We start from the raw sequence: 115,343 nt of genomic DNA, 5'->3' as shown, positions 1-115,343 counted from the left end.
AGTATTACAAAAATTCGCTGATAGTTGAGCCATTTAACGAACCACAAAAAAACGCCCGCAATAAATATGTTGCAGGCGTTTTTTTATTGAAATACTGAATTGAAATACTGAAACGATGCTTATCGATATTTAGTAGCAATAAGATTAATAAGTTGCTTCTTTATCTTCAATAATGACCATATCAATGCTTTCATCTTTAGGCGTTGCTTTTGGTGCTTCTGGAGCAGCAGGTGTAGGAGTTACTGTACTAGGCGCAGTAGTGCTAGGTGTTGGCGCTGACGGAGTGCTACTTGGCGTCTTTGTATTTTGACTGCTGTTTTGATTAATAACTGGTGGCTTAGCAGGTTGTGCTGGACGCACAGGCGCAGCTGGCGTTACCGCTCTTGGCTGGCTAGTATTATTATTGCTCTGTGTATTCTGTGCTGGTTCACGGCGGCGTTCAGGTTGCTGAGTGCCACGTTGGGCGCGCTGCTCTTCCATTGCTGAATGGAGCGTTGAGCTGGCGACCACTTCTGATACCACTGTTAATAATGCCGGCTGTCCTGCGATACGTGTACGTACTTGACCACCTTGCATACCAACAACATAGGTAAAAGCATCATCAATGAGCATATTGTTATTGATACGAATATTGTCATTGGCTAAGCGCGATTGCAAACTTGGCCGATTATTAGCGGCTTGCACTTGGCTGGCTTGATATAAGTCTTCACTTGGCAGAGTCATGCTGACGCTTGCCTGACAGGTTGTCAGACCATTTTCATTGGTTGCTTGCAACACGGCGGCATTTTGTATATCGATGATAATACCGTTTGCTTTAGTAGAAACCACACCGCTGCCTAAGCCAATCTCTGCATCGTTGGCATAACTGACGGCTAAAGTTTGGGCTTGTTGATTGAGCGTATTTTTCAAAGCGGATTTGAGGCGGTCTTGTACCATAGGATCATCACAGCTCACCGCCGTGGCAGCAGCATTTTCACTAACCTGTGTTTCTTGCTCAGTCACTTCTACCGTTTCGGCATCGTCTTTTTCTGAGCGATCACAACCAGCAAGCGCTAAACCACATACCATGCCAATACCAGCAACTTTATACCAATTGCTCACACTTTTATTTGCTACGCTCATATCTCTTTTGCTCCAATTTACTGATTCGTACCGTCGCTCACGGACAGTATTTGACATTTACACTATAAAACTCAAATCTAGCAGAAACCGGCATTGCGATAGATTTGAAAACCACATTATTATACGGTGTTTGCAGGAGATGGTCATCTATGTAGCCTACTGATGTACAAATAACGTTCAACATTGTGTCCGAAATATAGCTTTAGTTGCAAAAAAGCTACAAATATATATTTACTTAAACAAATATTAAGATGATGACAGAAAGTTTTATCAGCATAAGATTTTTATAAATGCTCTATTCAATACGCTTTGATACGTGATAGCGTTGGATGCAGTTAATAACAGACGATATAATATTTCCATTATAATGCTCAAAATATGTGATGGTTACTGGTTATGATAGATCTTAAGAACACCTTGCTACTTGGTCATCGCGGCGCGCGCGGTGAAGCATTAGAAAATACCTTATCAGGTTTTGAATATGCGCAAAATTTGCAAAGCTCTGGCTTAGCAGGTGTAGAGTTCGATGTACAACTTAACCGAGATGGACAGCTCATCGTCTTTCATGATGAAACGCTTGAGCGCATGTGCGCGCAGCAGTCGCGTCTAGATCAGCTAAATGTGAGCGAAATACAGCGTCATCATCAGTTTGGTCAGCCAATTATCACGTTGCCTGACATTGCTTCTGCTCTAAATACCTATACTTATATTGAGCTTGAGGTTAAAACCCATAGTCGCACTGATTATGCCAAACTCGTAAAAGCCTTGATGCGTGACCTCATTGATAGCCCCCTTGCTAGCCTACCGATTGTGCTAACCAGCTTTGATGTTGAGCTGCATGCCCATTTACAACGCAGTACTTTCATAAGGCATATACCACGTGGGCTGCTTATTCGAGAGCCTAAACTACTGAAACAGGCTCCCAATACTGCCTTACAACTTGGCTGTAAGCAATTAGGTATCCACTATCCGCTTTTGGATCGTGAAGTCATACAGTATTGTCATCGCTATGACTTACCTGTAAGTGCATGGACGGTCAATGATATTGAGACTATTAAGCAGCTTATAAACTGGCAAGTTGATGTGATTATTACTGATTATCCAAGCTATTTATTATTACCTTAACGCATTACTCCTATTTCTAAACTCGCTTTTGCGGTGTACATATTTATTGTTTTACTTACATTTTTACCTTATAGCTGATAAGTCACGGCTTATTTGCCATAACACCTACTATAATCCATACAAGTTATTGTTATTTAGCAATATTTTTATAGTGTATAAGTGTTCACTTTACTAAGTATTTAAGGTAATATAGACGCTTAAATTAATACCGTTAGGGATATTATATGATTGCAAAAAAAGCACTTGGCTTACCGCTTAAAGGCTTACGTTTCGCTATCAAATCTGGTGACACACTTGTCAAAAATGCCAGCATTCAAGTCACACGTTTTAAAACACGTTTTGATGAGAATAAAGCAAAAAACTCACTCGATGAGATGCCTGTTGCCAAACGCAACTATGCAAGCGCCTCTGAGCAGACTGAACTGCCTACCGATGTAGATAATATCGATATGCGTGAATTTGAGTTTACCAAAGCACCGATTAACTGGATTCCAGCGACTATTCTGGTAGCCACGCCTATTGCTGCAGCAATTATTACGCCATGGTATCTGTTCACCCATCAAGTCAGCGCACCGGTTTGGGGCGTATTTGGGGCGTTTATGGTATGGACGGGTATCAGTATCACAGCTGGTTATCACCGTTTACTATCGCATCGTGCTTATAAAGCGCATCCAATCGTCAAAAACTTTTTATTGCTAGGTTCTACCTTTGCGGTACAGGGTTCAGCGTTTGATTGGGTTTCTGGTCACCGTACGCATCATCGTCATGTCGATGATCGCTTAGAAGACCCGTACTCAGCGAAACGTGGCTTTTTCTTTAGTCATATGGGCTGGATGCTACGCAATTATCCTAGCGGAAAATTTGACTATAAAAATATCCCTGACCTGACCAAAGATAGAACGCTGCAAATTCAGCATAAATATTACGGTTTATGGGTTGCTGCATTGAACATCGGTGCAGTCGCCGCGATCGGTTGGTTATTGGGTGATGTTTGGGGTACTTTGGTCATCGTCGGTTTGCTACGTCTGGTACTGACGCATCACTTTACCTTCTTTATCAATTCGCTATGTCATATGTTTGGGTCGCGTCCTTATACCGATACCAACACTGCACGTGATAACTTCTTCTTGGCTCTATTTACGTGGGGTGAGGGTTATCATAACTATCATCACTTCTTCCAGTATGATTATCGTAATGGCGTAAAATGGTGGCAGTATGATCCAACCAAATGGCTTATCGCTGGTTTATCGAAGCTGGGCTTGACTACTGAGCTACGTACTGTTGATGACACCACTATCAAGCATGCTGAAGTACAAATGCAATTTAAAGCAGCGCAGCAGCAGATTGATACGGTCACATCAAGTGGTATTGATATTCCTCATGCGATGAAAAGCTTCCAAGATCGTATTAAGTTTGAATATGATGCCTTTACGCAAACGGTTGAAGAATGGCAAGCATTAAAAGCAAAAACCATTGAGCTGAAAAAGACCGAGTTTGCTGATCGCTTGCATGAAGTTGAAGATGAGTTAAAGCAAGATTATGCCAAGATTGAACAAAAAATATTGGCACATAACAGCAATCTGAAAACAGCATTTCGCTCTATCGGTGAAAGCGCAAAAGCGGCTTAAGTATTGATAACTGTTTGATTATTTAGTATTTTATTGTGACGTTTCTCCTTCCCTCTATCTGTAAAAGATAGGGGGATTTTTTCGTGCGGTATTAAATCTCATGTCTATTGATAAATAGTAATGTGATAAACAATGATGTGATAATTAATCATGATTTACAAGAGACGGACAGAGTGCAATGCTGCTATATCAAGGCTATGTTATAGTGAGTTTACTCTATTCATATCTTAAATTTCTTCTCCCAGCTTTTATCTTTAAATTGGAACGGCTCTTATGCGCTATCAAAACACCTATGCTCAATTGGACACCCGTCTTTATAATGAGCAACTGCCAAACCCATTAGACAATCCTCGTGTCGGTCATTTTAATATTCAAGTTGCTGAGCAGCTGGGCTGGACGGAAGATACAGATTTGATGACTCGTTGGGTTGAAATACTTGGTGGACAGTATGTGCCAGCTGAATTTCAGCCTTTATCAATGGCGTATGCTGGTCACCAGTTTGGGCAATGGGCGGGGCAATTGGGCGATGGTCGCGGCTTATTGATGGCGCAAGTACTCGATAAAAACAATCAACTACAAGATATACATCTAAAGGGTGCAGGCTTGACGCCCTACTCACGCATGGGCGATGGGCGTGCAGTATTACGCAGTACCATTCGTGAGTATTTATGTGGTCATGCGTTGACTCAGCTTGGTATCGCCTCCTCTAATGCGTTGGGATTTGTGGTATCAGATACCAAAGTGCGCCGCGAGCGAATAGAAGCAGGAGCTGCCTTAATGCGAGTCGCTGACAGTCATATTCGCTTAGGTCATGTTGAGTGGATTGCAAGCTTTGCGCCCGACTTACTCGCTGAATTTACCGACTATATGATTGATACCTACTACCCTGAGTGCCGTGATAGTGATAAACCAGTCTTAGCATTTTTGCAGGCTGTGGTTGAGCTTACAGCACGCATGATTGCCGATTGGCAACTGATTGGATTTGCGCATGGCGTTATGAATACGGATAACTTGTCTATTACTGGCAGTACCTTGGATTTTGGTCCATTTGGTTTTATGGAACGCTTCAACCCTGCTTGGATCAATAATCACTCTGATCATAGCGGACGCTACGCCTATCAAAATCAGCCTGCTATTGGTCATTGGAATCTAAATATTTGGTTACCGCACTTTATGCGTCTAGACGGTGTGACGCGCGAGACGTTAGCAGATTGTCTGGCACCTTATGAGGCGACCTTTATGCAGCATTATCAGCAAGGGCTATGCCGTAAGCTTGGGTTGCCGCATCAGCGTGAAAGTCTAAGCTTAGCGTTTGAATGGTTGACACTACTAGAGGATAATTTACTCGACTATACCAATAGTTTCCGAGCGTTATTAGCATTAATCGCACCTAATGAGCATCATTATGAGCAGCAGTTGCTTGCAACCTTGACGGCCGAGCTGAATCCTGAAGCACAGCAAGTCTGGCAAGCATGGTCGACCCGTTATCTGGCACAAGTAAAGCAGGTATCGATTACTCAAGCAATTGAGGATATGCAAGCCAGCAATCCTATTTATGTATTGCGTAACAGCATGGCTCAGCGTGTTATCGTTGCCGCAGAGCAAGGACAGTTTGAAGAACTAAATAGAGTATTCGAGTTGCTTGCTAGCCCTTATACGCTACATGATAGCGCCATTGACCTTGATACCTTACCGCCTGCGCCTCATGCACCGCAAATGCCAATCAGCTGTTCGTCTTAATATATATTTATTCTGTAATATTTTGAAATATTTTGCATTTGGGGTTGATATTTGGGTCATTTTTTTGGCATTATCAACTAGCTAAATAATGAATATCAATTTATTATATTGTGTGCGCAGTTCATAGTCCTTAGCTAGGCAAATTATTGGCGATAATGTAGACTATCTATTTTGCACTATTGTTGTTTTTTGCTGATGTTTAAGCACCGCATAGCACCCCTTAACAATCAATGTACACTCATGATCATATTCAATGGTTATTGAGAATTAGGCATTAGTTTTTATCACCATTTAATTTATTCCAATTTATCCTAACCATGGCAATTATTATGAATGACGATATCACTTTGAATACGGACACCCCTAGTACGGAAAAAGAGCAGTTTGAACAAGCTGCCTTACATTATCATGAGTTCCCTCGCCCTGGTAAAATCTCAGTTACTCCTATCAAGCAATTGGCAAACCAACGTGATCTGGCGCTCGCCTATTCACCAGGTGTGGCAGTTCCTTGTCTTGAGATTCAAAGAGACCCATCTCTTGCGGCAAAATATACCGCACGTAGCAACTTAGTTGGTGTTATTACCAATGGTACAGCGGTGCTAGGTTTGGGAAATATCGGTCCATTGGCATCAAAGCCTGTTATGGAAGGCAAAGGGGTTCTATTCAAAAAGTTCGCTGGTATCGACGTTTTTGATATTGAAATTGCACAAAATGATCCGGACAAATTCATTGAGGCTGTTGCTTCTTTAGAGCCTACGTTTGGTGGGATTAATTTAGAAGACATCAAAGCACCAGAGTGTTTCAAAATCGAGCGCGAATTGCGTAAGCGTATGAACATTCCAGTATTCCATGACGACCAACATGGCACGTCAATCATTGTTGCGGCAGCGATGCTTAATGCATTAATCATCACGAACAAAAAAATTGAAGATATTAAAATCATTTGTTCTGGTGCCGGTGCTGCAGCGATTTCTTGCTTGGATATCATTTGCGCCCTTGGTGTGAATAAAAACAATATCTACGTATCAGACTCACGTGGCATTATCTCTACTACCCGTGAAAACCTTGATGAAACCAAACAACGCTATGCTCGTGAAACCACTGCTACGACTATTGAAGAGCTAATGGATGATGTCGACATGTTCCTAGGCTTATCTATGCCTGGTACATTGACAGAAGACATGGTTCGCCGTATGGCAAAAGACCCTATCATCTTTGCGCTTGCTAACCCAACGCCTGAGATCATGCCAGAAATCGCCCATGCCGTCCGTCCAGACGTTATTATGGCAACCGGTCGCTCTGATTATCCGAACCAAGTAAACAACGCATTGTGTTTCCCTTATATCTTCCGCGGTGCATTAGATGTAGGCGCAACGACTGTCAACGAAGAGATGAAAATTGCATGCGTACGTGCCATTGCTGCTATGGCACATGTTGAAGCGACGCCAATGAGCAACGTCAAAAACGTTGAAAGTACGCCAAGCTTTGGTCGTGATTACCTGATTCCAGGACCACTTGAGCCAAACCTAATCATTGAAATTGCCTCTGCAGTCGCCAAAGCGGCTATGGATTCAGGCGTTGCAACGCTTCCTATCGCAGATATGAAAGCCTATCGTCAGCGTCTGTCTGAGTTTGTCTATAACTCAGCGTTTGTAATGAAGCCTATTTTTGCTCGTGCAAAAGCAGATCCAAAACGTATCGTTTACTGTGAAGGCGAAGACAGCAACGTACTATTAGCGGTACAAGTGGTCGTCGATGAGCAGTTGGCTTATCCAATCTTGGTCGGTCGTCCTTCAGTGATCGAAAATAACATCGCCAAGCTAGCATTACGCTTGAAAGACGGCGTGAATATTACTATCGTCAATGTTGATGATGATCCGCGCTATAACGATTACTGGAAAGGCTACTACGAGAAAAACAAACGTACTGGGGTCAGTATCGAGCTTGCTCGCCGTGATGTGCGCCGCAAGACCTCTTTAATTGGTGCGCTTTTGGTTGAAAATGGCGATGCCGATGGTATGATTTGTGGTACATTCGGTCACTATCAACTGCATTTAAAATATGTCGGCAGAGTGATCAACAAAAAAGAAGGCATTAATGATTTTTACGCGATGAATGCGGTGCTCATGCAAGATCGTAATATTTTTATTGCTGATACCTATATCCATGAAGATCCAACGGCTGAGCAATTGGCTGAGATGACTGTATTGGCAGCTGAGCAATTGTGCCGCTTTAGCATTACCCCACGTGTGGCTTTGGTGTCGCATTCAAACTTCGGAACTTCTGATCGTGCCAGTGCGGTCAAAATGCGTAAAGTACATCAACTGCTGACCGAGATGAATGTCGATTTTGAGTTTGACGGTGAAATGCAAGGTGATGCGGCACTTGACGAACATATCCGTGCCAATGACTTGCCTTCGAGCAATCTTAAAGGTTCAGCAAATCTACTTATCTTGCCAACGTTAGATGCGTCGAACATTGCCTTTAACCTGCTTAAGACGGCAACCGGTAGCGCGTCTATCGGTCCTATTTTGTTAGGTGCAAGCAAACCTGTACATATTCTAACGCCATCAGCCACAGCGCGCCGTGTGGTTAATATGACGGCACTTGCGGTCACTGAAGCTCAGGATTTAGACAACGAGAAGCAGTAATCGATTACGTTCTTCAGAGTTAAAGTGCGCAATTAAGACAGTCTCTTGCATTTTTTATAGAGACCGTCTGCTATACTAAAACCAGCCAATGCTTAAAGTATTGGCTGGTTTTTTTTGACAAAATTTAGGTTAATTGGTAGTAAATATAAAGAGAATATTATGCAAGTGTATCTCGTCGGCGGTGCGGTACGTGATCAGCTATTAGGGCGCCCTATTAAAGATAAAGACTTCGTTGTCGTTGGGGCAACAGTTACTGAGATGCTTGACGCAGGTTTTCAGCAAGTAGGCGCAGATTTCCCTGTATTTTTGCATCCAGTAAGCCGTGAGGAATATGCCCTCGCACGAACTGAGCGTAAGCAAGGTTTGGGCTATCAGGGCTTTAGCGTGCATGCCAGTATTGACGTTAGTTTAAAAGACGATTTGCAGCGGCGCGACTTGACAGTCAATGCCATGGCCATAGAGGTTACTAGCTTAACCGACGATACACCGATAAGTGGTGACGTGATTGATTACTACGGCGGATTGCAGGATATTGAAAATAAAACCCTACGTCATGTCTCAAGTGCCTTTAACGAAGACCCTTTACGGGTGCTGAGAACGGCGCGCTTTTATAGCCGCTATTACGATTTGGGCTTTACTATCGCTGATGACACGTTAGTCTTGATGCGTGAGTTGGTTGCTTCAGGAGAGCTTACCCATTTAAGTAGCGAGCGTATTTGGCAAGAATCGAGCCGTGCAATGATGCAGCTCTCCCCTCAGGTATACTGGCAACAGCTATTTGATATCGGCGCCCTTGCAGAGTACTTTGCACCGTTACATCAGGCTTGGAATGATGATCAGATACGAGAGACAGTGCAAACATCGCTATATTTCGCCGGTCAGATGCAATTGAATCTATCACAGCGTTGGGCGCTATTAATGGTTAGCCTTAAGCCATCGTTATTTCAGTCTAAGCCTACTGAAGCCATAACAGCTGTCAAAAGTATTAACGATATAGGTGATATGGCTAAAGTACCAAAGGCACAAACACAATTTGCTGGTTTATTCGTACAACAAGCTGATAAATTAAGCGTTATAACCCAACTCAGTGCTGCCGAGAAAATTGATCTTATTCAAGCCTGCAGCGCCCATAAAGAGCCTGAAAAACTCTCGCAGCTCTTGGTCACAAGCCAAGTATTGCAGTTATCTATACAGCACCGTCAGATGATGTTGGCATTAAATAGCTTTCACAGTATTGGTATGAATGATATTGATCAAAGTCTCAAAGGTCCAGCGATTGGTAAAGCCTTGCGTCAATGCAGAATTGAGCATTTACAAACGCAAACAGCCTGACATAAAAAGATTAAACACTCTTTAAAATTTTAAAACCATATCCTAATTAAAACTCTATTATGACTCAAACATCTAAAAATACTCAGCCTATGATGGCATCTGCCCCCGTTATGCTTGTCACAGGTGGTGCTAAGAGAATTGGCTCGGCTATTATTCGTGCGGCTCATAAGCAAGGCTATCGCGTCATTATCCATTGTCATCATAGTGAGCAAGAGGCACATGCATTAGCAGACGCGCTGAATGATACTTGCGCTCATAGTGCTGTGGTTATTGTCGCGGATTTGGCAGTGGTAAATCAGGCAGACACTCTCAAGCACCTGACCCAAACTATCATGCAGGCATTTGGGCAACTAAACGTACTGGTACATAATGCCTCTCGCTTTTACTCTACCCCCCTTGGCAGTATTAATTATGACCAATGGGACGAGCTGCTGTTGACCAATGCCAAAGCGCCTTTATTGTTAAGCCAAGCACTACTACCTTATCTTAAGCAACAACAAGGTTGTATTATTAGTCTGCTTGATATTCATGCGCATGATAAGCCGTTTGCCAATTATACGGTTTACAATATGGCAAAAGCGGCGCATCGGATGATGGTGCAGTCTTTAGCACTGGATATGGCGCCTGGTGTACGCGTGAATGGGGTCGCGCCTGGGGTCAATATTTTACCCGATGCAGATAGCGATCAAGCGATTGATAGCGAGCAGCAAAGTAAGATTATAGGTTCCATTCCTATGCAGCGAATAGGCATCCCTGCTGACATTGCGCATAGCGTGCTCTATTTGGCGCACGCCAGTTATGTGACGGGTGAGATAATAACCGTAGATGGAGGCCGAAGTTTGACGCTGGCTGGTGGTAATTAGTGATAATTCATCAAATAGTATGCCCTATCTGCTAACTTTTACTTGAAAATATATAAAAATCAGGTATCATTGTGCGTCTAAAGGGCCCATAGCTCAGTTGGTTAGAGCAGAGGACTCATAATCCTTTGGTCGTAGGTTCAAGTCCTACTGGGCCCACCAAATTCAAACCCCGTAAACGCAATGTTTATGGGGTTTTTTTCTGTCTAGTGTTTTTAGCTGGTTTGTTAGAGTGTGCGATAAACCTCTGAGGGTGGATTTGCCTATCCCCAATGAATCAGCAACGTCAGGTACTTTACGTTTGTGTTCAACGACTAAGCTGATGGCATCTAATTTGAGTTATCGGGTATATTGATTGCGTTTGTTGGTCATACTATGTTCCTTCTTTTGTTTAGTATAACCTCTTAGCAGCTGTCCGAATTTATTATGCCACTACATGCTGGCATGTCTTAGTCTTAGCAAGTCCTTACTGCTTTTATGAGTACTCAATTGGCTTAATTAATATCGGAGTTTGCTTTGCAAGCACCCTTGTTTATGCTTTCTGAACTTAGCAGCACACCGCTTTCAATGTAATCGTTTTAATCCTTTTAGACTAGACACTTATGGTGCATAGAAAATCATAAAAACCATCATGGTGCGAAAAAAGTGCAATATCTCCTAAAAAGACCGATATTGGTGCGTTTATTATGTATTTTGGAATGGCATAAATATTGAAGTATTAATAGCAGTTAGGAATGGTTTGTTAACTCGGCCTACCAAGCTGCTACTTTATCTTTTTGGAGAAATATATGTCTTTATTGCCAACGCTTATCACTGATACTCCTATAAGTACAAATTATCGTATCGACTCAAAACTCACATCACGTTTGTCTCTACTAGCAGTAGCCGTTGTAGGTAGCTTAAGCCTTATAGGTTGTCAAAAACCTGCAGAAACTAGCGCTGAGACCAATTCTACAGCCACAAAAACCGAAACGGCCGAGACCGCTACTACCCCTGCGGCAGATGGTGACACCATCAAAGTAGGCATCTTACATTCTTTATCTGGGACGATGGCCATCTCTGAAACCTCATTAAAAGATACTGCCCTCATGACCATTGATGAAATTAATGCCAATGGCGGTGTGTTGGGTAAGCAGCTAGAGCCAATCGTCGTAGATCCCGCTTCTGATTGGCCGTTATTCGCTGAAAAAGCACGTCAGCTGTTAACTCAAGACAAAGTGGATGTCATATTTGGTGGTTGGACATCGGTGTCACGTAAGTCCGTGCTGCCTGTCGTTGAAGAACTAAATGGTTTAATGTTCTACCCTGTTCAGTACGAGGGTCAAGAGCAGTCAGAAAACATTTTCTACACTGGGGCGGCTCCCAATCAGCAAGCTATTCCTGCCGTTGAATACTTAATGAGTCCAGAGGGTGGTAGTGCAGAACGCTTCGTTTTACTTGGGACAGATTATGTCTATCCTCGGACTACTAACCAGATACTGCGTGCTTTCTTGAAGTCTAAAGGCGTAGCTGAAACAGACATCATGGAAGAGTACACTCCTTTCGGTTTTAGCAACTATCAGACTATCGTGGGCAACATTAAAAGCTTCTCTACTGGTAAAAAGACGGCGGTTATCTCTACCATTAATGGGGATTCAAACGTACCTTTTTATCGTGAACTTGCCAATCAGGGTATTAAAGCCTCTGATATCCCAGTCATGGCATTCTCAGTAGGAGAAGAAGAGCTTCGCGGTATCGATACCAGCTTATTGCAAGGGCATTTGGCGTCATGGAACTACTTTATGTCGGTTAAAAATCCTGTCAACAGCGACTTCACTAAAAAGTATAAGAAATATGCGCTAGATCATAAGCTACCGAATGCTGAAAAGGTCGTGACCAATGATCCTATGGAAGCCACCTACGTGGGTATCAATATGTGGAAACAAGCAGTCGAAAAAGCAGGTACCACTAATGTCGATAAAGTGCGTATTAGTATGGGAGGTCAGACTTTTGACGCGCCATCAGGGTATACATTGAAAATGGATGAGGAAAACCATCACTTATGGAAGCCTGTCATGATCGGTCAAATCCGTGCCGATGGTCAGTTCGATGTGATCAGCAAAACGCCAAAAGTCATTCGTGCTGAGCCATGGAGTCAGTACATTCCTAAATAAGGTGTTGTCACCTAAACCGCAATCCTTAGCCCTTAGCCCTTAGCCCCTTAATGGTATCAATACCAGCAACCCTTTAGCTCCTCTACTGATAAAACAGTTTTCAGTAGAGGTTAGAGGAGTGTTGACTGCAAAAAAGGAACCATCATGTCACATTACCCTTCCTATTATAAAAGTGACGCGCAAGCCAATTATTCTAATAAGACTTTTATCATCGCCTTACTATCTTTACTCCTCCTCATTGCTATCACATCAGCTGCTCATGCTCACGAGACGCCAATAGCCCACAGCCATGGCGAGAAACTATCTACTAATACTGTGGCAGCGACATCCAATGCTGTAAGTGAAGAGACCTTACTTGCTCAAGACGACACCTTACTTGCTCAAAACAAGCAGTCTCTGACTACGCCTGCTAATCTTGCGATAAGTAAAGGGGACGCTATCGAACAGTTCGTTGCTGCTGACTTCACCAAGCGCCAAACCATGCTCAACCAGTGGCCGGGGTCAGTTGAGAGTTTGGATACTTTAGTTGAGCTGATAAAAAACGATGAGCTATACCAAGGTAATGGTGGGCAAACTTATCTACTTAACAGCGAAGATGAGCTATTTACTTATCCTGCTAAGCAGCTGACCACCGAGTGGCCTAGCGACTTGGCGCAAGTGACTTTGACCAATACGCTACGCTCAGCCTTAGTGTTTGGACAAGCCAAGGTTAAGCTTGAGTCAAACGATCCTACGCAACGTGTGCAGGCAGTTGCCATCTTAGCGGACAATATCGAACAGCTAGATCCAGCACTCATAAGTACTGCTGCCACTAATGAGCAAGACGACGACGTCAAAACGGCGTTGAGTACTTTACAAGCGAGGATTGATTTTAGAGATGGCGACGTCGCCAAGCAAATTGCCGCGCTTACCGTGCTTGCTGATAGTGATAGCCCGCAAGTCTTAGTTGATGTCAAAAAAGCATTGGCGGCAGATGATATCGATCCTGTACTAAAATCTGCGCTGTTAGACGCTGAGGATAGTATTGAGCAGCGCATTACCATCAGTACTTGGATAGGTCATCTATTTACGGGGCTTAGTACGGCAAGTATCTTACTACTGGCGGCATTAGGGCTCGCCATTACCTTTGGTCTGCTTGGGGTCATCAATATGGCCCACGGTGAGCTAATTATGATTGGTGCTTACGCCACTTATATGGTGCAAAATCTCTTTCAAGCGTATTTTCCTAGTATGACTGGATGGTATCTGGTTGCTGCTATACCCGTCGCTTTCTTAGTCAGTGCCATTATCGGCATGATTATCGAACGAATCATTATTCGCCCGCTTTACGGTCGTGAGCTTGAAACCTTACTGGCAACCTTCGGTGTCAGTCTGATTCTCATGCAGTTGGTTCGGATGATATTTGGCGCGCAAAACGTCGAAGTCAGCAATGTCGACTGGTTGAGCGGTGCCTATCAAGTGTCCTCGAGCCTTGTACTCCCCTTCAACCGTATCGCTATTATCGGCTTTACCATCATTATTCTTATGCTACTGGTGTACTTACTTAACAAGACTCGCTTTGGGTTGTTTGTGCGCGCTGTGACTCAAAATCGGCAAATGGCACGTGCAGTGGGTATCTCATCTGCTCGCATCGATATGTTGGCTTTTGGACTTGGCTCGGGTCTCGCAGGTCTCGCTGGCTGTGCCTTAGCGCAAGTAGGCAATGTCGGACCCGACTTAGGTCAGACTTATATCATTGATGCGTTCCTAGTCGTCGTGGTTGGCGGTGTTGGGCAAGTATGGGGCGCGGTATTGGCATCTTTAGGTCTTGGTGTCAGTGGTACGGTGCTAGAGATTGGCATTGGTGCTGTGATGGCTAAGATTGTATTACTGGTTCTTGTGATTTTGTTTATTCAAAAACGTCCACAAGGTTTATTCGCCCTCAAAGGCCGTTTTGTGGATTAAGGAGAACCTCATGCGTTTGACTCAATTATTATCTGATTCCCCACGTAATGCCATTTTGATTGGTTTGTGTTTTTTAGTGCTACTGATACTGCCTTGGCTCCATCTATTACCTGAAACCTCTAGTTTTCACCTGTCTGCTTACTGGATAACTTTGATTGGTAAAATAATGGCGCTCGCCATGGTAGCACTGGCTTTAGACTTGGTCTGGGGCTATGCCGGCATCCTAAGCTTAGGTCATGGTCTTTATTTTGCGCTAGGAGGTTATGCTTTTGGTATGTATTTAACGCGAGAAACGGCTGGCACAGGCTTGCCAGACTTTATGCGTTTCTTAAGTTGGACCGAGCTGCCGTGGTATTGGGCAGGTACTCAACACTTTTGGTGGGCGATGGCTCTAGTGGTATTAGTTCCAGGTCTGGTCGCTTTCATCTTTGGCTATTTTGCTTTTCGCTCAAAAATCAAAGGCGTTTATTTTTCGATTATTACTCAGGCCATGACCTATGCTGCCGCCTTATTATTCTTCCGTAACGAAACAGGCTTCGGTGGTAACAATGGCTTTACAGGTTTTACCACGCTATTAGGTTATGACATCACTGCCTCTTCAACAAGGGCTGTGCTGTGTTTTACGACCGCTTTGGCGCTGCTACTGTCCTATCTTGGACTACGCTACCTGATGAGCCAGCCTTATGGTCGCGTGCTCGGTGCCATTCGTGATAGTGAAAATCGATTGCAGTATTTAGGCTATCGCACGCTTTGGTACAAGCTTTCTGCTTGGGTATTGTCTGCAGTCATTGCTGGTATCGCTGGTGCTCTATATGTACCGCAAGTTGGCATCATTAACCCCGGTGAGATGAACCCCGTCAACTCTATCGAGATGGCAGTATGGGTAGCTGCGGGAGGCAGAGGTTCACTCATTGGTGCTATCGTAGGCGCAGGTGCAATCAATGCGATTAAGACTTATTTTACCGTTGCCTACCCTGAGTTTTGGTTGCTTATCCTAGGTGGATTATTTGTGGTGGTTACTTTATTTCTCCCTAACGGCATCATTGGCGTACTTGATCGTTTTAAAAAGGAAAAAGAATAATGTTAATAACTAATGCTGCTACTTCTAATGTTGCTACTTCCCAAAAAGTTACTAACGATGCGCTTGTTAAAAACAATCCTAGTATTGATAATCCAATGAAAAACTCTAAAAATACACCACACATAACGGTCGCAGAAAACACGCCTACCCGACCAGTCACTACTTTGGCTGAAGATTACGGAGATAGCGGTGGCTTGGCGCATCCTTTTCCCAAATCAGGGCCAGATATGAGACATGGCATTGCGCTGTATTTAGAAGACGTTAGCGTGTGGTTTGACTCGTTCCGCGCACTCAATGATTTATCTTTATACATTGAGGCAGGCGAGCTACGCTGCATCATCGGCCCTAATGGCGCAGGTAAGACGACTTTAATGGATGTCATCACTGGTAAAACGCGTCCCACTAAAGGCAGTGCATTTTTCGGTCAAGTACATAATTTAGCCAAACTATCTACCGAAGAAATAGCGGAAGCAGGCATTGGCCGTAAGTTTCAAAAACCCACCGTATTTGAGAAATTTACCGTACTTGACAACTTAATGCTGGCCGCGCCAAAGGACAAGCGAGTGTCAAAAAGCTGGTTTACTCGTATTGACGCAGAAATCCAAGATACGCTTGACTCAACGCTTGATCAAATACGCCTAAAAGAGCTGATTAACAAGCCAGCAGGACTGTTATCTCATGGTCAAAAACAGTGGCTAGAGATTGGGATGTTACTGATGCAAAGACCAAAGCTTATTTTGCTTGATGAACCAGTGGCAGGCATGACAGATGCCGAAACGGAACATACCGCTGAGTTATGTCTGCGCCTCAAAAAGAATCATACCTTAATCGTGGTTGAACATGACATGACTTTCATTGATGCCATCAGTGAGAAAGTGACGGTCTTAGCAAATGGTGCTATTTTGGCTGAAGGCACGTTGAGTGAAGTACAGAATAATGAAGCCGTTATTGAGACTTACTTGGGTCGATAATTGATAGTAGTGCTTAGAAATAGACCTAAAAAATAGAGGTGCTTATATGTTAGAAATTAATGCCATAAATCAATATTATGGTGGCAGTCACATTTTACGTGATGTCACCCTCGCCGCCCCTGTAGGAGAATGTAGCGTGGTACTGGGTCGTAATGGCGTCGGTAAAACCACCTTGCTTAAATGCTTGATGGGCATCCTACCAATAAAATCAGGTGAAATCTTATTAAACGGTAAGGATATTAGTGAGATGACGCCTGAGCAACGTGTACGCGCAGGACTCGCTTATGTGCCGCAAGGACGTGATATATTTTCTACTTTGACCGTTGAAGAAAACATTCTAATTGGCATGGCGAAATTCTCTCAACGTAAAGCAAGTAAAGTACCCAAACACTTATATGATATATTTCCAGTGCTGGACGAAATGAAGCATCGCCGCGGTGGTGATCTATCAGGCGGTCAGCAGCAGCAACTTGCTATTGCTCGTGCGCTTGCATCAGAGCCTCGAGTACTAGTACTTGATGAGCCGACTGAAGGTATCCAACCGTCCATTATTAAAGACATTGGTAGAGTCATTCGTAGTCTTGCTAATAAAGGCGATATGGCAATTGTTTTAGTCGAGCAGTTTTATGAGTTTGCAGAAGAGCTTGCCGATAACTATACCGTGCTCTCTAGAGGACAAGTGGTAGCTCAAGGGGCTGGAGTTGACATGGCAAAAAACAACATTCAAGAGTTGGTGGCAATCTAAAAGGACACTTTCTAAAAGGGAATACAATTTTGACTTGGCAATCCTCACTACAGCTTCATTTCGACTGCGCCTCTACTGCTGCAAAAACTCGGCTGTATCATCGTGCCCATACTGGCGCACTAATGGTGCAGCGCGCGCTGTATCCTGAGCCTGATAGTACTGATAACAGTCAAGCAGGGATTTGCCATATTTATGTGTTGTATCCTCCTGCTGGTATCGCCGATGATGACCGCTTAACATTGGAATTTGACCTACACTCTAACAGCCATGCGGTGATTACCACCCCTGGAGCCGGCAAATGGTACGGGCAACGCAAATCATTACGATACTCTAGACCTAGCGACTCATCAAAATTTAACAACGGTACTCAATCGGCACATAGCAACACTTCTAACGACTGTTTTAATGATGTTGTCAGCGCAGAACAGCATATCAACGCCCGCCTCGATGACCACGCTATTCTTGAATGGCTACCACAAGAAAGTATCTATTACGATCATTCTATCTCTACTGCCAATAACCGCTTTTATTTGGCTAAAACGGCAAGTTTATTGACTTGGGATATTGCTGTGTTCGGACGTCAAGCGTATCAAGAGACGTTTGCTAATGGTCATTATGCCAACCGCTTAGAGGTATGGCGTGAGAGTGATCTATTGGTCAGTGAGTGCACTTCCCAACAAGCCAATACGCGCTGGTTTACCTCACCATTAGGACTGAACAATCAACATGTTCATGGCTCTTTTTGGGCAATACCTAGCACAGAGGTCATTGCGCCAGAACTACAGAATAATCCGCTCAAGCTCGGCCAATATTTAGATACCACTATTACCGAGATACGCCATCTCATTGATACGCAGTCATTACCTATTTATTGTACTCATAATTTTCAAGGTATTAATTGCCGTTATTTAGGGGCAGATGTGCGTGTGTGCTTTGAAGCTTTTTACCAAATTCGCGAGCTTATACGGTCTACATGGTATGCGCTTGAGCCTCATCGACCGAGAATTTGGGACACCTAATATCATGTGCTCCCACTTAATCTCATCCCTGAACAATGCTGAACCAAACCAGAATGACTCTACTTAGTACATTTAACTTGGCACATTTACTTTATGAAGATTAAAAACGGTTCATAGTCTTTAAAGCACAATAATTATTAAGGAAGCTTTATGCAATTAAATCCTACAGAGAAAGATAAACTCTTATTATTTACAGCCGGTATGGTGGCGGAACGTCGTAAAAATCGCGGTGTAAAACTCAATTATCCTGAGTCTATCGCTTACATTAGCATGTTACTAATGGAAGGCGCACGTGATGGCAAAACCGTGGCGCAACTGATGAGTGAAGGAGCCACTTATCTCTCTGCCGATGACGTCATGGAAGGCATTGCAGAGATGATACACGATGTCCAAGTTGAAGCCACTTTCCCCGATGGCACTAAGCTGGTGACGGTACATAACCCCATCGTATAGCTTGTTTGCTATAAAGTCGTATACAACGATATTGAACTAGAGCCATTGCCGTAAGACGATTAAGGATAATAAAAATGACGATGAAAGTAGGCGAATATAAGATTAAAGCAGGCGATATGGCATTGAATGCTGGTCGCTGCGTTCAAACCATAGCAGTAATCAATACCGGCGACCGCCCTATTCAAATCGGTTCTCATTATCACTTCTATGAAGTCAATGCAGCACTGAGCTTTGATCGAGAGTCGACGCTTGGCTATCGACTCAATATCCTATCTGGCACTGCTGTACGTTTTGAGCCGGGACAAGCGCGCGAAGTGGAGCTGGTTGCCATCTCAGGTAGACAGCATATTTATGGTTTTTCGGGCAAAGTCATGGGCGTTGTAGACCCTAAAACCTCTCAAAACACCTCGAAAAAACGCATTGACCGACGTATTTATGCTGAACATTTTGGCCCTACCACAGGAGATAAGGTACGCTTGGCCGATACGAATTTATGGCTTGAGGTTGAATATGATTTGACCAGTCATATTGATCACCAGCCTGACATTGATAGTGTTAGCATTGGTGAAGAGGTTAAATTTGGCGGCGGTAAGGTTATCCGCGATGGCATGGGTCAGTCACAGCTAATAGGTGACCAAGTTGCCGATACTATTATTACCAATGCTCTAATTGTGGACTATAGCGGTATCTATAAGGCAGATGTGGCTATCAAAGAGGGCCGCATTAGTGGCATCGGTAAAGCTGGCAATCCTGATATTCAGCCTAACGTGACGTTACCTATTGGCGCGGCTACCGAAATTATCGCAGGAGAAGGTAAAATCTTGACTGCTGGCGGTATCGATAGTCATATTCACTTCATTGCACCGCAGCAATGTGAGACGGCATTGATGTCTGGTGTAACCACGATGTTAGGCGGTGGCACGGGGCCTGCTGAAGGTACTCTTGCCACCACTTGTACGCCTGGTGCCTATCATATTCACAGCATGCTAAAAGCCACTGATGCTATTCCGATGAATATCGGATTCTTAGGTAAAGGCAATGTTAGTTTACCTGCCCCCATTGTAGAGCAGATTGAAGCGGGTGCTATCGGGCTTAAGCTTCATGAAGACTGGGGCTCCACGCCCAAAGCCATTGATAACTGCCTTAGCGTGGCTGAAGAATATGATGTACAAGTGGCTATTCATACTGATACGTTAAATGAAAGTGGCTATTTAGATAGCACTCTAGGCGCGTTTAAAGACCGCTGTATTCACACCTTCCATACCGAAGGCGCTGGCGGCGGTCATGCCCCAGATATCTTAAAAGCTATTGGCGAAACCAACGTCTTACCCTCATCAACCAACCCGACACGCCCTTTCACCATCAATACCATTGACGAGCATCTCGACATGCTCATGGTTTGTCACCATCTAAGCCCAGCCATTGCCGAAGATGTCGCTTTTGCAGAAAGCCGTATTCGTAAAGAAACCATTGCCGCTGAAGATATTTTACAAGATATGGGTGCCATCTCCATGATGAGTAGTGATTCGCAAGCGATGGGACGCGTGGGAGAAGGCATTATTCGCACATGGCAAACGGCTGATAAGATGAAAGCCCAGCGTGGTCACCTTGCTCCTGATCAATCAGCTAAAACTGAGCAATCCTTAGACAATATCATGCTAAGTCCTACGGATTCTGATAGCGGCAATGACAACTTTCGTATCAAACGCTACCTCGCAAAATACACCATCAACCCCGCTATTACCCATGGCATTAGTGATGAAGTAGGATCACTGGAGTTGGGGAAATGGGCAGATTTAGTGTTGTGGTCGCCTGCATTTTTTGGTGTTAAGCCTGATTTAATTATAAAAGGCGGTTTGATTGCAGCGGCACCTATGGGCGACCCCAATGCTTCCATATCCACCCCACAGCCTGTGCACTATCGCAGCATGTTTGGTAGCTTCCCCAAGACAGTGGCGCAGACTTGCATCACCTTTATGTCAAGTGCGGCTATTGATAAAGGTGTTGATAGGCAATTAGGATTAGAAAAGGTCATCAAAGCAGTACATAACATTCGTAAAGTACGTAAACAAGACATGAAATTCAACAGCTACTGTCCTCAGATGGAGGTCAATCCTGAGACTTATGAAGTGTATGCCGATGGTGAGCTGCTGACCTGTGAGCCTGCCGACTATCTACCGATGGCACAGCGCTACTTTTTATTCTAGCTGCTTTTTATTGTCGTGCTGATAATCCCCAGTCAGCTGTAAATCATCTATTTTAACGGACTATAGACATACTTATGAAAATTTATACGCAACGCCTTGATAAATCAGACCTGAACGCTGAACAGCAAGCCGTGATTGATAGCCAAAAACAGGCAGAAAACTTTTTATATTTAGATTTCGATACCCGTCAGCGTAGCCGTTTTAAAGCAGAAACCCAGCACCAAGAATCCATTGGTGTTGATTTGCCACGTACGGAAACTATTAAGAATGGCAGTGTGCTAGCAGACTATCAAGGCAATTTAATACAGATTATGGCTGCCAAGCAAGCCTTGATAGAAGTGACTGCAGATAATAACTTTGACCTTATGAAAGGTGCTTACCATTTAGGCAACCGCCATGTGCCTTTAATGCTGACCCCTACTGCCCTCTACTTTGAACCTGACCATGTTTTAGAAGCGATGTTACATCAACTTGGCCTACATACCCAAGCCGTACAAGCGCCGTTTGAGCCAGAAACCGGTGCTTATAAAGGCAATCAAGGCGGACATTCTCACTCTCATGGTCATAATCATAGTCATCACGGCCATGACCATGACCATTCACACACCCATGGCAACTCTCATGACTAATCATGCGACGCACTCCCACTCCCAGCATCCTGCCAGTACCGCACAAAGTATGAATGATTTGAATCATGCAGATGTGACCGGACGTTTGCTCATACTGGCGTCAAGCAACTTACCTATTGGCAGTTATACCTACTCGCAAGGCATAGAACCTGCTATTGAGTCAGGGCTTATTCATGATGAAAGCAGTAGTATGGATTTTATGAGTGATTATCTGGAGCTGGCATTATGTCGTTATGAGCTACCGCTACTAGCGCTCATGATTGAAGCCCTTATGATTGAGGACGTCACACTTGCTGATGCTTTAGGTGCAGATTACCACGCTAGCCGCGAAACCAAAGAGTTCGTCTATGAGTCAAGTCAATTGGCTCTGTCTTTATCCGCATGGCTTGATAATGTCCTTGAGCTCAATGTGCCTGATAGCTTACTCGCCCATGGGTTTTTGCCGCTGTTTGCCCATATTAGCTCGCACTGGCAATTTAACCCTGTACAAGCCATGACCACTTACGCCTTTGGCCAAATCGAAAACATGGTGCTGGCTGCGGTCAAGACCGTACCGCTTGGGCAAATGGCAGGACAGCGAATCATTTGGCAGCTGCAACAGCTACTAAGCCAACAAGTACAGCCACTGGCTGCTCGCGTCAAGCAAAGCTTTTTGTACGCTCAAAGGCTGCCGTTAATGGCAGATAGCTCTGACATAACGATATCAAAACTAAATCTACTTTATCAACAGCTACAAATATCAGCCAACTTACCAAATTTAGCGCTCCTGTCTTGCCAGCATGAAAAACAATATAGCCGCTTATTTCGCTCTTAATCGCTGATAACCCTACCAACTTATTAAGGATATTTATTTATGGCACTGACACCCAAAGTCGAAAACAAACATTCAGACACGACATTATCACCACTACGCCTAGGTATTGGTGGCCCTGTAGGCTCAGGAAAAACGGCATTAACGCTGAGATTGTGTCAACGCCTGCGCGATGATGTCAATATGGCAGTGGTGACCAATGATATATATACCAAAGAAGACTCTGAATTTTTAACGCGTCATGAGGCCATGCCAGCCGAGCGCATTCGCGGTGTCGAAACGGGTGGCTGCCCGCATACTGCCATCCGTGAAGATGCCTCGATTAACCTGTCTGCCATCGCCGAATTACAGCAGCAGTTTGCAGGTCTTGAGCTTATTATCATCGAGTCTGGTGGCGATAATTTGGCAGCAACTTTTAGCCCTGAATTGTCCGACTTGACGCTATATGTCATTGACGTCTCGGCAGGCGATAAAATCCCTCGTAAAGGCGGGCCTGGTATCATGAAATCGGACTTGCTCATTATCAATAAAACCGACCTTGCCCCTTTCGTAGGCGCGTCACTTGAGGTGATGGCACGTGATGCCAAAAAAATGCGCGGCGATAAGCCTGTGGTCTTTAGCAACATGAAAACAGGCGAAGGCGTTGATGACATCGTTGCTTTTATCCTTGATAAAGGCATGATAAATGTGGCGTAAGACCATGCCTATAATGCCACATGCTATGGCATAAATAGCCGTTCTTAAAACTACTAAATGGTAAGCGGGTTATCAAACAGTGATCATATTGATTTGTTTACACATTAAGGATTTATCATGACCATAAAAACCTCACAAACCATGATATAGTCAATTCCAAATAAAACAGATACGTTATGTTCCAACGCAGTACTGGTATAAATTTTTCTGGCGTGCTGTGCCTACGCCGACAGAGGCTGCGTAAAACTCATCCCAGTCCTACTGTATCGCTTTAATACTGAATTCACTATACGTAAAAATTTCATCAGCAAAACGTCAACGGCTAGTGGATTAGCATTGTTATCATTAAAAAAGCCGAATGCTACTTTTAATCGTAGCATTCGGCTTTTTAGTCGGATTTTCTAACCGTTAGAAAGAAGTACGGCGATAGTCGCGGTATTTAGGTAACCAGAAGTTAGCTTTTAATCGACGTTCTAAGTTTTCTGCCGTGACTGGTAATGCCAGTTTATCTTCAATTGCTTGCAGGGCAACTGCATAGGCTATTTTTTCACTGATTTCTCTAATGAATTTAATGGGCGGCAATATGGCACCTGGCGCTTTTTCATATTCTACTGAGATATCTGCAAGTGCTTGACTTGCCGCCGTCAGCATATTATCGCTGATACCCGTTGCACGTGCTGCTAAAACCCCTAAACCAATGCCTGGGAATATATAGCTGTTATTACACTGAGAGACTTCAAAAGACTGACCTTCAAAAGTGGTATTAGGAAAAGGACTACCGGTTGCAACAATGGCCTTACCACGACTCCAGTTAGTCACTTCTTGCGGTGTTGCTTCAACACGAGACGTTGGATTTGATAGCGGCAATATAATAGGATGTTCAGTATTAGCACATAAAGATTCAACGACCTCTTGCGTAAAGAGACCTTTTTGTCCGCTTACGCCAAACAAGACAGTTATTCTTGCTTGTTTAACCACTTGTGCTAACCCAAGTTTTTGACTCTTATCCCAATGTTCAATATCTGTTTCTTTTTGCACTAACGGTGTTTGGAATTTTTGTAGCTCTGTCATGCTATCGGTTAGCAGACCATAACGGTCAACCATAAATACCTGTCTGCGAGCCTGCTCTTCTGTTAACCCTTCACGCTGCATCTGACGAATAATGTGCTCAGCGATACCGCAGCCTGCAGATCCTGCACCCAAGAAAGCAATATTTTGTTGGCTAAGTTTCTGGCTTTTATTTAAACATGCTGCAATCAATGTACCGACTGAAACAGCCGCAGTTCCTTGAATATCATCGTTAAAGCAACATAGCTGATCACGATATTTATTCAATAATGGGGTCGCATTTTCCTGCGCAAAATCTTCAAATTGCAATAACACCTCGGGCCAACGACGCTTAACAGCCTGAATAAATAAGTCTACAAATTCATTGTACTCGTCGCCAGAGATGCGTGGATTTCTCCAGCCCATATACATAGGATCGTCAAGCAACTGCTGATTATTGGTACCGACATCTAACAAAATAGGTAAGCAATAAGCGGGACTAATACCACCACAAGCGGTGTATAAAGCCAATTTACCAATTGGAATTCCCATACCGCCAATACCTTGGTCACCTAAGCCCAAGATACGTTCGCCATCAGTGACCACGATAACTTTTACGTTTTGTTTGGTGGCGTTTTGCAGCATGTCATCGATTTTATGACGTTCAGGATAAGAGATAAATAAACCACGTTTACGGCGATAAATTTGAGAGAATTTTTCACAAGCTTGCCCAACCGTAGGGGTATAGATGAGCGGCATGACTTCCTCAATATGCTGCTCAATCAAATGGTGAAATAATGTCTCATTAGTGTCTTGTATATTACGCAAATAAATATGCTTATCCATATCACTGGTAAATGAGCGTAGTTGAAGATAAGCACGTGATGACTGCTCTTCAATCGTCTCAATATTATGAGGTAATAGACCGGTTAAATTAAAGCTATCACGCTCCTCTGATGAAAAAGCACTGCCCTTATTCAATAAAGGGGTTTCTAATAGTGCAGGACCTGCAAAGGGAATATATAACGGACGTTGGTTTAACATGATAAAATCTTCTTATTAAAAGTATGGGGTGGTACAAGGTTAATGGGTTAATGGGTTAAATATTTTTATCGATTCATTAAACAAATGAAGTTATTTAAATTTATGTTTTACTCTAGCTTGCTCAAATTCGTTCAAGCTGACATATTAAAGAGTTGATATCTATAATAAATACAATGTTTTTTATAAACCCTTAACATTGATAATGAAGGGTTTTTATTGTATTTTCTTAATTGAATAAGTTGTTTTTAGCAAGTTAGAAATTGAGCGATGCTGAAGAAACTGTAAAGATAAACTTAGTAAACTAACCACTGGACGAGGCGCTTACCATGACCAAAAAATTGCAGAGATATAGTACAGAATGTAAAGCAGAGGCTATCTAACAGATAACTTAAGTGTGATGGCTTAGTAATCAAGAATAGCGATACAAACGTTATCCAATTGATATAACCAATCAAGGCAAAGTTGTCGGCAAGAATCCCTATTATACTGAAGTTATAGCAGCTCTTGAAGACATCATACAACTGAAATAGCAATCATGAATTATTTCGATCAAAGCATAAAAAAATAAATAGGACTAATGTCGGCTATTTACGCAAAACAGTCACTGTAATAGTCTTGAGAAGTCTAGCACAAAGGTTATTTAAAAACACCTTGTTACAACTTACTATTAGTGCTATATTTTAACCAGTTGATGAGTATCTAGACTTTTTCAACCAAAACCTCTTATTTTATCCTTCGTAAAAATCGTTACCGCAAGAACACCATAATAAGAACGCAGTAAGTAGTAAAGTGACCAATCACCTGCAACTCCTTTCTTTGACATGGTTAATTTTTTAAATCTTAAAAACACAAAACCCAAACTGTATGAGTCAGGAAGACTCTTGCATTAAATTCGCATGAACCCCTGCTTATACAACAATCGTGCCCCTTTATATGCACTTACAAGGATGTCAATCATGTCGCTACAAAACCCAATTTTTATTCCTGGCCCTACCAATATTCCTGACAGATTACGTCGCGCGATGAACGTGCCGACGCAAGATCACCGTGCGCCTGATTTCTCAGACACGTTCTTACCGGTGCTTGCTGATTGTAAAAAAGTATTTGGCACCCAAGATGGCGAAATCATTCTATTTACCTCTAGCGGCACAGGTGGCTGGGAAGCTGCTATTAGCAATACCTTGTCACCTGGTGATAAAGTTCTGATTGCACGCTATGGTATGTTCTCGCATCGCTGGATCGATATGTGTCAGCGCCACGGACTTGATGTGCAAGTTGTAGAATGCGATTGGGGAACAGGCGCACCTGCTGATAAATTCCAAGCGATTTTAAACGAAGATACTGCACACGAAATTAAAGCCGTCATGGTCACGCATAACGAAACAGCAACAGGTGTTTTAAGTGATATTGGCGCCGTTCGTAAAGCCATGGATAGCAGTGACCACCCTGCTTTATTATTCGTAGATGGTGTTAGCTCAATTGCTTGTGTCCCTTTTGAGATGGATACTTGGGGCGTAGACGTTGCTGTTGCCGGCTCACAAAAAGGCTTTATGCTCGCAACGGGTATGGCAATATTGGGCGTCAGTCAAAAAGCTTTGAGTCATATGGATGAGGCGAAGCTTCCACGTACTTATTTTGCTTTTCGTGATATGTTAAATGCCAATGCCAACGGCGGCTTCCCTTATACGCCACCATTAAATCTCATCTATGGCCTAAGAGAAAGTCTTGAGATGTTGTTTGACGAAGGTCTTGAGAATGTCTATGCACGTCATTACCGTCTAGCCGAAGGCGTACGACAAGCGGTTAGCGCTTGGGGTATGAAACTGTGTGCAAAAACACCTGACCTTTATTCTAATACCGTCAGCGCCATCTTTGTTCCTGAAGGCTTTGACAGTAACAAGCTGACCGATCATGCTTTTAATAAATATGGTATCTCATTTGGTATTGGTTTGGGCGAGATGAATGGTAAAGCATTTAGAATCGGTCATCTAGGTTCATTGACTGAAGTTATGGTACTAGCAGGACTTGCAACGATTGAGATGGCAATGGTTGATTTGGGCTACCCTATTAAACTCGGACAAGGCGTTGCTGCTGCGCAAGAGTATTATCGCCACAGCGCACCAACTAAATAAAATTTATTAGGTAACAAGCTATTAAATAACAAGAGTTAAACAAAAGATGAAGGACTATTTTTTATGATAACAAATGATAATGGATTAGTGATTCCAACCCTTGATGATATGTTAGAAGCGCATGAGCGCATCAAACCATATATCCATCGCACCCCTGTTCTGACCTCTCGCTTTTTAAATGAGCTGGCTGGCTGTGAGATGTTCTTTAAATGTGAGAACTTTCAAAAAGCGGGTGCATTTAAAGTACGTGGCGCCTCAAATGCAGTGTTTGGTCTCTCTGACGAAGATGCTAAAAATGGCGTCTGTACACACAGCTCAGGTAACCATGCCCTATCTTTATCTTATGCAGCGGGCCAGCGTGGTATACCATGTAATGTGGTGATGCCGCATAGCGCGCCTGAAGCTAAAAAAGCCGCAGTACGTGGCTATGGCGGTATCATCACCGAATGCCAGCCATCAACCACATCACGTGAAGAAGTCTTTGCCAAAGTTCAAGCAGAAACAGGCGGCGACTTTGTCCATCCGTACAATGATCCACGCGTTATCGCTGGACAAGCCACTTGCTCACGTGAGTTTTTAGAACAAATGGAAGAGCTTGGTGAAAAACCTGATATGGTTGTGGCACCTATTGGTGGTGGCGGTATGATTTCAGGTACTTGTTTGACGTTGTCGAACCTAGCACCAGATGTCAAAATTTATGCTGCTGAGCCAGTCAACGCTGATGATGCCGCACGCTCATTTAAAGCCGGTCATATTATCGCTGATGATGCGCCTGAAACGGTTGCTGATGGCTTAAAAGTACCGCTTAAAGATTTAACTTGGCATTTTGTTAGCAATTATGTGACTGATATTTTGACCGCGACTGAAGAAGAAATCGTTGAAGCGATGAAACTGACTTGGACGCATATGAAGATTGTCATTGAACCAAGCTGTGCCGTGCCGCTTGCTGTTATTTTGAAGAACAAAGACGTTTTTGCCGGTAAAAAGGTTGGCGTCATCATCACTGGCGGTAACGTTGATCTCGACAAGTTGCCTTGGAATTAATGATCGGCAACTAAATATCGATAATTAGGTATCAATAACTGATTACAAATGGAGCGTTAACTAAGCGCCAGTAATGCGCAAGTTTAAACGGCTTTTTATAACACTAACTAATGACATGGAAGAATTAAAATGACAATGACTGCCGAATTAGAAGTAGGTTACAACGTACCCGCCGCTGTTGGTATGGACGAAGCTGACATTCAAACCCCTTGTTTGATCTTGGATCTTGACGCCCTTGAGCGTAACGTCAAAAAAATGGGCGATTATGCTAAAGCCCATAATATGCGTCACCGTAGCCACGGTAAAATGCACAAATCAGTTGACGTACAAAATTTACAAGAAGAGCTTGGCGGCGCTATTGGCGTTTGCTGTCAAAAGGTCTCTGAAGCAGAAGTATTCGTACGTGGTGGCATTAAAGACGTGTTGGTATCGAACCAAGTCCGTAATCCAGCTAAAATTGAGCGTTTAGCGAATCTACCTAAGTTGGGTGCAACCATCACCGTTTGTGTCGATGATGTCGATAACGTCGCTGAGCTATCAGCTGCTGCGACCAAAGCAGGCACTGAACTGAACTGCTATATCGAAATCGACTGCGGCGCTGGACGTTGTGGTGTAACGACGACTGAAGCGGTTGTTGAGATTGCCAAAGCAATTGATGCCGCTGAAAACCTAAAATTCACTGGTATCCAAGCTTATCAAGGTGCGATGCAACATATGGACAGCTTTAGCGATCGCAAAGCGAAAACACAAATCGCTATCGATCAAGTACAAGAAGCAATCGATGCATTAACTGAAATCGGGCTAAAACCAGAATTTGTATCGGGTGGCGGTACAGGTAGTTATTACTTCGAAAGTAATTCAGGTGTTTTCAACGAATTACAGTGTGGCTCTTACGCATTTATGGATGCCGATTACGGTCGTATTTTAGATGAAGACGGCAACCGCATCGATGCTGGTGAGTGGGAAAATGCGTTATTTATCCTAACGTCTGTGATGAGCCATGCCAAAACCGACAAAGCCATCGTTGATGCTGGTCTAAAAGCTCAGTCAGTTGATAGCGGCCTACCGTTCATCTATGGTCGTGACGATGTTGAATATGTTAAATGTTCAGACGAGCATGGCGTAGTCAGCGATCCAAATGGCGTACTGGAAATCAATGAAAAACTAAAACTGGTACCTGGTCATTGTGATCCTACTTGTAACGTTCATGATTTCTATATTGGTGTGCGTAATGGTAAAGTTGAAACCGTATGGCCAGTATCTGCACGCGGTAAAATGTACTAAGCACTGTATTAGGAACTATAAGCTAAATTAGTATGATTCTATCCGTTTAGTTTAGATGGGCTGTTGTAGCTTTAGCCTACAGCAGCCCTTATTCATTTAAAGTATTCAAGAATTACAAATCAAAAAGTATAAAAAGGAATTTATAATGAGTGAAGCAAATAGTGTTAATAGTGACGAAGGTTTATTGATCGTATCAGAAGACGCTTGCAAATCGGTGATTGATCGCCCTTCTGCATTTATCGCCGTTGAAAATGTTTTTGCGTCAATGTCACGAGGGGACGCCTATAACTTCCCTGTTATCCGCGAAGCCATTGGCTATGCTGATGCGTTATACGGCTTTAAATCAGGTTTTGACCGTGCAGGAAAATCACTAGGTCTAAAATCAGGTGGCTACTGGCCAGGCAATGCGGCTAAAGGCTTGACCAATCATCAATCCACGATTTTCTTATTCAATCCAGATAATGGTAAATTGCGTGCACTGGTCGGCGGCAACTATTTAACTGCCGTACGTACCGCCGCCGCATCGGCCGTATCAATCGCCCATCTAGCACGTAAAGACAGCAAAGTACTTGGTATGGTCGGCGCCGGTCATCAGTCTACTTTTCAGCTGCGTGCCGCTCTTGAGCAACGCAATTTCGAAAAAGTAGTCGCTTGGAATAAGAATAAAGATCGTCTCAAAAACCTACAAGCCGTCGCTGAAGAATTAGGCGTACCGTTTGAAGCCGTTGAGCGTGAGCAGTTATGTAGCGAGGCGGATGTAATCATTACTATTACTTCAGCGTTTGAGCCATTACTGATGAAAGAGTGGATCAAACCCGGTACGCATATCGCCTGTATGGGTACCGATACCGTTGGTAAGCAAGAAGTTGATGTCAACTTAGTAGCGGCTGCTACTGTATTTACAGATGAAATCGCGCAATCAATCAGTCTTGGTGAAGCCCAGCATGCGATTAAATCTGGTGCTATCAAAGAGAGTGATATCACCACGCTTGGTGATGTTATTAATGGAGATCACCCAGGTCGCAGCTCAGATGATGAAATTACCTTGTTTGATGGTACAGGTGTTGGTTTACAAGATTTAGCAGTAGCCTCTGCTGCCGCTAAGCTTGCCCTTGAAAAAGGCAAAGCTCAGCATATCTCTTTATAACTCTCGTCGCAATTAGGACATTAGCTATTGTATTTTACAACCGCCAAATAATAAGTGTATTTGGCGGTTTTTTATAATACTGATATAAGCAGAGGACAACTATCACTACCTTCTTCTATATCACTTTAAGATTTGTCTCAAGCCATTCACAATACTATATTTGAACAATCGCTCAATAACGATTACAATGGATAAATGTCATATTTTACGTATATCTATGACTAGATTTTGAACAGTCATTTATAACATAACTATATGAAAAACTAGCTTATAGTAGGAATACAGCGTTATTCTTTGCTAAGTGATTCTTTACTACATGATGTTTTATATTATTTATCTGGATAACCCATGATTAAAAAAATAGTGTTGATATTCGCGGTCTTGATTGGCGTCATTGGCTTTTTTTATTTTGACCTCAATGAATTATTAACACTTGAGGGCTTAAAAGGCTCGATGGATCATTTTGAGCAATATAAAACACAGTCGCCATGGTTAGTCATCGGCGGCTTTTTTGTAGTCTACATCTTAGTCACGGCATTATCCTTACCCGGTGCCGCTATTTTAACCTTGGCAGCCGGTGCTTTATTCGGTTTAGTACAAGGTATATTGGTCGCCTCATTTGCCTCAAGTATCGGTGCCACCCTCGCTTTTTTGACCTCGCGTTATTTGTTACGCGATACCATCAAACAGCGTTTTCCTGACCGTCTTGCTTCCATCGATGCTGGGGTAAAAAAAGAAGGCGGATTTTATTTATTTACGTTACGTTTGGTGCCGATATTCCCCTTTTTCCTTATCAACTTATTGATGGGTCTGACTGCTATCAAAGCAAGGACCTTTTATTGGGTCAGCCAAATCGGTATGCTTGCCGGCACCTTTGTATTTGTGAATGCCGGTACACAGTTGGCACAAATCGAGCAGTTATCTGGCATTTTGTCCTTTAATCTGCTGGCTTCATTTGCATTATTAGGGTTATTTCCGCTGATAGCAAAAGGCATATTAACGATACTTAAAAAACGCCGTGTCTATAAAAACTATCATAAGCCCAAAAAATTCGACCGGAATATGATTGTGATTGGTGCCGGTGCTGGCGGACTCGTTACCAGCTATATTGCTGCGACCGTCAAAGCAAAAGTCACATTGATTGAAGCAGGTGAGATGGGCGGCGACTGCTTAAACTATGGCTGCGTCCCCAGTAAAGCGCTGATAAAAAGCGCAAAAGTGGTTGAGCAGATACGCCATGGCGAGCGTTACGGACTCAACAATACCCAACCGGATTTTGCATTCAAGAACATCATGGCTCGCATTCATAAAGTCATTGCTGATATCGCTCCAAATGATAGTATCGAGCGTTATACGAGCTTGGGTGTCGAGGTATTGAAAGGCTATGCAAAGCTCATTGATCCATGGACGGTTGAGATTGCCCTCAACGATGGCGGCATTCAGACATTAACCGCGCGCTCTATCGTTATCGCGACGGGCGCACGCCCCTTTGTCCCAGACCTACCGGGTTTAGATGAGACAGGTTATGTGACAAGCGATACTCTCTGGGATAAATTTGCAAAACTTGATAAAGCGCCGAGCAAGCTGGTCGTACTTGGCGGCAGACCCATTGGCTGTGAGCTGGCACAATCCTTTGCTCGTTTAGGTTCTGCTGTGACCCAAATCGAAAGAGGCACGCGACTGATGAAAAAAGAGGATGTCGAGGTTTCTGTATTTGCGCAAGAAGCACTGACTGAGAGTGGCGTTACTATCTTAACCTCACAGCAAGCAATTCGCTGTGAAACTCGTGATGGCAAAAAACATATCATCGTTGCACCAAAAGGCAGCACTGATGATCAACAAGAAACTGCCATTGAGTATGACGAGTTGATTTGTGCAGTCGGTCGTAGTGCGCGCCTAGAAGGCTACGGACTTGACACCTTGGGCATCGATACTGAGCGCACCATCAATACCGATGAGTATCTTGAAACGCTTTACCCCAATATCTATGCGGCAGGTGATATCGTAGGTCCTTATCAATTTACTCATGTAGCTTCCCATCAAGCATGGTACGCTGCGGTCAATGGCTTATTTGGTCATCTTAAAAAATTCAAAGTAGATTATCGCGTGATTCCATGGACGACGTTTATTGACCCAGAAGTAGCACGAGTGGGCTTAAATGAGCAAGAAGCGATTGATAAAGGCATCGACTTTGAAATCACACGTTATGACTTTAAAGACTTAGATCGGGCAGTAACCGAAAGCGCCAATCATGGCTTTATCAAGGTCATTACCCCAAAGGGCAAAAATAAGATATTGGGTGTGACTATCGTCGCTGAACATGCCGGCGACTTGATGGCTGAGTTTGTACTGGCCATGAAACACAATCTAGGGCTGAATAAAATACTGGGCACCATTCATATCTATCCAACATGGGCAGAAGGCAATAAGTATGCAGCTGGGGAATGGAAACGCAATCATGCGCCTAAAAAAGCGCTACAGTTGCTTGAGAAGTATCATACTTGGCGTCGAGGTTAATTCATGCACCCTCCTAGCTTGCCCGCAGCTTTGACAATACCAAAAAAACTGAGCCGCTATAGCGCCTTTATCATAGTGCTTGGTATATGTGTTGGCATCTCTGCAAGTACCGCTTCGACTCTCACTGCCATGGATAATAAAAGCACCTTGCAGTGGCAGCAGATGGTACAAGCGGGTGAAAATCAAGACGTTTACTTTCATACTTGGGGCGGGGATCCACAAATTAATGCCTATATTCAGTGGGCTGCAAAAGAGGTCGATAAAAAATATAATATTAACTTGGTTCATGTCAAATTAAGCGACACCAGTGAAGCTGTCAGCCGTGTCCTTGCAGAAAAATCTGCCAATAATAATGATAAAGGTAGCGTTGATTTAATTTGGATCAACGGTGCGAACTTTGCTGCTATGAGTGAGAATAAATTACTATTAAAGGACTGGGCGTCTACTCTACCGAACTTTGCTCTGACTGATCCTGATCACAATCCCTCTGTTACTCTTGACTTTGGCATACCTACCAATGGTATGGAAGCGCCATGGGGACAGGCGTCATTGACTTTTTATTATGATAACTTAGCGATGAATAAGCCGCCTGCTACCTTGCAGCAATTAAAGATGTGGGCACAGCAGACCCCCGGACGTTTTGGCTACCCAAAGCCGCCTGATTTTTTGGGTATGAGTTTTTTGAAATACGCTTTGGTCATGCTGCATGAGCAAAATGATAGTAAGAATGGAACCACTCTCAGAGCAGAGCTTAACCAGCCGGTAGATGCACAAAACAAAGATTTGATACTCAATCCGCTGTGGGATTTTTTGGATGAGCTGCATCCCATGCTATGGCGAAAAGGTGAGCAATTCCTGCAAAGCGGCGCACAAATGCGGCGCTTGGTAGATGATACAGAGCTCAGCTTGGCTTTTACCTTTTCAGGATCCGAAATACCAGCTGCCGTTCAGCGCTATGACTTACCGCCCAGTATTCGCAGTTATGCTATGACAGATGGCAGTTTAAGCAATACTCATTTCGTTGCTATTCCTTATAATGCAAGCCATGCAGCCGCAGCACAACTGGTGGCAAACTTTTTATTGAGCCCAGAAGCACAGGCGCATAAACAAAACCCAGCTGTCTGGGGAGATAAAACCGTGCTGGTTCAATCGACACTGAGCGCCGAGCAGCAAGCACTCTTTAAAGCCAATAAACCGCATGCAAGCGCCCTACCTTTTGATGCCATTAAACGAATCGTCAGTGAACCACACCCCAGCTGGGTCGACGCCATTATGCAAGGTTGGCAAGCACGCTACGGAGTTAGCGAATGAAAAAATTCATTCATAGAAACGAGGCTGACACTGATAACAGCAATCCTGATGGCGTGAATACTGACACTCTCCATACTGCTATTGTTCATTCTAATCTAAGCACTCAAATAGCCACGACCTATAAAGCTGACCTTTTTACGCGTTTAGTGACCCTAAGCCCCAGTCTTTTACTAATACTCCTTATTTTTCCTGTATTAGGAGGTTTGATAAGCGTCATCCTGCCAGCGTTTGGCTGGGTGCCTGCTCTAGAAACAACGACATTTGGTCTACAAGGATTTAAAGCGCTGGGTGACACTCTAGGACTTAAAAAAATGGTCGCGCTCAGTGTAGCAACCGGATTTCTCAGCACCCTACTCGCCTTTGTCATTGCGATTATGATATTGGCGACGTTTTTTAATAGTCCTTGGCTCACACGTATTGAACGTTTGCTTAGCCCTATTTTAGTGATCCCGCATGCCGCAGCGGCGATTGCCGTTGGGTTTTTGATTGCACCCTCTGGCATGATTGCACGAATGATATCGCCATGGCTCAGTGGTTGGGAGCTGGCACCACAGGGGATACTACCGCATGACCCTTATGGCATCAGTATCATCTTAGGTCTAGTACTCAAAGAGCTGCCTTTTCTATTGTTAATGGCACTTGGCGTGTTCGCACAGCCTGAGCTTGGTAAAAAGCTGCGCCAACAATATCAAGTTGCGCTAAACTTAGGCTACTATCCCATCACTGCCTTTTTCAAAGCAGTATTTCCTATACTGTACTCCTTCTTGCGTTTGCCTATTTTGGCAGTCCTCGCTTACGCCAGTGCCAGTGTTGAGATGCCATTAATTTTAGGACCCAACACTCCGCCCACGCTTGCTGTCACTATCATGCAGTGGTTCAATGATGTTGATTTGAACTTACGTATCAAAGCCTCGGCTGGGGCAATATTACAGCTACTACTGACAGGCAGCTTAATTGCATTATGGCTTGGCGGTGAGCGTATGGTCAAAGCGCTATGCAGTGACGCATTGGTTAATGGAAAACGCCAGTATAAGGATGTTATTTGGCAGAAACTCACTGCAAGCGCCACGGTATTCATCATAGGGTTTATCGCCCTCTCGCTCATTGGTCTGCTGATGTGGTCTTTAGCTGGCTATTGGCGCTTCCCTGCCGCCCTGCCAGAGCAGCTCGTACTATTACACTTTCAAAGCGCCTTGATGCAAATAAGCACACCATTATTTAACACCCTTGCCCTTGGTATCGTCTCCACCCTTTTTGCTATTGCCATAACGGTACTGTGCTTAGAGGCAGAGCAGTTAAGCAATAAACCCATCTCAAATTTTACCAGCTTGATTATTTACCTGCCACTTCTGGTGCCGAGCATTGCTTTCTTATTTGGCTTGGTGTGGTTACAGCAACTTGTCCATAACCAAGCGGCATTTTTTAACGTCGCTTTTACCCACTTCTTATTTGTACTGCCCTATGTATTTTTATCCCTTGCCAGCAGCTATAGAAGGTTAGATAAGCGCTTTGCCACTGTAGCAGCCAGTCTTGGAGCGCCGCCTATGAGAGTATTCTTCCAAGTTAAGTTACCGCAGTTATTTGCACCGCTACTCATCGCAATGGCACTAGGATTGGCGGTGAGTTTTGGTCAATATCTGCCAACGTTACTCACGGGCGGCGGACGTATTGCTACCATTACGACCGAAGCGGTGACGCTTGCTAATGGTGCCAGCCGCCGTACCAGCGCCGTATATGCCATTATACAAATGGGGTTACCACTGATTGGCTTTATGGTGGCATGGCTGCTACCGAAGTATTTTTTCAGAAGTGGCGTGCGTTAGAATGTTCAATCATAAAAAAATTTTTAAACTTCATTTATCTGTGTCTCTTTTATTTTGAACTGAAGATTTTTTTAACTGGCTATATTTTTAATTGACTACATAAAGGCCCTTTAATGCAATCATCTTTAGAGATAAAAAATCTACAGCTCTTTCGAGAAGATAAATTGCTCCTTCAGTTAGATGAACAGATTGAAGGTGGTGACATTCTCACTATCATGGGTCCATCTGGTAGTGGCAAGTCAAGTTTGTTAAATTGGATGACTGGCACCTTGCCGAGCGGCTTGAGTGCCACGGGTGAGGTTTGGCTACATGGTCAAAACATCAGTCACCTGCCCGCGCATTTACGCCATATCGGCATTTTGTATCAAGATGCGCTGTTATTCTCGCATTTATCGGTTGCAGGAAATATTGCTTTTGCAATGCCTAAGGGCAATAAAGAGCAGCACTTTGAACAAATAGCAGACGCACTTGATCAAGTGGGTTTGGCAGGTATGGAAAATCGACATCCCGATAGTTTGTCTGGGGGTCAGCAAGCCCGTGTTGCGCTGCTGCGTACTCTGTTAAGCGAACCTAAAGCGATATTATTGGACGAACCTTTTAGCAAACTTGATAGTCAGCTTAGAGCGGAAACCCAACAATTGGTATTCAGTCAAATCCGTCAGCATAAGTTACCTACCATCATGGTTACCCACGACCATAGCGATGCTGAAGCAGCAAACGGCAAAATCATTCGCCTTTGATAAGAAATTGTTTGTCTGATAAACAGCCTTTAGCTTTTGATAAAATAAAAAGCTTGATAAACAATACTTAGAAACCAGTATAAAAAGTGCGACTGCTTGCTTCTAAAAGAATGACGATACAAAAGGCAAAAATATGCTCGATAAGTTTATTACCCCCATCATCAAGCCTCTATTAGAGCCATTGGTCGTACTATTTTATAAGGGTGGTATTACCGCAAATCAGTTGACTGTCACTGGTTTTCTCATTGGTATGTTGGCGTTGCCATTGATTGCTTTTGAGCTGTGGAATGCAGCACTAATTGCTATTATATTGAACCGTGTTTTTGATGGATTAGATGGTGCACTGGCACGTTATGCTGGCCAAAGCTCAAGTGCGGGCGGCTATTTAGACATTACCCTAGATTTTTTATTCTATGCAGCGGTGCCACTCGGCTTTGTATTGGTTAATCCCGAGCAAAACGCTATTGTAGGCGCATTGTTATTAGCCGCCTTTATTGGCACTGGCTCTAGCTTTTTGGCCTTTGCTATTGCAGCTGAAAAATTCCAATTAGATAAGCCGCAATTTAAATATAAGAGCTTTTATTATCTAAATGGTCTCACTGAGGGTACTGAAACCATTGTTTTATTTATCGCCTTTTGTATTTGGCCACAGCACTTTGTGGTATTAGCAAGTATTTTTGCAGCGGCCTGTGCGGTTACTATTATGACTCGTATATATGGCGGTTATCATACGCTTAAACGGCTCGAAACCGATATACATAAGCCCATTAAGGAGGTCAGTAATGGCGAATGAGATGTGGTGGCGTTTGGGCTTTTTCTTTAGCATATTGGTCATTATGATGCTCATTGAGCATAGGCATCCCGCACGTCAATCACCAATTAAGAGTAGCACACGTTGGTTTGCTAATCTTGGATTGGTATTTGCCTCTTCTTTTGTTGCGCGTTTGGCAGTCCCCATTGGGCTGACAACGGTCGCCATTTATAATCAAGAAAACGGTATCGGTTTATTTAATTTAATTGAGATACCGAATATCGCGGCTATTATTTTAAGCTTATTGTTGCTTGATATGGTTATCTACTGGCAGCATCGTTTATTTCATCGAGTGCCGATTCTCTGGCGCTTGCACCGTGTCCATCACGCTGATTCGCATATCGATGCCAGCACTGGGCTTAGATTTCATCCTATCGAAATTGTCTTAAGCATATTGCTTAAGCTTGTTGTCATTAGTGTGCTTGGTGTCCCTGCTATCGTGGTACTTATATTCGAGATTGCCTTAAATGGGTTGGCTATGTTTAATCATGCCAATATTCGTCTGCCACCAGTGATTGAGAAGCCTTTACGCATGATTCTAGTCACGCAAGTCTTACACCGTATTCATCACAGCCAACGGGCCAGTGAGACCAACTCCAATTATGGCTTTAGTGTGACTTGGTGGGATTGGCTTTTTGGTAGTTATAAAAGCCAAGGATTCAAACCTGATCAAGCATTAGATATTGGTTTAAAAGAGTATCCCGATGCCAAGCAAAATGCCTCGCTATGGGGATTGTTGCTCATGCCTTTTAAAAATAAACCTTCTATAAATCAATCCAATCAAAAATAAATGCAGCATCTAACCATCACTAAACGGGTAATATGGACTATTAATTGCTAGCAAAACCTTTAATTGTTAACCAGCGTTACAAATATTTGAGCAATCATTCAATTTATATTTGAGTGATTGCTCAAAATCATTTATAGTGGTGTCAGTTATCAAGTAGAAGGTAATACCTTTACGATAATAAGTTTTAACTTTAATCACATATCATCATTGTTTTTCAACCTGAATGATTGAATAAAATTTTAATACTGTTACTAATACCAAATAGGAATTATATATGACTGACTTTACATTACATGACAAACAAAGCGCGCCAGCAGAAAGCACAGCATTACTTGATGTCTCAATCAATGCATTTGGTATGGTTCCAAACTTACATGCCGTAATGGCTGAAGCGCCTGGATTGCTTGAAGGCTACCAACGTCTACATCAACTGTTCTTAGACAGCAGCTTTGATGACGAAGAGACTACGGTAGTATGGCAAACCATCAACGTCGAGCATGAATGTCATTATTGTGTGCCAGCTCATACTGGTATTGCCAAAAGCATGAAAGTCGATGATGCTATCACTGATGCATTACGTGACGAGACGCCACTACCAACTGCAAAACTAGAAGCTTTACGTGACTTTACTCTATCTGTGGTTCGTGATCGTGGCAACGTCAATGATGACACTGTACAAACGTTTTTGGACGCAGGATTTACTAAGCGTCAAGTGCTAGAAGTGGTATTAGCAACAGCACAGAAAGTAATGAGTAACTACACCAACCATCTCGCTAATACACCAATCGATAAGCCTTTTCAAAAATTTGAATGGCACAAAGCAGACTAACAGCACAGACTAGTTGAGCAAAGAATTTCGTATAAAATCGAAGGAGATATTGTGATGAGTATAATAGCCCCACTGCGCATCGATATTGTATCGGACGTGGTTTGCCCTTGGTGCGCTATAGGCTATGGACAGTTGGCCGAAGCACTCAAAAAAACCAATACTGAGTACGAGATTCATTGGCATCCGTTTGAGCTTAATCCTGATACGCCGCACGAAGGACGAAACTATCGTGAGCATATCGCTAAGAAATACGGCTCAAGTCGAGAAGAATCTGATGCCAGCCGCGCTAAAATGACTGAGGCTGGTCGTGAGGTTGGCTTTGCATTTAACTTTACTGAAGAGAGTCGCACTTATAATACCTTTGCTATGCATCAACTACTGCACTGGGCCGATCAGCAAGGGTACGCGCATGATTTAAAGCAAGCCTTGTTCGCGGCTCACTTTACTCACGCTAGAGATATTTCTAACAAAGAAGTCTTAGCCGATATCGTGGCAGAGATTGGTTTAGATCGTAGTGAGGCGCTAGCGGTATTAGCAGACGAGCGCTTTGCTGAAGACGTCCGCCGTGCTCAGCAACAGTGGAGACAGCAAAGTATTCAAAGCGTACCTTCTGTTATCTTTAACCAAAAGCATCTGGTTAGCGGTGCTCAAGGGGTCGAGAACTTCAAAAGTATTTTGCAGCAATTAGCGGACATGCCACAATAGATGTATCTCTAATTAATAATAAAAACACACTGCAAAATTTAAAACTAAAAAGGCTACTTAATCTTTCAAGTAGCCTTTTTTTACACCTGCTATTATACAAATGACCGTTAATATCCATACTCATGTTCGATTTTTAGCTTAAATGACCATCATACTAGCGAACGTAAGCTTGGCCACTAGGCATCGTTTTAACCAACAGACTCATTATTGCGCAAGCTTTCTATAGAATACGCCATATCCTCTGCAAGCGCATGAACCGCCGCACTGTCAACATCGCGCTGAGCAAAAGCACGTAACCCCATAACCTCGGCTTGTAATCGACGGGCCAACCTCAGTGGATCGAGTGTGTCATCCAGCTCTCCTAGCTGCTGCGCTTCCACAAAACATGCGGCAAAACGCGCCTCCATACCCGCTAGTAATTTTTCAACTTTCTCTAGCGCTAACTGTTCACGGGCACCAAGCTCAAGTAAGCTTTTGACCAACATACATGCCCGACTGGGCAGGTTTTTTTCGCGGATACCGCCAAGCTGACGCATGTAAGCTGCCAATCCTAATAAAGGGGATTCATAGCTGGCTAATGTACGCTCAAGCTCCTTTAGCCCTGCCTGCGCATAGTAATCAAGCGCTTCTTGAAACAATCCGTCTTTATTACCAAAAGCGGCATAAATACTGCCTGGTCGCATGTCAAGCGCTTGCTCGATATCCTTTAAAGAGGTTGCATGAAAGCCTTTTTGCCAAAACAGCTGTATGGCCCGCTCTAATGCTTCATGACGATTATATAATGTGGTACGTGACATAATATTCCAATTTTTATCCCATGATTTTAGACAATAAAGTAAACATGGTTATACAATTTGAGTGACTACTCAATTTTATCTTGAATGATTACTCAAGTCCAGCTAAAGTAAGTTTACCGAATGTCTTTATTATATTATCAAACCTCACTATAGTCGGTCCTAAATAAAAGAAATACAAATGTTATAAGGTACTACTGGGGTTACTTTTTCTTGCTTGCTGTGCCTACGCAGACAGAGGCTGCGAATAATTAACCCCAGTAGCTCTGTACCCTTTTAAAAGTGGATTAGCTATAGTAAGGCTTACTTTTATTGCAAAAGGAACTTTTATGTCCTATATCTACTCAGCTCCGATTATCGTATTCGATGTCAACGAAACCTTACTCGATATCGATACGCTCACGCCCTTATTCACGCGTTTATTTGGGGATAATAACAGACTCCGAGAGTGGTTCGCGCAATTGGTACTTTATTCGCAAACCATGACTTTATCTGGTCTTTATACACCTTTTGGCGAGCTTGGCGTTGGTGCTTTACAAATGACCGCAGATATTCATGCCGTTACGCTAACAGAAGAAGATGTTCAGGAGTTTAAGCAGCGCATGAGTGAGATGCCAGCTCACCCTGACGCTATCCCTGCTTTGACCAAACTACGTGATGCAGGATTTAGATTGGTGACCTTGACCAACTCAGCACCCAGCGCCTCTCCGACACCGCTTGAAAAAGCAGGACTGAGTGAATTCTTTGAGCGGAATTTTAGTGTTGCAAACGTCAGCCAATTTAAACCTGCACCGGCGACATATCAGATGGTCGCTCGCGAGCTGTCCGTTGAGACCTCAGAGCTATGTCTTGTCGCCTGTCACCTCTGGGATGTCATCGGTGCTCAAGCTGCTGGCTGCCAAGGGGCTTTTATCACTCGACCTTATAACGCGCTACTTTCGGCACCCAATGTACCAAAACCCGACTTTATCGCTTCAGACCTCATCACCCTCGCTGAACACATTATTAAACATCAAAGCTCTTAAGCGGGTGAACAAGAATCTACGGCAATTATTCTAAAAAGGTATGTGACTCAATTATCTGACAAACGATTTTTCAATAAAAACTTTGGGATTGCCGTATTTGATGACATCTCTTGGCAGAATTTGTTACCATGACTGAAGACAATTTAGATCATTTCACTTAGTTAGTTTCATTTAGGTAATGCAGATATGGCAAAAAACGCCCTACAGGCTCAACTTCTAAAAGCAGGCTTGGTTGATAGTAAGAAAGCCAACAAAATAAGTAAACAGACGCAGCACGCTAAGCGCACTGGCGATGCATCGAATATCGAAGCTAAACAAGCCTTGGCAGATGCTCAAGCTAAGAAGCTAGAAAAAGACCAAAAGCTCAATCAAGAAAAGCAGCGCATTTTAGAAGAAAAGATGCTAAAAGCCAACATCATCCAAATGATTAAGCAGCATAAACTGACTGAGACAAACGGCGATATCAGCTATCAGTTTGTCGACGATGCCAAAGTCAAAAAAATCTCTATCACTCAAAAGCTATATGATCAAATCGTGGCAGGTCACGTGGTCATTGCTCGCTTAGATGACAGCTATGCCCTACTACCGCGCCCACTTGCTGATCGTATCGATTCAAAGATGACAGGCTTTATGGTGGTATCAAACGATACTGCAGAAGATGAGCTGGCAGAAGACGATCCATATGCCGCTTATGTGATTCCAGATGACTTGATGTGGTAATCACTGCTGTAGATAATACTATTGAAAAGCGCTATTGATTATCAATAGCGCTTTTCAATAGTCATCCCAGTCCCACTGTATCGTTTTAATACTGAAGTCACTATAGCAAAAAATCAAATCGCTTTAGCAAACTCCAAGTGCTTTAAACCAATCGTTCTTAGCTTTCCTTTATCGTCCACTTCTTTGATGACCAATGACCACTCATCACTGATAGCAACCGTATCGCCTGATACTGGCTTCATATCCAAATTGTCTATGACATACTCAGCGACCGTCTGCTCCCACATAATTTTTGAAGTATTTTCAGGTTTTGCCTTTAGCTTATCTACAAGAGACTCAGACGCCATGATATCGGTAAAAAAAGGCAAATCTCCAAGCTTCACACTGGGTGATAGCAACCAGTCGCCATAAAAGTCATCAATGGCTTTACGATCGAGTGTCGTATCATTGAAAATCTTGGCAATTTGACTGGCATGATTACCTCTCATCGCATACCAGACTCTATCCCCACATTTGAGCTTGGTCATCTCTTCGACCATCACAATGTATTGCCGACGTACCAAAGCAAAGACACTAATCTCATCAGGGCTGACACGATTAGAGATGCCCATCGGATGACGGTCAATCGCAAATGCACCAGACTTTACTTCAAATTCATATAAGGTAATGCTCGCTTTATCAGATACCCAAACTTCATGTTCTTCTTCTGGGTCTTTATTATTCGGAATACGTACTTTAAACAAATTTGCCATAATAGGAATGGTCGTGCCTTGCAAAATCAAAGACAAGACCACCACACCAAAGGCAATATCGAATAGCATAAAGGCACCATCTATCCCTGCCATAACTGGCAATATCGCAAGGGTAATAGGGACTGCACCACGTAAGCCAACCCAAGAGATAAAACCGATTTCTCTGTCTTTGAATTTAAAAGGTTTGACACTCGTATAGACCGCGATAGGACGAGCAACTAAAATCATAAAGGCGGCAATCGCCACTGAATAATACCAAACATCGATAACGTTCGATGGCGTCACGAGTAAACCTAGCACCACAAAAAGCACCGCTTGTGATAACCAAGCAAAGCTATCCATCACCCGCATAACATGCTCGGTTGAGCGTACTTTATGATTGCCAATCAGCACACCAGTGAGGTAAATTGCCAAAAACCCACTACCGCCAATAAGATTGGTCGCGGCAAAGACTGCCAAGCCAGCAGACATGATCAAAATGGCATACATACCTTCTGCCAAGTGGATTTTGGGTAATAGTCTTGCCAATAAATAACCAAACAACAAACCCATGCCCAAACCGAAGCTAAGCTGCTGTAATAGCAACCCTAAGAAGCCCAGTACTGTTTGCCCAGCGGGATCGACATTTAAAGCAATCAATCCTGTCACAAGCAAAATAGCCAACGGATCGTTGGCACCTGATTCTAGCTCCAATGTAGCTTGTACACGATCGTTAAGCTTGACACCGCCATTACGCAATAGCGAAAACACCGCTGCTGCATCAGTTGAACCAACGATCGCCGCCATCAATAGACCAAAACGCCAATCGACATCGAGTAGCCAAGTCACGAATACGCCCAGTATCATGACAGTAGCGAGGACACCCCAAGTAGCGAGTGTAACGGCAGGCTTAAGACCAACCCGAAACGATTTAAAAGAGGTACGTAGACCACCATCTAACAAGATACAAGCCAAAGCGGCTTGCCCAACAAAATTAGCAATAGCATATTGGGAAAACTCGATACCTAAGATACCCTCTTCACCAGCCAGCATTCCTACCATTAAAAACAGCAGTAATAAAGGAACGCCCAAACGCGCTGATAACGTGCTTGCCATGATACTGGCGAAAATTAACAATGCCCCTACAAGGTATAGGATATTTAATGTATCCATCTTTTTTTAAGCCCTATTTTATCAGTGATGACGAATGGAGTTATCGATATAGTCTGGTTATGAGTTTGTTGCAGGTAACACGATAAAATCGTCCTTAAGCATAACATCTACAACGGAATCTATAAAAATTATCTTTAGAAATAGTCACCTTAGCCTATATATATCAGTTAATAAACCACTCTTTTGCATCGTTTAAGCTGCTTTTTTAGTGACTACTAAGCATGAATGTATTGCCACGTAATCACTAAAATGGCCGCTGCCACTGTCCAAGCGACGGTGCCCAATAAAAGTGCCTTATATAAGCTGACATAGCTGATGCTAAAAAAGACCACGCAGGTATAAATAAGATGCGGGATGACGCCAAGCATACTAAATATCAGTGCAACCTTTAAATCAGCAGGGCTACGCTCTGTCCCCACAATAAAGTGACTAATCAACGTAAAAGTGGGGAAAAGTGGCGCAAGTGCCGCCAAATAGAAAAATCTGGTTTGCGCAAATAATTGAATTGCCAGTACCATTAAAGCGCCAATAAGCATTTTCAGCCAAATCATAATAGGGTATGTCCTTTTAAGTGTTAAGGACCGAATACAGCCCAACTTACCATGATACTAAAGTCTGCAAAGCGATATAAGAGGAACAACAGCTTAATTGACTTACACCATAAAAAGGCTCAAAAAAACCCCACTTAGCAATTCTGCTAAATGGGGCGATGACTGATAATTGTTGATGCTATTTGCGAACTAATTAATCATTTTTTGGCTTAAGCGCGGCACTGATATCGGCTAATAGTGGCGGGATATCATGCTTGCCAGCGATAACTTCCAACATGACCAGCTTGTCTTTTGCAGCAGCCGCTTGCTTGAGAGCCGTTTTTAACTCGCCTGCTGTCTCTGCTTTTAGTAGCAGACTATTATCATCATTGGCACCAAACGCTTTTGGCATCAACTGCCAGTCACATTTAGGAATGTCATTATAGTACTGGTTTTCACCATGAATCGCACGCTCAACGGTATAGCCATCATTGTTAATAAGTACAATCACCGGGTTGATACGTTCTTGAATCATTACCGCAATTTCTTGAATGGTTAATAAAGCAGAACCATCACCAATGAGTAAAATACTACGCTTATGCGGTGAAGCAATGGCACCACCTAAACTCGCAGGCAAAGTATAACCAATAGAACCCCACATCGGCTGACCATAAGACGTCACGCCTTCTGGCAGACGCACATCACTGATACCAAAATAGGCAGTACCTTGTTCTGAAAACACCAAGTTTTTATCATCGAGCGCATCGGCAATGATATGCCATAAATCATCTTGACGGATAGCCTCGTCATCCTTGCCATGTTGCTCATGCGGCTTCACTTCTTCACAGAACTGCTTCGGTACAATATTAATATCTGAAGTCATTACCTCATGCAGTGTTTTTAGAGCATCTTTTAGGGCAATGGGCGCAAAGTTTTTGCCTGCGATACTTGCACGCTCATAATGCAGATCAACCACCACGTTTTCATCAATATCTTGGCTAAAACCTGCAGTAGTAGTATCAGTATATTGCACACCAATTTTTATCAAACACTCACAGTTTTCGACCATATCCTTAACGACAGGACGCGATGCCACGCCTGCATAGGTGCCTGCCCAACGCTCACTATTTTCATCAAGCAAAGTTTTGCCCCACGATAACGTCGTATAAGGAATGTCAGTATCGGCAATCAAAGCCTTAAGCTGATTTTGCAGACCCAAACGATGCACCATCAAATCTGCCATGAGCGTCGTGGTTTTATTGGGTAAAAATTCTATCAGCGCTTGTTTAAAGTCTGCTAACGCCGCTTGGCTAGTAATATCTTCCTCACTATCGATAAGTTTGGTCGTCGGTGGATAAATTGGCGTTTTTGCTACATCTGGTGATAGTAATAAATAGCCTGGGCGATGCTTTTTGAGAATCAAGCGAATCACGCGGTCAATCTCTGAGGCAGCATTTTCAGGCGTAATTTGCGCCCGTGCTACCGTAACCGGTTCTACCATTTTAATAAAATGATTGAACACGCCATCACCAAGTGAGTGATGGATGCGACGCTTTGAATCTTGTAATGCTGTACTTGGCGCGCCTACGATATGAAGCACTGGCGCATACTCAGCAAACGAGCCTGCGGTGGCATTGATAGCGGACAGCTCACCTACTCCAAAGGTCGTCACCATCGCCGCAAACCCACGCTCACGTGCATAGCCATCTGCTGCGTAACCAGCATTTAACTCATTGGTATTACCTACCCAGCGTAATTTATCTGAGGCAAGTACATTATCTAAAAACGTTAGATTAAAATCACCAGGTACGCCAAATACCTCTGACGCACCTGCTTCTGCGACACGATCAAACAAATAATCAGCGATGGTGTATTGTTGACTCATACTACTTATCCTTAAGTGTTATGTTTATTAATCATAAATATGATAAAAGTAATTATAAAACTGCATTCCAGCCTATTTATAGAAAGCAAAGCTTTTGGAATATAGATTATAACAATCTGTTATAATATAGATAGACGATGCGATAATATGCCAATTTACTATCTTTTGCTTTTTTTCATACTAGCTGTTGACACACCAAAAAAACTGCGTATAATACGCCATCATCAACTGACGATAGTTAATTGATAATTAGCGGGAATAGCTCAGTGGTAGAGCATAACCTTGCCAAGGTTGGGGTCGAGAGTTCGAATCTCTTTTCCCGCTCCAAATACTTAAAAAGCCTCACTTAACAGTGAGGCTTTTTTTTGTCGAATTTTCAGGGTTTGTAGAGAAATTCTCGAAATATCTTTTTGAATATAGTTAAGTCTAACTACTCAAACAGAAATCCCATTTTCATGGCGGTGCCCATGTGGTGCCCAAACTGTGCCCTGCCCTAAAACCTCACATACATAACTGAACCATTACTTGAGTAGACGGTTGAGCTCCGCCTGGGCTTCAATCCCAGCAGCCTTACGTACAATCTCATTGGCTTGCTTGAGCTCTCTGCATTCGTGTTCAAGCTACTTTATGCATTGATCTTGGCTTTGAGCTTGTACCGAGGCAGGAATAGTTTGCTCGATATGCTTTTTATGCCATAAGCGCAGGGTCTCAGGCATACAGCCAATCTTTGACGCTATGGCTTGAATGGCTGACCATGTGTAGGGATAGTCGCTCGACGCTTCAATCAGCATGCGAACTGCACGTTCTTTAATCTCAGGAGTGTAGGTTTGTCTTTTTGTTGTCGTATTCTCTCAGAATGTTGAGTCTCCGACAATCCCGAGGCGGTTTATTAACTATCTAAATTTTGAACTTCTAAATTAGTTTTCTATATATTAATAAGTAGTATGACCCGAATTGACACAGTGAACACAATAGTTGACCCGAATACATCTACTGGATAAATACCCCTCATGTTAAATTTATTATGTTAGCCAGTAAAAGGCTGAACAGGGACGTAATAATGATAAACAGGAGTATTTATGCTTAATCTAACAAAGCTTACTTTAACCACTGCAATAATCATTAGTATGGGATTATTGACCGCTTGTAATGATGACGATAATGGAACTATTACCACTATTATTCCAGATCCTAATTTACCTGAAGAGGATGTTAAAGGTTGTTTCTGGGGTGGACCATATAGTATCGACAACCCAGATACTAGCTTCGCCTATCTTGACTCAGGTGCAACATATTGGCACGCGAAATACAGTCTGCCTGAAGGATCAAGTTTAAAACTCAGTGGCGAATTTCCTTTCGCCCGTTATATGTCTTTCAACAGTTATCGACAAGACGATACTCCTGCATTCGCCTTGAGAGACCAGCAAATAAAGTCGAATATCGGATCAACCAATCCGTTCATTCAAGGCGCTCAGCGTAATGGCGATAAGCGCAGTTATCAAATTGAACTGGCTGCTGGCGAAGCACCGATAATACCGCTAGATAATACTCTATACGACTACACTCACGAAAATGGTGAATCACTATTATTGTATCGCGTTTACGTGCCAGATAAAGGAAACGATGCTACTGGTGGCGTAGGCTTACCCACTCCAGAACTTACTTTAAGCAATGGTGAAGTGTTAAAAGGTCAAGCGGTGTGCGACACCCTTAAATCTGATCAAGAGCCAATGAGGAATCCCGTAATTCCCGAACAAACTTACGCTCAGCTTCGCCAAAATAATCCTGCGAAAGAGAACCCTATCTGGCGTGCACTTTATAGCGTTCAGTTTAGTCTCAGATGTGGATTTTTGGGACAGTGTGATGGCAATCCACCAAGACAAGTTGGTTGGTTCGCTAATTTGGACAATCAATACGTTGGCACTTATATAGATAGAGACATTAAACCTGTTGTCGTCATACGCGGTAAAATTCCAAAAATAACCTCAACATTAAATGGTAATGAGATATTCGATGAAAGCGAGTCTCAGCTACGCTATTGGTCTATGTGCCAAAATGAGTATTACTCTCAAAAAGTAACGGCTTGTTTATACGATGAACAAGTCGATATAAATCCTGATGGTTACTATACGATGGTTACTAGCTTACCTTCTGATCGCCCTGTTAACGCCACTGATGAATGCGGCGTAGGCTTTTTACCTTGGTCTGAAAAAGGCGATGGCTTCTCTATTATTCCTGGTAGACAAGATCATAAAACGGACGGTCTATTACTGATGAGACATATGCTGCCCGCTGCTGATTTTGAGAATGCTATTCAAAATACCTCTGTGACTGGAGACGAAGCAGAAGTGTTAGGAGAGTTCATGCCAGCTATCCAGTATTTTACCAAAGCAGAGTTCGAAGCATTAGGTTGTGATGCTTATGCCTCATTGCCTCAGTAATTGACTTAGCTTATTGATTTAGGAATCACTCCGATGGAGTTTTTGATAAGCCATCGGGGTCATTGCATACCACTGCTTAAATGCTTTAAAAAATTGACTACTAGATTGATAGCCTAATAAAAAAGCAACCTCGGTGACTGATAGATGCTGCTCTAGCAAGTATTTATCAGCCATTGTTTTGCGAGTAGCTAATAGTATCTGTTGAAACGACATATCTTCTTCTCGTAAACGCCTCTGCAGGCTACTGACGCTCATATTCAATACTTGTGCAACTTGTTCACGAGTAGGTTCGTTCAATCCCATAATAGTGGTTAATATATGTTGGCAACGTTCTGTATAACTTAAGTTAGGAAACTCTTTATCTAACATGTTGTGCAACGGACCAATAAAAAAAGTGTTTTCTAATATTTTTCCAGACTGGGTAACCAATATGGCGTTAGATGGGGAATTGGTTTTTAGAGTGTAATATAAACTATTCGTTGCGCCAAATAGTTCGGCAGATACTCCTAATAGTTTTTTATAAAGCTCTATATCATGCGAGGATCGACGATAGAATAGCGTTAATTTTGTAGGCTTTACTGGGCTAAAGCTAGCTAATATTTTATGCACAGCAAGCATCACGCCGTCAATCTGATGATGACTAAACTGCTCTGGCATACTTGGCTTAAAATCTAAGCGTAAGAGGTTTCTCTCCTCAATTAAGCATACCTGTATGGACTCAGTAATTACCTTAAAATATCGAGCAACCAAACGGCAAAGTACAATAAATGGAATCTGTATATCAGCGTTTAATAAAGGATTAATGCACAGTTTTATACCTTGGTATAAAGGTAAAGACTTTATATCGACCAGATCCATGACCTTTAAGCCCAAATAATCCTCCTGCAAAGTATGTGCAGCCAAATTGATCTCTTTGGTTACGACCTCAAGAGGGACTCTGTCGCCATCGAATTTATCTAAATCAAGGGCTTGTAACATAATTTCAGGTATATCGTGAAAACGGTTGATTTTAAATAAATATAAAGCCAATGCTTTTCTGTTAGAGAGAACCATACTTTTATGAACACTGAATTGATTGTCTTTCATATTGGTTCTCTGAAAAATTTTTGGTCGGGCTGATTTATTGTGCCACTAAACGTCAATCTAACAAAGATAACTGAATAGTGCTATTGGTCATGTATCAACTGATGAGTTTAATGAGGTCAATGTACCTCTGTGTCATTTATCAAAAAAAGGAATTTATAATGGTAAGTAATACCTTCTCAAGCACAGCTCACACTAGTATATTGAGCTCAAGCCGTCTCCTACTATTATGCAGCAGTTTATTACTGGTGGCCTGCAACAATAATGCACCAACGACAAAAATAGCGGTTAGTGATGGTGAACGTGCGGCAACTGCCAGCACGATAGAATTCAACCGTCAGGTTGCTAGTGAGCTGAACTTGGCCGACCAACAGGACTTTGAAGATGCGCGTCGCGGCCTGATTGCCAGTGTAAAATATCTACAGATACCTTCTGCAACGGATCCCACCAAAAATGTTTGGGACATGGTCGCCTATGATTTTATTCAAGGTGAGGCTCCCGACACTGTCAATCCTAGCCTGTGGCGTCAGGCTAAGCTTAATAACATTCAAGGCCTGTTTGAAGTTACACCTGGCATCTATCAGCTACGTGGTTTTGATTTATCTAACATGACGCTAATTAAAGCCGATAGTGGCTGGATTGTCGTTGATGCGATGACCTCAAAAGAAACCGCCCGTTACGCTTTTGATTTTGCTATGAAGCATTTGGCTAAGCGTTATCCGAATACCACCAACATCAGTGCTATTATCTTTACTCACAGTCACATTGACCACTTTGGTGGGGTTTTAGGCATTGTCAGTCAGGAAGAGATTGCCAAGAAAAATATTCCAATCATTGCTCCTGGTGGCTTCATGGAAGAAGCAACCAGTGAAAATATTCTTGCGGGTACGGCGATGAGCCGTCGTGCCGTTTATATGTACGGTAAGGATTTAGCACGTGATGAATTCGGTCATGTTGATACGGGTTTAGGTAAGGGTCCAGCCTTTGGCCAATTCAGTATTGCTAAGCCGACGCAGTTAGTCAGCGCTACCCCAACTGACTTAAAGATAGATGGTATAGATTTCGAATTTCAATATACCCCAGAGTCTGAAGCTCCAGCAGAACTGACCTTTTATTTACCAAAGTACAAGGCTTTTGGTGGTGCAGAGTTGGTCTCACGTAATATGCATAACCTCTATACCTTACGTGGCGCAAAAGTTCGTGATGCGCTGAAATGGAGTAGCTATATTGAAGAGGCACGTAACTTATTTGCTGATGCCGATATTTATTTTGCTAGTCATCATTGGCCTATGTGGGGTCAAGAGAGAATTCAGACCTTTTTAACTCAACAGCGTGATACTTATAAGTTTATTCATGACCAAAGTGTACGTCGGATGAATAAAGGCATGACGCCGGGCGAAATTGCAGAAGACATCAAGTTGCCGCCCAGTTTATCTAAAGTATTCTCCAATCGTGAATACTACGGCACGGTTAAGCACAATGCCCGAGCTGTTTATCAGAACTATTTAGGTTGGTATGATGCCAATCCCGCCCATTTAGATCCCTTACCTGATGCGCAACGTGCAACTGCTTATGTTGCCATGGTTGGTAGTGAGAAGATGCTGTCACAGTCGCAAACGGCGTTTGATAAAGGCGATTATCGCTGGAGTGCTGAGCTACTAAATCATTTGGTATTTGCTGAACCTAGTAACACTGCTGCGCGAAAATTGCTAGCCAGCACCTATGATCAGTTAGGGTATCAAGCTGAATCCGGTCCATGGCGCGATGTTTATTTGACAGCAGCATTAGAATTACGCCAAGGCACACCGAATGCAGGCATTGATATGGCCTCTTTAAAAGATGTGTTTTTGCAAACGCCAGTATCAAACTTTTTCGATACCATGTCTGTCCGACTAAAAGCTGAGGACGCAGCCGATAAAGACTGGCGCATTAAGATCAACTTTACCGATTTAGATGAAAGCTATCTACTGTGGGTTGAAAACGCTGTTCTTCATCATAGGTTGTTAGATAATAAGATACCATTAAAACAAGAGGTTAACGCCACACTAAGCCTGCCTCATCCTTTATTTATTGATATGCTAATTGGTGAAGCGGGTATCAAAAAAATACTGTTATCCGATGAGTTAACTATTGATGGCAGTAAGATAGACTTATTGCGATTCCTAAGTCTGTTTGAGAAGCCACCAACCTCTTTTGGTGTGGTATTGCCAGATTAGAAAGCCTTATACAAACTAATGAACAAACTGATAATGACTAATTTTTCATTTATCCAGCTTAATAACAGAATATACGACATATTTACAATAATCACTCTTACAGGAAAAATAGGCGGTCCCCTAGTGAGGACTTGAACATTAGGCTATAGGCGAATGATAGCAACGATTTTAGTCCCTGAGATAGTTTTAGTGTACTTCGTTGTGTATACGCAGTGAGCTTTTGGATCATTATTTTTATTTGCCATAAGCGCTGTTATGGAAACAACGGACATTATTAAGCCGCCTGATCAACATAACTCAAGTTTGTTTGTAAGGATTTGACGGCAGGGTTCATAATTAATGTAGGTAAAAATAAGTAAAATGTGTACATTAAAGTTTCTTTTTAGGGCTCTGTCGCTAGTATGAGGACATACCAATTGGAACTAAATAGAATAGTGATCCCTGTTGTCTATACTTGAGGAATATTGTGGAAACCATCGGCACACCTTGGCTATATGCCATTTTTTTTGTAATAGTCGCAGTCATGTTATTGATCGACTTTTTAGGCTTTAAACACAAAGATCTCCCAGAGAATTCCGACGTAAACGCAGTACAAAATGAGCACCAACCTGTATCTATCAAGTTGGCTGCACTATGGAGTATCGCTTGGGTCAGTGTATCTGCAATATTTGCAGGCGGATTATGGTGGTATTTAAATACAAATTTGGGTACGGCAGTTGCTAACCAAAAAACCTTAGAGTTTGTGACTGGTTATTTAATCGAAAAATCACTAGCGATTGATAACGTGTTCGTCTGGCTCATGATTTTTGGCGCGTTTGCTGTTCCACCTGCTTTGCAGCGTCGTATCCTATTATATGGCGTGATAGGCGCTATTGTTTTACGCACTATTTTTATTCTTGCAGGCGCATGGCTAATTCAAGAGTTTTCATGGATACTTTATATCTTTGGTGCGTTTTTGGTTTATACCGGCTATAAGTTTTTAAAAGGTGGCCATGACGAACCTGTCGACCTTGAAGAAATGAAGCTATTAAAATGGCTACGTCGCCATATGCGCATTACGCCCACGATGCGAGGCGAAAAGTTTTTAGTGCGTGAAAACGGTCTATTGTGGGCGACACCCATGTTGGTAGTGTTGATTTTAGTTGAAATCTCTGATGTTATTTTTGCGGTTGATTCTATTCCGGCTATTTTTGCTATTACCACCGACCCATTCATTGTATTAAGCGCCAACTTATTCGCTATTCTAGGTCTGCGTGCTATGTTCTTCCTATTAGCAGGCGCAGCAGCCACAATGCACTACTTACCATATGGGCTAGGTGTAATCATGACCTTTATTGGTATAAAAATGCTTCTACTTGAGGTCTATCATGTTCCAATTGCAGCGTCTTTAGGCTTTATTGCAATAGTGCTCGTTATTACTGCATTGATGTCATGGCGTTATGCTAAAAATAATCCGCAGGCGCAGATATAAGTAAATATGGGAATAACTCGATAAGTACTTAATATTGAGTTGGTACTGGACGTATTACTGGTTCCCTGAGGTATATCCCAGCGGAACCAGCTACTTCACTCTCTAAACCTATTAGTAGACCACTTAAAGTAGATCGATATAAAGGAACCACTATAAACCAAGCTGATTGGGATACTCTCAAAAGAATGCTATCAGAAAAGAAGTTGGCTATAGTCTCAAAAGAGCTGCCCGCCTCTTATATTGCTTTGCAAAGTGAGAATAGCACAAAGTTTATGAGCAGGATCTTATAAGCCATTAATTCAATGCTACTTGATATGTTAGCTGCGATTGCTAGAAAAGACTATGAAGATAAATAGAATACATAAGCATATTTCTTTATATTATTGTAATGTATCTTTAATTACCTTTGTTGCATTTTTGCATTACAATGCTGTTGTTGTGATTTTCGGGGTAAAGCATGTTTGAAAAATTAACGATTGTAGCTGCTGTGACAGCTCTCTTAATACTTACAGCCTGTTCTGATAGTGCTGTAGATACTCCTGATGCGGTTGCATCAGAAAGTACAGTTACTGATGCTAGTGGATCAAATAACGCTGCTACTAACGTGCCGTCATATAAGATTACAGAAGATGAGGTCAAAGGCAATATCAAGCGTACTGTAGAGGTGCAGTTATCCTCACGAACAGATGAGAATACTCTTAAGACAATAGCAGAAGAGATATATGCTCTTTCAAATAAAAAAGTTGAGCGAACCTTTATAGGCTACCGTATTGCAGGCGAAGGCACAGACCAAGCTTTCTGGGCGAAAACGGACTACGATCCAGATCTTAAAGTGCACATTATGGGAAAGAATGCTGCGGATTATGAACGATTAAAAAATATACCTTTTCCAGAAGGCGTGATACTAGGAAGTTGGATGGTAGCTAACGGAATAGATTATAGAATGGTTGCCTATATAAAAGATGGCAAAGCTTATATGCAGACAACGTATGATACGAAGAGTTCAGATGAAGAGTACAAACTTACCCAAATTGATAAAGGCGTAAAACTTCAAATTGAAGGTGAAAAAGGCTTCAATGAGTATTTCGTTGTAAACGGAAAAGGTGATTTAGAGTTTTGGAACGAGAACGGTAACTACTTCACAGCTAAAAAAATGTAGGGACTTTAATAGATAAGGATTAAATATCACACCATTTTCTCAAAGTTTTGAGCTGATTAGAGGGTAACCCATAGTTGAACCTAAACTCGCAATCTTTTAAGAATAAAAGGAAGTGCTTTTTATCGAACCCATTATATTTTCTGAGTGTTCGTTTAGACTGATTCCAAAATTCTTCAATACCATTATCGATATTATGAGTTAATGTGCGCTATGAGTAAGTATGGATAATAGTAAAAAAGGTCGCCAACGCTCTAAATAATAGAGTATTGGTGACCTTTTTATGTTTAATTTTTACTCAGCTAATATGATAAATATTGGGGCTTAATCACTCAACTAGAAGCGATCAAGATACTTCAGATTTTCAATAAACTAAATCAACATTCAATACTAATCTATAAAACATACACTTTATACTTAAGGAACATTAAGTCCAATATCTTTAGGTGGATACTTTTTATAAGTGCCTGCATGATATTTGGCTAGACCGACTACCCGTGGATAACCCCACTCAAAGCCAATATGACTAGCTTGTTGCTCTTTTGGATCCATGTACAGATTATAAACCCAAGGTGCTGGAGAGGCAGTCTGTATCGTCGTTTGATCGATATTCTTTCTAGTCGCTGAGGTTTGCATTACTTTAAAATGAACTTTGTATTCATTCCAGCGCAGCGCTGTAAATTGATTGAAGGCATAAAAATATGCCGTTTCGCGATTTGACTCACCATTATCAGCTAACAAAAAGCCAGTTTGATCAATGCCATCTATATAACGATCTTTAGGAATCTTATTACTCTGTCCTGCAACAGCAACTGAGGTATTGAACAGATCTAAAATATCGATAATTCCATCGCTCACCCGTCCTGGTTTTATCATCCCTGGCCAATAAGCAATACCAGGTACGCGTATACCCCCTTCCCATGTGGTACCTTTACCACCTTTCCAAGGATGGAAGCCTGAATCTGGCCAGACGTCTTCATTCGCGCCATTATCTGAGGTAAAGAACACTAGAGTATTTTCAAGCTGTCCAGTATCTTTTAAAGTTTTCATTAAGCGACCGACGATATCATCGACCTCTATAACCCCATCTTTATACGGGAACTTGGCGGGGCTTTTACCTTTATAACCCTCGGCAGGGTAATTGTCATTGTGTAGTCGTGAGAATGAATGCACTAAATAAAAAGGCTTATCTTTGTTTTGACGGATAAAACTATCTGAATAATCAGCGAACTGTTGATCGAGCTCTCTGATGTCATCTAAGTTTTTAAGCTTTTGCTCTATCTTTAAAGGTCCACCTTCGACACCGCTGGTAATCTCAGGAGGCTGAATAGCTTTTAATTTCGCATTTAGTTCAGGATTGTTGACTAAGTTTGGATAGATACGTTCATCTAACATCTCAGTCATGTTGGAGACCACAGGTAGGATGCCATAATATTCATCATAGCCATTTTGATGAGGATAAGTGCCATCGCTCTCACCTAGATGCCATTTTCCTGACAAGGCGGTTTGATAACCTGAATCGCTTAGAATACCAGCGGCAGTTTTTTCACCTGCCCATGGGTTCTGTGTAATCTTTTCTCCTGTGAGTATCGGTCTAGTCAGTCCTGTACGATTTGGCATGCGTCCAGTCATCATAGCGGCTCTTGAAGGCGTGCTAAAAGGCTGGGCATAGAATGAAGTAAAACGCAATCCTTGCTGCGCCAGCTTATCAATATTTGGAGTCGGTGCGCCTACTGCCTCACCGCCGCCATAAACGCCTAAGTCGCCCCAGCCCATATCATCTACTAAGAAGATAAGGACGTTAGGAGCCTTGCCTGTTTTCTGCTTTAGAGCGCGCAGCTTTTGTTCTGCTATCTTGTCCTGTTCAGGATGAGGTATGGCAGGCTCCATGCTATCAGAGACAACCACTGCCTTTAAAAAGGGATCTCCGCCAATAGTATTGGTAGGGGCTACTGGAGTTTCAGTACTAGCGTGACTGACGCTGATGCCTGACAGTAGTAATAAACTGACGGCCAAAGATAATGACGATTTTTTGATACCCACGGTATCCTCCTTGATCACAATAGGGATTTAAATGCGTTAAATATAAAAAATGCTATGACAATGTACAGCGTTGTATGGCGTTTACACCTCCCTAATCTATTAGCCTTAGCTCTAAATCTTGGCCTTTTTATAAGTAAATATTGCTTTGCCTATTATTGTAGGCGTGCACTCAATACCGGATAATCAGACACTGCTTTTTGATAAAAAATCTTTAGGCCTTGACATAAATAGTTCAAACCCTTTTCACCATCAGGGCTACTGATAAATCTGTTTTTCGGACACTCACCCCAACATAGTTGTAAATAAGGACACTGCTGACAATACTTAGTGAGCTGTTGATACTTCGCAAAGGCAAACTGCTCTTGCTCCTTACTAAAGGCTAAGTCACCTTCGTGAATGTCGCTAATATTGCCAAGCTTAAATTCTGGATAGACAAAATGATCACAGGAATAAACATCGCCATTATGCTCAATTGCTAGAGCCTTGCCACAGATTTGCGCGGTGGTACATTTTTGCGCGCCGTATCCAAAGATTTGGGAGACAGTATTTTCAAACTGATCAACGAACACTTCACCATAGTCGTATGCCAACCACTCATCCCAAATGTCGGCTAAAAAATTGCCCCAGCCTTGGCTAGTGACTGACCAATGCGTGACTTGATTATCAGCCTGTTGAGTCGCTTGATCTTTTAGATAGTTAGGGCCAGAGGTTTTGAAATCTACAGGTTCAACACAAGCACTAAATTGGATCATTTTTGGTGCCACGTCATCGCGTAAGAACCGATAGACCTCTAAGGGATGTTGACTGTTATAGGCATTGACTACACATAGCGCATTAAATTCGATATCGTATTGACGTAATAAGGCCACTGCCCTCATCACTAAATGATGGGTGGGTTTATCATTATTAGTACGTCGATACTCGTTATGAAACTTGGCAGAACCATCTATCGATAAGCCAACCAAAAACTGATGTTTCTTTAAAAACTCGCACCATTTTTCATCGATTAATATACCGTTGGTTTGCAGGTCGTTATAGATGGTTTGATCAGCCTTTTTATACTTAGCTTGCAGCTCAACTACCCGCTGATAAAAGTCCAACCCCATTAGCATCGGCTCGCCACCTTGCCAGCTAAATACCACCTCAGAGCCAGTTTGCGCCTCTATATATTGTCTAATATGCTGCTCTAATAAATCATCAGACATGCGAGGCGTTTTTGGCTGCTCAAGCAGTTGCTCTTTGTGCAGATAAAAGCAATATTGGCAGTCGATATTACATTGCGAGCCACTAGGTTTTATCATGCTATGAAACTGATAAGACTCATTATGAGGTAAATCTGGCAGATGATGCTGAGGCTGGGTCAGTATTTCAGACACCGTTATCCGGCTTTGATTGATATTTGCCATGGTATACACTCCCTTGTATGTCACTATCCGTCTTTTTTTGGTATGAGTTATCCTACAAACAGCCTTTGACAGGCTGTTTGACTAATGACGATTTTAAAAATAGATCTAACTTTTAGATGACTTAAACCATTTTCTTAGGACAGATAAGCTATTAAGCAGAATTCTTAAGGATTTTTGCCAACTTTTTATCTACTTGGCCACGAACAGTCATTGGCAATAAGCGCGTTAGATGATAAAGCTTGCGAGCTTGCTTACCAGGTATAATGAAGAAGTCGTTAGCGCGGATGCCTGCTAATATCTCATCAACGGCCACTTCAATAGGTAAACTACCCCCTAATTGCTTAAGCTGAGTGGTAATGGGTGATCCAGATTTTCGTTCTTCAAATACTAAAGGCGTCTCAACCTCAGGCGGACAGACGACAGCAATATCGATGCCCTCTGGCTTACTCAGCTCCATCCTTAACACATCAGCCAAGCCAATAATGCCAAACTTAGAAGCACAATAACCCGCATAGCCATAGCAAGCCACTAAGCCAGCCATCGATGAGATCAGTACCAATTTAGGGCGCTGTTTGCTATTACTGCGCGCGGCTTTTAGATGAGGCAAAGCGCAATAAGCTACGTTACGGCTACCGACTAGATTGATATCTATTTGCCGTTTAAACTCTTCCTCAGTCATCTCTTCAAAGGATTTTGCAATGGCGATACCAGCACTATTTATAACAGTATCAGGTGCAGAAAAAGCTTGTTCCGCGTCATTGAACACCGCTGCTAATTGCTTAGTATCTGTTACATCAACTTCATAGCCCTTTATAGAGTCGCTATTTTCATTGTGTTTCGCGCCTTTTTTAGACTCTTTTGCGAATTCATTCAGCGTTGCAACCGCTTCATCAATTTGATCATGGGCAAAAATACAAACCTTGTCGCCGGCTTGCAAGTAGCGCTTTGCTAGCTCATAGCCAATGCCACTACTGCCACCAATAATCCATCTAACCTGCTTGTCTGATTTATTGAATATCATGACTAACGCTCCTTGTTTTTTAATGTGATATGACTTAATTTGGTGCTATGAACTTAACAGCACATCTCCATACTCATCCCGCAAGTCTTTTTTCACCATCTTGCCAGCACCATTTAGTGTAATATTATCTACAAAGATGACTTTGTCAGGTATTTGCCAGTTGGCAATTTTGTCATCATAAAAATCAATCACTTGTGACTCATTGAGTGCTGAATTTTGCTCTTTGACCACGATCAACACTGGACGCTCGCCCCACTTCCTATGGGTTGCAGCAATCGCAGCCGCCATTTTGATTTGTGGATGCGCGGCTGCAATATTTTCAAGTTCAACTGAAGAAATCCACTCACCACCGGATTTAATTAAGTCCTTTGAGCGATCACGAATATTCATATAACCATCGGCATCAACGGTGGCAATATCCCCAGTATCGAACCAACCGTCTTCAGTGATGGCATCAGGGTTATGAGTGTAATAATCGTTAATGATCCAGTGGCCTCGTATTTGTAAGCGTCCTTGCGATACGCCATCCTCAGCTACCGCTTCAAGAGGCTGATCGGTGTCCATAAGACGTATCTCAACGCCGTAAGGGGGTCGACCTTGAGATTTACGCAACTCATTTATCTCATCTTTACTTAGCGATTTATGCTTACCTTTTATTTGGTTCATGGTGCCAAGCGGACTGGTCTCTGTCATCCCCCAACCATGTATCGCATCACAATTGAAATCTTCTCTAAAAGTTTTGATTACAGATGGTGGGCAAGCCGCTCCACCGACAATAGTACGGGTCATACTATCAAGCTTGCTGCCTCGTTTTTTGGCAGCGGTCAACAGGCTTTGCCAAATCGTTGGAACACCTAAAGCAACAGTCACGTGATAATCATCGATTAAAGACACTAAGCTGTCACCATCAAGATTCGGTCCAGGCAGTATTAAAGAGCAACCTATCAAGGCTGCAGCATAAGGGGTTCCCCACGCATTGACATGAAACATCGGCACTACCGGTAACAATACGTCTTTTGCAGATAGGGCTGAGATATCAGCCATAGATAACGCCATCGCATGCAGCACCGAGGAGCGATGGGTGTATAAAATCCCTTTAGGATTACCTGTCGTTCCTGAGGTGTAGCATAAAGAGCTGGCAATCGTCTCATCGAATTGTGGCCATTCAAAATCAGGAGAATTCTCTGCTAACAACTCATCAAAGAATAATACGCCAGGTAATTGCGCTACTACCTTATTATCATGGCTACCCAAGCAGATAAAATGCTTAATGCCTGTAATTTGCTCTTTAATCGCCATAATTAATGGTAGGAAGGTAACATCAAAAAACAGTACTTGGTCATTAGCATCATTAATAATGTAACTTAGCTGTTCAGGAAATAGACGAGGATTGATGGTATGGCAAATCATGCCACTACCTGAAATCGCGTACCAAGCCTCTAGATGACGTCGATTATTCCATGCCAGTGTTGCAATTCGTTCTGAGGGTTTTAGGCCCAGTCCTTTTAGTGCATTCGCTAAACGTTTTGAGTTGTTTGAAACCGTCAGCCAATCACTAATCGTAATTTGTCCATCCACCTCTTTCGATAAGATAGTGGTATCACCATGATATTTAGCTGCATGCTCAATCAAACTACTAATTAGCAGTGGCTGATACATCATTTTCCCTAGCATTTGAATATCCTTATATTTATTTTATTGTGCGCATCCCTAGGTACACTCTACGTATAGGTGCAATCAGCAATATGCGTTATATAATTTTTATAGCGTATGAAGTGTTAGTCATGCTAAAGCAATATCTAAACAGTCAGATGAGACAAGCTGAGCTGCTTGTCTCATTTGCTCATGATAATAGGATAATTATACGTTAGGGTTATTTGTTGCTTTATCACTGAAGTCGTTATTAGCATTAGGCTTGATATAACGTGGCACTGTTTGCCCTGTTTGTTTGGCTACGGCATGTAAGGCTTGTTCAATCCAACTTGCATCCATGATAAACATCAGCGAACCATCTTCATTGAAGTTTATATTAGCGCCTTCTACCACCATAAAGCCTTCTGTACCTTCTTTACTGCTAAAAGTGTGCGTAGAACCACCTGGCTCAAACAAATAGCTGCCTGTTGTTTGAACATCGTCAGGATACTCTAGATAATTCCAAGATCCAGCTGTGGTATAAAAATGCACCACTCCTGTGTGGTAATGGCGAGGTAATAAGGTGTCTGCATCAAAACGAGCATAGATTACCCATACGCCAGCTTCAGGATTCAAATAACAAGGGGTCACATGAACGCCTGGTAAAGCGTTTTTCACTTCGCCTTCTTTATTGATATTGAGTGTCAATAGATAGTCTTGAGGGTTGCCGATAGACATATTACAATTCCTTTTGATTTACGGTTAAAGTCAGCATCAATATCTTTCATATGCTGGCTGGTCATAAGAAAGTAAGGGGTAAACCTGTAACTCGCTTGCTACTGATCTACTGCTCACTTGCTGATGTTTATTAGTATATCGACCACAGACATTCTGCCAACCACTCAAAAGAATGGTTTTGAGACCCACTTATTTTTTAATAAAACCCGTCTTTTAGACTCCCTAGTTATGCTAATTTTAAACGGTGTGAAAAAGGTTATGCCTCAACAGAATCATTCTGTTGTTTTCATTTACGTTTCAAAAAAAGGACAGGTTGTATGGATACGCAAGCACTTAATACATTTTCGGATGACTTATTTAATAATAAAGTTGCAGTTGTCACTGGAGGAACGTCAGGAATTGGACAATCCGTGGCTATTGCCTTTGCAAAAAAAGGCGCTAAAGTATTGGCGTTAGGATTAAACAGTGCCGAGGCAAAATATCCTAAAGGGTTGGATATTGAAACGGTAGAAATGGATGTAACAGATGAGAATAAAATAGCGGATTTTTTCAATAATTTAGATCAACTAGACGTGCTATTTAATGGTGCGGGCATGGGCTCTACAACAGAACACGAGTTACCAACCTTCAAAAAAGTCATTGATGTTAACCTAACGGCAGTTTTTCATATTAGCGAATGTGCCGCGCCGCTCTTAGCTAAGTCAGATAATGGCTCGATTATCAATGTGTCTTCGCTATACGCCATCTTTGGATCAGGAATGACTCCTGCATATTCATCATCTAAAGGCGCAATTGATCAGCTTACTAAATCTCATGCGATTTATCTTGCTAAAGATAAGGTGCGTGTTAATGCCGTTGTACCTGGATGGATTGACACGCCTTTAATTGAACCACTAAAACAGATGGAAGGATTTACTGATTTTGTCATGGCGCGCACGCCATTAGCACGCTTTGGAGATCCAGATGAAGTGGCAGCTGTGGTATTGTTCTTAGCTTCCAAAGCCGCAAGTTGGATTAATGGTACTACCATTACAATTGATGGTGGCTACTCTACCATCTGATAAATTAGGAGCTTATTAGCTTATTAGCTTATTAGCTTTTAGCCTAGTCTAAAATCTGTTGTTGGCGCGCTTCCGCTACTGCTTGAGTTCGGGAGCGCACTTGCAGCTTATGATAAATATTACGCAAATGCCATTTAACGGTATGTATAGATAAAAAAACCTTATCAGCTATCTGACCATCACTTAGTCCTTGTTCAACCAATAATAGAATTTCAACCTCTCGCTCCGATAAGATAAACTTATTATTTTGCTTCTCATCATTTTTTTGAGTCAATAGCCCTGTACTCTCTTGATCGGTATCCGGTAACAAATCTTCCTTTTCTTCACTCTTATAGCCGCTAATTTTTAATAGTGATTCAATATATTCTTTGATATCAGGCAGTATAACTATCTCATTCCCCTGATAGCTGAACAAATCTATAAGTATTGAATAGAGCAATGGATGTTCATCAAGAATAATACGATGCGATTGTGTCAGACGAAATAGCTTAAGTGCCTCTATTAATACAGTATAAGAATCGATCTGCTGACCTAAAATATGGTAAGCCATTGCCAGCAATAATTTGATGCGTGCATTACGCAGTACAAATGGCAAGTTGGCCTTTAAAAGTTGATTTAGGCTTGCTGTTGCTTCTGCTATCTGCTGGCTATTACCTAAAAAGATAGTCGTACGATATGGCAGTAAATCTAACCCCGTCAATAACTCGGTCAAAGTTAAAAAATGAGGCTGACTTTTCTCAGTCTCTAAGTTAGAAGGCTGTATATTATAATCTTTACCATGATCAGTAACAAAAGCTATAGGCATTTTTTGCTTAAGCGCTTGTTCGTTTTCCCACTGCCGCACATCTTCAATTAAGCGTGGAAGCGACCACTCATCAGCCTTACTATTAGCATTTAACACATAGTAATGTTTATTATTTTTTTTCGTTAAAACCCCTAGTTTCAGCTCTGTTAAAAACCCTAAAATAACCATATCTGCAATAGCCATGTTTTCACCATGGTCAAAATCTATTAGAGCCTGCTTTGCATCTTCTATACGATTCAATTCATAGTAAAAATCTGCTTTTAAACTGCTTGCTACCCCCAGCATCATATCTTGATTACTGTCATTAGTACCTAACTGAGCGTATTCTGGGCTAATACCTATGCACTGGAACTTTTTGATAGCTGAGGGAACATCGCCTAACAATCTATCACAGGTCGCATCAATGCTATCTACATACGCTAGACCATACGGATTATTACCTTTGATATAGAGTAATCTGGACTGCAGAATTAGTGAGCGAGCTTCTTCTATATTTCCGCGACAAAGCTGATATAAAGCGCACATACCTACTAACGGTGCTCTAAAAAAATAGGCATCTGAAGTCAGCTGCTGAAGGCCGGTTTTTGCCAGTTGATACGCTTTAGGCAAATCATCAGCAATAAATACTATCATTGCTGACAAGCCTAATTGCTTGTCTTTGTAGCTCATAGCTATGTGGGCATCTATGTCTGATAGATATAGTTTTTCTTGCTCAAGAACCTTTATATAATGCCCAGCTTCATGATGTCGACGCGAAAGCACTAAACCCCAAGTCAAATCGTACAGTAAAGCTGGATGCTGACATAATTGTGTGTCAGATAAAGATTTTGTTAGCTCCAAAAAGCTGTAAAGACGTCCGCCAAGTATCAAATCATGACTAACCGATTTTAAAGCAGATAAAACCAAATCATTGTCACCTATAACTTGTGCATGGTAAATGGCTTCTAAAGGCATCCTATGTTCTTGATGCCATTCAGCTGCTTGAGTATGCGCTATCCAATATCTTTTTTTATCTTGGTTTTGGAGCCTTGTTTGTAAAAACTGTCTCATTAATTCATGTATACGAAACCACTGATACTGATCATCTATCGCTTGAATAAAAAGGCCTTGTTGACTCAGGTTCTCAAGCAAGAACTGCGCATCAGTTGCCTCTGTTAAATCATGGCATAAGCTCGCATTTATTTTTCTTAACACACTAATATTTAGTAAAAAATCTTGAATATACTCATCACACTGTAAAAACACTTGCTCCGCTAAAAACTCAGCTATTTGACGCTGAGCACCACTGACTTGGTGGACAAGTTGGTATAGATCTGCTTCATTTTTACAGTACAAATTGATGAGCTGAATGCCTGTTAACCAGCCTTCAGTTTTTTCAATAAGCATAGAGACGAGTTTGTCATCAATCAAAGTGATATTATTAGTTGAAGATACCGATAGCTCTGACAATGACTGATTAGCTGCCATATAAGGTGTGAGAGCGATATTGTGTGTCAAGTTACTTTGCAAATATTGCTGTAATTCGTAAGTATCCGGTAATGACAGTCTTAATTCATTCGCTCTAACAATCCTCACCAATCCCTGCAGCTCCTCTTTTGCAAGTGGCCAATTTGGCTGTATGCGTGAGGCAATGACCAAATGGTAATTAGTAGGTAAAAAAAGATACAGCCACCATATTAGGTTTAAGCTAGTAGGATTGGTTACTGCTTCTAGCTCATCAATAAATAAAGTGTATGTAGTTGTAGTATCAAGCTGAGAAAGCAGATGATGAATATGGTTTTTAGTTACCCTACCTTCGGTTAACGAATGTGAATCAGGAAATTGCGTTAATACTGACCATAAGTACTGATATAAACGTACAGGATCATTATCATCGTTATCCAAGGTCAGCCAACCAACAGCACAGTTATTTTCTTCTAACTGTTCGCTCAGCTGTACCATCACAGTTGTTTTTCCATACCCTGCCGCCGCTTGTATCAACACCAAACGGCTGGTAAGTTTATTAGATAACTGATTCAACAATCTAGACCGCTTTAGCAATCTAACCTGCTGTAATTGTGGTCGATTAGTTTTCGTCTTTAAAATCAGCATCCGTGTCTCATTTTTAAAAGAATTTATTGCTAAAGTAAATGATAGTGCCAAACAGCTATAATGTATGTAAATACTTAAAATATGGCTTCAATCGCTATTGGCACTGATTTTTAGTATGATTTGATAATATGGCCGTATAATGAGTGTACTAATAAAATAATTACGACGCTTGAATTTGGTGACTAGTTTAGCAGTATGAAACGATAGTTGCTTATGAGAAGGAATTTACCGTTCTGAGCTATGCTGAAATTGAGCTACGCTGAAAGTGAACCGCCCCGGTATTGTCGGAGACTCAACATTCTGAGAGAATACGACAATGAAAAGACAAACCTACACTCCTGAGATTAAAGAACGCGCCATTCGCATGCTGATTGAAGCGTCGAGCGACTATCCTTCTACATGGTCAGCCATTCAGGCCATAGCGTCAAAGATTGGCTGTACGCCTGAGACACTGCGATCCTGGCATAAAAAGCACATAGACCAAACTATTCCCGCCTCAGTGCAGGCTCAAAGTGACAAAGAGCGTATCAAAGAACTTGAACGAGAGAATAGAGAACTCAAGCAAGCCAATGAGATTATACGTAAGGCTGCTGCTTTTTTCGCCCAGGCGGAGCTCGACCGTCCACCCAGATAATGGTTCAGTTTATTGATGACTATAGAGGTAGTTATGGGATCGAGCTGATTTGTAGAGTACTACCGATTGCCCCGTCAACCTATCACCGTGCTAAAGACCTAGAGTGCTGCCCTGAAAAGCGTTCACTGCGCAGTCAGCATGACGACTACTATCTCAGCGAGATTAGACGTATTTGGCAGAATAGCAAGTGCCGCTACGGCGCTCGCAAAGTCTGGCAGCAGATGAAAGCTGACGGGTTAAAGGTTGCTCGGTGTACCGTAGAGCGTTTAATGAGCCAGCATGGCCTACAAGGTGTCTGGCGCGGTAAGGGTAAGATTACCACCAACAGCCGTGACGACCAAAAGCGTGCTGATGACTTGGTCAATCGTAACTTTAATGCCCATCGTCCTAATCAGCTGTGGGTTGCAGATTTTACTTATATCAAGACATTGAGCGGCTGGGTCTATACCGCTTTTATCATCGATGTATTTGCTCGCGCTATTGTCGGCTGGAAAGTATCAAAGCGTATGAACACTGATATGGTAATGGCAGCATTAAATCAAGCAATAGCAGACAGAAACAATCCCAAAGACGTGATTCATCATAGTGATCGAGGGGTTCAGTACTTATCTATTCGCTATACCGATAAGATGACGGACTCTAGCGTGATTGCTTCTGTTGGTACAACAGGCGATTCATACGATAATGCACTGGCTGAAACGGTCAATGGACTCTATAAATCTGAGGTTATTGAATATCTAAAAGAACAATGGAATGGTGTTAATGATGTTGAATTAGCCACGCTTGAGTGGGTGGACTGGTTCAACAAGAAGCGGCTGCATAGCACGATTGGATATGTGTCACCCTTTGAGTTTGAAAAGCAGTATTATGATAATTTAATCCTGTCAGGCATTGCTGCCTGACTCAAGTAGATCAGCCTTCGATTATGCTTAAGACGTTCTAAATTGGTGAACCTCTACTATGATGAGTTTGCCAAGTTTACTAATAGACTTTTTTAATATAGATCAACACAGGTTGCGCAATATTTATATCGTTAGTATCATCTCAGTTTTGAAACGATTCAATTACAATTAGGAAAAACCTTATGGCAAAATTAGAATCAAACATCGAATTAGAAGCAGCGGCATTTCGTCGCTTATTAGCTCATTTAGACGAGCGTAAAGATGTACAAAATATTGAGCTAATGAACCTTGCCGACTTTTGCCGTAACTGCTTATCCAAATGGTATAAAGCGGCTGGTGAAGAGCGTGGTATTGAAATCGAATACGAAGATGCGCGCGAGCTTGTTTATGGTATGCCTTATGCTGAGTGGAAAGAGAAGCATCAACAAAAAGCAACACCAGAGCAATTAGCACGCTTTAACGAGATTGAAGCAGCTAAGAACGAGATTGATAAAGGAAAAGACTGATTAATAGTAGCAAAGGTTGCTCGAACTCAGTCAGCGACGCTCAGAGCAAACCATAACAAACACGACAAAAACCCAAGATAAAACCAAAAATTGCCACTAGATTAGCGGCTTTCTATAGATTTGAGTATGCTACTAAACCCTATGGTTCCTTGTTTCTGCATTTGACGGTCAAATAGGCGACCGAGTAATGGCAATGGTACAGTCAATCGACCCTCAGATACCCAAGTCACGTGTGTAGTGCCATCGCCCAAGTCTTTTAAATCAATGACGCCTTTATCATGTTGCATTTTTATAGGTTTAGATTTTTCAATCTGGTATTGCATATGAGTAGGACGCTCAAATGCCGTAATTCGCTCCCAAAACTTAACAGGTCCCGTTTTAATGGTACGTAAAGCCCCAACGCCATTGCGCTCCTCGTCACCTTCATTCACCAACTTAGCTACACCGACCGCTTTAAATGAGCCATAACTGGCATGGTCGCTCAGTGCTTCAAATACCTCATCAATTGGTTTTTTGACAATGCGCTCTACTTTTATTTTAAACATAATATTATCCCGTTAAGACTAAAGTTCTTTAGCTTACTGCCATTTCAGAAATAAACAAAGCAGTCACACTGTGAAAACTTACTATCGCGAAGAACCACGACCTTTTGAAGGGCGTTTGCCATTTGTAGCAGGTTTGCCATTGCCTCCAGACTTACCATTACCCCCTGACGGCTTACCACGACCAGCAGGACGCCCATCTCTACCTTTAGAACCCGCTGGTTTTCTAGCATCATCCTTGGAGTGTTTTTTATTTCCCTTTGCCGCACCCGCTGGTTTTGAAGACGACTTTGCTTTTGACGAGTCATCGGCACGAGGATTTTTTCGTGGTGCATTACGAGATTTCTTAGCCGGTTTACTGTCTTGCGAAGAAGAATTTTCTATAGAGTTAAGTAAAACAGACAACTCTTTTGGCGTCAGGTCTCGCCAGTCTCCAACGGGCGTACCCTTAAGGCTTACATTCATAATCCGTGTACGCTCAAGCTTCACAACTTCATAGCCAAAATGCTCACACATACGGCGAATTTGACGATTCAGACCTTGCACTAGCGTAATGTTAAACACGTTAGGCGACACCTTAGTGACAGGGCATTTTTTCGTCATCTTCCCAAGCATTGGCACGCCACCAGCCAAACCTTCGATAAAATTATCCGTTATCGGTTTATTCACCGTCACCAAATATTCTTTTTCATGGTTATTCCCAGCACGCAATACCTTATTGACTAGATCACCATTACTGGTCAAGAAGATTAAGCCCTGAGAATCTTTATCCAAACGCCCAATCGGGAAAATACGTACGCTATGTCTCACAAAATCAACAATGTTGTTTTTCTCGGAGCTTTCCGTGGTGCTCACAATGCCGACTGGCTTATTTAATACAATAAAAACAAAGTCATCAGCTTCTTTCGGCTCAATGAGCTGCCCGTTGACTTTCACCGTATCTCCAGCAACCACTTGCGCGCCTACTGCAGCACGCTTGCCATTGAGGTATACATTACCTTGTTCAATAAAGCGGTCAGCGTCTCGCCTGGAGCAAATACCGCTTTCACTGATGTATTTATTTAAACGAGTCGAGGAAGCGTTAAACATAAAGCACCGTTTTTACCTAATAAAAAGCCTTTCTTGTTCAGAAAAAAGCCTAAATTGAATGGATCATCAACAACGAGATGGCTCGTATTATATAGGAAATTCAGTGCCCATTTCAGTAGAGATGGGAAGAAACCTAGAAATATATCCAGAGTCCTATAGATTGCGATAGCTTCGATAAAGCTTATTAATGATGTCAAAGGTTCAAAAAGCTAAAGGAATAGCGAGTAATATCTCGATAGAATTTAATGCTTTTAATAAAGAAATATTCTTACAAAAAGTGCCAATTAATAGATATACACTGTAGCGTGATTGAGTTAATACTAAGACTTTATACATGCGATTTATCTAAAGGCTATAAATACACAAAAATAATCGCTCATCTACACAAGGAAGAATAGAATGACAGGGATGGAGTTTTATACTAATGGACACATTGTTAGCGAAGCTGACAGTATGCGCCAGAAGCTAGGGGATTTAGCAAAACAGTACGACGCGACATCTGCCATTATTATTACAGACGCTGGCATCTCTGATTTAGGATACGTCGATATCGCACAAGAGTCTTTAGAGCAGGCTGGTATTAATGTTGTTATTTTCGACAGAGTTGTTGCTGATCCCCCTATTGAAGTCGTCGAAGAAGCTATTGAACTTGCCAGGGCGAACCAGTGTAATCTGGTCATCGGTTTAGGAGGTGGCAGCCCTATCGATACCGCGAAAATTGTCGCGCTATATTCCAATGACTTTCAGTCGGTTAATGAGCTCTTAGAGGCAGATATTAGTGATTTTAAAAAAATGCCGTTGTTTGCGATCCCCACCACTGCAGGTACTGGCGCAGAGGCTACCTTTGTATCTGTAATCACAGCAAAGGATGGCAGCAAGAAAGCCATATACACGCCTAAAATCCTACCTGATGTCGCGATTTTAGATGCAACGCTAACTCTCAAGCTTCCTCGCCATATTACTGCTGCCACTGCCCTAGATGCGATGGTTCACTGCATCGAAGCTTACACAAGTCGCACCAAAAAGAACCCCATTTCAGATGCGTTGGCTGTTAAAGGTTTGCAAATGCTATGGAGTAACTTTTATACAGTGCTCCATCACGGCGATGATATTGATGCTCGTGCTGATATGTTATTGGGTTCAACGCTAGCTGGTATCGCTTTTGTCAATGCTTCCGTAGCAGCTGTACATGGACTCTCCTACCCACTTAGCATTAACTTCCATGTGCCGCATGGGCATGCCAATGCGCTCGTGATGTGCAGTGTATTTACTTTCAACTTACCAGTAGCAGCACCTCTTTATGCAGAACTCGCTCGTGCGGTGATGCCTATCGACACTTCGGGCATGACTGACATAGAGGCTGCCCATCAATTTATTAATCAACTAAAAGACTTCTTGAAAACAAGTGGTCTAAAATATCGCTTAAATGAGCTAGATATAACGGCAGAGGATATCCCCGCGTTAGCTGATATGGTCATTAATACCTATGCTCGTCTCATTGAAACCAATCCAATGGATATGTCTTTAGAGGAAGTAAAAATGATCTACCAAGAAATACTCTAATAAGCAGCAAATTTCTTAAATAATTTTGTCTATAAATCAAGGAAGATAGTTATGTCAAAATATGAGTTAGACGTGGTGGTAGATGATTTTCACTACCTAGAAGGACCGCGTTGGTATAAAAACGCTTTATGGTTTGTCGATTTTTATACCAAAGGCGTTTATCGTGTTAATGATGAAGGCATTGCAGAAAAGATTGTCCATGTAGAACAGCAGCCATCTGGCTTAGGCTGGCTTCCTGACGGTCGTATGCTCATTGTCTCTATGAAAGATCGTAAAGTGTTACGTTTAGAGGACAATGGCGAATTAGTTGTTCACGCTGATATTTGGAAGCATTGTGAGGGGCATGCTAACGATATGGTCGTTGCGCCTAATGGCAACGCTTATGTTGGAAACTTCGGTTTTGATCTGATGGGTGGTGCTGATCATAAACACACTGGTCTTGTATTGGTGAGACCTGATGGTACCTCTCAGGTTGTGGCAGAAGGTTTGGCCTTTCCAAATGGCATGGTCATTTCTGCGGATGAAAAGACATTAATCGTTAATGAGTTATTTGGCAATAAAGTCTCACAGTTCGATATTAAGGAAAACGGCACTTTAGGAGAAAAACGTGATTTTGCTAACTTTGGAGAGTTAGGAGACGAGCCAAATTTAGGGGCACGTATAGAGAACGCCAGCATCTTACCTGATGGTCTTGCCTTAGATAGCGAGGGCGCTGTTTGGATTGCAGATACCTTGAACCAACGTGCTGTTCGTATTAAAGAAGGGGGCGAAATCTTAGAAACCGTTGATACTGCACCTGACGGCATTTTTGCGGTTGCTCTTGGCGGACAAGATGGCAAAACATTGTTTATGTGTGCAGCACCTGACTGGAATGAAGCGTCACGCACCGCTGAAACTAAAGGGCGTATGCTATCTACACCAGTTAAAGTGGGTCATGCTGGTACGCCTTAGTTTAAGAATACGCCACTAAAAATATTGAGTCAGTATCAAAAATATATCTAGCTACTACCCATTTATAATAAGAAACTAGAATCGATACCAATTTTATCGATTCTAGTTGTGTTAATCGAACCAATGAACTTGAGTGCGAAGAAAAGATAGTTAACAACAAGAATAATTAAACCATAGGAGTATGTATGTCTGCGACCAAAGAAGAAATAGCAGCCTTTATGGCATTAGAATTCCCTCAAACCAAGTGCAAAGTTGAATCAGTAGGCGATGATAGTTCGACCTTATCGCATGATATCGGTATAGATGAGCTACGTCCTGGTGGTACGGTCTCTGGCCCTGTATTGATGAGCATTGCTGATGTCGCACTCTATGTGGCGATACTTGGTAAGATTGGCATTGTAGCGTTGACAGTAACAACAAGCCTTACCATCAATTTTCTGCGCAAACCATCAGCAGAAGCGCGCATCATTGCTGAGTGCACCTTGCTAAAGGTAGGGCGTACGCTCATTGTAGGTGAGGTTTCCTTATACTCAGAAGGCTCTAGCGACTTGGTCGCGCATGTAGTTGGCACATATTCTGTACCGCCCAAGCACGACTAAGCTACTTTCTCAATATTGTTTCCTAGGTTGTAATGCTTCGAATTATTTAGATCATGATAATGCATTTCACTATGTGCTTTTTGGGTAGCTCAGTTCGCAAGCTTTGCCTTTTAGAGGAACGACTATGAATACCTAAATCAGCCCTTTAAAAAGAAAATAACACCCAACCACGGTTAATAATACCGCAAAGCATTTTTTTAAAAGCTCTGGTGATAGTATATGGGCGACTTTTGCACCTAGCTTCGCAGTGAAAAAGCTCATGACACTAATCCCTAAAAAGGCATAAATGTGCACAAAGCCAATGGTATTGGGCACATTGACTTGCTGCTGCATCCCAAAGAACATAAAGCCTAACGCTCCAGCAATGGCAATGGGCAAGCCACACGCTGCTGATGTGCCAACGGCTTTTTGCATGACCACACCGTAACGAGTTAAATAAGGCACCGTTAAGCTGCCGCCGCCAATACCAAAAATGGCAGAAGCAATACCAATAACCCCGCCTGCCGCTAGCTGCTTAGGTTTTGAAGGCAGTTCCGTATTGGCGCCATGGACATCATTAGCATGATTAACGACTTGTTTTTTGCCATCGAAAAACATCTTATAAGCGACCCACAGCAAAAACACCCCAACGATAAGCTGAAGATACAGCCCAGATATCTGTCCTGCAATCCCTGCCCCTAAAAAACAGCCAATCGCTAAACCGGGTGTCAGGTTTTTAAAGACCGGCCACATGACGGCGCCCTTTTTATTGTGCGCCATGAGCGAGCTGATAGAGGTGACAATGATGGTCGCTAGTGACGTACCTAACGCCAAATGCATGATAATGTCAGGACTGTAATCCATTTGGGTAAAGACGATAAATAACAGTGGTACGATAATCGTGCCGCCGCCCACACCAAAAAGCCCCGCAGCAAATCCTGCTAGAGCGCCTATTATTAAGAAAATGATTAGTTCCACAGGATAGTTACTTCTCGGTTAAATGATAGTTTTATAGTCGATGCTAAATAATATGGATACGTTATCTGACAAGGTGAAACTGGTACGAATTTTTCTAGCTTGCTGTGCCTACGCCGGTAGAGGTCACGAAAAATTCATTCCAGTTTCACGGTATCTTCTTGATATTAAGCTGACTATAGTTAGATAATAATTAGATAATCAATGTCAGAAAGTCAGCTTAAACGATTTCTACTTGACCTACTTGATGGTAAGCGCGGTTGAAATACACCAAGCTTTCATCAGCACTGCTTTGTTGATAGCCTTGTTTGATGGCGACAACTCGGCACATAAAGACACTGTGCGTACCAACTTGCTGAATATCCTCAATCTCACAGTCAAAACTGACCAATGCATCTGCTAAAATAGGCGCACCTGTAGCTAATGTCGTCCAAGAGCCCTGTTGAAATCGCTCTTCTGAGCATAATTTAGAAGCAAAGGCATTAGATATAGGCTCATGCTGTGCACCCAATACATTGACACTTAACGTTTTATTTTCAAGAAAATGGGCATGTGAGCGAGACGTTTGATTCATACAGACCAGCAAGGTTGGCGGTGTATCGGTAACGCTACATACCGCCGATGCGGTAAACCCATGCAGACCAGATTGCCCTTTGGTGGTGACCACATTGACGGCAGTCGTCAACAAAGACATGGCATCTCTAAAGTCGGTTGCTTCAATCACATCTTTACTCATTGCTGCAATCCTAAATGTTAAGTCGGTAAGTACATTGATAACTGAGGTCACTCATAAGTTTAAACAAGCTTTTATAGGCGGAGTTAAAGACCCAACCTATAAAAGCTAAATTTTGCATAAGTTTAGTCGGTAAATCCTAAGCTGTCAGCTCTTGACGCACGATTGCTGCGCCTGCGCTTAACGCGTTCAACTTACCGCGTGCAACTTGGCGCGATAAAGGTGCCATGCCGCAGTTGGTCGAAGGATAAAGCTTGTCCGCATCGACGAATTGCAGGGCTTTGCGTAGTGTATCGGCAACTTCTTCAGGCGTTTCAATGGTATTGGTTGCCACATCAATGGCACCAATCATCACTTTTTTACCGCGAATGAGTTCTATCAAATCCATCGGTACATGTGAGTTTTGACACTCTAACGAGACAATATCGATATTAGACTGCTGCAATTTTGGAAAGGCTTGCTCATATTGACGCCACTCTGAACCCAGTGTCTTTTTCCAATCAGTATTGGCTTTGATGCCGTAGCCGTAGCAAATATGCACTGCCGTCTCACACTTTAAACCCTCAATGGCACGCTCTAAAGTAGCGATACCCCAGTCGTTGACGTCGTCGAAGAATACGTTAAAAGCAGGCTCATCGAACTGGATGATATCCACCCCAGCCGCCTCTAATTCTCTGGCTTCTTGATTCAAGATTTTAGCAAATTCCCACGCCAATTTTTCACGGCTTTTATAATGACCATCATATAACGTATCAATCATCGTCATCGGACCAGGCAGTGCCCATTTGATCGGCTGGTCGGTTTGCTGACGTAAGAACTTCGCATCTTCAACAAATACAGGCTTTTGACGGCTCACCGCCCCAATGACTGACGGCACACTTGCCTCATAACGATCACGAATTTTAACGGTTTTTCGATTCTCAAAATCGACGCCATCAAGATGTTCAATAAAGGTAGTGACAAAATGCTGACGCGTCTGCTCGCCATCACTGACAATATCAATCCCTGCATGTCGCTGTTCTTGCAATGTTAAACGTAGCGCATCTTGTTTGGCTTCAAACAATTGCTCCCCTTCTAATGCCCAAGGTGACCAGATTTTCTCAGGTTCGGCAAGCCAAGAAGGTTTCGGTAAGCTGCCCGCAGTTGACGTCGGTAACAATTTTTGTGTCGGTAATAATATTGTCATGGGATTCATCTTCTTATTCATTCATATTTTATATTTTGGCTAGAGTTAGATTGCTTAGGCTGCCTGTTTTTTAGCCGTTTCTTTTTGACCTACTTCTCTTTGAACAGTCTCACTTGCAACATCATAACTTGCCGCCCATTCCTCAAGAATGTCTTGGTAGGGCTTGATAAATTGCGCTTCTGTGAACTTACCTTGCGTCACCGCCATTTGGCTGCGTTCTGCGCGGTCATAGACAATTTGCGTCAGTGAATAATCTTGGTAGTTTAAACTCGGCTGATAGACTTGCCCTGCGCTCGAGTTGGCATTGTAAATTTCAGGTCGATAAATCTTTTGGAAGGTCTCCATGGTACTGATCGCACTGATTAGCTCAAGATCGGTATAATCCGTCAGCAAGTCACCAGAAAAATAAAATGCTAAAGGTGCCACACTACCAGCAGGCATAAAATAGCGCACCGTCAAGCCCATTTTGGAAAAGTATTCATCGGTCAATGATCCTTTGTTCAAAGCGCAGACAGCTTGTCTATATTCAATCCCTAATACAGGATACTGATTGCCCGTACGATGATAGGTTTTACTACTTGAAACGCTTAGGCAAATCACCGGTTGTTTATTAAAATTGGCTTGGTAAGCCTCTGAGTTCAATAAATGTTGAAACAGTTTACCGTGCAAATCGCCAAAATCGGCTGGTGGTGGCGATGCAGGATGGTTATCGAAATGTGCTGGCAATACGATGCTAAAATCATAATCACGCACATAAGAGGAGAAGCTATTGCCGATCATACCGTCAATACGTTTGTTCTCTTTATGATCAATAATCGTTGTTTTTAGCGTTTCGATGACTGGGAATGTATGATCATTGCCTTCAATATCCAAGTCGGCAGAAATGATATCAACTTCAACAGAATAACGGTCGGCTGTCGGATTATCCCAATGTGCTAGATCATTAAAACGATTATTTATCATAGTCAGCGTTTTGCGTAAGTTCTCTTGACGACTCTCGCCACGCGCCAAATTTGCAAAATTTGTCGTCAGACGGGTGCTGTCTGCAGGTTGATAGTTTTCATCAAAACGAATGCTTGAGATGGAATATGTAAATTTTTTACTCATGGTAATCCCCTACCCTAATCTCATTAACTGAGATAAAACCGAATTTCTGTATGGGATGAATCATACCTAAAACATTACATGAATAAAAACGATACTATTTAAACATAACATGAATAAAATTCATGCTGCTAGTTTTATAGTAGAAAAAGGAGGGGGTAGCGGATGTTTTGACGACAGACTTAATAAATATTAAGTCTGTAAAGGACATTAAAAAGGTGGTCTAGCGGGGTTAAAAGGTACGTTTATTAAAGATTGGAATCGAAGCGTTTACTACTAAACGGCTGAGCATCAATAAATAATGGCTTACCGTGAATCATCTCTTCAATGAGACGTCCTGTCACCGGTCCAAGTGTCAGACCTTGATGAGCATGACCAAAAGCAAACCATAAATTATCGTGTTTTGATGCAGACCCAATAACTGGCTTCATGTCTGGCATGCATGGTCTTGTCCCACACCATGCTTCAGATTCAACAGCAGCATCAAGCGGCAACACTTTTTTTGCAAAAGCCAGTACAGTGTCTAGCTGATTAAAGTCTTTTGGATCATCTAACAGTGCCATTTCAGCGCCAGTCGTGATTCTCACACCTTGATCCATTGTGCCCATCACAAACCCTTTATCTACATCAAATAAGCTGTGAGAAAATGCGTTTTGGTCGGTGCTTTTAAAGTGTTGATGGTAGCCACGCATAGGAAATAGAGGGATTTCATAACCCAACGGCTTAATGAGATCAGCTGACCAAGGACCAGCAGCAATGACCAAATTCTGACATAAATAGGTTTCGCTATCGGTAATGACCTGCCAGCCCTCTTCTGTCTGTATCATATTTTTTACAGTGGATTTTTTTATCTCTCCTGGCATTGCTTCAAAATTTTTAGCATATGCTTTCACAAGACTGCCGGGATTTTTTATCTGCCAAGAGTTTTTCCAGTGTATACCGCCTATATAATCTGTAAAGTTCACATTTGGCTCTAGCGCTTGGAGCTCTGCTAGCGATAGAACCTGATACTCCACGCCTTTATCCGCCGCTTTTACCGCTTTATTAATTGATTTTTCAAAGCTATATGAATGACGATGAAGCTCAATCCAACCTATTTTACTGACCAGTTCATCAGCGCCTGACGCTCTAATCATAGGCTCATGCTCGTCTGTACAATGCTGAATGAGCGTAGCCCACTCGTCATCGATCTTTTTAACGTTTTTTGGACTTGAGTGAATCCAATATTGTAATAGCGGGCGCTGAAGACGATATATTGCAGACCAACGGTATCGAATATCAGCACTTTTATTGGGTAATATTCTAGATATCTCCTTAAAACTTCTAGGGAACGGTTTTGTATTTACCGCCTCTCTTGTAATGATACCGGCATTACCATAGGAGGTTTCTTCTCCTGGGCATTTTTTATCTAACAAAAGAACTTGAGCGTTGTTTTTCTGCAAATGCCAAGCGATAGAGGTTCCTACTATGCCGGCACCAATTACAATAACGTCATAGCGCATATCACTACCCCCAAGTAATAAGCTGACCCAGACCTTCGTCTTTAGCCTTTTGAGCAACTTTCAAAGCGACTGCCGCATCAAAGCTGGCGGCCCCAACAGATTTGAATAGGGTGATGCCTTTTTTATCTTGATCGATAGTAATATTTTTTGTGACCAAGTCAGCTAAATCGCCACTTAAATCCTCCCAAGTCCAACTGCAACCCTCAGCAGCATCTGCTTGAATTAAATCGCCCGCTTCATGACGTCCGCCCGCGATATCATCGATAAAGACATGTGAGCAGGCTTCAATGACAGAATCACTGACTTCTTTCATCTCAGGTTGATAAGCGCCTACCGCATTAATATGTACATCGGCTTTAATTTGGTTTATCTCAAACAAGCCTTCGGTTGCACGTGTCGCCAAGTTAATCACATCGGCATCTTTTACAGCGCTCGCGATATCTGCGCAGACTTCGATGGTGACCGACCATTCTGGATACTGTTCAGAAAACTGTGTTTTAAAGGTATTTGCACCCTTAGCAGTTCGATTCCATAGCGTTACCTTTTTGATATTTGGACACACAGTGAGCACAGCATTCAGCTGCTCATATGCCATACCACCACAGCCGATGACTGCCACTTGCTGGCTATCTGGCTTTGCTAGATACTTACTCGCGATACCCGATAGCGCTGCCGTACGTACTTGAGTGACATAAACACCATCCATAAAGGCCAGGATTTCACCCGTATCATTGTTTGAGACACTCACCACAGCGGTAGTCGTCGGTAGATTTCGCTTTGGGTTATCTGGACAAATGGTGACCAGTTTAACGATAGCAAATTCTTCATGACCGTCGAACAATACTGAAGGCATCGATAGATGGGAGCCACTGTTTTTATCACTGGCAGTGAAAGTCGGAATGACCAAGCGCTCAGGGCACTTAATCCACTCTGGATGCTGCGCTTGTAGGGTCAACAGCTGCTCGATCGAGTCGATAGCCATGGTCATTGTCAATTGACTCTTTACCGTTTTGCTGTCTAAAATATGCATGAGAGTTCCTTATAGTTTTTATTAAAAATAAATCCTAATTGATTACGATACCACTCAACTAGAGATCAAAAATCTTGCCGCGATTCATAATACCATTGGGATCGAGCACTTTCTTAATCTCACGCAAATAATCAATCTCGGTTTCGCTACGGCTATAGTGTAGATAAGGCTTTTTAGTCATACCCACGCCATGTTCTGCTGAGACCGAACCACCATACTTCTGTACTACCTCAAAGATAGAATCATTCACCGTCTGGCATTGCCCAAAGAATTCATCTTTCGATAAATTCTCGGGCTTTAAAATATTGAGATGCAAGTTGCCATCGCCGATATGTCCAAACCAGCAAATCTCAAAATCTGGATATTTGGCGTTTACGATCGTTTCTATATCATGGATAAAGTTTGGCACATGGCTGATGAGTACTGATATGTCATTTTTATACGGCGTGAATACTGAAATCGTCTCAGAGATATACTCGCGCAGCTTCCACAAATCCATCGCCTGAGCCATACTCTGACTCATTACCCCATCGACTATCCAACCATTCTCCATACAGTTTTCAAAGATAGCCATCGCCTTATCCATAATCGGCTCATACGGCGCTTCGAATTCTAATAAAACGTAGTATTTGGTTCGAGCGTCAAACGGCTCTTGCACATGCCCAGTCGCCATTAATTTCTCAATCGCCACCTCATCAAAGAACTCAAACGCAGTCAAATCAATTTGTGCTTGAAAAGCCGCTAACACCTGCATCACATGGTCAAATTCATCCATGCCGAGCACCATCACGGTCAAATCTTGGGGTGGACGGTCAAGCTTCATTTGTGCCTCGGTGACGATACCTAATGTGCCTTCAGCGCCAATGAATAATTGCCGTAAATCATAACCAGTAGCGTTTTTAATCATGCCTCGGTTGAGCTTAAGGATATCACCTTTGCCCGTCACGACGGTGAGACCCATTACCCATTGACGGGTCATGCCATAGCGAATGACTTTAATCCCGCCCGCATTGGTACCAATATTACCACCGATCTGACTTGAACCTGCTGAGGCAAAATCGACCGGATAATACAAACCCTGCGCTTCAGCAAACTGCTGTAGCTGCTCAGTAATCACACCGGCTTCTACCTCTACCAAACGATCAGCCGGATAGAACTGACCAATTTTATTCATCTTATCTAGGCTGACAACTATCTCACCATTGCTAGCGACTGCACCTGCGGATAGTCCAGTACGACCACCACTCGGTGTGATGACAATATTGTGCTCATTTGCCAGTTTTACTAAGGCTTGAACTTGCTCAGTAGATTTCGGAAATACGATAGCAGAGGGTGCTGGCGCAAAATGTTTGGTCCAGTCTTTACCCCAATGCTCTAAGCTCACAGTATCTGTCTTAATCTGTGATACATCATAACCATGCTGTTCTTGCAATATAGACAATAGTTGCTGAGTTAATGCTAGCACGGTTGAAGCATGCTCAGATTCTGTATGCGCAGCTTCTATATGTGCAGCTTCTAAAGTAGGCAGTGCTGAAAAATCAGTCACAATATACACTCCAAATAAATAAAAGCAGTGTGCCGTTCACTTAATCTCTCCGCCAAATCAGCGGCGGCAATAAATAAACACAACGCCCTGCGTCAAAAAACTAGGCTATGATTTTGAGACATTGACCCATATGATACAAAGTCAGCCCCATCTCCGTATAGCCTGAACGCAAGCCAGACATACTTACCTTAGCTTCTTTAATCGTCTTAAAGGGTAATGGCAAGACGTCGCGGTCACCTGAGATAATATAATCGGCAAAGCATTTACCAATCATAGTACCTGTAGTAATCCCACGCCCATTGTATGCAGTCGCGGCAAGGATACCGTCTTCTGGCTCAAAGATACGCATGATATGGTCTTGCGTAAAGCCAAAGTGACCGTACCACTCATACTGCCACTTAAATTTAGGCAGATCTGGGAAATAGCTCTTTTGTACGACATTCGCCCAGTTTTGATAGAAGGTTTTGGACTTCATGGCTTTGCCACCGACCGTGCCAAGGAGTAAACGACCCTCGTTATCACGGCGAATACTGGACAAGGCCAAGCGCGTATCCCAAGCGCCTGTTTTATAAGGCAATATTCGATCTGCCACTTTACCGGTCAATGGCTCAGAAGCAATTTGATAATAATCAACCAAATAGAACGTCTTCTTAATATCTGTCCATTCGCCTTCAGTATAAGCATTGGTCGCGATGATGACTTTTTCAGCTTTCACCGCCGCATCAGCTGTACGCACATACCAATTACCATCAGATTTCTCAACTGAAGTCACCGCCGAGTGCTCATAGATACGTACGCCCAGTTTAGTCGCGGCTGCCGCTAAGCCATTGACGTATGCGGATGGGTTAATAGTGCCCGCACGATGATCGAGCAAGGCTTTATTGATACTGGTTGTCCCGCAGTATTCATGACAGCGCGCACCGGTCAATACCTCGGCATGAACACCGCGACGTATCAACTGATCGTAGCGGATATCTACATCGGCTTCACCCTTGGCATTGTGCGCCATATGGATATTGCCCGTACGCGTATCCTTTGCATCAATATGATGGCGATCGATGATGTCAAACACGAGACTTGGTGCATGACCGAGCGCAGTCCCTAAACGTTCACCAACCTCTTCTCCCATGATTTTATTGAGGTCATCAGGACGAGCCCAAGTACCGGCATTCACAAAACCCACATTGCGTCCTGAGCCGCCGCTACCGATGATCTTACTCTCTAGTAACACCACCGCGATGCCTTGCTCTGCCAGATGAATCGCAGCAGACAGCCCAGTATAACCACCGCCGATGATACAAACTCGTGTTTGCGTTTCGCTCGTTAGGGTATCGTAGTGGTGAGTTTTGGGCGCAGTGACGCTCCACAAACATTGCTCTTGCAACATCTCAAGTTCCTTCTAAATTATACGTTTTCTACGGTAGAGAGCGTGCTTGTGTTATCGATGACAGTCGGTTCTTCACGAGGAATAAATTTATTTAAGACGACCCATAGCAAGCCAAACAATGGTGATAACCAGCAGGCAAAGGCGAATGGCGCGTAAGTTAAGGTCGCAATACCTAGGGTTGCCGCGACAAAGCTACCGCCCATGTTCCAAGGAATAAGTGGCGATAACAGCGTACCCGTATCTTCGATAGAGCGAGTAAGCGTCGTGCGCTTGTAACCCATCTCTTTATACTTATCTTTGAGCAGACGACCTGGCAAGACTAGCGTGGTATAGACATCACCGATAAGCGTACCAACACCGATGGTACTGGCATAAGTCGTAATCACTAAACCAAATCTCGATTTCACCATGTTGTTGATTTTGGCCATAATGGCTTTTAATGTACCGTAATGCTCAATTGAACCGACAAAAGCTAGTGCAAAGATAGTTAAGGTCACGACCCAAGTCATGGACATCACGCCACCTTTAGACAACAGTTGATCGACCACAGCAAAGCCGGTCTCACTTTTAAAGCCATTTTGTAGGACGTTAAAGATGTCATGGACACCAACGCCTTGCATAAAGAATGCGACAAGACCAGCAACTACCACACCTGACAATACCGTTGGAATGGCTGGCATTTTCATAACAGCTGCAATGACGACGACAACAGCAGGTAATAAAGTAATAATGCTCAGGTTATAGTTCGCTGCTAATGAGGTTTGTATTTCTTTGATTGAGGTGAGATCGACATTATCTGCGCCGTAGCTCATACCAATCCAAGCATAGAGGATCAGAGCAGTCACCATCGCAGGTACAGTCGTCGGCAACATGCCACGGATATGGTCCCAGAGGTCAACACCGGCGGCGGCTGGTGTTAAGTTCGTGGTGTCAGACAACGGAGACATTTTGTCGCCAAAGAAAGCACCGGAGACGATGGCACCACCTGTTAGTGACGGTGGAATACCTAATCCCAAACCAATACCCATCATAGCTAAACCGACTGTACCAACCGTGCCCCACGAGGTACCCGTTGCTACTGAAATAATGGCACAAATAAGACAAACAGAGACTAGGAATGAGGAGGGAGAAAAAACGCTAAAGCCGTAGTATAAAATAGTGGGTACAGTGCCGGCGATAATCCAAGCACCGATGAGCATCCCTACACCCATCAAGATGATCATGGCAGGCAGACCAATTTTCACAACCTTTAAGAAACGCTCTTCCATACCTTCCCAGCTGCGCCCACGTATCTTCATGAACAGACCGGTGATCAAAATGCCACATGCTAGCGGAATATGCGGAGTAAAATCTTTGAAGACAAAAAATTGCACCATTAAAATAATGGCAGTCAATATCAGTGGGGCAATATCTAGCAGGAAGCTAGAAGAAGGATCATAACCTTCGATATCAGGGTCATGCGGTTTGTGGGGTTTATCTGCAATCATAATATATCTACCTATCCTAGTAGTTAAAACCAAATCCATTGGTATATAGTTATCGTACGATGTTGCTCATTGGTCAGATGCAAACCAATTTAGTGACCTAAGTCACTTCTCTCAATGCATTTATATTAAATAATCAATTAAAACAATAACTTAATATTCATGTTAAAGAATAAAGTATTGCCATCAATCAAAATAGATATTTGAAAGATATTCATTCATTACTAAAGGGATTAAAAAATAAAGCGTTAAACAGTAATCTTAATTAAAACGGCTATCCGCTATTTTTGCGGCTTATTGACGGTCTAAAAGTAGATTCAAAACAGAATTTAAAAGGATACAAGTAATGCTAAGGGCAGTTAAGCGCACATAACGCGCGCTTAACTGGCTAAAAACACACTTTTATATTAGCAACTATGGCTTGCATTAACCGAAATTAATACCCTGTGCTAGTGGTAGCTCAGTTGAGTAGTTGACCGTATTGGTCTGACGACGCATGTAGTTTTTCCACGCATCAGAGCCTGACTCACGACCACCGCCAGTTTCTTTTTCGCCGCCGAATGCGCCACCAATCTCAGCACCGCTGGTACCGATGTTGACGTTGGCAATACCACAGTCACTACCGCGGGCACTTAAGAACAGCTCAGCTTCACGCAAGTCATTGGTAAAGACGCAAGAAGATAAGCCTTGTGGCACGTCATTTTGCAGCTCTAAAGCTTCGTCGAAGTCTGTATAGGTCATGACATACAAGATCGGTGCAAAGGTCTCATGACGGACGACATCATTTTGCGCATCCATCTCAACAATAGCTGGCGTGACGTAGTAAGCGTTTGGATACTTATCTTGTAAGACGCGCTCACCACCAGTGACTGTACCGCCGGCTGCACGGGCTTTGGTCAAAGCGTCTTGCATGTTATTGAAGCTATCTTCGTCGATAAGTGGACCGACCAAGTTGCCTTCTAGTGGATGACCGATACTCACTGTTGAATAAGCAGATTTTACGCGTGGTAAGATGTCATTTTTTACAGATTCGTGGACGAATAGACGGCGTAGCGAGGTACAACGCTGACCCGCAGTACCAACTGCTGAGAACAGAATACCGCGTAAGGCTAGGTCTAAATCAGCACTTGGGGTTAGAATCATGGCATTGTTACCACCAAGCTCTAGTAAAGACTTACCGAAACGCTCAGCGACTTTTGGCCCTACGATTCTGCCCATACGTGTGCTGCCCGTCGCACTGACGAGAGCCACATCTTTATGCTCAACCAACGCATTACCAACATCGGCTTCACCCAATAAGAGCTGAGATAGATTGGCAGGCGCATCGCCAAATTTGGCTAGGGCTTTCTCGAATAGCGATTGGCAAGCGATGGCAGTTAAAGGGGTTTTTTCTGAAGGCTTCCAGATCACAGGATTACCACAGACCAAGGCTAGCGCCGTGTTCCATGACCAAACAGCAACGGGAAAGTTAAAAGCTGAGATGACCGCGATGACGCCTAATGGCTGCCAAGTTTCGCGCATGTGGTGACCAGGACGCTCTGAGGCGATAGTCAAGCCATAAAGCTGACGAGATAGACCTACTGCAAAGTCGCAGATATCGATCATCTCTTGGACTTCGCCTAGACCTTCTTCTTTGATTTTACCGGCTTCTAGAGAAACTAGCGCGCCTAGATCTTCTTTGTGCTCACGGAGCACTTCGCCTAAAATACGGACCAATTCACCACGCTTAGGAGCAGGCACTGTACGCCATTCTTTGAAGGCTTTTTTAGCATCTTGTATTTGTGTGTTGACATCATTCACTTGATGCAAAGCGACCTTACCGATGACTTCACCATCGATAGGGCTATTAACTGCGAAATCGCCTGCTTGGTACTGGCTTTCGTCGACGCCCATGGCTGACATATATTGCTTAATCATAATGACTCCTTTGTATAGTATTTCGTTACGTCCGTGCAGATCTATAAACTACCCTGCCGTCGCTCAAGTTGCAAAATAATAAATTTCTTGCTGTCATTCGTTTTTGGAATGGCGCTCTAAACTTAGTAGATAAAATCTTAATGAATCAATATATTGACTGATATAACTCTCATTGTATTAAAGCGGATTAAACCTCACTGCTCTAAAAAAATGTTTTTCACAGCGCCACTGTTTTGTCTTTTAACCATAAGTTGCTTTAAGCTACTTGTTGTAACGAGGCCAAACACGCCTGTAGACTCTCATTCTGCCGCTGCGCATATAATGCCAATTCATCTTGCACACGCATGCCTAAGGCTTGCTCAAATTCTTGCTTATTGGACTGATCGTCATAGCTGTTCTCGCTATCACTATGAAGATTGGACTGGAAGATACCGGCTGCACTCACAGGCAAAAAGTCTTCATAAACAATCGGCTCAATAAGAATGATATCTTGCTCAATCAGGCTTTGCAGATCGGCAGCAGAGAGCTCGTTTGACGGTGAATCTATAATGTGGTTTGCAAAAGCCTCTTTATCAGCTACTTGATAAAGGAAATAAGCAAGCTGCTCATGATGCAGTGTCTTATAATCGTCTGGAAAAGCGGCAAAAGATTCGCTTAATAATCGATAATATTGCTCAGCATTGTCTTCATTTGGGGTCGTACCCAACTTTTTGCGGGCGGCGTTAAGCAATTGGTCGTAAAGCGCACGGCCTTTTGGGGTCAGGGCTACACCGCGCTGCTCAATCTCACCAAAGCGGGCAGTATGCTGACCGGATTCATACTGACCGTCAGCACCTTTAAAACTCACTGGCTCTATTAATGCCTTAAAGCTGGTCTGGCGCAAAAGAATAGGACAGTGACGGCGTGGCGGTCCCTCAATGATCGCTTTTGGTGTAATTCCTCGGCTCTGCATACCTTGTTGGACGGCATCGATATCTAGCGTCCTTGGGGTCAAATGATTGATATGTGGTCCTTTAAACCCAACCACATCGGCAATCAGTTGATGTTGAGCTGCCAACTGCTCATATATGTCTTTCGAGATAGGCGACTGCTCATGCCAACGAAAGGTCTCGAGCGCTTCTTGGACAAATTGCTCACCCTGCTCATTCGTTAGACCGCCCTCGTTTTCATAAATTTCAATCAGTTTGATCGCGTCATCGGTAAAGATACAGCGCGCATCCAGTGCCGCTTGGGCTTGTTGCTTGAGCGTCGCATCACCAATCAAATCTAAACGCAATAATGAGGTAAATACGCGAAACGGGCTATTATTGAGCGATGCCGTATCAATCGCGCGAAACGCTGTAGAATGCACTGGCACGCCAGCAGGCGCTAGATCATAGTAGCCGACCGCATGCATACCCATAACTGCGAACAAACGACGCATCATCGTAAGCTCTGCCGCAGTACCCAATCGAATCGCTCCATGGCGCTCCATGCTGAGTCTATCGATTTCATCGGTATTCTTAAGCTGTTCAGAAATCTCAGGCTGCTTGTCCAATACATCCTGATTAACCTCAGCGACCAGATTCATAAGATCAGTATACAGCGGCACTTCTTTTTGATACATATTTGACATAGCGAGCGAAAAACGATAACGGATATCGTCACTGCTCATATTTTTTTGGTTTGAGCTTAGATGCTCTGAACTCACGGTTATTCTCCTTAAACTGGTTATGATGACAGATGAATAATAGTTAAAAATGATGGCTGCTTTATGTAGCCAAATAGAAGCTACAAGCAAAAATACTCATTGAATCGGCAGCTCATTTGGGATAGATGCTAGGATGCCTTTTAAGATATCGAGCCCTTCTTGTAGGGTTTCAGGCTCAATCGTTAATGGCGGTAATAAGCGAATAATATGGCGGTATTTACCACTAGGCATCAATAACAATCCTTGCTTGCGAGCTGCCACTAAAATATAGGCCATCACGCTTGGCTGCGTACCATGAGATGGATGACGCAGTTCAATGCCGCGCATAGCACCTATACCGGTTAAACCATATAACCAAGGTGTTAAACCTTCTTGTTGCCACTGTTCAATAGTGGTTTCAATGGTTTGCTGATAGTGTTCTGCTGAGTCCCATACGGCATCTTCTGCCATGATATCGAGCGTGGCATTGGCAGCAGCACATGCTACTGGGTTGCCAGAATAGGTACCGCCCAAGCTGCCCTTTGGCAAGTCGTTCATGACAGTGCCTTTACCAATGACTGCCCCTAATGGTAGACCGCCGGCAATACTTTTACCCAGCAACACCATATCGGGCTCGATACCTAGATGACTAAAGGCGAACGGTGTACCCGTACGCCCAAATCCTGACTGAATCTCATCCATGATGAGCAAGATGCCATTATCATCACAGAACTTACGTAAGTATTGAGCAAATTTTGGTGACATTAATTGAAAACCGCCCTCGCCTTGTACTGGCTCTACGATGATAGCGCCGATATTACCAATATCGGTTTCGACTTCGAACAGGCGCAGCAAAGCATCAATGGATTGCTGGTCACTGGTATTATTGTCAGGGCTTGGGAATGGAATATGATAGACACTGCCAGCAAGAGGGCCCAGACCGCGTTTATATGGGTCCACTTTACCATTAAGGTTGACAGCTGCGAGGGTACGGCCATGAAAGCCGCCATCAAAAGCAATCACACCGACACGACCAGTCTTCATACGGGCAATTTTGATCGCGTTTTCGGTTGCTTCGGCGCCGCAATTGGTTAACATGCCTGCAAGCTCACCTGCAATAGGAACTAAATCGCAAAGTCTCGGCATGAGCTTTTGGTAAGGCAGGTGACCTGCCGCATTGTAGGCGTAGTGAATGAGGTTTTGTGATTGATCGATGATAGCGTCAACGATATGTGGGTGGCAATGACCAAAATTTAATACGCCGATACCACCGACGAAATCGATATAGCGCTTGCCACCTGTATCCCAAACGTGCGCATTTTTACCTTTGCTAAGGGTTACAGGATGCACCATGGTGAATGCATCGGTAACGTTATACAACGAATCCATGAACGTCTCTCATCTTCCTTGAGTTAGACGCTCATTTCAACAAAACGATAGGAGTTGGGCAAACGAATAATAGTTGGGCGGGCATTCCTTTTTGTCATCGTAGCTAATTGCAAAGGTTATTCTTCATCCTTTGCTTTTAGCAGTTAATCATCTTACTGTCGTTATCCGTGGCTGACACTCGTACAAGTGATACCCAACAAACTGGCTAACTCAACTTGACTCTGACTAGACGTTTCTAAGTAGCATGCAATCCACTCTTGCATCACTTTGGTCTTGTGCGAGTTGCCAAGCGATAAAGGATAAGACATATAATAAGCCCCTCTCCCCTTGGCCGCATAATGCCAAGCCATCACCAGCTGACCCGATTGCAGCTCAGGCGCCACTAGACGCAACGGCACTAGGGCAATACCGTAACCCATTAAGGCCGCCGAAATACAGGTATGAAACGTATCAAAACGTGGACCGACAAATGTACCATCTAAGCTAATCTGCTGCTGCTTAAAATACTCGTACCATGCACTAGGGCGAGAGCTCAGCTGTAGCAGTATGTAGCTGTTTAACTCTTGCGGTTGTAAGTCTTTACCTTGCAAATAATCAGGGCGACAAACGGCCACACAGTACTCATCAAACAATTTGACATTTTTCATACCCGACCATGTCCCTTCACCATATAAGAACGCAATATCCACATCATGCTCTTCAGAGAAAAACGGCCCCACCTGCTCTTTGATTTCCAGCCGAATTAAAGGATGTTCCTGACTAAACCCGTGCAGTGCCGGAATCAGCCATCGCGCACAAAAGGTGGGGTGCGCGGTCATTTTTAACACTTCCAAATTACTGCTATGCGACATCAGGTTGGTCGTCGCGGTTTCTATGTGCTTTAGAATACTTAGCACATCAATATAATAAGCTTTGCCAGCAGGCGTTAACGAGATACGCTGTGAGGTACGATAAAACAACGAGATATTCAACATCTCCTCTAACTGCGCCACTTGTTTGCTTACCGCACTTTGCGTCATATGCAGCTCTAAGGCAGCATTGGTAAAGCTTAAGTGGCGAGCCGCTGTCTCAAAGCATTGCAGCGCTGTCGTCGAAGGATATCTTCTAAACGCAAGAGCAGGATTGGTGTCAGTTTTCATAGTCTGTGTTTATTTTCTTCCATGATAATAAGTGTGATACTTCGTATTACATCGCCTCTTTTAAGCACAGTCCACGTTTAATATGCCATTACAATTTAGCGAGAAAAAGCGAGAAAATAGGTTAACCCGCCTTCTGTACTACTTCGAGCGCTGATATAGCAATCAGATCCAGCCTTCCTCCAAAAGCCCTTCAGTGTTACTCACTTTAAAATCCTGATATAAGTTAAAAAATACCGCTGGATCTTCTACATTATCGAGCAGCTCTCTTTTATTGAGTGCTACAAACATCGCTAGTGCATAAGCGGCACAGTGGATAGACTTTTTCGGATTAAACTCCATATCAGTAAAGGCTTGATATTGCATCACCTCTTCATGCAGCTGAGGGTTTTGCTTTAGGGCATTGATATACAGCCAATCATAAAACGCGGTCAACGGCTCTACGCTCCACTCGATACCAAAATAATCATAGCTAATTAATTCACCCGAGGTGATTAATCGCTCATCTTTTTTGGCTTGTCTGGGCGGTGCACTTAGCAAGTCAATATAGGGGCCGCCATCCTCAAAAACCATACTGCTTTGAAAGGCGTTTTCGACACTATACTGCTCGCCACCATTCTCATTAGTTAGCTTTAGGCTCAAAGGGCTCAGCAGAAAACTCAGCTTATTACCCGATTTACTCGACAGCTCTAAAACGTGATTAAATCCATATTTTTTGCGAATGACTTGATGCATATCATTGATAGATTTTTTCTTTTGCCGACTCGCAAATCCCACATGGCGCTCAAACCGAACCATGTCTGTTTTTACCAAATTATCACTGTTCACTCTAGGCATGAATACAGGTCTTTTTTCTACCGCGCTTTGTGCTTGTTCCATCGTGATGTACCTTATATCAATAATCTTTTATCAATGTTCTTTTATAACTGATTAAGTGCGTCTGCCCAGTCCGAAATATATCGAATCCAATCAGCGCTCGCGGGGCAGTTTATCTTATTATGGGTCATTTATCCTGCTCTATTTTAGCGTTATCAATAACCTTGAGCTATGCTGAATAAACGGTAAAGATAAATTTGGTGAATTTCGGCTTTACCATTTGAGGTGGATGTTGAAACGTAACTTGATGTGGTGACTCTTGAGAGAGTCAAACCTTCCAAAATTAGAAAAAACTGCTTAATAATGAGCAATTTTTAAAATTAGCAATTTCTGAATGTATCTGATTACTATACAGGTAGTTGCCACTTTATAGTGTTAGTAACCATCCAGCGGCTCCGCAGCCAATCACTACCAGCCAAGCAGGGAATTTCCAGAACATCAAAGCAATGAGAGCGACCAATGCCAAACCAAAATCTTTTGCTTCAACAATAGCGCTTGTCCATACAGGCTGATAAAGCGCTGACAATAACAAACCAACGACCGCTGCATTGATACCAGATAGTGCGGCTCTTGTGCGCAGATTTTGGCGTAGACTCTCCCAAAACGGCAGGACGCCCATAACCAATAAAAATGACGGCGCAAAGATTGCTATCAAGCAAATCATCCCTCCTAGCCAGCCACTAGGAGCTTGATTCATCGAGCTACCTAGAAATGCTGCAAAGGTAAATAAAGGTCCTGGCACTGCTTGCGTAGCTCCGTAACCTGCTAAGAAAGTATCGTTACTTATCCAGCCTGCGGGAACAATCTCAGCCTGTAATAATGGCAATACTACGTGTCCGCCACCAAATACAAGTGATCCTGCACGAAAAAAGGTATCTACCATAGATAGGGTTTGGCTTGGATACAATGCAGTTAGCAGCGGTAAGCCAATGAGCAATGAAAAAAACAAGAACAACCAAACAAGCCCAGTCCGACGTCTCACAGTAATAGCAAGCGGGTCATGAGCAATCACTTTTTCAGGCTGGAACCATAGCAGCCCAATAATGGCGGCAATCGCAATAACGCTTACTTGAGCTAATGCAGAAGGCACCGAAAGTACAAAACAAGCAGCCAGCGCCATGATAGAGATTCGCGCAACATCGGTACAGAGATTTTCCCCCATACCCCATACCGCTTGCGCAACCACAGCCACTGCCGCGACCTTTAAACCATGCAATACACCAAGTGGAACAATATCCCCATAACTGCTAATACCTAGGGCAAACAATATAAGCACTATGGCAGAGGGTAAGGTAAAACCAGTCCAAGCAGCAAGCGCGCCCGTATATCCTGCTCGGGATAACCCGATAGCAATGCCAACTTGACTGCTGGCAGGTCCTGGTAAAAACTGACAGAGCGCGATTAAATCGGCATAGCTGTTCTCAGTCAGCCACTTGCGGCGTATTACAAACTCATCACGGAAATAGCCCAAATGAGCGACAGGGCCACCAAATGAGGTCAATCCCAATCTAAGGAAGATAAGAAAAACAGCCCATGCTGATCTGCTTTCAATATTAGCATTATTGTGATGTACCACGAGTCACTCTCCTTGGCAGACCGTATAAAGAGAAAGTGTTATAACTTAAAGTCACATACAGAGTTTGATTAACTATTTAGTATTATTTTTACTTACTATTCAGCATCATCTAATAATTTATTAAGGGTTTCTATCATGGGATCATCTATGATGTGATCTTCTACAAAATCCACTATCTGATAAATGGTCGCCAAATCCATTGCTTGAATACCTAAGCTCGCTAACTGCGCATTGATAACCTCTAAGCACTCGTTATCTTCAGCGCCGTCACTCGCGAACCAATACATCTGCTCTAGCAAGGTGTCTTGTTTGGTTAATGTTGAATAGCTATCGCCCTGAATAAATAAATTAAAATAATAAGGCATCTCTACATCATTAATAAAAAAAGTACGCTTACACTCTAGGGTATAGGCTTGTGCTTCTTCACTGTCGTTGCTGTCAACGCCATCAATACCTGCATCATTTTTGTCGTCTTCGCCACGCTCAAGCTCTTCTTTTACCAAGCCCTCTAGGAGTTGGTAGCGCCCTGCTTTTATTTTGTGATTGTAAATAATACTCGCATCCGCGATTGCCTCGAAGATAATGGCACTAACATCTAGAGTATGATTATCAATATCATAGAAGCTTTTTAGCGCAGGTAAAAATTCAGTTAGCTGCTCTTCAGGGACTGGTATGAGAAATTGCTGCTCGTATATCTTGATCATATCTTCGGGCGCGTAAGTATTGGCAGTATCAGTCTCGTTTCTACCGGTAGGCTGTAATGGTAAAAAATCATATGGGTTATCATTGGTCATTTGGGACGGCCTTTTATGTGTGTTAGATTTAATAGATGTCTGCTATCAAAAAAAATGAGCGTCTCTAAGCGGATATATCACTCTTAATATACGCTTAAAATTTATGCGGGTATTGTCGCTTATTTGGACAATTTTAGATAGACAGCGATAGACATACCCCTTGAATTATTCTCATAAAAAAAGACCTTACCCATCAAATAGGCAAGGTCTAAACGCTAAGTCGTACCAAAAACGCTAGGTTTTAATTATAAAAACAATAGCCCTAAACCAATCACAACACCACTAACAAACAGGACGATGACACAAAAACCCATGATATCTTTGGCTTTGAGTCCCGCAATTGCCAAGGCTGGCAATGCCCAAAACGGCTGAATCATATTTGTCCATGCGTCACCCCATGCAACTGCCATAGCAACCTTTGCAGGGTCACTGCCCAGCATCTCTGCCGCCTCTAACATAATGGGTGCTTGCACTGCCCACTGTCCGCCACCTGAAGGGACAAAGAAGTTAACCAGTCCTGCGCTTAAGAAGGCGAAAAGTGGTAATGTCTCAGCTGACGAAATATTGACGAATGCTTCTGACATCACGCCTGCCAAGCCTGATGCTGTCATCATACCCATGATTCCTGCATAAAATGGAAACTGGACAATAATAGCACCGGCGCCTTTGACCGCTTCTTGAACGGCAATCAAATACTTACGAGGTGTTCCGTGAAAGATAATCCCGAGGAACAAAAACATAAAGTTGACCAAATCAAGGGTCAAGGCAAAGCCATTTTGCACAAAATAATAGACGATAAAAGCAATGCCCAATATGCCGATAACCATTGACAAAATCCAGCTATTTTCCAAACGCTCTGCTGGTGTCATGTCCGATTTTTTTGGTAGCTCCTCAACGATTGGTTCAACCAGAAGTCTCGGATCTACCGTCACCGTATCTTCTTTTTTGGGCATCATCAGACGATTTAGTAAAGGAACGATGATAATCAATGCAGCCACAATAATTAAGTTATAGCTAGCAAATATGGTGGCACTGGTTGGAATAACACCAATCTTATCAGCGAACGGATGACCTGCTGTCGCAATGGATAACGGAATGGAGCCCGAAAACCCAGCATGCCAAATAATAAAACCAGAATAAGCACTGGCAATCAATAAACGGTAATCGACATTCTCTACACGCTTTGCCAATTCTTTGGCGAATAATGCCCCAATCACCAACCCAAATCCCCAGTTAATCCAACTTGCCGCAAGGGATACTAAAGTTACCAAGATAATGGCACTGCCCGGCGATTTTGCTAAACTTGCCAGCTTTCCTAAACCTTTTTTAAATATTGGGCTGCTTGCCAATACAAAACCTGTGACTAATACCAACACCATCTGCATTGAGAATGCGAGTAATGCCCAAAAACCTTCACCCCAAAACGCCACCATTTGTACCGGTGAAGAGTCAGTTAATCCTAAACCCAGTACAAAAATAACCACTGTTAAGATAATAACGAACAAAAATGGATCCGGTAAATACTTCTCCATTAAGCTATTCGAAAAACGGGTAATCCCTTTCATTTTATAATTCCTTTTTTTAGATATACATTCCCTGAATGCTACTGCTAGCTAACTATAGTCCATTCAATTTCGAAACGCTACAGCACTGCTATGAATGATTCTTTTTTATTTAGACCTTACTGTTCCTGCCTACTCTTACCTGTTTAATTATATCTTCCACATATAAAAAGGCTTCCAAATAGTTGAAAGCCTTTTTATTTTATTTAGGTGATGAATCATAAATTGATTATGACGCTCTAGAAAACGTGCGTCAAACCAATTGTTATGGCAAAATCTGAATGACCACTATCTGACAGGTGGCGTACCTTCAGCATTAGAGAGCACTACATCAACTTGTATCAATGCGTCCATAGGGATTGCTGATACCCCAAATACTGTTCTGGCAGGCAGCTCACCGTCAAAGAACGTGGTATAAACATCATTGACCGTGTCAATATCGTTAATGTCTTTGAGTTGGATAGTTACTTTAACGATGTCATCCATTTTATGATCGATACTCTCGACAATGGCTTTGATATTCTCTAAACACTGCTGAGTCTGCGCTTTTATATCACCGTCGATAAGCTTACCTGTTTTAGGATTGATAGGTAATTGACCTGAAAAATGATTATAGTGAGAAAAAGCAACCGTCTGCGTACTTAACAATTGCTTTGGCGCCTGCTCAGTATTATTGACTTTGATCACAATGCCATGTCGATCTTCAACGGCTTGTGGCGGTGTGCCATCTCCATGTGATACCACGGCTTCAACTTGTACCAAAGCACCCATAGGTAGCCCTGAAACCATAGTCACTGTACGCGCCGGCAGATAATTGACGGCTCTTGCAATAGCAGTATCTGGGAAAAAAGTGCTATAAACGTCATCGACGGCTGCGATATCAGCAAGGTTAGTTAGACTAATGTTTATTTTGACAATGTCATCAACACCGACATCGATACTATTCAAAATCGACTTGATATTGGTTAGGCATTGCGCCGTCTGCTCTACTATACCGCCTGCTACTAATTGCCCTGAAATAGGATCGATTGGTAATTGTGCTGAAACGTTATTATAATGAGAAAAAGCAACGGTTTGGGTAGATAGAGAGTCTATTGGTGCGTTATCAGCATTTTTTGCCACTTTTACTAGCTCGCAAGGGGCTTGCGGGTGAGTACCTTCGCCATTTGAAAGTAATGCATCCATTTGTACTAAGGCACCGTCCATAGGCAGCTCTGCAACCATCACTACGTTACGTGTCGGCAAATAGTTGTTAAAGAGAGTACGATAGACAGCATCTACTGCCTGCATATCTGCAATATCTTTTAAAAATACAGTGATTTTAATCACATCATCCATGAGATGATCAGTACTTTCTACAATCGCCTTGATATTATCTAAGCACTGTTTGGCTTGTGCTGCGATATCAGCAGCGATTAATGTTCCCGTCTTTGGATCAATTGGTAATTGTGCTGAGATATTATTGTAATGAGAAAAAGCAACGCTTTGAGTTGACGTTGAGCTAATCGGCGCACGGTTCGTGTTTCTAGATAATTTTATGATGGTATCATTCATATCGTGATAATCCCTATTTGATATATTTATTAATGCAGCAGGCATCTAGCCCGCTGTCGTCGCTTTAAGATCTTTACTAGATGCGAAAAGGAATATGAGAAACTAAGAAACCGTAGGAAGTCCCTACGGCTTCTTAGCTTGATGCGAAAAGATAAAATTGTGTGATTAATATATATTAGCCAGCAGCTAATACGCCACCGATGATAGCAACTACGCCGCCTAATGCACGGGTAATACGATTGTCGGCTTTGAGCATCATGGTACCTAGACCACGACCGACAAAAGTAATGGCTAAGGTGGCGACAACGAAGCCAGCCATATAAAGCAATAAGCTTGAACCTTGTGTCATTTCAGTACCATGAGCATAACCGTGGGCAACCATAAACAGGGCAACTAAGGTTCCACCAACAGCAGTCGACAGTTTTGCTAACGTGGCGATTAGTACACCGACTAGCAATACTGACATGGCGATGCCGGTCTCTACCCCAGCCAAACTGATACCCGCCCAAGCAAGGCCTGCGCCAGCTATCATGCCGCCTACGACAAATAACGGCGTGCCACGTTTCATCGTAGTGTTTTGGCGGATACTCCAAAAACCAATCGCGCCCATGGCCAATAAGTGGTCAAGGCCCATCATCGGATGCAGTAAGCCGCTAAGGAAACCATTGCTCACCTGCTCGCCATGGCCAGGGTGGGCCATCGCCAAAGTGGCAGTCATCATCAACCCTGCTATCAGCAGCAATTTAGTCATTTTATTCATCTTTCTCTCCTATTTTTTTTGTTTTCTGTTGTCTGATTGATTGGTCTAGTTAATACTTTGAAGTACTGTCCGCGTACTTATAGTTGATCCACTTTTAAAAGAGTACAGAACTACTGGGGTTGATTATTCGCAGCCTCTGTCTGCGTAGCCACAGCAAGCAAGAAAAATTAACCCCAGTAGTGATTGATAATATTTGCATTTTTTTATTTAGGACTGACTATAATTATTAAATGCCAGCAATTAAGCATTAAGCATTGGCGCTTAGCTTTCCAGGACGACGCTCAGGCAACATACCTTGCTTTAAGATAAAGCTAATGATTTCTTCTACGCCTACGCCGTCATATAAGTTGGTGAAGATAAAAGGACGTTCTCCGCGCATTTTCTTTGAATCACGCTCCATCACATCTAGCGAAGCATGGACATATTCAGCGATGTCAATTTTATTAATAATCAGCAGGTCTGACTTAGTTATACCTGGGCCACCTTTACGAGGAATTTTGTCACCAGCAGCGACGTCAATGACATATAAGGTCAAATCAGAAAGCTCTGGGCTAAAGGTTGCCGCCAAGTTATCGCCGCCAGACTCTACTAACACCAGCTCTAGGTCAGGATGGCGCGTTTGCAAATCATCAATAGCAGCTAAATTCATCGAGGCATCTTCGCGGATAGCGGTATGCGGACAGCCGCCCGTTTCTACGCCCAAAATACGATCGGCAGGCAGAGCATCATGCTTTAACAAAAAATCAGCATCTTCACGTGTATAGATATCGTTAGTAACCACAGCGATATCATAGTGATCTTTTAGCGCACTACATAACTGACGTAATAAAGCTGTTTTTCCAGAACCAACCGGACCACCAACACCTACTCTTAAACAATGTTTCATGTATATTTTCCTTATCTAAAAACGAAGCAATAATTTAGCTTCGAAATAATCGTGAATATTGAGTTTCATGCTGAGCACTACCCAGTGCTAAGCCGGGTAAAATCGGACCCAACTGCTCATCAGTTAAGGTTAAAGCCTTATCAACTGCCGCCACCAGTTGTGGACGCAAGGTCTCGTTCAAACGTTGTGCAGCGGTATGACCGAGTGGCAGTGCTTTGCAAGCAGCCGCCAGCTGATTTTCTAGCCAGCCCCAAGCAAATCCCAGTAGAGCTTGACGTACAGGCACCTGCCTTTGATGGGCAGTCCATGCAAACACAGTGACATAGCCCGGTTCCTTTGGTAGCTCGGCATGACCTAACGCTGGCTGTGGCTGCAACTCTAAACTGTTGAGCAAGCGCATCAATGCTTGACCTAAACGTGTGTCTTCATCGCTCAGCTCAGCCGTTTCCCGATTGGCATGTAGCCAATCATTCCAAAAGGCCAGACCATCACCGTCGTTATTTGCCCAACATCTCTGTAAACGTGCTAAGACAGGCAGTTCACAACGCGTCAAACCGTCACCTAAAACGCCTTCCAACCATTCGCCCAGTTGAGCTTCATTATTGACCCAACCCAGCTCAAACGCACTTTCCAAACCTTGCGACCAAGCAAAAGCACCAATAGGTAATGCTGGGCTAATTAATTGCATCAAACCTAACAATGCCAGATCGCTCACAGCATTTGACGGCTCATCAATGCGCATGGTTATGACCGTCGTGTTCAGAATGGTCGTGGTCATGAGAATGAGAGTGAGAATGTGCATGACTATTTGAGTGCGAGTGCTCGCGACCAGCCTGCGCATAAGCACCAGATTCAGGATCAAATGGTGCGTCGTGATGCCTTAAATCTGCTCCCAATAGTACTGCTAGCTCCTCAAGCACATGATCTGGAGGAAAACGCACCCAATGACGCCCATCTTCATCGCTACCAAGGGCGAGTGACACATGTCGATTACCTAAGTGATAACACAGTCTCGCGAGTGGTAAACCGCTTTCGATATAAGCAGTAGCCACTGGCTCATCAGCTGCAAGAACCTGAATCACCTCACCACTATCGGCTTGTAGCAAATCACCATGACGAAGCACAGGACCTCGGTCAAGAAACAGACCCATATCACGTTCGTTATCACTAACTGCCTTTAGACGGCCACGAATACGTAGCTCATAAGGCAAGGTCAAGGTGTCATAAATATCAACCGAAGCATTACCATCCATTCTTTTTATTAATTCAAGCATATTATTATCCTTACAAACTTAAAACAAATGACCTAAAACAGATGATAAAGCTGAGCTAATGGCAGTTCAGAGAGCGGCTCACACGTTAAAAGTACACCGTCTACACGAACTTCATAAGTTTCTGGATCTACTGTTATATTCGGGCAGTAATCGTTCAGCTTCATGTCTTTTTTGCGCATGCTACGAACGTTTTTACACGCGACCAATCGGCTTCTTAGCCCCAGTTTTTCTTCAAGTCCCGTGTCCATCGCAGCTTGGCTAACAAAGGTAACGCGAGTAGCAGAAACTGCACGTCCTAGCGCGCCAAACATACGGCGGTAATGCACTGGCTGCGGGGTCGAAATCGCTGCGTTAGGATCGCCCATTGCAGCACCAGCAATCATGCCGCCTTTTAATATAATGGACGGCTTAACACCAAAAAACTTAGGACGCCATAGTACCAAGTCTGCCATTTTGCCAATCTCTACCGAGCCCACTTCATGTGATACACCATGGGTGATGGCAGGATTGATGGTGTATTTGGCAATATAACGTTTGACTCGGAAGTTATCAGTACCGCGCTCTTGATCTTCTGGTAGCAGACCACGTTGCAGGCGCATTTTGTGCGCGGTTTGCCACGTACGGCAGACCACTTCACCAATACGGCCCATGGCTTGAGAGTCCGATGAAATCATTGAAATGGCACCAAGATCATGCAAAATATCTTCTGCAGCAATGGTCTCACGGCGGATACGCGAGTCAGCAAAGGCCACATCTTCAGGAATATTTGGGTCTAAGTGATGACACTCCATCAGCATGTCTAGATGCTCGTCAACAGTGTTGATGGTGTACGGGCGTGTTGGATTGGTCGATGACGGTAAAACATTTGGCTGACCACAAGCGACAATAATATCTGGCGCATGACCACCACCAGCACCTTCAGTATGATACGAATGGATACAGCGGTCTTTAAAGGCCTCTAGCGTATCTTTGACAAATCCGGACTCATTTAAACTATCAGCATGTAACGCTACCTGAATATCGTAACGGTCAGCAACATCAAGCGCATTACTAATGGTTGCTGGCGTTGCCGCCCAATCTTCATGAACTTTTAAACTCATAACGCCAGCTTTGACTTGCTCTTCAAGTGCTGCAGGCGTACTGGCACTGCCTTTACCCAAAAATCCGATGTTAATAGGCAGGTCATCCACGGCTTGCATCATTTTGCCAATGTGCCACGGTCCAGGCGTGTTGGTGGTAGCGACTGAGCCAGTTGCAGGGCCAGTACCGCCACCAATCATAGTGGTAAGACCGCTCATTAACGCCTCATCTACTTGCTGCGGGCAGATATAGTGCACGTGTGTGTCTACCGCGCCTGCGGTCAATATTTGGTTTTCACCAGCGATAATCTCAGTACCTGCGCCAATGATAATATCAACATCCGGCTGCGTATCTGGGTTGCCGGCTTTACCGATAGCTGCAATGCGCCCGTCTTTTAAGCCAACATCGGCTTTTAAGATGCCCCACCAATCAATAATAATAACGTTGGTAATCACGGTATCCATCACTGAGTCTGAGCACAATTGGCTTTGTCCCATACCATCACGAATCACTTTACCGCCACCGAATACTACCTCTTCGCCATAATGGGTGTGGTCCTTTTCAATCTCGATCCAAAGCTCAGTATCGCCTAAACGGAGGCGATCGCCAACGGTCGGACCATACATATTGGCATAGGCGTCGCGAGATATTTTCATCGTGTTTCTCCTGAATCTGAATTGTCATCTAGCGCACCCATCACCTCACCTCTAAAGCCAAAGATGCGGCGCAGTCCGGCATAAGGCAGTAACGACACCTCACGTTTTTGACCTGGCTCAAAGCGCGTAGCGGTGCCAGCAGGTATCGCTAGGCGATGTCCATAGGCTTTTTTGCGATCAAAGCTCAGTGCGCTATTGGTTTCAGCGAAGTGATAGTGAGAGCCCACTTGTATAGGGCGATCGCCGGTATTGGCCACTTCAATCACAAAGCTCTCGCGCCCTACGCACAGTTCAATATCACCTTTCTTTAATTGATATTCACCCGGAATCATTATGCTCTCCTTTAGCTTTATGCTCTTATTAGATAATAGGACTGTGAACAGTCACCAGTTTGGTGCCATCAGGGAAAGTCGCTTCGACCTGAATACTTTCAATCATCTCAGGTACACCTTCCATCACATCATCACGAGTTAAAATTTCGCGACCGGCGCCCATCATTTCTGCCACCGTGCGCCCTTCTCGTGCGCCTTCCATAATCTCACAACTTATCAGAGCAATCGCTTCTGGATAATTAAGCTTCAGCCCTTTTGCCTTACGGCGCTCGGCCAAAAGCCCAGCAGTAAAAAGCATTAATTTGTCTTTGTCTCTGGGGGTTAATTCCATTATTGTCTCCATTATTATTGATATTGTTGTGCTGAAAACCGATTTATTTGCGGCTTGCTTTTATGCGTAATCGAAAAAAAATACGCAAAAGAATTATTAGGTTAACCAAATGCGCGGCGTCACTGCCTCAACATCCATCAGTCTTGGGCGCAGAATTTCCCTCGCTTGTTGCAATAAATCCCATGCTTCATTGCGCTCCATACCCAAGTATCGTAGTAAGAGCACACCGCGGCGATAAGTCACCGCCCAATTGTGGTTGGCAGGTATTTTGTCGCGTAGTTCGGTAATGGTGTCAGCAGGGTCACTCAGTCCGACAGCCCAAAGGGTAGCGTGAACCGTAGCACCGCCTTGTCCCCATTTACCTAAAAAGCGAGGATGTGTTGGGTCAATAGCTTGGCGCTCTAACCATAGTGGCTGACCTTTTCGGCTAAGCTGAAAACGCTGTTCAATGATGCCGCTGACATAAGGTAAGTCGCTGGCTGGGCGGCCAAGGCCAATCATTTCCCAGCCCAAGCATTTAGCCGTTTCAGCCAAATCAATAATCACCGTTTGCTCACCGCGTGACCCATCAAAAGCCAGCGTTTCTTGTGGCAGCCATTCAAGCGTGGCACCGTCTTCGATTTTAAGATGAGTATGCTGTGTCCAAGCGACATTATTGCTATCGGCTCGATACAGTTTGTTGGCAGCTGGGGTGGTTAATAAAGCGTGGGCGTTTTCAGACACCGTAACATCGATGGTTAAAGAATCACCGCTGGCAATACCGCCGGGCGGATGCAGAAGATACACATGACAGCAGCCATCACGACCTTCAGGGTAAAAAGCGCGCTGTACCCGCAGTGGACCATAGTGACGTGCGACATTCATGCGAGTAATGCGAGTGTCCGCTTCAGGATAAGCTGCAAACCCTAAAGTTAATGAGGCTGGCCAATGGCGGCTGGCATCAAAACGATGCCCAGAATCTATGATTGGCTGCGGATGCACAGGCATAGAAAATAAAATCGTCATGCGATTGGAAACCTTTTTTATAGGCCCAGCGCGACATACATCGCTGAATCGTCAGCAAATTGGCTGACAATAGCAAAATGAGAAAATACATTCACGTGCGCGGGTGAGGTTAGAGTGACAGTGGCAGCCTAGTAGCTGTCAGCGAATGTCATCAGTTGGGCAATGATTGCCTAAAAACCATAAAACGAGTAGTGCAGATAAATTGCGATGTACCATCAGGGTAGAAGATGCTTCCCTTGATATGTGTATGAGCTTAATTAATGCAAATAGGCGCTCTAAAAAAGCACTTATGGGCAAACAGCCATACTGTTTATCTCTTATAAGCCAACCGTACATAATTGTCAAATTGTTTCTTTACACATTGGTAAAAATTATGGCAGCTTAATCCTATTTTTAGTTAATCTGTACTGTGAATCTTGTAGTAATTCAATAAGATAGATAGCTAGAAGATAGTAACCCTAGCAAACATGAGACGAAAATTTCAAAGTATTAACACTTATTAAATATTTTGGAGGAAGTCTCAGCAAAAAATTACTGCTTCATCCCCATCCTGCCACGGCTGAAATTTGGTCATCGTTTGCAAAAAAAACGGATGCTGCAGCCAATCTTGTAACCATCGCTGTAGATTTGGATAAGGGAGGCTATAAAAAACATCGCGATCGACATGAGCGAATTGACGGACAAAAGGCATAATACCAATATCGGCAATCGTTACAGTTTTCCCTAGCAAATAAGGATTTTTAGTCAGCAACTCCTCTAACACTTGTAAAAATATTTCACCCTTCTGTTGATACTCTGTCTGGGTCATGTCTATATGACGATCGGCATATTTATAGCGATCGAGCCAATATTTAAATTCGTTGTCGTTTTTATCAATCAAAGCATTTGCCTGCTGCAAAACCTCTGCATCCAAAAGCCCTTGCGGATCTTGCTGCTCAAGCGCCCATATCATTATCTCTGTACTCTCTTCAATCACCGTCCTATCTACAAGTTGTAAAACAGGTACCGTACCTTTTGGGCTAATGGCTAGCATCTGACACGGCTTATTTTTCAGTGTTATTTCGCGCAGCTCTACCTGTAGCTCAGCAAATAGTATGCCGAGACGGGCGCGCATGGCATAAGGGCAGCGACGAAAAGAATACAGGCAATGATAAGAGGAAGTCATAGGTAGGGTTCGTAGTTGAATTGAGATTAATAAGTTTAAACGCGGAGGTTGATTATTACTAGGGCGTGTCATCATTTTAAAAATACTAGGGACGATACCTTCATTTACACATCATAACAATGCAAGTAATTGCATTGTTATGATGGTCTGGATAATTTAGAAGATAGAGCACTAGGTTAGAACGATATTTACAGCACCATGGTTAAAATTTTTATACTTGTTAACTTATCCAACTTATATTGGGATTTACGATAAATTCGATTGCTAGGATTTTCTAAAGCAGTTACACTTCCTTAATAAACCGCTACATTCACGACAAGGAAGTCGATATGCCTCGTAATATCTCTCACGCTATTGTTAACCCTACCACCCTTAAAACATTGACCAAAAGTATGCTTGGCAGGTCTAGCGCATGCTGAGCTTTATAGCAGCGTGACATTTTTCGGCGATAGCTTGACTGATGGCGGTTATTTTAGTCCCATTACCCAAGGCAAGCTCGGTATTAAAGAGTCAGGTCAATTTACAACCAATCCTGATAACGTATGGGCAACGTCATTCGCTGAGCAGCTAGGTACAACAGCTGTTCCCATCGTTTATCTTGGAAATCAAGCTGGTAATAACTATGCTATTGGTGGTGCAAGAGCAGGCAAGGATATCGTTAATACGGACTTTGGCGTTAACGTTCCTGTTGCGTCTGTGAACACTCAAGTAAATAGTTATCTTACTAATAAAAAAGTTGATTCTAATGGTATGTATGTGGTGTGGGGAGGCGCAAACGATTTACTTGCGGCAGCTGCAAACCCTGCTAATGCGATAAATACGATTTCATCAGCGGCTGGCAGCCAAGTCGCCGCTATTAAAGCGCTCAAAGATAAGGGTGCGAACTATATTTTAGTACCTAATATCCCTGATATAGGTCTAACACCTACTGCTATCGCTGCAGGAGCAGGGTTTCAATCGTCTGGTACGATGTTAGCAAATTTATATAATCAAACTATGTATAGTGGCGCAGTAGCTACGGGTGCTAATATCATACCGCTCGATACTTTTAGCTTATTACAACAAGTCGCTGCCAACCCTACGGCTTATGGCTTTACAAATATGACTCAAAAAGCTTGCAACACTTCAAGCTCGCTTTTATGTGGATCAAGTAATTTAGTCGCGCCAGGTGCCAATGAAAGCTATTTCTTTGCTGATGGCATCCACCCATCAGGACGTGCGCACCAGATGATTGCAGATTACGCCAGTGCCGTCGTTACCGCTCCTAGTCTTATTGGCGTGTTGCCGCACATTGCGACGACAGCAGGGCTAGCAACTAGCGAGCGCTTGCAATCTCACATCAATCAAATCCAAAGTAGTGAACAAAAACCTGCCCGTAAGTTATGGGCAACCGGTGATTTTGAAAATCAAGATATTGCAGGGTTTGAAGGCGATAGTAATACCCAAGTATTATTAGGTGTAGATTTTGCTCATCCTAACTCAGCACATGCGGTAACAGGCTTGTATGGCAATATCACTCAAAAGGATTTTGAAAATTCCGGGGTTCGCACTGGCTTAAGCAATATCGACTTAGAAGAAGTGGGCTTTGGTGTCTATCATAGCAATACCTTAGATAAGCTTGGCGGCGTGCAAATCAATGGTGCGGTTGGCTTTGGTAATCTAGACGTTGATGTCACTCGTGCGGTTACACTTGGCGGCAATAAACAAGAATTTAACTCTAATGCTGATGGTAAACGTTACTATGCTAACTTGCAGGCAGGATATCCGATGCAGTTCAGCAGCCTTGCTATCATGCCATATATCGGTGCAACGGCTAGCCGTGTGAGATTGGACGCGCTAAAAGAGCAAGAAATGTCTGGTATCGCCATGCAGTTCGATGAGCAAAAATATACTACTACTTATGGCAAACTTGGCGTGAAAGCCAACCATAATCTAGGCGATTCACTTAATGTATTCGGGGATGTTCATTATCAAAAGCAGTTGAGTGACAATCGTGAAGCGGCTTCTGCGCGTCTTAACACCATAGCAAATATCAGCTTTGATACGCCAATGGTGCAGACCGACGATGATAATTTTGGTATGACACTTGGCGTATCTAAAAGCTTTGGTCAATTAAATGCCAATGCTGGTGTTACGCACTCGCAAGGTGATGATGACAAATCAACGAGTTTGTTTGTCGGTCTTAGCAGCACTTACTAAACGGTTTGAATCAAGCTTAGTTGCTGATAGTTTATATATTGAAGCTCAAAAAAACCGCCAAACGCTAAAAAGTGCTTGGCGGTTTTCTATTGAGATGGATTTTAAATAGGCTTTTTAAGATTTTTTCTTACGTCGTTATGAGTACTATCATGATTTAACTGGCAGCCCATATTCCACTTTGCTAATAACCTCACCATGCTGCTCAATCGTTAGCCAGTAGCCTTTAATCACGCCGCCATATGGCAAGTTGCCATTGTAGTTTTTGTAATGCTCATCAATACACTTTTGTACGATGACCTCACGTTCTGTCTCAGTCATTCGAGCAATATTTTCAGGCAAGTGAGTATGAGCCAATTGAGCCGCGCCGCCACGGGACATCCAATTTGCGCCGGCAGTAAACTCAAAATCAACATCTGCTCTTAACCGATATTTAGGCAAAGGATACGCATAATGCGCCAAATCATACTTGATTTGAGCGATGTCTTCTTCAAACGTCTCATCCTGCATATCAAGTACTGAAACCAGCTTTTCTAAGAATTTCTCAGGAGTAAAATAAGCATCGATATAACTGCCATCCAAGCCCAATTTTTCGCTAGACAGTACATGACGCAGGCGATCACAGGCAGGAATAGTATGCTTAAGCGGATAGCCCATGGCTTTGGTAATATCTTGGGGACGGCGCTCACACGTATCGATTTGAGTAATGATACGGCGCGCCAAAGAATGCTGCGGTCTATAATAGCGGGTATATTTGGAATGAGTAGCAGGAAGATTAAACAAGTGAGACTCCTATAACTCCGACAATAAAAGTATAATAATAAGCCAAATTCGGCAAATCAAATAAGGCATGGATGACTTTGTCGGAGAAAAGGCTCATGCGCTTTACCAGAGTTATTTTATATCGTGCTGGAAGTTGCAAGGCTTGTAGCGCTGTCATTGATTGATTCACAATGGCAAGTGAAAGCTACGAAACCATTAAACCCACGATAGGTCTGAATGACCATTTTTAATAATGATAGCACATCAGATAATGGTAATACTGTTAATCTTCATTATAAAACGTAGCAGTATATATCCTATTCCTTTTATAGCAAATAGACTATAACGCTGACATTTAAAAAACCCTATAAGCTGCATTCAACTTATAGGGTCAGTGTAAAGTCGAGTATATTACTTAGCTATTAACGCTCTAAATGTAGATACTGCAAATGGCGCTCGTACTGATTTAAGATATCGACCAATACTTGCTCTTTGGAGTAACCAACTAAGTCATACTCTTGCGAGCCTTCACTTAAGAACACTTCCGCACGATAATAGTACTCTGCATTCTTAGTTGATGTGCTCAATGTAAAGTTAGGACGCTCCGCTTTGATCAAATTAACTTCATAAATAAAGTCGTCTTCATCACCATGTCCAACCCGTAATTTCAGACCATCTATTTGACCGCTACTCTCATCCATACCTTCATCTATATCTTGTCCGATATGTTCAGGGTTACGGATATCCAAAGAGGTTTTTAAACCGCCTGCCGCAAATTCTTTTTCAACTTCCGTCATGGCAGGTCTGACCACATTTTGTAAAAACTGTTCCACTTGTGCATGTTTAGGGAAACTGACAATACGTTGCAAGCGTGCTTTCCAGCTTTTACCACTATCAAGCACATTAGCCGTACCAATCGTACTGGCTTTACGCTTATTACCTTCCTCTTTGAGCGACTTCCACATCGACATCATATAGAGTACAAGGATGAGTGAGAATGGCAAACCTGCAATGACAGATACTGACTGTAATGAGGCAAAACCACCAGCAAACAATAAGCCTAGGGTAATAAGACCGGTCGCTGCTGCCCAAAATAAGCGTAACCAAACAGGTGCATCCGTATCATTGGTCATTCCTTTTGAGCTTAGGTTCGCCAATACTAAAGCGCCTGAGTCAGCTGAAGTCACAAAGAATACTAACCCAATCACAACACCTGCAAATGATAGCACTTCGCTGTAAGGAAAATACTCAAACAAGGCAAACATGCCCATTGCCGCATCATTGACTGCGATTTCACCAAGTTCAGTGGCACCATTGGCAACCAAATCTATCGCTGAGTTACCAAAGATAGAGAACCAAGCAAAGATGAATCCAAGTGGGATAAACATCACACCAAATACGAACTCACGCAGGGTACGACCACGGCTAATACGCGCAATAAATAGGCCTACAAACGGTGCCCAAGCGACCCACCATGCCCAGAAAAATATCGTCCAACCTGATTTCCAATCAGCGCCTGCTTGACCATCATAAGCATAAACATCAAAGGTTTTGAAAACGATGGTTTGGAAGTACTGTCCAATATTTTGTGTAAAGGTATTCAGCAAATAAACCGTGTTACCCATCACCAATATGGCAATCAGTAGCAATATCGACGATAGCATGTTGAATTCGGATAAACGGCGGACACCTCTTTCCACACCAGTCATCGCAGAGATCGCCGCGGCAGCGACAACACCTATGATGATAAAGGTTTGAACCATTTTGCTGGATTCAATCCCAAACACATGAGTCAAACCAGCATTGGCTTGCAATACACCAATACCCAAACTGGTCGCGATACCCATCAAGGTACAAACCACACCAAAGGTATCAATACCATCACCAAGCCAGCCTTTAATTAAGCGCTCGCCAAAGATAGGCGTCAGTGGTGAACGTAACGCGAGTGGCATGTTTTTACGATAAGCAAAGTACGCCAATGCCATCCCGATTAAGGCATAAATGCCCCAGCCATGTAGACCCCAATGTAAAAAGGTCTGCGCAAGTGCTTCACGCATAGCCGCCTCACTGGCAGGCTCGAGCCCCGTATGCGGCGTCAGATAATGCATCAACGGCTCAGACGCACCAAAGAACAATAGGTCAATACCAATACCCGCGGAGAACAGCATCGCTGCCCACGCTAAAAAGGGAAATTGTGCTTTTTCGTGATCTTGACCAAGCTTGATATCGCCATACTTAGAAAAGCCAACAAACAAGGCGAATATACTATACGCGGCAACCACCAGCATGTAATACCAGCCAAAGCTCTCTGATACCCATGCCATACTTGAACTTAATAATGCCTCACTATAATCTGGAAACGCAATCGTCCAGATTATCAATAAAATAGAAATAATAGCTGAGCCTAAAAAAACCGTCTTATTTAGAGTCAGGGGTTTCGTCGCATCCTTTGATGGCGAGCTGTACATAAAAGACCTCAATAGGTAAATTAAACAGGGTCTGATATTGCTTTGTCCGTCATAATCTTATGACCGATAACCGCATGACATACAAATACCTGCATGACGCACAAAGCAGTACCAATAAATGAAATTTGCTAAATCAACAATGTGAAAAAATAGCAAAGCAAACGATAAACAGAGGCAGCCATAACGGCACTCATCTTCTTAAACGTTAGCGCTGATAAAAAAGACCTTTACTGTAAAAGGCCTTCTTATTAAAACTGTCTTATATGATTGATGATTCAACCGCTTATACCGTAGAACTATAACTCCGCATCGGCTCCGCTCTGAGTGGTGCACCATTAGCGACATAATAATCTACCGTCGAGCGTGGCAGCTGCACACCGCGCATTTTATCGACGATTTTTTCTGCTAACATAATAGTCGTCGCGTTGAGATTGCCACTGATGATATTTGGCATAATCGATGCATCAACGACACGCAGTCCATCGACACCATGTACCAGCCCTTCACCGTTGACGACCGAATCATTGTCTTCGCCCATCGCACAGGTACAAGATGGATGATAAGCCGTCTCGCTGTGATTACGGACGTACTCGTCCAACTGGGCGTCCGTCACTAAATCATCCGTTGGTGCAATCGAGCGACCACGATAAGGGTCAAGCGCTGGCTGATGCATAATCTCACGAGTGATGCGCATGGCAGCACGGAACTCTTGCCAATCTTGATCATGAGACATATAGTTAAACAAGATACTTGGATGCGCACTTGGGTCTTTTGAGGTCAGCTTGACACGACCGCGACTTGGCGAGCGTAATGAGCCCACGTGTGCTTGGAAACTATGTGATTTAACCGCACTACGACCATCGTAGCGTACTGCTAATGGCAAGAAATGGTACTGAATATTAGGATGGGTAAATTTCTCATCGGTACGAATAAATCCGCCACCTTCGAACTGGTTTGATGCGCCCAGCCCAGTACCATTGAATAACCACTCAGCACCGATGGCGGGCTTGTTCCACCATTTATTGGCAGGTGCAATCGACACTGGCAGCTTACATTCATACTGCATATACAGCTCTAAATGATCTTGCAGGTTATTACCGACGCCTGGCAAATCTATAATCTCATTAACACCTAGATCTTTTAACCATTGACCAGGGCCAATACCAGAGCGCTGCAATAATTGCGGTGAAGCAATTGCACCAGAGGAAACAATCACTTCACGCGAGGCATGAAAGTTCTTAGTTCGACCTTGATGCTCGACTTTGACACCGATGGCACGCTTACCATCAAATAAGATTACATCAGTCAGTGCACCCGTCAAAATCGTAATATTGCTGCGCGGCTTAGCACGGTCCAAATAGCCACGGGACGTTGAAGCACGGCGACCATTAGGCGTCACGAAGCGATCCATTGGCCCAAAGCCTTCTTGCTGATAGCCATTTAAATCGTCAGTACTTGGATAGCCAGCTTGCACACCTGCTTCAATCATCGCTTGAAACAATGGATTGACGCCAGGTTTTGAAGTAGTCATCTCAACAGGACCACCCACACCATGATAGTCATTCTCGCCCGCATCGCGGTTTTCTAACTTTCTAAAATACGGCAGGCAGTCCAAATACGTCCAATCTTCTAAGCCTTTAATCTTAGACCAATCATCAAAATCTAGTGCATTGCCACGGATATAACACATACCGTTAATCAATGATGAGCCGCCAAGTCCTTTACCGCGACCGCAGTCCATCACACGGTTGTTCATATTCGGTTCAGGATCGGTTTTATAACCCCAGTTGTAGGTCGTTCCTTGCAACGGCATGGCGAGCGCTGCTGGCATCTGCGTACGAAAATCTAAGCGGTGGTCTGGACGACCCGCTTCTAGTAGCAGCACCTTAATGTTGGCATCTTCGGTCAAACGGGTGGCCAGCACATTGCCTGCTGATCCTGCACCAACGATAATGTAGTCATACTCAGGTGTGGTTGATGTCATAAAACGCTCCATAATATTGAAAAATAAATCATTTACTATCAGTAAAGTCGAACAAAGAACAAATTAGCTCTACTACTGAACCACTTTACTGATTAAGAATTTTCTCAATACAAATGATTAAAATACAGACTCAAACGCGCCCAATTCTACTTGGATAGATTTGGTCTGCGTATAGTGTTCAAGGGCTTCAATGCCGTTTTCGCGGCCAATACCCGAATGCTTATAACCACCAACTGGCATCTGCGCTGCGGACTCACCCCATGTATTTAACCAGCAGATACCCGCTTCAATTTGAGCGATAACTCGATGTGCTCGGGTCAAGTCAGCAGTCACGACACCAGCTGCCAATCCATATTCGGTATCATTGGCACGGCGAATAACTTCTTCTTCTGTCTCATAAGTCAATATCGACATCACTGGGCCAAATATTTCCTCACGTACGATAGTCATCTCATCGGTGCAATCAGTGAATACCGTCGGTGCGACGAATGCGCCATTTGCCAATTCGCCTGTCGTCACACGGTCACCACCTGTTAGCAAGCGTGCGCCACTGGCTTTACCTTGCTCGATATAACCAAGTACTCTTTCCATATGAGGAAAGCTTACTAACGGGCCCATGTTGATGTTTTCATCCATTGGATCGCCGAGCTTAATACGCTCAACACGCGTTAAGATAGCCTGCTCGAACTTAGCTTGCATGGCTTTAGGAATGAACACGCGCGTACCATTGGTACATACCTGACCACTGCTATAGAAGTTCGCCATCATCGCGATGTCCGCAGCTGTATCGATGTCCGCATCATCAAAGATAATTAGTGGTGACTTACCACCCAGCTCTAATGTCACATCTTTAAGAGACGATGATGCCGCACTCGACATGACTTTTTTACCCGTCGGTACACCACCGGTAAACGATACTTTGGCGATATCAGGATGCTGAGTTAATGCCTCACCTACTTTATAATTGCCTTGCACGACGTTAAATACACCATCTGGCAATCCTGCTTCTGTCAAAATTTCTGCCAGTTTCAACGCAGTCAACGGTGTCACTTCTGATGGCTTAAAGATCATCGCATTACCAGCGGCTAGTGCCGGTGCTGCTTTCCACATCGCGATTTGAATCGGATAGTTCCATGCACCAATACCAGCAACCACGCCAAGTGGCTCGCGGCGAGTATAGACAAAGCTGGTATCACGTAACGGAATCTGACGACCTTCAATCATCGGTGCCAGACCCGCATAATATTCAACGACATCCGCACCAGTGACGATATCGACATACTTAGTTTCAGAGTAAGCTTTACCTGTGTCTTTCGTTTCGAGTAATGCCAGTACATCGTTGCGGTCACGCAATATCTCAACGGCCTTTGATAGGATTCGACCACGCTCAACCGCAGTCATCGCCGCCCACACTTTTTGACCTTTTTGTGCCGCTTTAACAGCCTCATCAATTTGCTCATTGGTCGTTTGCTGAATCGTCGCCAGCACTTCACCCGTCGCTGGATTGATATCTTCAAAAGTCGTCAGCGTTTCATCTACCGCCAAATAACGACCGTTAATATAGGCAGTTTGTATTTGTTCTAAATCAATGATGTCTGTTAAGTTATTTAGCACTGTTTTTGAATCTGTCATGTGTTCTTTCTCCTTACAACGACTGGCAAAAGCTTTATAAAAAAGTTAATACCAAATAATCTCGTCATGGGTTAAGTATTTAAAATAAATTTATATCGTCTATTTCTATAAGCTGTTCGTTCAATGCTTCTATAATAAAAAACGCTTCTTCGATAAATCAGTTGAGAGCGGCGCTTTATTCTTGCGCAGCTTGCGTCATATTTATCAAGCGCTTATGGATGGATGTTTTATCTGAGATATTAATCCCTGAAAAATCAGAGAGCCAAATACCATCAGCGACCAAACGCACCATACATAGTGTTTCGGTATTATCAGTTGCTTCATGTTTCTTTAATTGTGCATTTGCCCACTCTGCCCATAAGTCACGTAGCTCACTATCACCTAGCATCAATGCATATAATGTCGCTTGGCTATTGAACTCATGCTGCCCTTTTTCGCCCAAGCTAATCGTGGCATTGATATAAGCACGGGTAAAAGAGCCAAAACGCACAGGGTCTTTTGCCATAGCCGCGTCAACTTCCACCTCAAACTTTTTCATGGCGTCATGAAATACTTCCATGACCAAGGCGTTTTTGGTGGTGAAATGATGCATCACGCCGCCTTTGGTTACTCCGACTGCATCAGCAACCGCTTGGAAGGTCACCTTGGCCAAACCTTGCTCTAAAGTAATGCGTGCTGCTTGGTCAAGTAATGCCCGACGTACTACTTCTGGTTGTTTTTTGCGCTTATGCGCGTTTTCAGCTTCCATTTTTATCTCCAGATACACGATTAATGCCCGACAGAATTAGATAGTAAATTCATCACAACGACACCGCCCACAATCATCGCAATACCAACTACCGCTGCTGTATCCAGTGTTTGCTTAAAAAACACCAAGCCTACCAATGAGGTCAATACAATCCCAAGTCCAGCCCACAACGCATAAGCGATACCAAGCGGTATGGTCTTGATAGTCTGTGTCAATAAGTAAAACGAGATGGCGTAGAGCATACCCATAATCACTGTCGGCACCAAACGCGTAAACTGCTCTGACTTAGCTAAAAAGGTGGTGCCAATGACTTCACAAATGATAGCAATGGCAAGGTAACCGTAAGCAATAGTGGTAGGACTCATAATTAGGATACCTGTCTCAAATTGAGCACATATTAATAATGTATATACATTAAAGAAACCACACGGTCGGTATTTTATAGAAATAATCTAGCAATGTGAAGGGTTAATATGTATTTTGTTTATTTTAGATGAGATAAGGCTAGATGGAATTATAGGGGCAAGGCGGAATGATAAGGCGGAATGATAATGTGGCTTTACTTGACGCACCGCACTTTGCATTAAGCTCGAACCTTTCCTTACTATAAAGAGCGAAACGACCGTATAGAAAGGAAAGAGCTGATCCAAAAACGACTGTTTAGAGGCGGTTCTTTATATTGGTATAAGCAGGATTAATTAAGTCAAGATTGACTCAGGAAGGTTTAGCGTCCCTATGCTAGCGGCATCAATCGCCCCAGCAAGGTAACCTGGGAATTGTGTTGACCATTCGCTGCCAATACCCGTCAGACAATTTTCCCATACGCCAGATGTTGCTTTAGACACAGGTGCTGACGCATGTTGACCATTGCCACTCGCGTCAGTAGCAGTCGCTGTAAACGGTTCTTGCGCCCAGTCTTTGAGATATTCTCTTTTAGGATTCTCTGCCTCTACACCAAACAGTCTTACCAACTGTGCACGGCAATGGATTTTTAATTGGGCTTCAGAAATATTTTGACGTATTTCTGCAGGTACACCTATAAAACCAAACAGCGCACCACTACCGTCTGTCACCGAAGCATCATGAATCTCAACCATAGGACCTTGGGCGCTTCTCGCCGCTCCAGAAAGACCCTGTTTTTGCCAAAAAGGCGTGTCATAAACCGCCACATATTTGGCGTGTGGCGCCATCCAAGTGGCTGTCTGCTGCCACTGCACAGCTAGATTGGAAGGTAAAGCAGGTTGAAACGTAATGCTTTCTTGTACCAAACGTGGCGGTAGCGCTAACAGCACATGTTGTGCCTGCCAAGTCATTACTTGCTCAGATATATCTTTACTAGTAAGTTCAATATATTGACCAGCATGATTAAGTTGATATACGATTTGGCCAGTCAAAATACGTGAGGCATCAAGATGAAGATACAGAGCCTCTATCAATGCTGCCATACCGCCTTTAAGTCGCATGGA

The 115,343-nt window shown here is 43.1% G+C and carries 93 protein-coding genes, 2 tRNA genes, 1 pseudogene and 1 other annotated feature (2 of these 97 cut by a window edge); of the genes and pseudogenes, 45 read left to right on the top strand and 51 right to left on the bottom strand.

What is annotated here, in order from left to right:
• Positions 1-28, top strand: the end of a protein-coding gene (locus JMX75_RS06590) for a cob(I)yrinic acid a,c-diamide adenosyltransferase (protein ID WP_181210216.1). 617 nt of this gene lie to the left of the window's left edge; the window shows 28 of its 645 coding nt (coding positions 618-645); the start codon falls outside the window, past its left edge; the stop codon is at positions 26-28.
• A 116-nt stretch (positions 29-144) separates the two neighbouring features.
• On the opposite strand, the gene JMX75_RS06585 is transcribed toward JMX75_RS06590, so the two are convergent.
• Positions 145-1,122 carry a hypothetical protein gene (locus JMX75_RS06585; protein WP_201531613.1) on the bottom strand — a complete coding sequence of 326 codons (978 nt, stop codon included), beginning with the start codon at positions 1,120-1,122 and terminating at the stop codon, positions 145-147.
• Positions 1,123-1,518: 396 nt separating this feature from the next.
• On the opposite strand from JMX75_RS06585, the gene JMX75_RS06580 reads away from it, so the two are divergent.
• The 18 genes from JMX75_RS06580 to ureG (JMX75_RS06495) all read left to right on the top strand — a co-directional run bounded on the left by JMX75_RS06580 (position 1,519) and on the right by ureG (JMX75_RS06495) (position 23,167).
• A complete protein-coding gene (locus JMX75_RS06580; RefSeq protein WP_201531611.1) occupies positions 1,519-2,247 on the top strand; it encodes a glycerophosphodiester phosphodiesterase in 729 nt (242 codons plus the stop codon).
• A 449-nt stretch (positions 2,248-2,696) separates the two neighbouring features.
• The gene (locus JMX75_RS06575; protein WP_181210356.1) at positions 2,697-3,875 is read left to right on the top strand and encodes an acyl-CoA desaturase; all 1,179 of its coding nucleotides are present in this window, start codon (positions 2,697-2,699) and stop codon (positions 3,873-3,875) included.
• A gap of 273 nt (positions 3,876-4,148) precedes the next feature.
• Positions 4,149-5,615, top strand: a complete 1,467-nt coding sequence (locus JMX75_RS06570) for a protein adenylyltransferase SelO (RefSeq protein WP_201531609.1) — start codon at positions 4,149-4,151, stop codon at positions 5,613-5,615.
• 329 nt (positions 5,616-5,944) lie between these two features.
• Positions 5,945-8,266 (top strand): NADP-dependent malic enzyme, encoded by a 2,322-nt coding sequence (locus JMX75_RS06565; protein WP_020443216.1) that lies wholly within the window; start codon positions 5,945-5,947, stop codon positions 8,264-8,266.
• A gap of 159 nt (positions 8,267-8,425) precedes the next feature.
• The gene (locus JMX75_RS06560) at positions 8,426-9,598 is read left to right on the top strand and encodes a tRNA nucleotidyltransferase (RefSeq protein WP_133104102.1); all 1,173 of its coding nucleotides are present in this window, start codon (positions 8,426-8,428) and stop codon (positions 9,596-9,598) included.
• Between the two features lie 59 nt (positions 9,599-9,657).
• A complete protein-coding gene (locus tag JMX75_RS06555; RefSeq protein ID WP_227673147.1) occupies positions 9,658-10,461 on the top strand; it encodes a pteridine reductase in 804 nt (267 codons plus the stop codon).
• Between the two features lie 82 nt (positions 10,462-10,543).
• Positions 10,544-10,620 (top strand) — tRNA-Ile (locus JMX75_RS06550).
• A gap of 680 nt (positions 10,621-11,300) precedes the next feature.
• On the top strand, positions 11,301-12,611 hold the full coding sequence (gene urtA, locus JMX75_RS06545; RefSeq protein WP_201531631.1) for an urea ABC transporter substrate-binding protein: 1,311 nt from the start codon (positions 11,301-11,303) through the stop codon (positions 12,609-12,611).
• Between the two features lie 144 nt (positions 12,612-12,755).
• On the top strand, positions 12,756-14,555 hold the full coding sequence (gene urtB, locus JMX75_RS06540; protein ID WP_201531607.1) for an urea ABC transporter permease subunit UrtB: 1,800 nt from the start codon (positions 12,756-12,758) through the stop codon (positions 14,553-14,555).
• 10 nt (positions 14,556-14,565) lie between these two features.
• The gene (urtC, locus tag JMX75_RS06535) at positions 14,566-15,636 is read left to right on the top strand and encodes an urea ABC transporter permease subunit UrtC (protein WP_010200558.1); all 1,071 of its coding nucleotides are present in this window, start codon (positions 14,566-14,568) and stop codon (positions 15,634-15,636) included.
• On the top strand, positions 15,636-16,607 hold the full coding sequence (gene urtD / locus JMX75_RS06530) for an urea ABC transporter ATP-binding protein UrtD (RefSeq protein WP_201531605.1): 972 nt from the start codon (positions 15,636-15,638) through the stop codon (positions 16,605-16,607). Before urtC ends, urtD begins: the two co-directional genes overlap by 1 nt.
• Positions 16,608-16,653: 46 nt before the next feature.
• Entirely contained in the window at positions 16,654-17,352 is a 699-nt protein-coding gene (urtE, locus tag JMX75_RS06525; protein WP_201531603.1) for an urea ABC transporter ATP-binding subunit UrtE, read from the top strand.
• A 29-nt stretch (positions 17,353-17,381) separates the two neighbouring features.
• Complete coding sequence (locus JMX75_RS06520) at positions 17,382-18,371, top strand: urease accessory protein UreD (RefSeq protein ID WP_201531601.1); 990 nt, start codon at positions 17,382-17,384, stop codon at positions 18,369-18,371.
• A gap of 150 nt (positions 18,372-18,521) precedes the next feature.
• Positions 18,522-18,824, top strand: coding sequence for an urease subunit gamma (gene ureA, locus JMX75_RS06515; RefSeq protein WP_010200554.1), 303 nt, complete (start codon positions 18,522-18,524; stop codon positions 18,822-18,824).
• A gap of 74 nt (positions 18,825-18,898) precedes the next feature.
• Positions 18,899-21,031 carry an urease subunit alpha gene (ureC, locus tag JMX75_RS06510; protein ID WP_227673004.1) on the top strand — a complete coding sequence of 711 codons (2,133 nt, stop codon included), beginning with the start codon at positions 18,899-18,901 and terminating at the stop codon, positions 21,029-21,031.
• 74 nt (positions 21,032-21,105) lie between these two features.
• Entirely contained in the window at positions 21,106-21,660 is a 555-nt protein-coding gene (ureE, locus tag JMX75_RS06505; protein WP_201531599.1) for an urease accessory protein UreE, read from the top strand.
• Positions 21,653-22,474, top strand: a complete 822-nt coding sequence (locus JMX75_RS06500) for an urease accessory protein UreF (protein WP_201531597.1) — start codon at positions 21,653-21,655, stop codon at positions 22,472-22,474. Before ureE (JMX75_RS06505) ends, JMX75_RS06500 begins: the two co-directional genes overlap by 8 nt.
• Positions 22,475-22,513: 39 nt before the next feature.
• The gene (ureG, locus tag JMX75_RS06495) at positions 22,514-23,167 is read left to right on the top strand and encodes an urease accessory protein UreG (RefSeq protein WP_020443204.1); all 654 of its coding nucleotides are present in this window, start codon (positions 22,514-22,516) and stop codon (positions 23,165-23,167) included.
• A 408-nt stretch (positions 23,168-23,575) separates the two neighbouring features.
• Here the strand turns inward: ureG (JMX75_RS06495) and JMX75_RS06490 are convergent, their stop codons facing one another.
• The gene (locus JMX75_RS06490) at positions 23,576-25,258 is read right to left on the bottom strand and encodes an NAD-dependent malic enzyme (RefSeq protein ID WP_020443203.1); all 1,683 of its coding nucleotides are present in this window, start codon (positions 25,256-25,258) and stop codon (positions 23,576-23,578) included.
• 956 nt (positions 25,259-26,214) lie between these two features.
• Here JMX75_RS06490 and bhcA point away from each other — a divergent pair.
• The 12 genes from bhcA to JMX75_RS06430 all read left to right on the top strand — a co-directional run bounded on the left by bhcA (position 26,215) and on the right by JMX75_RS06430 (position 40,391).
• The gene (gene bhcA / locus JMX75_RS06485; RefSeq protein ID WP_201531596.1) at positions 26,215-27,390 is read left to right on the top strand and encodes an L-aspartate--glyoxylate aminotransferase BhcA; all 1,176 of its coding nucleotides are present in this window, start codon (positions 26,215-26,217) and stop codon (positions 27,388-27,390) included.
• 63 nt (positions 27,391-27,453) lie between these two features.
• Positions 27,454-28,434 (top strand): beta-hydroxyaspartate dehydratase BhcB, encoded by a 981-nt coding sequence (gene bhcB / locus JMX75_RS06480; protein ID WP_201531594.1) that lies wholly within the window; start codon positions 27,454-27,456, stop codon positions 28,432-28,434.
• Between the two features lie 129 nt (positions 28,435-28,563).
• The gene (gene bhcC, locus JMX75_RS06475) at positions 28,564-29,718 is read left to right on the top strand and encodes a 3-hydroxy-D-aspartate aldolase BhcC (RefSeq protein ID WP_011513320.1); all 1,155 of its coding nucleotides are present in this window, start codon (positions 28,564-28,566) and stop codon (positions 29,716-29,718) included.
• A gap of 145 nt (positions 29,719-29,863) precedes the next feature.
• Complete coding sequence (gene bhcD, locus JMX75_RS06470) at positions 29,864-30,865, top strand: iminosuccinate reductase BhcD (RefSeq protein ID WP_201531592.1); 1,002 nt, start codon at positions 29,864-29,866, stop codon at positions 30,863-30,865.
• A 348-nt stretch (positions 30,866-31,213) separates the two neighbouring features.
• The gene (locus tag JMX75_RS06465) at positions 31,214-33,382 is read left to right on the top strand and encodes an FAD-dependent oxidoreductase (protein WP_201531590.1); all 2,169 of its coding nucleotides are present in this window, start codon (positions 31,214-31,216) and stop codon (positions 33,380-33,382) included.
• A gap of 3 nt (positions 33,383-33,385) precedes the next feature.
• Positions 33,386-34,693 (top strand): ABC transporter substrate-binding protein, encoded by a 1,308-nt coding sequence (locus JMX75_RS06460; protein ID WP_201531588.1) that lies wholly within the window; start codon positions 33,386-33,388, stop codon positions 34,691-34,693.
• Positions 34,690-36,516, top strand: coding sequence for an ABC transporter permease (locus JMX75_RS06455; protein WP_201531586.1), 1,827 nt, complete (start codon positions 34,690-34,692; stop codon positions 36,514-36,516). The genes JMX75_RS06460 and JMX75_RS06455 overlap by 4 nt, the downstream gene beginning before the upstream one ends.
• A 113-nt stretch (positions 36,517-36,629) precedes the next feature.
• Positions 36,630-37,256 carry an ATP-binding cassette domain-containing protein gene (locus JMX75_RS06450; RefSeq protein ID WP_011513315.1) on the top strand — a complete coding sequence of 209 codons (627 nt, stop codon included), beginning with the start codon at positions 36,630-36,632 and terminating at the stop codon, positions 37,254-37,256.
• A 133-nt stretch (positions 37,257-37,389) separates the two neighbouring features.
• A complete protein-coding gene (locus tag JMX75_RS06445; protein WP_011513314.1) occupies positions 37,390-38,049 on the top strand; it encodes a CDP-alcohol phosphatidyltransferase family protein in 660 nt (219 codons plus the stop codon).
• Complete coding sequence (locus JMX75_RS06440) at positions 38,039-38,857, top strand: sterol desaturase family protein (protein WP_011513313.1); 819 nt, start codon at positions 38,039-38,041, stop codon at positions 38,855-38,857. The genes JMX75_RS06445 and JMX75_RS06440 overlap by 11 nt, the downstream gene beginning before the upstream one ends.
• Before the next feature lie 274 nt (positions 38,858-39,131).
• Positions 39,132-39,686 carry a carboxymuconolactone decarboxylase family protein gene (locus tag JMX75_RS06435; protein ID WP_011513312.1) on the top strand — a complete coding sequence of 185 codons (555 nt, stop codon included), beginning with the start codon at positions 39,132-39,134 and terminating at the stop codon, positions 39,684-39,686.
• Between the two features lie 54 nt (positions 39,687-39,740).
• A complete protein-coding gene (locus JMX75_RS06430; protein ID WP_011513311.1) occupies positions 39,741-40,391 on the top strand; it encodes a DsbA family oxidoreductase in 651 nt (216 codons plus the stop codon).
• Positions 40,392-40,579: 188 nt separating this feature from the next.
• Here the strand turns inward: JMX75_RS06430 and JMX75_RS06425 are convergent, their stop codons facing one another.
• The gene (locus JMX75_RS06425; protein ID WP_011513310.1) at positions 40,580-41,188 is read right to left on the bottom strand and encodes a TetR/AcrR family transcriptional regulator; all 609 of its coding nucleotides are present in this window, start codon (positions 41,186-41,188) and stop codon (positions 40,580-40,582) included.
• Between the two features lie 326 nt (positions 41,189-41,514).
• Between JMX75_RS06425 and JMX75_RS06420 the strand changes: the two genes are divergently transcribed.
• Complete coding sequence (locus JMX75_RS06420; RefSeq protein ID WP_011513309.1) at positions 41,515-42,210, top strand: haloacid dehalogenase type II; 696 nt, start codon at positions 41,515-41,517, stop codon at positions 42,208-42,210.
• A 186-nt stretch (positions 42,211-42,396) separates the two neighbouring features.
• The gene (locus JMX75_RS06415; protein ID WP_011513308.1) at positions 42,397-42,930 is read left to right on the top strand and encodes a DUF2058 domain-containing protein; all 534 of its coding nucleotides are present in this window, start codon (positions 42,397-42,399) and stop codon (positions 42,928-42,930) included.
• 113 nt (positions 42,931-43,043) lie between these two features.
• Here JMX75_RS06415 and JMX75_RS06410 read toward each other — a convergent pair whose 3' ends face one another.
• The 3 genes from JMX75_RS06410 to JMX75_RS06400 all read right to left on the bottom strand — a co-directional run bounded on the left by JMX75_RS06410 (position 43,044) and on the right by JMX75_RS06400 (position 47,249).
• Positions 43,044-44,834, bottom strand: a complete 1,791-nt coding sequence (locus JMX75_RS06410) for a potassium/proton antiporter (protein WP_201531584.1) — start codon at positions 44,832-44,834, stop codon at positions 43,044-43,046.
• 215 nt (positions 44,835-45,049) lie between these two features.
• Positions 45,050-45,385 (bottom strand): GlpM family protein, encoded by a 336-nt coding sequence (locus tag JMX75_RS06405; protein WP_201531582.1) that lies wholly within the window; start codon positions 45,383-45,385, stop codon positions 45,050-45,052.
• A 193-nt stretch (positions 45,386-45,578) separates the two neighbouring features.
• Positions 45,579-47,249, bottom strand: a complete 1,671-nt coding sequence (locus tag JMX75_RS06400; protein WP_201531580.1) for an alpha-keto acid decarboxylase family protein — start codon at positions 47,247-47,249, stop codon at positions 45,579-45,581.
• Between the two features lie 252 nt (positions 47,250-47,501).
• Between JMX75_RS06400 and JMX75_RS06395 the strand changes: the two genes are divergently transcribed.
• Positions 47,502-47,576: transfer RNA gene (locus JMX75_RS06395), tRNA-Gly, on the top strand.
• 293 nt (positions 47,577-47,869) lie between these two features.
• On the opposite strand, the gene JMX75_RS13115 is transcribed toward JMX75_RS06395, so the two are convergent.
• A complete protein-coding gene (locus JMX75_RS13115) occupies positions 47,870-48,040 on the bottom strand; it encodes a hypothetical protein (protein ID WP_201531578.1) in 171 nt (56 codons plus the stop codon).
• A gap of 288 nt (positions 48,041-48,328) precedes the next feature.
• Here JMX75_RS13115 and JMX75_RS06385 point away from each other — a divergent pair, with 288 nt between their 5' ends.
• Positions 48,329-49,690 carry a hypothetical protein gene (locus tag JMX75_RS06385; RefSeq protein ID WP_201531576.1) on the top strand — a complete coding sequence of 454 codons (1,362 nt, stop codon included), beginning with the start codon at positions 48,329-48,331 and terminating at the stop codon, positions 49,688-49,690.
• 18 nt (positions 49,691-49,708) lie between these two features.
• Here the strand turns inward: JMX75_RS06385 and JMX75_RS06380 are convergent, their stop codons facing one another.
• Positions 49,709-50,776 (bottom strand): helix-turn-helix transcriptional regulator, encoded by a 1,068-nt coding sequence (locus tag JMX75_RS06380; RefSeq protein WP_181210250.1) that lies wholly within the window; start codon positions 50,774-50,776, stop codon positions 49,709-49,711.
• Between the two features lie 158 nt (positions 50,777-50,934).
• Here JMX75_RS06380 and JMX75_RS06375 point away from each other — a divergent pair, with 158 nt between their 5' ends.
• The 3 genes from JMX75_RS06375 to JMX75_RS06365 all read left to right on the top strand — a co-directional run bounded on the left by JMX75_RS06375 (position 50,935) and on the right by JMX75_RS06365 (position 55,619).
• Positions 50,935-52,989: an alkyl/aryl-sulfatase gene (locus tag JMX75_RS06375; protein ID WP_181210251.1), complete on the top strand. Its 2,055-nt coding sequence runs from the start codon at positions 50,935-50,937 to the stop codon at positions 52,987-52,989.
• Positions 52,990-53,455: 466 nt separating this feature from the next.
• Positions 53,456-54,460: a TerC family protein gene (locus JMX75_RS06370; RefSeq protein WP_181210252.1), complete on the top strand. Its 1,005-nt coding sequence runs from the start codon at positions 53,456-53,458 to the stop codon at positions 54,458-54,460.
• Positions 54,461-54,917: 457 nt separating this feature from the next.
• Complete coding sequence (locus JMX75_RS06365) at positions 54,918-55,619, top strand: hypothetical protein (protein WP_181210253.1); 702 nt, start codon at positions 54,918-54,920, stop codon at positions 55,617-55,619.
• 19 nt (positions 55,620-55,638) lie between these two features.
• On the opposite strand, the pseudogene JMX75_RS06360 reads toward JMX75_RS06365, so the two are convergent.
• The 6 genes and pseudogenes from JMX75_RS06360 to JMX75_RS06335 form a co-directional block, all read right to left on the bottom strand.
• Positions 55,639-55,803, bottom strand: a pseudogene (locus JMX75_RS06360) (IS1595 family transposase); the annotation flags it as partial.
• A gap of 230 nt (positions 55,804-56,033) precedes the next feature.
• Entirely contained in the window at positions 56,034-57,659 is a 1,626-nt protein-coding gene (locus JMX75_RS06355) for an arylsulfatase (protein ID WP_201531574.1), read from the bottom strand.
• 152 nt (positions 57,660-57,811) lie between these two features.
• Positions 57,812-59,065 (bottom strand): anaerobic sulfatase maturase, encoded by a 1,254-nt coding sequence (locus JMX75_RS06350; RefSeq protein ID WP_181210254.1) that lies wholly within the window; start codon positions 59,063-59,065, stop codon positions 57,812-57,814.
• A 151-nt stretch (positions 59,066-59,216) separates the two neighbouring features.
• Positions 59,217-60,086 carry an SDR family NAD(P)-dependent oxidoreductase gene (locus JMX75_RS06345; protein ID WP_181210255.1) on the bottom strand — a complete coding sequence of 290 codons (870 nt, stop codon included), beginning with the start codon at positions 60,084-60,086 and terminating at the stop codon, positions 59,217-59,219.
• A gap of 45 nt (positions 60,087-60,131) precedes the next feature.
• Positions 60,132-61,760 (bottom strand): long-chain fatty acid--CoA ligase, encoded by a 1,629-nt coding sequence (locus JMX75_RS06340; protein WP_201531572.1) that lies wholly within the window; start codon positions 61,758-61,760, stop codon positions 60,132-60,134.
• 186 nt (positions 61,761-61,946) lie between these two features.
• Complete coding sequence (locus JMX75_RS06335) at positions 61,947-62,456, bottom strand: 2,4'-dihydroxyacetophenone dioxygenase family protein (protein WP_201531570.1); 510 nt, start codon at positions 62,454-62,456, stop codon at positions 61,947-61,949.
• 317 nt (positions 62,457-62,773) lie between these two features.
• On the opposite strand from JMX75_RS06335, the gene JMX75_RS06330 reads away from it, so the two are divergent.
• A complete protein-coding gene (locus JMX75_RS06330; protein ID WP_181210258.1) occupies positions 62,774-63,517 on the top strand; it encodes an SDR family NAD(P)-dependent oxidoreductase in 744 nt (247 codons plus the stop codon).
• 43 nt (positions 63,518-63,560) lie between these two features.
• Here JMX75_RS06330 and JMX75_RS06325 read toward each other — a convergent pair whose 3' ends face one another.
• Entirely contained in the window at positions 63,561-66,341 is a 2,781-nt protein-coding gene (locus JMX75_RS06325; RefSeq protein ID WP_201531568.1) for a helix-turn-helix transcriptional regulator, read from the bottom strand.
• A 388-nt stretch (positions 66,342-66,729) separates the two neighbouring features.
• Here JMX75_RS06325 and JMX75_RS06320 point away from each other — a divergent pair.
• Positions 66,730-67,949, top strand: a protein-coding gene (locus JMX75_RS06320; protein WP_413786635.1) for an IS3 family transposase whose coding sequence is annotated in 2 segments (ribosomal slippage) — positions 66,730-67,006 and positions 67,006-67,949 — 1,221 coding nt in all. Because the reading frame shifts where the segments join, the coding sequence is not laid out codon by codon here.
• Positions 67,005-67,121: a sequence feature (AL1L pseudoknot), on the top strand. It overlaps the preceding gene by 117 nt.
• 182 nt (positions 67,950-68,131) lie before the next feature.
• A complete protein-coding gene (locus tag JMX75_RS06315; RefSeq protein ID WP_181210261.1) occupies positions 68,132-68,455 on the top strand; it encodes a DUF1244 domain-containing protein in 324 nt (107 codons plus the stop codon).
• A gap of 101 nt (positions 68,456-68,556) precedes the next feature.
• Here JMX75_RS06315 and JMX75_RS06310 read toward each other — a convergent pair whose 3' ends face one another.
• Both JMX75_RS06310 and rluF read right to left on the bottom strand, forming a co-directional pair.
• Complete coding sequence (locus JMX75_RS06310; protein ID WP_181210262.1) at positions 68,557-69,000, bottom strand: SRPBCC family protein; 444 nt, start codon at positions 68,998-69,000, stop codon at positions 68,557-68,559.
• Positions 69,001-69,081: 81 nt separating this feature from the next.
• Entirely contained in the window at positions 69,082-70,086 is a 1,005-nt protein-coding gene (gene rluF, locus JMX75_RS06305) for a 23S rRNA pseudouridine(2604) synthase RluF (RefSeq protein WP_201531564.1), read from the bottom strand.
• Positions 70,087-70,485: 399 nt separating this feature from the next.
• Here rluF and JMX75_RS06300 point away from each other — a divergent pair, with 399 nt between their 5' ends.
• The 3 genes from JMX75_RS06300 to JMX75_RS06290 all read left to right on the top strand — a co-directional run bounded on the left by JMX75_RS06300 (position 70,486) and on the right by JMX75_RS06290 (position 73,199).
• The gene (locus tag JMX75_RS06300; protein WP_201531562.1) at positions 70,486-71,649 is read left to right on the top strand and encodes an iron-containing alcohol dehydrogenase; all 1,164 of its coding nucleotides are present in this window, start codon (positions 70,486-70,488) and stop codon (positions 71,647-71,649) included.
• A gap of 51 nt (positions 71,650-71,700) precedes the next feature.
• Positions 71,701-72,600 carry an SMP-30/gluconolactonase/LRE family protein gene (locus tag JMX75_RS06295; RefSeq protein WP_201531560.1) on the top strand — a complete coding sequence of 300 codons (900 nt, stop codon included), beginning with the start codon at positions 71,701-71,703 and terminating at the stop codon, positions 72,598-72,600.
• A 185-nt stretch (positions 72,601-72,785) separates the two neighbouring features.
• Positions 72,786-73,199, top strand: a complete 414-nt coding sequence (locus tag JMX75_RS06290) for a PaaI family thioesterase (RefSeq protein WP_201531559.1) — start codon at positions 72,786-72,788, stop codon at positions 73,197-73,199.
• A 132-nt stretch (positions 73,200-73,331) separates the two neighbouring features.
• On the opposite strand, the gene JMX75_RS06285 is transcribed toward JMX75_RS06290, so the two are convergent.
• From JMX75_RS06285 to JMX75_RS06155, 27 genes are all read right to left on the bottom strand, one after another.
• Positions 73,332-74,156 carry a sulfite exporter TauE/SafE family protein gene (locus JMX75_RS06285; protein ID WP_201531558.1) on the bottom strand — a complete coding sequence of 275 codons (825 nt, stop codon included), beginning with the start codon at positions 74,154-74,156 and terminating at the stop codon, positions 73,332-73,334.
• A gap of 217 nt (positions 74,157-74,373) precedes the next feature.
• Entirely contained in the window at positions 74,374-74,877 is a 504-nt protein-coding gene (locus tag JMX75_RS06280; protein ID WP_201531627.1) for a flavin reductase, read from the bottom strand.
• Positions 74,878-75,025: 148 nt separating this feature from the next.
• Positions 75,026-76,072, bottom strand: coding sequence for a methionine synthase (locus JMX75_RS06275; RefSeq protein ID WP_201531557.1), 1,047 nt, complete (start codon positions 76,070-76,072; stop codon positions 75,026-75,028).
• A 54-nt stretch (positions 76,073-76,126) separates the two neighbouring features.
• Complete coding sequence (locus JMX75_RS06270; RefSeq protein ID WP_201531556.1) at positions 76,127-77,179, bottom strand: DUF1852 domain-containing protein; 1,053 nt, start codon at positions 77,177-77,179, stop codon at positions 76,127-76,129.
• Positions 77,180-77,424: 245 nt separating this feature from the next.
• On the bottom strand, positions 77,425-78,678 hold the full coding sequence (locus JMX75_RS06265; protein ID WP_201531555.1) for an NAD(P)/FAD-dependent oxidoreductase: 1,254 nt from the start codon (positions 78,676-78,678) through the stop codon (positions 77,425-77,427).
• 4 nt (positions 78,679-78,682) lie between these two features.
• Complete coding sequence (locus tag JMX75_RS06260; protein ID WP_201531554.1) at positions 78,683-79,708, bottom strand: ornithine cyclodeaminase family protein; 1,026 nt, start codon at positions 79,706-79,708, stop codon at positions 78,683-78,685.
• Between the two features lie 58 nt (positions 79,709-79,766).
• Entirely contained in the window at positions 79,767-81,173 is a 1,407-nt protein-coding gene (locus tag JMX75_RS06255; protein ID WP_227673006.1) for an FAD-binding oxidoreductase, read from the bottom strand.
• 181 nt (positions 81,174-81,354) lie between these two features.
• Complete coding sequence (locus tag JMX75_RS06250) at positions 81,355-82,641, bottom strand: NAD(P)/FAD-dependent oxidoreductase (protein ID WP_201531553.1); 1,287 nt, start codon at positions 82,639-82,641, stop codon at positions 81,355-81,357.
• A 17-nt stretch (positions 82,642-82,658) separates the two neighbouring features.
• A complete protein-coding gene (gene nhaC / locus JMX75_RS06245; RefSeq protein ID WP_201531552.1) occupies positions 82,659-84,128 on the bottom strand; it encodes a Na+/H+ antiporter NhaC in 1,470 nt (489 codons plus the stop codon).
• 423 nt (positions 84,129-84,551) lie between these two features.
• Positions 84,552-86,042 (bottom strand): aldehyde dehydrogenase family protein, encoded by a 1,491-nt coding sequence (locus tag JMX75_RS06240; protein WP_201531551.1) that lies wholly within the window; start codon positions 86,040-86,042, stop codon positions 84,552-84,554.
• 256 nt (positions 86,043-86,298) lie between these two features.
• The gene (locus JMX75_RS06235; RefSeq protein ID WP_201531623.1) at positions 86,299-87,696 is read right to left on the bottom strand and encodes a VOC family protein; all 1,398 of its coding nucleotides are present in this window, start codon (positions 87,694-87,696) and stop codon (positions 86,299-86,301) included.
• A 132-nt stretch (positions 87,697-87,828) separates the two neighbouring features.
• Positions 87,829-89,100, bottom strand: coding sequence for an aspartate aminotransferase family protein (locus JMX75_RS06230; RefSeq protein WP_201531550.1), 1,272 nt, complete (start codon positions 89,098-89,100; stop codon positions 87,829-87,831).
• 161 nt (positions 89,101-89,261) lie between these two features.
• Positions 89,262-90,239 (bottom strand): LysR substrate-binding domain-containing protein, encoded by a 978-nt coding sequence (locus tag JMX75_RS06225; RefSeq protein ID WP_201531548.1) that lies wholly within the window; start codon positions 90,237-90,239, stop codon positions 89,262-89,264.
• A gap of 162 nt (positions 90,240-90,401) precedes the next feature.
• Positions 90,402-91,115, bottom strand: coding sequence for a DUF6977 family protein (locus JMX75_RS06220; protein WP_201531546.1), 714 nt, complete (start codon positions 91,113-91,115; stop codon positions 90,402-90,404).
• 364 nt (positions 91,116-91,479) lie between these two features.
• Positions 91,480-92,688 carry a chromate efflux transporter gene (chrA, locus tag JMX75_RS06215; protein ID WP_201531544.1) on the bottom strand — a complete coding sequence of 403 codons (1,209 nt, stop codon included), beginning with the start codon at positions 92,686-92,688 and terminating at the stop codon, positions 91,480-91,482.
• Between the two features lie 95 nt (positions 92,689-92,783).
• Positions 92,784-93,482 carry a hypothetical protein gene (locus tag JMX75_RS06210; protein WP_201531542.1) on the bottom strand — a complete coding sequence of 233 codons (699 nt, stop codon included), beginning with the start codon at positions 93,480-93,482 and terminating at the stop codon, positions 92,784-92,786.
• Between the two features lie 245 nt (positions 93,483-93,727).
• Positions 93,728-95,047, bottom strand: a complete 1,320-nt coding sequence (locus JMX75_RS06205) for a short-chain fatty acid transporter (protein ID WP_201531540.1) — start codon at positions 95,045-95,047, stop codon at positions 93,728-93,730.
• Between the two features lie 285 nt (positions 95,048-95,332).
• Complete coding sequence (locus JMX75_RS06200) at positions 95,333-96,598, bottom strand: RidA family protein (RefSeq protein WP_201531538.1); 1,266 nt, start codon at positions 96,596-96,598, stop codon at positions 95,333-95,335.
• Positions 96,599-96,773: 175 nt separating this feature from the next.
• Positions 96,774-97,358, bottom strand: a complete 585-nt coding sequence (locus JMX75_RS06195; RefSeq protein WP_201531536.1) for a HupE/UreJ family protein — start codon at positions 97,356-97,358, stop codon at positions 96,774-96,776.
• A 247-nt stretch (positions 97,359-97,605) separates the two neighbouring features.
• The gene (gene ureG, locus JMX75_RS06190; RefSeq protein WP_201531534.1) at positions 97,606-98,244 is read right to left on the bottom strand and encodes an urease accessory protein UreG; all 639 of its coding nucleotides are present in this window, start codon (positions 98,242-98,244) and stop codon (positions 97,606-97,608) included.
• Positions 98,245-98,278: 34 nt separating this feature from the next.
• Complete coding sequence (locus JMX75_RS06185; RefSeq protein WP_201531532.1) at positions 98,279-98,986, bottom strand: urease accessory protein UreF; 708 nt, start codon at positions 98,984-98,986, stop codon at positions 98,279-98,281.
• The gene (gene ureE, locus JMX75_RS06180; RefSeq protein ID WP_201531530.1) at positions 98,976-99,518 is read right to left on the bottom strand and encodes an urease accessory protein UreE; all 543 of its coding nucleotides are present in this window, start codon (positions 99,516-99,518) and stop codon (positions 98,976-98,978) included. Before ureE (JMX75_RS06180) ends, JMX75_RS06185 begins: the two co-directional genes overlap by 11 nt.
• Positions 99,519-99,550: 32 nt before the next feature.
• On the bottom strand, positions 99,551-101,254 hold the full coding sequence (gene ureC / locus JMX75_RS06175; RefSeq protein ID WP_133105381.1) for an urease subunit alpha: 1,704 nt from the start codon (positions 101,252-101,254) through the stop codon (positions 99,551-99,553).
• On the bottom strand, positions 101,251-101,586 hold the full coding sequence (locus tag JMX75_RS06170; RefSeq protein ID WP_201531528.1) for an urease subunit beta: 336 nt from the start codon (positions 101,584-101,586) through the stop codon (positions 101,251-101,253). Before JMX75_RS06170 ends, ureC (JMX75_RS06175) begins: the two co-directional genes overlap by 4 nt.
• A gap of 28 nt (positions 101,587-101,614) precedes the next feature.
• On the bottom strand, positions 101,615-101,917 hold the full coding sequence (gene ureA, locus JMX75_RS06165; RefSeq protein ID WP_011513222.1) for an urease subunit gamma: 303 nt from the start codon (positions 101,915-101,917) through the stop codon (positions 101,615-101,617).
• Positions 101,918-102,013: 96 nt separating this feature from the next.
• Positions 102,014-102,922: an urease accessory protein UreD gene (locus JMX75_RS06160; protein ID WP_133105379.1), complete on the bottom strand. Its 909-nt coding sequence runs from the start codon at positions 102,920-102,922 to the stop codon at positions 102,014-102,016.
• A gap of 520 nt (positions 102,923-103,442) precedes the next feature.
• On the bottom strand, positions 103,443-104,087 hold the full coding sequence (locus JMX75_RS06155; protein ID WP_227673003.1) for a glutathione S-transferase: 645 nt from the start codon (positions 104,085-104,087) through the stop codon (positions 103,443-103,445).
• A gap of 396 nt (positions 104,088-104,483) precedes the next feature.
• On the opposite strand from JMX75_RS06155, the gene JMX75_RS06150 reads away from it, so the two are divergent.
• Positions 104,484-106,286: an autotransporter domain-containing protein gene (locus JMX75_RS06150; RefSeq protein ID WP_133105377.1), complete on the top strand. Its 1,803-nt coding sequence runs from the start codon at positions 104,484-104,486 to the stop codon at positions 106,284-106,286.
• Positions 106,287-106,433: 147 nt separating this feature from the next.
• Here the strand turns inward: JMX75_RS06150 and JMX75_RS06145 are convergent, their stop codons facing one another.
• The 7 genes from JMX75_RS06145 to JMX75_RS06115 all read right to left on the bottom strand — a co-directional run.
• Positions 106,434-107,066 (bottom strand): hypothetical protein, encoded by a 633-nt coding sequence (locus tag JMX75_RS06145; RefSeq protein WP_201531526.1) that lies wholly within the window; start codon positions 107,064-107,066, stop codon positions 106,434-106,436.
• Positions 107,067-107,467: 401 nt separating this feature from the next.
• Complete coding sequence (gene betT / locus JMX75_RS06140) at positions 107,468-109,513, bottom strand: choline BCCT transporter BetT (protein ID WP_181210290.1); 2,046 nt, start codon at positions 109,511-109,513, stop codon at positions 107,468-107,470.
• 283 nt (positions 109,514-109,796) lie between these two features.
• Positions 109,797-111,497 carry a choline dehydrogenase gene (gene betA, locus JMX75_RS06135; protein ID WP_201531524.1) on the bottom strand — a complete coding sequence of 567 codons (1,701 nt, stop codon included), beginning with the start codon at positions 111,495-111,497 and terminating at the stop codon, positions 109,797-109,799.
• 117 nt (positions 111,498-111,614) lie between these two features.
• On the bottom strand, positions 111,615-113,129 hold the full coding sequence (betB, locus tag JMX75_RS06130) for a betaine-aldehyde dehydrogenase (protein ID WP_201531522.1): 1,515 nt from the start codon (positions 113,127-113,129) through the stop codon (positions 111,615-111,617).
• A 175-nt stretch (positions 113,130-113,304) separates the two neighbouring features.
• Positions 113,305-113,877: a TetR/AcrR family transcriptional regulator gene (locus tag JMX75_RS06125; protein ID WP_201531520.1), complete on the bottom strand. Its 573-nt coding sequence runs from the start codon at positions 113,875-113,877 to the stop codon at positions 113,305-113,307.
• 20 nt (positions 113,878-113,897) lie between these two features.
• Entirely contained in the window at positions 113,898-114,242 is a 345-nt protein-coding gene (locus tag JMX75_RS06120; RefSeq protein ID WP_201531518.1) for a DMT family transporter, read from the bottom strand.
• 333 nt (positions 114,243-114,575) lie between these two features.
• Positions 114,576-115,343, bottom strand: partial view of a flavin monoamine oxidase family protein gene (locus JMX75_RS06115; RefSeq protein ID WP_227673002.1) — the 3' portion only. Its footprint extends 339 nt past the window's final position; the window shows 768 of its 1,107 coding nt (coding positions 340-1,107); its start codon lies beyond the right edge, outside the window — the gene reads right to left on this strand; it ends in the stop codon at positions 114,576-114,578.

It is taken from the genome of Psychrobacter sp. LFX-11D (genome assembly GCF_904846475.1).
GTDB classification, from domain to species: domain Bacteria; phylum Pseudomonadota; class Gammaproteobacteria; order Pseudomonadales; family Moraxellaceae; genus Psychrobacter; species Psychrobacter cryohalolentis.
Note: the sequence above shows the minus strand (reverse complement) of the source record. Positions and strands in the feature narration are given on the sequence as shown.

What these genes read in the sequence shown, in the direction of transcription:
- bhcD (WP_201531592.1), top strand. Translation starts at nt 29,864, where the DNA reads ATGAGTGAAGCAAATAGTGTTAATAGTGACGAAGGTTTATTGATCGTA.
- JMX75_RS06120 (WP_201531518.1), bottom strand. Translation starts at nt 114,242, where the DNA reads ATGAGTCCTACCACTATTGCTTACGGTTACCTTGCCATTGCTATCATT.
- urtB (WP_201531607.1), top strand. Translation starts at nt 12,756, where the DNA reads ATGTCACATTACCCTTCCTATTATAAAAGTGACGCGCAAGCCAATTAT.
- JMX75_RS06375 (WP_181210251.1), top strand. Translation starts at nt 50,935, where the DNA reads ATGGTAAGTAATACCTTCTCAAGCACAGCTCACACTAGTATATTGAGC.
- JMX75_RS13115 (WP_201531578.1), bottom strand. Translation starts at nt 48,040, where the DNA reads ATGCTGATTGAAGCGTCGAGCGACTATCCCTACACATGGTCAGCCATT.
- JMX75_RS06565 (WP_020443216.1), top strand. Translation starts at nt 5,945, where the DNA reads ATGAATGACGATATCACTTTGAATACGGACACCCCTAGTACGGAAAAA.
- ureC (WP_227673004.1), top strand. Translation starts at nt 18,899, where the DNA reads ATGACGATGAAAGTAGGCGAATATAAGATTAAAGCAGGCGATATGGCA.
- JMX75_RS06465 (WP_201531590.1), top strand. Translation starts at nt 31,214, where the DNA reads ATGATTAAAAAAATAGTGTTGATATTCGCGGTCTTGATTGGCGTCATT.
- JMX75_RS06420 (WP_011513309.1), top strand. Translation starts at nt 41,515, where the DNA reads ATGTCCTATATCTACTCAGCTCCGATTATCGTATTCGATGTCAACGAA.
- urtC (WP_010200558.1), top strand. Translation starts at nt 14,566, where the DNA reads ATGCGTTTGACTCAATTATTATCTGATTCCCCACGTAATGCCATTTTG.
- ureE (WP_201531530.1), bottom strand. Translation starts at nt 99,518, where the DNA reads ATGCTTGAATTAATAAAAAGAATGGATGGTAATGCTTCGGTTGATATT.
- JMX75_RS06455 (WP_201531586.1), top strand. Translation starts at nt 34,690, where the DNA reads ATGAAAAAATTCATTCATAGAAACGAGGCTGACACTGATAACAGCAAT.
- JMX75_RS06345 (WP_181210255.1), bottom strand. Translation starts at nt 60,086, where the DNA reads ATGATATTCAATAAATCAGACAAGCAGGTTAGATGGATTATTGGTGGC.
- JMX75_RS06170 (WP_201531528.1), bottom strand. Translation starts at nt 101,586, where the DNA reads ATGATTCCGGGTGAATATCAATTAAAGAAAGGTGATATTGAACTGTGC.
- JMX75_RS06335 (WP_201531570.1), bottom strand. Translation starts at nt 62,456, where the DNA reads ATGTCTATCGGCAACCCTCAAGACTATCTATTGACACTCAATATCAAT.
- JMX75_RS06410 (WP_201531584.1), bottom strand. Translation starts at nt 44,834, where the DNA reads ATGGATACATTAAATATCCTATACCTTGTAGGGGCATTGTTAATTTTC.
- betB (WP_201531522.1), bottom strand. Translation starts at nt 113,129, where the DNA reads ATGACAGATTCAAAAACAGTGCTAAATAACTTAACAGACATCATTGAT.
- JMX75_RS06155 (WP_227673003.1), bottom strand. Translation starts at nt 104,087, where the DNA reads ATGACTTCCTCTTATCATTGCCTGTATTCTTTTCGTCGCTGCCCTTAT.
- JMX75_RS06460 (WP_201531588.1), top strand. Translation starts at nt 33,386, where the DNA reads ATGCACCCTCCTAGCTTGCCCGCAGCTTTGACAATACCAAAAAAACTG.
- JMX75_RS06265 (WP_201531555.1), bottom strand. Translation starts at nt 78,678, where the DNA reads ATGCGCTATGACGTTATTGTAATTGGTGCCGGCATAGTAGGAACCTCT.
- JMX75_RS06250 (WP_201531553.1), bottom strand. Translation starts at nt 82,641, where the DNA reads ATGTTGCAAGAGCAATGTTTGTGGAGCGTCACTGCGCCCAAAACTCAC.
- JMX75_RS06340 (WP_201531572.1), bottom strand. Translation starts at nt 61,760, where the DNA reads ATGCTAGGGAAAATGATGTATCAGCCACTGCTAATTAGTAGTTTGATT.
- ureA (WP_011513222.1), bottom strand. Translation starts at nt 101,917, where the DNA reads ATGGAATTAACCCCCAGAGACAAAGACAAATTAATGCTTTTTACTGCT.
- JMX75_RS06195 (WP_201531536.1), bottom strand. Translation starts at nt 97,358, where the DNA reads ATGAATAAAATGACTAAATTGCTGCTGATAGCAGGGTTGATGATGACT.
- JMX75_RS06235 (WP_201531623.1), bottom strand. Translation starts at nt 87,696, where the DNA reads ATGAGCAGTGACGATATCCGTTATCGTTTTTCGCTCGCTATGTCAAAT.
- bhcB (WP_201531594.1), top strand. Translation starts at nt 27,454, where the DNA reads ATGATAACAAATGATAATGGATTAGTGATTCCAACCCTTGATGATATG.
- betA (WP_201531524.1), bottom strand. Translation starts at nt 111,497, where the DNA reads ATGACATCAACCACACCTGAGTATGACTACATTATCGTTGGTGCAGGA.
- ureA (WP_010200554.1), top strand. Translation starts at nt 18,522, where the DNA reads ATGCAATTAAATCCTACAGAGAAAGATAAACTCTTATTATTTACAGCC.
- JMX75_RS06330 (WP_181210258.1), top strand. Translation starts at nt 62,774, where the DNA reads ATGGATACGCAAGCACTTAATACATTTTCGGATGACTTATTTAATAAT.
- urtE (WP_201531603.1), top strand. Translation starts at nt 16,654, where the DNA reads ATGTTAGAAATTAATGCCATAAATCAATATTATGGTGGCAGTCACATT.
- JMX75_RS06425 (WP_011513310.1), bottom strand. Translation starts at nt 41,188, where the DNA reads ATGTCACGTACCACATTATATAATCGTCATGAAGCATTAGAGCGGGCC.
- JMX75_RS06585 (WP_201531613.1), bottom strand. Translation starts at nt 1,122, where the DNA reads ATGAGCGTAGCAAATAAAAGTGTGAGCAATTGGTATAAAGTTGCTGGT.
- JMX75_RS06210 (WP_201531542.1), bottom strand. Translation starts at nt 93,482, where the DNA reads ATGACCAATGATAACCCATATGATTTTTTACCATTACAGCCTACCGGT.
- JMX75_RS06440 (WP_011513313.1), top strand. Translation starts at nt 38,039, where the DNA reads ATGGCGAATGAGATGTGGTGGCGTTTGGGCTTTTTCTTTAGCATATTG.
- JMX75_RS06225 (WP_201531548.1), bottom strand. Translation starts at nt 90,239, where the DNA reads ATGAAAACTGACACCAATCCTGCTCTTGCGTTTAGAAGATATCCTTCG.
- JMX75_RS06560 (WP_133104102.1), top strand. Translation starts at nt 8,426, where the DNA reads ATGCAAGTGTATCTCGTCGGCGGTGCGGTACGTGATCAGCTATTAGGG.
- rluF (WP_201531564.1), bottom strand. Translation starts at nt 70,086, where the DNA reads ATGTTTAACGCTTCCTCGACTCGTTTAAATAAATACATCAGTGAAAGC.
- JMX75_RS06275 (WP_201531557.1), bottom strand. Translation starts at nt 76,072, where the DNA reads ATGACAATATTATTACCGACACAAAAATTGTTACCGACGTCAACTGCG.
- JMX75_RS06350 (WP_181210254.1), bottom strand. Translation starts at nt 59,065, where the DNA reads ATGGCAAATATCAATCAAAGCCGGATAACGGTGTCTGAAATACTGACC.
- JMX75_RS06380 (WP_181210250.1), bottom strand. Translation starts at nt 50,776, where the DNA reads ATGAAAGACAATCAATTCAGTGTTCATAAAAGTATGGTTCTCTCTAAC.
- nhaC (WP_201531552.1), bottom strand. Translation starts at nt 84,128, where the DNA reads ATGATTGCAGATAAACCCCACAAACCGCATGACCCTGATATCGAAGGT.
- JMX75_RS06435 (WP_011513312.1), top strand. Translation starts at nt 39,132, where the DNA reads ATGACTGACTTTACATTACATGACAAACAAAGCGCGCCAGCAGAAAGC.
- JMX75_RS06575 (WP_181210356.1), top strand. Translation starts at nt 2,697, where the DNA reads ATGCGTGAATTTGAGTTTACCAAAGCACCGATTAACTGGATTCCAGCG.
- JMX75_RS06185 (WP_201531532.1), bottom strand. Translation starts at nt 98,986, where the DNA reads ATGCGCATTGATGAGCCGTCAAATGCTGTGAGCGATCTGGCATTGTTA.
- JMX75_RS06240 (WP_201531551.1), bottom strand. Translation starts at nt 86,042, where the DNA reads ATGATTAAGCAATATATGTCAGCCATGGGCGTCGACGAAAGCCAGTAC.
- JMX75_RS06260 (WP_201531554.1), bottom strand. Translation starts at nt 79,708, where the DNA reads ATGCATATTTTAGACAGCAAAACGGTAAAGAGTCAATTGACAATGACC.
- JMX75_RS06490 (WP_020443203.1), bottom strand. Translation starts at nt 25,258, where the DNA reads ATGTTAAACCAACGTCCGTTATATATTCCCTTTGCAGGTCCTGCACTA.
- JMX75_RS06405 (WP_201531582.1), bottom strand. Translation starts at nt 45,385, where the DNA reads ATGATTTGGCTGAAAATGCTTATTGGCGCTTTAATGGTACTGGCAATT.
- JMX75_RS06310 (WP_181210262.1), bottom strand. Translation starts at nt 69,000, where the DNA reads ATGTTTAAAATAAAAGTAGAGCGCATTGTCAAAAAACCAATTGATGAG.
- ureC (WP_133105381.1), bottom strand. Translation starts at nt 101,254, where the DNA reads ATGAAAATATCTCGCGACGCCTATGCCAATATGTATGGTCCGACCGTT.
- JMX75_RS06445 (WP_011513314.1), top strand. Translation starts at nt 37,390, where the DNA reads ATGCTCGATAAGTTTATTACCCCCATCATCAAGCCTCTATTAGAGCCA.
- JMX75_RS06570 (WP_201531609.1), top strand. Translation starts at nt 4,149, where the DNA reads ATGCGCTATCAAAACACCTATGCTCAATTGGACACCCGTCTTTATAAT.
- JMX75_RS06555 (WP_227673147.1), top strand. Translation starts at nt 9,658, where the DNA reads ATGACTCAAACATCTAAAAATACTCAGCCTATGATGGCATCTGCCCCC.
- JMX75_RS06220 (WP_201531546.1), bottom strand. Translation starts at nt 91,115, where the DNA reads ATGGAACAAGCACAAAGCGCGGTAGAAAAAAGACCTGTATTCATGCCT.
- JMX75_RS06230 (WP_201531550.1), bottom strand. Translation starts at nt 89,100, where the DNA reads ATGGATTCGTTGTATAACGTTACCGATGCATTCACCATGGTGCATCCT.
- JMX75_RS06400 (WP_201531580.1), bottom strand. Translation starts at nt 47,249, where the DNA reads ATGAGTCAACAATACACCATCGCTGATTATTTGTTTGATCGTGTCGCA.
- JMX75_RS06385 (WP_201531576.1), top strand. Translation starts at nt 48,329, where the DNA reads ATGCTTAATCTAACAAAGCTTACTTTAACCACTGCAATAATCATTAGT.
- JMX75_RS06365 (WP_181210253.1), top strand. Translation starts at nt 54,918, where the DNA reads ATGTTTGAAAAATTAACGATTGTAGCTGCTGTGACAGCTCTCTTAATA.
- JMX75_RS06205 (WP_201531540.1), bottom strand. Translation starts at nt 95,047, where the DNA reads ATGAAAGGGATTACCCGTTTTTCGAATAGCTTAATGGAGAAGTATTTA.
- bhcC (WP_011513320.1), top strand. Translation starts at nt 28,564, where the DNA reads ATGACAATGACTGCCGAATTAGAAGTAGGTTACAACGTACCCGCCGCT.
- JMX75_RS06315 (WP_181210261.1), top strand. Translation starts at nt 68,132, where the DNA reads ATGGCAAAATTAGAATCAAACATCGAATTAGAAGCAGCGGCATTTCGT.
- JMX75_RS06295 (WP_201531560.1), top strand. Translation starts at nt 71,701, where the DNA reads ATGTCAAAATATGAGTTAGACGTGGTGGTAGATGATTTTCACTACCTA.
- JMX75_RS06500 (WP_201531597.1), top strand. Translation starts at nt 21,653, where the DNA reads ATGACTAATCATGCGACGCACTCCCACTCCCAGCATCCTGCCAGTACC.
- JMX75_RS06300 (WP_201531562.1), top strand. Translation starts at nt 70,486, where the DNA reads ATGACAGGGATGGAGTTTTATACTAATGGACACATTGTTAGCGAAGCT.
- ureG (WP_201531534.1), bottom strand. Translation starts at nt 98,244, where the DNA reads ATGAAACATTGTTTAAGAGTAGGTGTTGGTGGTCCGGTTGGTTCTGGA.
- JMX75_RS06430 (WP_011513311.1), top strand. Translation starts at nt 39,741, where the DNA reads ATGAGTATAATAGCCCCACTGCGCATCGATATTGTATCGGACGTGGTT.
- JMX75_RS06415 (WP_011513308.1), top strand. Translation starts at nt 42,397, where the DNA reads ATGGCAAAAAACGCCCTACAGGCTCAACTTCTAAAAGCAGGCTTGGTT.
- ureE (WP_201531599.1), top strand. Translation starts at nt 21,106, where the DNA reads ATGAAAATTTATACGCAACGCCTTGATAAATCAGACCTGAACGCTGAA.
- bhcA (WP_201531596.1), top strand. Translation starts at nt 26,215, where the DNA reads ATGTCGCTACAAAACCCAATTTTTATTCCTGGCCCTACCAATATTCCT.
- ureG (WP_020443204.1), top strand. Translation starts at nt 22,514, where the DNA reads ATGGCACTGACACCCAAAGTCGAAAACAAACATTCAGACACGACATTA.
- betT (WP_181210290.1), bottom strand. Translation starts at nt 109,513, where the DNA reads ATGTACAGCTCGCCATCAAAGGATGCGACGAAACCCCTGACTCTAAAT.
- JMX75_RS06290 (WP_201531559.1), top strand. Translation starts at nt 72,786, where the DNA reads ATGTCTGCGACCAAAGAAGAAATAGCAGCCTTTATGGCATTAGAATTC.
- JMX75_RS06160 (WP_133105379.1), bottom strand. Translation starts at nt 102,922, where the DNA reads ATGACGATTTTATTTTCTATGCCTGTGCATCCGCAGCCAATCATAGAT.
- JMX75_RS06450 (WP_011513315.1), top strand. Translation starts at nt 36,630, where the DNA reads ATGCAATCATCTTTAGAGATAAAAAATCTACAGCTCTTTCGAGAAGAT.
- JMX75_RS06200 (WP_201531538.1), bottom strand. Translation starts at nt 96,598, where the DNA reads ATGAATGATACCATCATAAAATTATCTAGAAACACGAACCGTGCGCCG.
- urtD (WP_201531605.1), top strand. Translation starts at nt 15,636, where the DNA reads ATGTTAATAACTAATGCTGCTACTTCTAATGTTGCTACTTCCCAAAAA.
- JMX75_RS06580 (WP_201531611.1), top strand. Translation starts at nt 1,519, where the DNA reads ATGATAGATCTTAAGAACACCTTGCTACTTGGTCATCGCGGCGCGCGC.
- JMX75_RS06270 (WP_201531556.1), bottom strand. Translation starts at nt 77,179, where the DNA reads ATGAGTAAAAAATTTACATATTCCATCTCAAGCATTCGTTTTGATGAA.
- JMX75_RS06125 (WP_201531520.1), bottom strand. Translation starts at nt 113,877, where the DNA reads ATGGAAGCTGAAAACGCGCATAAGCGCAAAAAACAACCAGAAGTAGTA.